Origin of the sequence: Streptomyces sp. NBC_01264 (assembly GCF_026340675.1) — a bacterium.
GTDB lineage: Bacteria > Actinomycetota > Actinomycetes > Streptomycetales > Streptomycetaceae > Streptomyces.
Genome location: NZ_JAPEOX010000001.1, coordinates 2,567,560 through 2,682,063 on the forward strand (window position 1 = coordinate 2,567,560; position 114,504 = coordinate 2,682,063).

At 71.5% G+C, this 114,504-nt stretch carries 102 protein-coding genes, 3 rRNA genes, 1 pseudogene and 1 riboswitch (1 of these 107 only partly in view); of the genes and pseudogenes, 37 read left to right on the plus strand and 69 right to left on the minus strand.

Annotation, left to right across the window (positions count from 1 at the left end; genetic code table 11):
* Positions 1-87: 87 nt before the first annotated feature.
* Together OG435_RS11735 and OG435_RS11740 are read right to left on the minus strand one after the other, a co-directional pair.
* Entirely contained in the window at positions 88-1,176 is a 1,089-nt protein-coding gene (locus tag OG435_RS11735; protein WP_266876768.1) for a prephenate dehydrogenase, read from the minus strand.
* A gap of 215 nt (positions 1,177-1,391) precedes the next feature.
* The gene (locus OG435_RS11740; protein WP_266876769.1) at positions 1,392-1,829 is read right to left on the minus strand and encodes a YidB family protein; all 438 of its coding nucleotides are present in this window, start codon (positions 1,827-1,829) and stop codon (positions 1,392-1,394) included.
* 137 nt (positions 1,830-1,966) lie between these two features.
* On the opposite strand from OG435_RS11740, the gene OG435_RS11745 reads away from it, so the two are divergent.
* From OG435_RS11745 to OG435_RS11755, 3 genes are all read left to right on the plus strand, one after another.
* A complete protein-coding gene (locus tag OG435_RS11745) occupies positions 1,967-2,308 on the plus strand; it encodes a DUF952 domain-containing protein (protein WP_266876770.1) in 342 nt (113 codons plus the stop codon).
* Positions 2,309-2,391: 83 nt separating this feature from the next.
* Positions 2,392-2,862 (plus strand): Rieske (2Fe-2S) protein, encoded by a 471-nt coding sequence (locus OG435_RS11750; RefSeq protein WP_266876771.1) that lies wholly within the window; start codon positions 2,392-2,394, stop codon positions 2,860-2,862.
* Positions 2,863-2,890: 28 nt separating this feature from the next.
* A complete protein-coding gene (locus OG435_RS11755; RefSeq protein WP_266876772.1) occupies positions 2,891-3,628 on the plus strand; it encodes a nucleotidyltransferase domain-containing protein in 738 nt (245 codons plus the stop codon).
* Here the strand turns inward: OG435_RS11755 and OG435_RS11760 are convergent.
* From OG435_RS11760 to OG435_RS11825, 14 genes are all read right to left on the minus strand, one after another.
* Positions 3,625-3,957, minus strand: coding sequence for a hypothetical protein (locus OG435_RS11760; RefSeq protein ID WP_430625613.1), 333 nt, complete (start codon positions 3,955-3,957; stop codon positions 3,625-3,627). The two genes, OG435_RS11755 and OG435_RS11760, sit on opposite strands and share 4 nt — an antisense overlap.
* A 3-nt stretch (positions 3,958-3,960) precedes the next feature.
* Entirely contained in the window at positions 3,961-5,034 is a 1,074-nt protein-coding gene (locus tag OG435_RS11765) for an ADP-ribosylglycohydrolase family protein (protein WP_266876773.1), read from the minus strand.
* Complete coding sequence (locus tag OG435_RS11770; protein WP_266876774.1) at positions 5,031-5,810, minus strand: NUDIX hydrolase; 780 nt, start codon at positions 5,808-5,810, stop codon at positions 5,031-5,033. Before OG435_RS11770 ends, OG435_RS11765 begins: the two co-directional genes overlap by 4 nt.
* On the minus strand, positions 5,807-6,937 hold the full coding sequence (locus OG435_RS11775) for an AAA family ATPase (RefSeq protein ID WP_266876775.1): 1,131 nt from the start codon (positions 6,935-6,937) through the stop codon (positions 5,807-5,809). Before OG435_RS11775 ends, OG435_RS11770 begins: the two co-directional genes overlap by 4 nt.
* Positions 6,934-7,542 (minus strand): nicotinamide riboside transporter PnuC, encoded by a 609-nt coding sequence (gene pnuC, locus OG435_RS11780; RefSeq protein ID WP_266876776.1) that lies wholly within the window; start codon positions 7,540-7,542, stop codon positions 6,934-6,936. The genes OG435_RS11775 and pnuC overlap by 4 nt, the downstream gene beginning before the upstream one ends.
* A gap of 133 nt (positions 7,543-7,675) precedes the next feature.
* Positions 7,676-9,259 (minus strand): pseudouridine synthase, encoded by a 1,584-nt coding sequence (locus OG435_RS11785; RefSeq protein ID WP_266876777.1) that lies wholly within the window; start codon positions 9,257-9,259, stop codon positions 7,676-7,678.
* The gene (scpB, locus tag OG435_RS11790; RefSeq protein ID WP_266876778.1) at positions 9,259-9,891 is read right to left on the minus strand and encodes an SMC-Scp complex subunit ScpB; all 633 of its coding nucleotides are present in this window, start codon (positions 9,889-9,891) and stop codon (positions 9,259-9,261) included. Before scpB ends, OG435_RS11785 begins: the two co-directional genes overlap by 1 nt.
* Positions 9,888-10,973, minus strand: coding sequence for a segregation and condensation protein A (locus tag OG435_RS11795; RefSeq protein ID WP_266876779.1), 1,086 nt, complete (start codon positions 10,971-10,973; stop codon positions 9,888-9,890). Before OG435_RS11795 ends, scpB begins: the two co-directional genes overlap by 4 nt.
* Positions 10,974-11,306: 333 nt before the next feature.
* The gene (locus OG435_RS11800) at positions 11,307-11,798 is read right to left on the minus strand and encodes a hypothetical protein (protein ID WP_266876780.1); all 492 of its coding nucleotides are present in this window, start codon (positions 11,796-11,798) and stop codon (positions 11,307-11,309) included.
* Complete coding sequence (locus tag OG435_RS11805) at positions 11,783-12,820, minus strand: ParA family protein (protein ID WP_243340996.1); 1,038 nt, start codon at positions 12,818-12,820, stop codon at positions 11,783-11,785. Before OG435_RS11805 ends, OG435_RS11800 begins: the two co-directional genes overlap by 16 nt.
* Positions 12,821-13,269: 449 nt before the next feature.
* Positions 13,270-14,385 (minus strand): alanine dehydrogenase, encoded by a 1,116-nt coding sequence (ald, locus tag OG435_RS11810; protein WP_266876781.1) that lies wholly within the window; start codon positions 14,383-14,385, stop codon positions 13,270-13,272.
* 152 nt (positions 14,386-14,537) lie between these two features.
* The gene (locus OG435_RS11815) at positions 14,538-16,520 is read right to left on the minus strand and encodes an AAA family ATPase (protein ID WP_266876782.1); all 1,983 of its coding nucleotides are present in this window, start codon (positions 16,518-16,520) and stop codon (positions 14,538-14,540) included.
* 690 nt (positions 16,521-17,210) lie between these two features.
* Positions 17,211-17,843, minus strand: a complete 633-nt coding sequence (locus tag OG435_RS11820) for an NUDIX domain-containing protein (protein ID WP_266881652.1) — start codon at positions 17,841-17,843, stop codon at positions 17,211-17,213.
* Between the two features lie 88 nt (positions 17,844-17,931).
* Positions 17,932-19,569 carry a CTP synthase gene (locus OG435_RS11825; RefSeq protein ID WP_266876783.1) on the minus strand — a complete coding sequence of 546 codons (1,638 nt, stop codon included), beginning with the start codon at positions 19,567-19,569 and terminating at the stop codon, positions 17,932-17,934.
* Between the two features lie 548 nt (positions 19,570-20,117).
* On the opposite strand from OG435_RS11825, the gene OG435_RS11830 reads away from it, so the two are divergent.
* Positions 20,118-21,923 (plus strand): glycoside hydrolase family 15 protein, encoded by a 1,806-nt coding sequence (locus tag OG435_RS11830; protein ID WP_266876784.1) that lies wholly within the window; start codon positions 20,118-20,120, stop codon positions 21,921-21,923.
* A 74-nt stretch (positions 21,924-21,997) separates the two neighbouring features.
* Positions 21,998-23,380: an FAD-binding oxidoreductase gene (locus OG435_RS11835; RefSeq protein ID WP_266876786.1), complete on the plus strand. Its 1,383-nt coding sequence runs from the start codon at positions 21,998-22,000 to the stop codon at positions 23,378-23,380.
* A 17-nt stretch (positions 23,381-23,397) separates the two neighbouring features.
* Here the strand turns inward: OG435_RS11835 and OG435_RS11840 are convergent, their stop codons facing one another.
* Entirely contained in the window at positions 23,398-25,035 is a 1,638-nt protein-coding gene (locus OG435_RS11840) for a flavin monoamine oxidase family protein (protein ID WP_266876788.1), read from the minus strand.
* A 15-nt stretch (positions 25,036-25,050) separates the two neighbouring features.
* Positions 25,051-26,583: an APC family permease gene (locus OG435_RS11845; protein ID WP_266876789.1), complete on the minus strand. Its 1,533-nt coding sequence runs from the start codon at positions 26,581-26,583 to the stop codon at positions 25,051-25,053.
* Positions 26,584-26,764: 181 nt separating this feature from the next.
* Here OG435_RS11845 and OG435_RS11850 point away from each other — a divergent pair, with 181 nt between their 5' ends.
* Complete coding sequence (locus OG435_RS11850; protein WP_266876790.1) at positions 26,765-28,393, plus strand: PucR family transcriptional regulator; 1,629 nt, start codon at positions 26,765-26,767, stop codon at positions 28,391-28,393.
* Positions 28,394-28,911: 518 nt separating this feature from the next.
* On the opposite strand, the gene OG435_RS11855 is transcribed toward OG435_RS11850, so the two are convergent.
* The 5 genes from OG435_RS11855 to OG435_RS11875 form a co-directional block, all read right to left on the minus strand.
* Positions 28,912-30,000, minus strand: a complete 1,089-nt coding sequence (locus tag OG435_RS11855) for a glycosyltransferase family 4 protein (RefSeq protein WP_266876791.1) — start codon at positions 29,998-30,000, stop codon at positions 28,912-28,914.
* Between the two features lie 216 nt (positions 30,001-30,216).
* On the minus strand, positions 30,217-31,992 hold the full coding sequence (gene recN, locus OG435_RS11860) for a DNA repair protein RecN (RefSeq protein ID WP_430625614.1): 1,776 nt from the start codon (positions 31,990-31,992) through the stop codon (positions 30,217-30,219).
* A gap of 109 nt (positions 31,993-32,101) precedes the next feature.
* Positions 32,102-33,061 (minus strand): NAD kinase, encoded by a 960-nt coding sequence (locus OG435_RS11865; RefSeq protein WP_266876792.1) that lies wholly within the window; start codon positions 33,059-33,061, stop codon positions 32,102-32,104.
* Positions 33,058-33,873, minus strand: a complete 816-nt coding sequence (locus tag OG435_RS11870; RefSeq protein ID WP_266876793.1) for a TlyA family RNA methyltransferase — start codon at positions 33,871-33,873, stop codon at positions 33,058-33,060. Before OG435_RS11870 ends, OG435_RS11865 begins: the two co-directional genes overlap by 4 nt.
* A 7-nt stretch (positions 33,874-33,880) precedes the next feature.
* Positions 33,881-34,141, minus strand: coding sequence for a hypothetical protein (locus tag OG435_RS11875; RefSeq protein WP_266876794.1), 261 nt, complete (start codon positions 34,139-34,141; stop codon positions 33,881-33,883).
* 66 nt (positions 34,142-34,207) lie between these two features.
* Here OG435_RS11875 and OG435_RS11880 point away from each other — a divergent pair, with 66 nt between their 5' ends.
* Positions 34,208-34,555 (plus strand): SCP2 sterol-binding domain-containing protein, encoded by a 348-nt coding sequence (locus OG435_RS11880; protein ID WP_266876795.1) that lies wholly within the window; start codon positions 34,208-34,210, stop codon positions 34,553-34,555.
* Between the two features lie 100 nt (positions 34,556-34,655).
* On the opposite strand, the gene OG435_RS11885 is transcribed toward OG435_RS11880, so the two are convergent.
* From OG435_RS11885 to OG435_RS11900, 4 genes are all read right to left on the minus strand, one after another.
* Positions 34,656-35,486 (minus strand): ABC transporter ATP-binding protein, encoded by an 831-nt coding sequence (locus OG435_RS11885; protein WP_266876796.1) that lies wholly within the window; start codon positions 35,484-35,486, stop codon positions 34,656-34,658.
* Between the two features lie 14 nt (positions 35,487-35,500).
* Positions 35,501-36,502, minus strand: coding sequence for a FecCD family ABC transporter permease (locus OG435_RS11890; protein WP_266881655.1), 1,002 nt, complete (start codon positions 36,500-36,502; stop codon positions 35,501-35,503).
* Between the two features lie 71 nt (positions 36,503-36,573).
* Positions 36,574-37,620, minus strand: a complete 1,047-nt coding sequence (locus OG435_RS11895) for a FecCD family ABC transporter permease (RefSeq protein WP_266876797.1) — start codon at positions 37,618-37,620, stop codon at positions 36,574-36,576.
* Between the two features lie 189 nt (positions 37,621-37,809).
* On the minus strand, positions 37,810-38,871 hold the full coding sequence (locus OG435_RS11900) for an HAD-IIA family hydrolase (RefSeq protein ID WP_266876798.1): 1,062 nt from the start codon (positions 38,869-38,871) through the stop codon (positions 37,810-37,812).
* A gap of 113 nt (positions 38,872-38,984) precedes the next feature.
* Here OG435_RS11900 and OG435_RS11905 point away from each other — a divergent pair, with 113 nt between their 5' ends.
* Positions 38,985-40,256 carry a DUF1015 domain-containing protein gene (locus OG435_RS11905; protein ID WP_266876799.1) on the plus strand — a complete coding sequence of 424 codons (1,272 nt, stop codon included), beginning with the start codon at positions 38,985-38,987 and terminating at the stop codon, positions 40,254-40,256.
* 72 nt (positions 40,257-40,328) lie between these two features.
* On the opposite strand, the gene OG435_RS11910 is transcribed toward OG435_RS11905, so the two are convergent.
* The 6 genes from OG435_RS11910 to OG435_RS11935 form a co-directional block, all read right to left on the minus strand.
* Entirely contained in the window at positions 40,329-41,228 is a 900-nt protein-coding gene (locus OG435_RS11910; RefSeq protein WP_266881657.1) for a tetratricopeptide repeat protein, read from the minus strand.
* Positions 41,225-42,790 carry a hypothetical protein gene (locus OG435_RS50685; protein ID WP_430625790.1) on the minus strand — a complete coding sequence of 522 codons (1,566 nt, stop codon included), beginning with the start codon at positions 42,788-42,790 and terminating at the stop codon, positions 41,225-41,227. Before OG435_RS50685 ends, OG435_RS11910 begins: the two co-directional genes overlap by 4 nt.
* A 243-nt stretch (positions 42,791-43,033) precedes the next feature.
* Positions 43,034-43,150 (minus strand): 5S ribosomal RNA (rrf, locus tag OG435_RS11920).
* A 107-nt stretch (positions 43,151-43,257) separates the two neighbouring features.
* Positions 43,258-46,381, minus strand: a 23S ribosomal RNA gene (locus OG435_RS11925).
* Between the two features lie 284 nt (positions 46,382-46,665).
* Positions 46,666-48,190, minus strand: a 16S ribosomal RNA gene (locus OG435_RS11930).
* The 16S, 23S and 5S rRNA genes sit together here, the layout of an rRNA operon.
* 537 nt (positions 48,191-48,727) lie before the next feature.
* Positions 48,728-49,369, minus strand: coding sequence for a DNA-3-methyladenine glycosylase (locus OG435_RS11935; RefSeq protein WP_266876800.1), 642 nt, complete (start codon positions 49,367-49,369; stop codon positions 48,728-48,730).
* A 143-nt stretch (positions 49,370-49,512) separates the two neighbouring features.
* Between OG435_RS11935 and OG435_RS11940 the strand changes: the two genes are divergently transcribed.
* From OG435_RS11940 to OG435_RS11950, 3 genes are all read left to right on the plus strand, one after another.
* Positions 49,513-50,295 (plus strand): sporulation protein, encoded by a 783-nt coding sequence (locus tag OG435_RS11940; RefSeq protein WP_266876801.1) that lies wholly within the window; start codon positions 49,513-49,515, stop codon positions 50,293-50,295.
* A 91-nt stretch (positions 50,296-50,386) separates the two neighbouring features.
* Entirely contained in the window at positions 50,387-50,920 is a 534-nt protein-coding gene (locus OG435_RS11945; RefSeq protein WP_266876802.1) for a YbhB/YbcL family Raf kinase inhibitor-like protein, read from the plus strand.
* 161 nt (positions 50,921-51,081) lie between these two features.
* Positions 51,082-51,585 (plus strand): HNH endonuclease, encoded by a 504-nt coding sequence (locus tag OG435_RS11950; protein WP_254387938.1) that lies wholly within the window; start codon positions 51,082-51,084, stop codon positions 51,583-51,585.
* A 79-nt stretch (positions 51,586-51,664) separates the two neighbouring features.
* Here OG435_RS11950 and OG435_RS11955 read toward each other — a convergent pair whose 3' ends face one another.
* From OG435_RS11955 to OG435_RS11970, 4 genes are all read right to left on the minus strand, one after another.
* Entirely contained in the window at positions 51,665-52,435 is a 771-nt protein-coding gene (locus OG435_RS11955; protein WP_266876803.1) for a sulfite exporter TauE/SafE family protein, read from the minus strand.
* Positions 52,436-52,525: 90 nt separating this feature from the next.
* Complete coding sequence (locus tag OG435_RS11960) at positions 52,526-53,530, minus strand: SPFH domain-containing protein (RefSeq protein WP_266876804.1); 1,005 nt, start codon at positions 53,528-53,530, stop codon at positions 52,526-52,528.
* Between the two features lie 154 nt (positions 53,531-53,684).
* Positions 53,685-54,116, minus strand: coding sequence for an NfeD family protein (locus OG435_RS11965; protein ID WP_266876805.1), 432 nt, complete (start codon positions 54,114-54,116; stop codon positions 53,685-53,687).
* 84 nt (positions 54,117-54,200) lie between these two features.
* Positions 54,201-54,995 (minus strand): ABC transporter ATP-binding protein, encoded by a 795-nt coding sequence (locus OG435_RS11970; RefSeq protein WP_266876806.1) that lies wholly within the window; start codon positions 54,993-54,995, stop codon positions 54,201-54,203.
* A 141-nt stretch (positions 54,996-55,136) separates the two neighbouring features.
* Between OG435_RS11970 and OG435_RS11975 the strand changes: the two genes are divergently transcribed.
* Complete coding sequence (locus tag OG435_RS11975) at positions 55,137-55,916, plus strand: hypothetical protein (RefSeq protein ID WP_266876807.1); 780 nt, start codon at positions 55,137-55,139, stop codon at positions 55,914-55,916.
* A gap of 480 nt (positions 55,917-56,396) precedes the next feature.
* Here OG435_RS11975 and OG435_RS11980 read toward each other — a convergent pair whose 3' ends face one another.
* The 3 genes from OG435_RS11980 to OG435_RS11990 form a co-directional block, all read right to left on the minus strand.
* Positions 56,397-56,642, minus strand: coding sequence for a chaplin (locus OG435_RS11980; protein ID WP_243338617.1), 246 nt, complete (start codon positions 56,640-56,642; stop codon positions 56,397-56,399).
* 128 nt (positions 56,643-56,770) lie between these two features.
* Positions 56,771-57,430, minus strand: coding sequence for a response regulator (locus OG435_RS11985; protein ID WP_266876808.1), 660 nt, complete (start codon positions 57,428-57,430; stop codon positions 56,771-56,773).
* Positions 57,423-58,589, minus strand: a complete 1,167-nt coding sequence (locus tag OG435_RS11990) for a GAF domain-containing sensor histidine kinase (protein WP_266876809.1) — start codon at positions 58,587-58,589, stop codon at positions 57,423-57,425. Before OG435_RS11990 ends, OG435_RS11985 begins: the two co-directional genes overlap by 8 nt.
* 307 nt (positions 58,590-58,896) lie before the next feature.
* Here OG435_RS11990 and OG435_RS11995 point away from each other — a divergent pair, with 307 nt between their 5' ends.
* The 3 genes from OG435_RS11995 (at position 58,897) to OG435_RS12005 (ending at position 61,731) form a co-directional block, all read left to right on the plus strand.
* Positions 58,897-59,598, plus strand: a complete 702-nt coding sequence (locus OG435_RS11995) for an SDR family NAD(P)-dependent oxidoreductase (protein WP_266876810.1) — start codon at positions 58,897-58,899, stop codon at positions 59,596-59,598.
* Positions 59,595-60,731 carry an S-adenosylmethionine:tRNA ribosyltransferase-isomerase gene (locus OG435_RS12000; RefSeq protein WP_266876811.1) on the plus strand — a complete coding sequence of 379 codons (1,137 nt, stop codon included), beginning with the start codon at positions 59,595-59,597 and terminating at the stop codon, positions 60,729-60,731. The genes OG435_RS11995 and OG435_RS12000 overlap by 4 nt, the downstream gene beginning before the upstream one ends.
* Positions 60,732-61,026: 295 nt before the next feature.
* Entirely contained in the window at positions 61,027-61,731 is a 705-nt protein-coding gene (locus OG435_RS12005; protein ID WP_266876812.1) for a transglycosylase SLT domain-containing protein, read from the plus strand.
* A 123-nt stretch (positions 61,732-61,854) separates the two neighbouring features.
* On the opposite strand, the gene OG435_RS12010 is transcribed toward OG435_RS12005, so the two are convergent.
* Complete coding sequence (locus OG435_RS12010) at positions 61,855-64,386, minus strand: FHA domain-containing protein (protein WP_430625615.1); 2,532 nt, start codon at positions 64,384-64,386, stop codon at positions 61,855-61,857.
* Positions 64,387-64,738: 352 nt separating this feature from the next.
* Here OG435_RS12010 and OG435_RS12015 point away from each other — a divergent pair, with 352 nt between their 5' ends.
* On the plus strand, positions 64,739-66,310 hold the full coding sequence (locus tag OG435_RS12015; protein ID WP_266876813.1) for a glycosyltransferase family 39 protein: 1,572 nt from the start codon (positions 64,739-64,741) through the stop codon (positions 66,308-66,310).
* A gap of 66 nt (positions 66,311-66,376) precedes the next feature.
* The gene (serB, locus tag OG435_RS12020; RefSeq protein WP_266876814.1) at positions 66,377-67,576 is read left to right on the plus strand and encodes a phosphoserine phosphatase SerB; all 1,200 of its coding nucleotides are present in this window, start codon (positions 66,377-66,379) and stop codon (positions 67,574-67,576) included.
* A 109-nt stretch (positions 67,577-67,685) separates the two neighbouring features.
* On the opposite strand, the gene OG435_RS12025 is transcribed toward serB, so the two are convergent.
* The 4 genes from OG435_RS12025 to OG435_RS12040 all read right to left on the minus strand — a co-directional run bounded on the left by OG435_RS12025 (position 67,686) and on the right by OG435_RS12040 (position 70,134).
* Positions 67,686-68,204, minus strand: coding sequence for a SixA phosphatase family protein (locus OG435_RS12025; protein WP_266876815.1), 519 nt, complete (start codon positions 68,202-68,204; stop codon positions 67,686-67,688).
* A gap of 129 nt (positions 68,205-68,333) precedes the next feature.
* Complete coding sequence (locus tag OG435_RS12030) at positions 68,334-68,564, minus strand: hypothetical protein (RefSeq protein ID WP_266876816.1); 231 nt, start codon at positions 68,562-68,564, stop codon at positions 68,334-68,336.
* 149 nt (positions 68,565-68,713) lie between these two features.
* On the minus strand, positions 68,714-68,833 hold the full coding sequence (locus OG435_RS12035) for an SGM_5486 family transporter-associated protein (protein WP_266876817.1): 120 nt from the start codon (positions 68,831-68,833) through the stop codon (positions 68,714-68,716).
* Between the two features lie 5 nt (positions 68,834-68,838).
* Positions 68,839-70,134: a CynX/NimT family MFS transporter gene (locus tag OG435_RS12040; RefSeq protein ID WP_266876818.1), complete on the minus strand. Its 1,296-nt coding sequence runs from the start codon at positions 70,132-70,134 to the stop codon at positions 68,839-68,841.
* A gap of 84 nt (positions 70,135-70,218) precedes the next feature.
* Here OG435_RS12040 and OG435_RS12045 point away from each other — a divergent pair, with 84 nt between their 5' ends.
* The gene (locus OG435_RS12045) at positions 70,219-70,944 is read left to right on the plus strand and encodes a FadR/GntR family transcriptional regulator (protein ID WP_266876819.1); all 726 of its coding nucleotides are present in this window, start codon (positions 70,219-70,221) and stop codon (positions 70,942-70,944) included.
* On the opposite strand, the gene OG435_RS12050 is transcribed toward OG435_RS12045, so the two are convergent.
* The 3 genes from OG435_RS12050 to fabG all read right to left on the minus strand — a co-directional run bounded on the left by OG435_RS12050 (position 70,925) and on the right by fabG (position 73,105).
* Entirely contained in the window at positions 70,925-71,362 is a 438-nt protein-coding gene (locus OG435_RS12050; RefSeq protein WP_266876820.1) for a hypothetical protein, read from the minus strand. The genes OG435_RS12045 and OG435_RS12050 overlap by 20 nt on opposite strands.
* Positions 71,363-71,606: 244 nt before the next feature.
* Complete coding sequence (gene fabI, locus OG435_RS12055; RefSeq protein ID WP_266876821.1) at positions 71,607-72,380, minus strand: enoyl-ACP reductase FabI; 774 nt, start codon at positions 72,378-72,380, stop codon at positions 71,607-71,609.
* A 5-nt stretch (positions 72,381-72,385) separates the two neighbouring features.
* Positions 72,386-73,105 carry a 3-oxoacyl-[acyl-carrier-protein] reductase gene (fabG, locus tag OG435_RS12060; RefSeq protein WP_254383918.1) on the minus strand — a complete coding sequence of 240 codons (720 nt, stop codon included), beginning with the start codon at positions 73,103-73,105 and terminating at the stop codon, positions 72,386-72,388.
* Between the two features lie 146 nt (positions 73,106-73,251).
* On the opposite strand from fabG, the gene OG435_RS12065 reads away from it, so the two are divergent.
* From OG435_RS12065 to tyrS, 3 genes are all read left to right on the plus strand, one after another.
* The gene (locus OG435_RS12065) at positions 73,252-74,814 is read left to right on the plus strand and encodes a TldD/PmbA family protein (protein ID WP_430625616.1); all 1,563 of its coding nucleotides are present in this window, start codon (positions 73,252-73,254) and stop codon (positions 74,812-74,814) included.
* Positions 74,811-76,223, plus strand: coding sequence for a metallopeptidase TldD-related protein (locus OG435_RS12070; protein ID WP_266876823.1), 1,413 nt, complete (start codon positions 74,811-74,813; stop codon positions 76,221-76,223). The genes OG435_RS12065 and OG435_RS12070 overlap by 4 nt, the downstream gene beginning before the upstream one ends.
* A 147-nt stretch (positions 76,224-76,370) precedes the next feature.
* The gene (tyrS, locus tag OG435_RS12075; protein ID WP_266876824.1) at positions 76,371-77,636 is read left to right on the plus strand and encodes a tyrosine--tRNA ligase; all 1,266 of its coding nucleotides are present in this window, start codon (positions 76,371-76,373) and stop codon (positions 77,634-77,636) included.
* 116 nt (positions 77,637-77,752) lie between these two features.
* Here the strand turns inward: tyrS and OG435_RS12080 are convergent, their stop codons facing one another.
* On the minus strand, positions 77,753-78,031 hold the full coding sequence (locus tag OG435_RS12080) for a GlsB/YeaQ/YmgE family stress response membrane protein (protein ID WP_266876825.1): 279 nt from the start codon (positions 78,029-78,031) through the stop codon (positions 77,753-77,755).
* 233 nt (positions 78,032-78,264) lie between these two features.
* Here OG435_RS12080 and OG435_RS12085 point away from each other — a divergent pair, with 233 nt between their 5' ends.
* Positions 78,265-78,543, plus strand: a complete 279-nt coding sequence (locus tag OG435_RS12085) for a DUF3099 domain-containing protein (protein WP_430625617.1) — start codon at positions 78,265-78,267, stop codon at positions 78,541-78,543.
* A gap of 136 nt (positions 78,544-78,679) precedes the next feature.
* On the plus strand, positions 78,680-78,940 hold the full coding sequence (locus tag OG435_RS12090; protein WP_266876827.1) for a hypothetical protein: 261 nt from the start codon (positions 78,680-78,682) through the stop codon (positions 78,938-78,940).
* Between the two features lie 38 nt (positions 78,941-78,978).
* Here OG435_RS12090 and moaA read toward each other — a convergent pair whose 3' ends face one another.
* From moaA to OG435_RS12105, 3 genes are all read right to left on the minus strand, one after another.
* Positions 78,979-79,968, minus strand: coding sequence for a GTP 3',8-cyclase MoaA (moaA, locus tag OG435_RS12095; protein ID WP_266876828.1), 990 nt, complete (start codon positions 79,966-79,968; stop codon positions 78,979-78,981).
* 228 nt (positions 79,969-80,196) lie between these two features.
* A complete protein-coding gene (locus OG435_RS12100) occupies positions 80,197-81,849 on the minus strand; it encodes a solute symporter family protein (protein WP_266876829.1) in 1,653 nt (550 codons plus the stop codon).
* A complete protein-coding gene (locus OG435_RS12105) occupies positions 81,846-82,211 on the minus strand; it encodes a DUF485 domain-containing protein (protein WP_266876830.1) in 366 nt (121 codons plus the stop codon). The genes OG435_RS12100 and OG435_RS12105 overlap by 4 nt, the downstream gene beginning before the upstream one ends.
* Before the next feature lie 263 nt (positions 82,212-82,474).
* On the opposite strand from OG435_RS12105, the gene OG435_RS12110 reads away from it, so the two are divergent.
* Positions 82,475-84,022, plus strand: a complete 1,548-nt coding sequence (locus OG435_RS12110; protein ID WP_266876831.1) for a S8 family serine peptidase — start codon at positions 82,475-82,477, stop codon at positions 84,020-84,022.
* A gap of 91 nt (positions 84,023-84,113) precedes the next feature.
* On the opposite strand, the gene OG435_RS12115 is transcribed toward OG435_RS12110, so the two are convergent.
* The 3 genes from OG435_RS12115 to OG435_RS12125 are packed head-to-tail and all read right to left on the minus strand — an operon-like array spanning position 84,114 to position 86,833.
* Positions 84,114-85,157: a zinc-dependent alcohol dehydrogenase family protein gene (locus tag OG435_RS12115; RefSeq protein ID WP_266876832.1), complete on the minus strand. Its 1,044-nt coding sequence runs from the start codon at positions 85,155-85,157 to the stop codon at positions 84,114-84,116.
* 18 nt (positions 85,158-85,175) lie between these two features.
* On the minus strand, positions 85,176-85,901 hold the full coding sequence (locus tag OG435_RS12120; RefSeq protein ID WP_430625752.1) for a lysoplasmalogenase: 726 nt from the start codon (positions 85,899-85,901) through the stop codon (positions 85,176-85,178).
* A gap of 26 nt (positions 85,902-85,927) precedes the next feature.
* On the minus strand, positions 85,928-86,833 hold the full coding sequence (locus tag OG435_RS12125; protein WP_266876833.1) for a sterol desaturase family protein: 906 nt from the start codon (positions 86,831-86,833) through the stop codon (positions 85,928-85,930).
* A gap of 131 nt (positions 86,834-86,964) precedes the next feature.
* On the opposite strand from OG435_RS12125, the gene OG435_RS12130 reads away from it, so the two are divergent.
* Positions 86,965-90,003 (plus strand): NACHT domain-containing protein, encoded by a 3,039-nt coding sequence (locus OG435_RS12130; RefSeq protein ID WP_266881664.1) that lies wholly within the window; start codon positions 86,965-86,967, stop codon positions 90,001-90,003.
* A 23-nt stretch (positions 90,004-90,026) separates the two neighbouring features.
* On the opposite strand, the gene OG435_RS12135 is transcribed toward OG435_RS12130, so the two are convergent.
* The 4 genes from OG435_RS12135 to OG435_RS12150 are packed head-to-tail and all read right to left on the minus strand — an operon-like array spanning position 90,027 to position 94,233.
* A complete protein-coding gene (locus tag OG435_RS12135) occupies positions 90,027-91,256 on the minus strand; it encodes an amidohydrolase family protein (protein WP_266876834.1) in 1,230 nt (409 codons plus the stop codon).
* Positions 91,253-92,539, minus strand: a complete 1,287-nt coding sequence (locus OG435_RS12140) for an amidohydrolase family protein (RefSeq protein WP_266876835.1) — start codon at positions 92,537-92,539, stop codon at positions 91,253-91,255. Before OG435_RS12140 ends, OG435_RS12135 begins: the two co-directional genes overlap by 4 nt.
* Before the next feature lie 12 nt (positions 92,540-92,551).
* The gene (locus tag OG435_RS12145; protein WP_266876836.1) at positions 92,552-93,436 is read right to left on the minus strand and encodes an SDR family NAD(P)-dependent oxidoreductase; all 885 of its coding nucleotides are present in this window, start codon (positions 93,434-93,436) and stop codon (positions 92,552-92,554) included.
* Positions 93,436-94,233, minus strand: coding sequence for an acetoacetate decarboxylase family protein (locus tag OG435_RS12150; protein ID WP_266876837.1), 798 nt, complete (start codon positions 94,231-94,233; stop codon positions 93,436-93,438). Before OG435_RS12150 ends, OG435_RS12145 begins: the two co-directional genes overlap by 1 nt.
* Positions 94,234-94,374: 141 nt before the next feature.
* Between OG435_RS12150 and OG435_RS12155 the strand changes: the two genes are divergently transcribed.
* From OG435_RS12155 to OG435_RS12180, 6 genes are all read left to right on the plus strand, one after another.
* Complete coding sequence (locus OG435_RS12155; protein WP_266876838.1) at positions 94,375-94,998, plus strand: TetR/AcrR family transcriptional regulator; 624 nt, start codon at positions 94,375-94,377, stop codon at positions 94,996-94,998.
* Positions 94,999-95,143: 145 nt separating this feature from the next.
* Positions 95,144-97,765 carry an MXAN_6230/SCO0854 family RING domain-containing protein gene (locus OG435_RS12160; protein ID WP_266881666.1) on the plus strand — a complete coding sequence of 874 codons (2,622 nt, stop codon included), beginning with the start codon at positions 95,144-95,146 and terminating at the stop codon, positions 97,763-97,765.
* A 49-nt stretch (positions 97,766-97,814) separates the two neighbouring features.
* On the plus strand, positions 97,815-98,804 hold the full coding sequence (locus OG435_RS12165) for a DEDDh family exonuclease (RefSeq protein WP_266876839.1): 990 nt from the start codon (positions 97,815-97,817) through the stop codon (positions 98,802-98,804).
* Positions 98,805-98,931: 127 nt separating this feature from the next.
* Positions 98,932-99,165: a hypothetical protein gene (locus OG435_RS12170; protein WP_112453882.1), complete on the plus strand. Its 234-nt coding sequence runs from the start codon at positions 98,932-98,934 to the stop codon at positions 99,163-99,165.
* Between the two features lie 129 nt (positions 99,166-99,294).
* Positions 99,295-100,092 carry an SURF1 family cytochrome oxidase biogenesis protein gene (locus OG435_RS12175; protein WP_266876840.1) on the plus strand — a complete coding sequence of 266 codons (798 nt, stop codon included), beginning with the start codon at positions 99,295-99,297 and terminating at the stop codon, positions 100,090-100,092.
* A gap of 10 nt (positions 100,093-100,102) precedes the next feature.
* Positions 100,103-100,858: an SDR family oxidoreductase gene (locus tag OG435_RS12180; protein ID WP_266876841.1), complete on the plus strand. Its 756-nt coding sequence runs from the start codon at positions 100,103-100,105 to the stop codon at positions 100,856-100,858.
* Positions 100,859-100,920: 62 nt separating this feature from the next.
* On the opposite strand, the gene OG435_RS12185 is transcribed toward OG435_RS12180, so the two are convergent.
* From OG435_RS12185 to OG435_RS12220, 8 genes are all read right to left on the minus strand, one after another.
* Complete coding sequence (locus OG435_RS12185) at positions 100,921-101,469, minus strand: alkaline shock response membrane anchor protein AmaP (protein ID WP_266876842.1); 549 nt, start codon at positions 101,467-101,469, stop codon at positions 100,921-100,923.
* Positions 101,466-101,996: a DUF6286 domain-containing protein gene (locus OG435_RS12190; RefSeq protein ID WP_266876843.1), complete on the minus strand. Its 531-nt coding sequence runs from the start codon at positions 101,994-101,996 to the stop codon at positions 101,466-101,468. The genes OG435_RS12185 and OG435_RS12190 overlap by 4 nt, the downstream gene beginning before the upstream one ends.
* Entirely contained in the window at positions 101,993-102,361 is a 369-nt protein-coding gene (locus OG435_RS12195; RefSeq protein WP_266876844.1) for a hypothetical protein, read from the minus strand. The genes OG435_RS12190 and OG435_RS12195 overlap by 4 nt, the downstream gene beginning before the upstream one ends.
* Positions 102,358-102,570 (minus strand): hypothetical protein, encoded by a 213-nt coding sequence (locus OG435_RS12200; RefSeq protein WP_266876845.1) that lies wholly within the window; start codon positions 102,568-102,570, stop codon positions 102,358-102,360. Before OG435_RS12200 ends, OG435_RS12195 begins: the two co-directional genes overlap by 4 nt.
* Positions 102,571-102,580: 10 nt before the next feature.
* Positions 102,581-103,015: an Asp23/Gls24 family envelope stress response protein gene (locus OG435_RS12205; protein ID WP_266876846.1), complete on the minus strand. Its 435-nt coding sequence runs from the start codon at positions 103,013-103,015 to the stop codon at positions 102,581-102,583.
* A 193-nt stretch (positions 103,016-103,208) separates the two neighbouring features.
* Positions 103,209-103,988 (minus strand): enoyl-CoA hydratase/isomerase family protein, encoded by a 780-nt coding sequence (locus OG435_RS12210; RefSeq protein WP_266876847.1) that lies wholly within the window; start codon positions 103,986-103,988, stop codon positions 103,209-103,211.
* 170 nt (positions 103,989-104,158) lie between these two features.
* A complete protein-coding gene (locus tag OG435_RS12215) occupies positions 104,159-104,380 on the minus strand; it encodes a helix-turn-helix domain-containing protein (RefSeq protein ID WP_204357858.1) in 222 nt (73 codons plus the stop codon).
* Between the two features lie 353 nt (positions 104,381-104,733).
* Positions 104,734-106,332, minus strand: a complete 1,599-nt coding sequence (locus OG435_RS12220) for an ABC-F family ATP-binding cassette domain-containing protein (RefSeq protein ID WP_266876848.1) — start codon at positions 106,330-106,332, stop codon at positions 104,734-104,736.
* A gap of 287 nt (positions 106,333-106,619) precedes the next feature.
* Between OG435_RS12220 and ypfJ the strand changes: the two genes are divergently transcribed.
* Together ypfJ and OG435_RS12230 are read left to right on the plus strand one after the other, a co-directional pair.
* Complete coding sequence (ypfJ, locus tag OG435_RS12225; protein WP_266876849.1) at positions 106,620-107,510, plus strand: KPN_02809 family neutral zinc metallopeptidase; 891 nt, start codon at positions 106,620-106,622, stop codon at positions 107,508-107,510.
* A gap of 85 nt (positions 107,511-107,595) precedes the next feature.
* Positions 107,596-107,991, plus strand: coding sequence for a VOC family protein (locus OG435_RS12230; RefSeq protein WP_266876850.1), 396 nt, complete (start codon positions 107,596-107,598; stop codon positions 107,989-107,991).
* A gap of 37 nt (positions 107,992-108,028) precedes the next feature.
* Here the strand turns inward: OG435_RS12230 and OG435_RS12235 are convergent, their stop codons facing one another.
* Together OG435_RS12235 and OG435_RS12240 are read right to left on the minus strand one after the other, a co-directional pair.
* Positions 108,029-109,483, minus strand: coding sequence for a hypothetical protein (locus OG435_RS12235; RefSeq protein ID WP_430625618.1), 1,455 nt, complete (start codon positions 109,481-109,483; stop codon positions 108,029-108,031).
* Between the two features lie 153 nt (positions 109,484-109,636).
* On the minus strand, positions 109,637-110,779 hold the full coding sequence (locus tag OG435_RS12240; protein ID WP_266876851.1) for an alpha/beta hydrolase family protein: 1,143 nt from the start codon (positions 110,777-110,779) through the stop codon (positions 109,637-109,639).
* A 344-nt stretch (positions 110,780-111,123) separates the two neighbouring features.
* Here OG435_RS12240 and OG435_RS12245 point away from each other — a divergent pair, with 344 nt between their 5' ends.
* The 4 genes and pseudogenes from OG435_RS12245 to OG435_RS12260 form a co-directional block, all read left to right on the plus strand.
* Complete coding sequence (locus tag OG435_RS12245) at positions 111,124-112,395, plus strand: inorganic phosphate transporter (protein ID WP_266876852.1); 1,272 nt, start codon at positions 111,124-111,126, stop codon at positions 112,393-112,395.
* 37 nt (positions 112,396-112,432) lie between these two features.
* On the plus strand, positions 112,433-112,654 hold the full coding sequence (locus OG435_RS12250; RefSeq protein WP_243338472.1) for a hypothetical protein: 222 nt from the start codon (positions 112,433-112,435) through the stop codon (positions 112,652-112,654).
* 162 nt (positions 112,655-112,816) lie between these two features.
* Positions 112,817-112,902: riboswitch (cobalamin riboswitch) on the plus strand.
* A 59-nt stretch (positions 112,903-112,961) separates the two neighbouring features.
* The gene (locus tag OG435_RS12255; protein ID WP_266876853.1) at positions 112,962-113,939 is read left to right on the plus strand and encodes a cobalamin biosynthesis protein; all 978 of its coding nucleotides are present in this window, start codon (positions 112,962-112,964) and stop codon (positions 113,937-113,939) included.
* A pseudogene (locus tag OG435_RS12260) lies at positions 113,936-114,504 on the plus strand (cobyric acid synthase); its annotated part runs 1,053 nt beyond the window's last position; the annotation flags it as partial. The gene OG435_RS12255 and the pseudogene OG435_RS12260, both read left to right, overlap by 4 nt.

Here is a 114,504-nt window from a genome sequence, read left to right on the forward strand (position 1 = left end):
CGCCGCCGCCCGCCGGGGCGTCGGCGGGCGGGCCCGGAGCAGGGGCGGGGGGGCCCCGGGCCGGATCCGGCCCGCCCCCCGGAGGCCCTACGGCTGGCGCAGCGCCCAGCCGCGCTCGCGCAGCTCGGCCTGGAGGCCGGCCACGGCCCGGGGTTCGACCATCAGCTGGACCAGACCGGCCTGCTGCCCGGTCGCGTGCTCGATCCGCACGTCCTCGATGTTGACCCCGGCCCGGCCGGCGTCGGCGAAGATCCGGGCGAGCTCGCCCGGCTGGTCGGAGATGAGGACGGCCACGGTCTCGTAGACCGTCGGCGCGGCCCCGTGCTTGCCCGGGACCCGGACCCGCCCCGCGTTGCCGCGGCGCAGTACGTCCTCGATGCCGGCGGCCCCGCCCCGGCGCTTGTCCTCGTCGGCCGACTGCAGGCCGCGCAGGGCTTCCACGGTCTCCTCCAGGTCCGCGGCGATCCCGGCGAGCACGTCCGCCACGGGTCCCGGGTTGGCCGAGAGGATCTCGACCCACATCCGCGGGTCGGAGGCGGCGATCCTGGTCACGTCGCGGATGCCCTGCCCGCACAGCCGCACCGCGGTCTCGTCGGCCTCCTCCAACCGGGCCGCGACCATGCTGGAGACGAGCTGCGGGGTGTGGGAGACCAGCGCGACGGCCCTGTCGTGCGCGTCGGCGTCCATGACCACCGGGACGGCCCGGCACAGCGCCACCAGCTCCAGCGCCAGGTTGAGCACCTCGTGGTCGGTCTCCCGGGTCGGCGTCAGCACCCAGGGCCGGCCCTCGAAGAGGTCGGCGGAGGCGGCGAGCGGTCCGGACTGTTCCTTGCCCGCCATCGGGTGGGTGCCGATGTACGCCGTGGTGTCCACGCCGAGCGCGTCCAGCTCCCGGCGCGGTCCGCCCTTGACGCTGGCCACGTCCACGTAGGCACGGGCCAGGTCCCGCCCTATGGCGTCGGCGAGGGCCGCGGCCACGTGGGCGGGCGGTACGGCGATGATCGCGAGGTCGGCCTTGCCCTGGAGGGGCTCCTCCGTGCCGGCGCCCAGAGCGGCGGCCGTACGGGCCTGCCCCTGATCGCGGTCGGACAGGTGGACGGCGATGCCGCGGGCGGCCAGGGCGAGCGCCGCCGAGGTTCCGATCAGTCCGGTTCCGATGACGACGGCGGTTCTCACGGGGTGCTCTCCAGGTGTACAGGGGTGCGGTTCGGCGGTGCCTGCCTCAGGGTAGCCAGCGGGAACGGCGCGAGGACCCGGCGTCCCGTCCGCTGGGACGGGACGCCGGGTCCTCGGAAAGTCTCCGGGAGGACCGGGGTCGCTCAGAGGGTCACTCGGAGCCTCGCTTCGAGCCCCACTCCGAGCCTCGCTCGGGGACCCGCTCGGGGACTCGGTCAGAGGCCCTGCTGCTTGATGATGTCCTCCAGCGAGCCGCTCGGCACCGCGCCCTCGGGGGTCAGCTTGTCCACGGCCTGCGGGAGCGACTGCGCGATCTGGTCGGCGGCCACCTGGGGGGTGACGCCCGCCTGCTCGGCGACCTTGGCCAGGGTGTCGTCCGGCAGGGCCTTGGCGATCTCCGCGCCGCTGACCGGCTGGTTCTCGCCGGTGCCGACCCAGGACTGCGCCTGGTCGGTCAGACCGGACTTGGTCAGCATGTCCAGCAGCCCGCCGAGCGGGTTGTTCCCGGCGCCTCCGGCCGCCTGGGCGCCACCGGCACCGCCGCCGCCCATGAGGGCGCCGAGGAGGGAGCCGAGGATGTTGCCGCCGCCGCCCTGCCCGCCGGCGCCGCCGAGGAGACCGCCGAGGAGGGAGCCGAGGTCATTGCCCGCCATGGTGATGCCTTTCGAAGAGGGACCGGGCGCGCGGAAAACGGCGTACCCGGCTTTCGAGATACGGACAATGTCGCCCAATCCGGGCGCATCTGCCACTTGGCGCAGAGCCGCGCACCGACTGAGGTAGAACGATCGGCATGATCTTCCACCTCGTACCGCTCGCCGACTGGACCGCCGATCCGGCACTCCCGTACGCCCCGGCCTCCCTCGAATCCGAGGGTTTCGTGCACTGTTCGGCGGATCCGGAGACGGTGCTCGCGATCGCCGCCGCGCACTACGCGGGCGTGCGCGGGACCCTGCTCGCCGTGGAACTCGACGAGCGCGCCCTCACCTCCGAGGTCCGCCGGGAGGGTGAAGCGGGCCTGCGCTACCCGCACGTCCACGGACCGTTGAACCGGGACTCCGTGGTGCGCGTGTGGGAGGTGGTACGCGCCCCCGGTGCGCCCGCGGAACTCGTTCCGTGGCCGTCGGAGGGCTGAGTCAAGGCGTGGCGGGGTGTCCCTGAGGCCCGTCACGCGCCAGGATGCCTCTCGCCACCCCGGCGATCACCCGAGGAGAAGACATGAGCGACCCCACCCGCGCCGCCCGGCGCACGGTACTGGCGGCCGGCGCGAGCGTCCTGGCAGGCGGCGTGCTGACCGCGTGCGGCGAAACCGACGGGACCAAGCCCGCGTCCGAGGGCGGCAGCGCCCCCACCACGCAGAACTCCGCGTCCGCCTCGTCCTCGGCTCCCGCCGGTGACGCCAATGCCCTGATCAAGTCCTTGGAGGTGCCGGTCGGCGGCGGCACGGTCCTCAAGGCCGAGAAGCTGGTCGTCACCCAGCCGACGGCGGGCGACTTCCGCTGCTTCACGGCGGTCTGCCCCCACCAGGGCTGCCTCGTCAGCAAGGTGGAGGCCGGCACCATCGACTGCCCGTGCCACGGCAGCAAGTTCAATGCCACGGACGGCTCGGTCATCAAGGGACCGGCCACCAAGCCGCTGGAGGAGAAGAAGATCACCGTTTCCCCGGCGGGCGGAATCTCGCTCGCCTAGCCGGATCGGGCACGCCTAGTCTCGCGGGATGAACGACAGCGGGACACCCGACGAGCCGACGCCCGAGCCGCTCGAACTCATCCTGGTCAGGGAACACACGGTCTATTCGTGCGTGATGGGTTCGAGGGCGTTCGGCCTGGCGACGGAGGCGAGCGACACCGACCGGCGCGGTGTCTACCTCGCCCCGACGCCGCTGTTCTGGCGCTTCGAGAAGCCGCCGACGCACGTCGAGGGGCCCCGGGACGAGCAGTTCTCGTGGGAGCTGGAGCGCTTCTGCGAGCTCGCGCTGCGCGCCAACCCGAACATCCTGGAGGTCCTCCACTCCCCGCTCGTGGAGGACCTCACCCCGGTCGGCGAGGAACTCCTCTCGCTCCGGGAGGCGTTCCTCTCCCGCCGGGCCCACGTCACCTTCAGCCGGTACGCCGTCTCCCAGCGCGGCAAACTCCTCGGCGACCTCCGCAACCACGGCGCCCCGCGCTGGAAGCACGCCATGCACCTGCTGCGCCTGCTCCTGTCCTGCCGCGACCTGCTGCGCACGGGCGACCTGGTCATCGACGCGACCCCCTACCGCGACCGCCTCCTCGCGGTCCGCCGCGGGGAGCTCACCTGGGAGGAGACCGACGCGTGGATGGCCCTCCTCCAGGAGGAGACCGAAGCCGCCCTCGCCACGACTCCCCTCCCCGAATCCCCGGACCTCCCCCGGGTGGAGGCCTTCCTCCTCCGCACCCGCCGGACGTCCGCGACGGCAACGAGGACCGGGACCTAGCGCACCCGCCGCCGTACGACGAACTCGTCGAGCGCGTCGAAGGCGTCCACGTGCTCCGGCAGCCGCGAAGCGGCCTGCGCCGCCTCCAGGACCCCGTGCAGGGCCTCGACGTCCCGTTCCACCCGCCCGCCGTCGATGCCCGCGGCCGCCCCGTGCTCGGCCCCGTGCTCGGCCTCGATCAGCCCGGCCAGACAGGCCGGGGCCTGCGGCACCAGCTCCTCGTGCGCCGGCGTCGTGTGCACCACCAGGGGCGACAGCAGCTGCTCCAGGACGGGATCCGGCTGCTCGGCGACGACGTCGGCCAGGTCGGTCTCCATCGCGTTCAGCACGGCTCACGCGTCCCAGAGGGCGCCGAAGGCGAGGAGCTCGTCGCGGTACTCGATGCGGCCCTCCCAGTCCCGGGGCCAGACGTCCGCGCCGAGGTGGGCGCCGGCGAAGGCGCCGGCCAGGCAGGCGATGGAGTCGGAGTCGCCCGAGGTACAGGCCGCGCGGCGCAGGGCCAGGAGGGGTTCCTCCGGGAAGAGCAGGAAGCACTGGAGGGCCGTGGCCAGGGCCTCCTCGGCGATCCAGCCCTCGCCCGTCGTCAGGCAGGGGTCCGTTTCCGGGGACGGGGTGCGCAGGGCCGCCGCGAGGCGGTCCAGGACCTCCAGGCACTCGTCCCAGCCGCGCGCCATGAAGGCCTCGGCCGAGGCGTCGGACGGCGTCCGCGTCCAGAGGTCGCCGAGCCAGCGCTCGTGGTAGCGGGTGCGGTTCTCCAGGGCGTACGAGCGCAGCTGCCCGACCAGGCCGGTCACCTCGGTACCCTGCGCCAGCAGGAACACCGCCCGCGCCGTGAGGTCGGAGGCGGCCAGGGCCGTCGGGTGGCCGTGGGTCAGGGCCGACTGGAGCTGGGCCGCGCCGGCCCGCTCCTCCTCCGTCCAGCCCGGCACCAGCCCGACCGGAGCCACCCGCATGTTCGCCCCGCAGCCCTTGGAGCCGAGCTGGCTGGCGTCGCGCCAGTCCCGCTCAGGGTGGTTCAGGAGGCTGCAGGCCTTCAGGCAGGTGTTGCCCGGGGCCCGGTTGTTCTCCGGGGAGTGGTACCAGTCGACGAACTCCTCCCGGACCGGGCGGGCGAGCCGCAGCGGGCCCACCCGGCCCCGCTCCGCGGCGGTCCGTATGCCGCGGGCGAGGGCCAGGGTCATCTGGGTGTCGTCCGTGACGATCGCCGGCCGGGGCAGGTCCATCTGCCGCCAGGGGCCGGTCTTCGCCAGGATCCGGGGCACGTCGTTGAACTCCGTCGGGAAGCCCAGGGCGTCTCCCAGGGCCAGCCCGATCAGGGAGCCCGTGGCGGCCCGCTTCGTCGTGGCCGTGGTCGGCGGTGCCGGCGGTGTCGGCGGGGTCGGCTGTGTCGACGGCGTATTCGTCATCGCGGGTGTCCTTCCGAAGGGCGCAGCAGGGGCGGGTGCAGGGTGTTGGCAGGTCCGGGCCGGTAGAGCGCGGCCGGTTTGCCCCGGCCGCCCGTGAGCCGGGCAGCTCCTGGCACGGCCTCGACGAAGCCGGGCGTGGCCAGGACCTTGCGGCGGAAGTTGGGCCGGTCCAGGGCGGTGTCCCAGATGGTCTCGTAGACGGCCTGGAGCTCGCCGAGGGTGAACTCGGGCGGGCAGAAGGCGGTGGCCAGGCAGCTGTACTCGAGCTTCGAGCCCACGCGGGAACGGGCGTCCGCGAGGATCTCCGCATGGTCGAAGGCCAGTCCGAGGGCGGGCTCGCAGGCCTCCGCCACCGGCACCCAGCGGGCCCGGTCCGCGTCTCCGCCGCCCCCGGCCACCGGTTCGGGCAGATCGGGGACGAGCGCGGTGAAGGCCACCGAGACCACCCGCATGCGGGGGTCCCGGTCCGGTTCGCTGTAGGTGCGCAGCTGGTCCAGGTGCAGGGCGTCGATCACCTGCGCCGACAGGCCGGTCTCCTCGGCCAGTTCGCGCCGGGCCGCCGTCTCCGCGGACTCCCTCGGCAGCAGGAAGCCGCCGGGGAGCGCCCAGGCGCCCGCGTACGGTTCCTGCGCGCGCCGGATCAGCAGCACGTGCAGGGCTCCCGCGCGCACGGTGAAGACGGCGAGGTCCACGGTCACCGCGAAGGGTGCGAAGGCGTGCGGGTCGTACTCCTGCGCGTCGTACTCCTGCGCCCGTCCGGTTCCGGTGTCATTCATCGGCTCCGCTCCCCCGCCCGCCCGGACACCTGCTCGGGCACCCGCCCGGCCACCCGCTCCGGGAGCGGATCCGCGAACCGCCAGCCCTCCGCGAGGAGTCCGTCGGCGGCCTCGACCGCCGCCGCCAGCCGCGCCGCCCGGTCCCCGCGGACCACCAGGAAGCGCTTCCCGGTCCGTTCCAGCTCCTCCAGGAACCGCCCGGTCATCCAGGGCCGGAGCTCTTCCCCGTCGCGCAGCCCGTCCTCCTCGAAGGGGACGTCCGCGTGGTCGGTGAGCAGGTACAGGTCCCGTTCCGTCCGGGCGGCGATCCGCTCGACCTCCGCGCTGCGCACGCCGGTGTACCGCTCGTGCCAGATCCCGGTGGCGAAGGAGTCGGTGTCGCAGAAGAGCACCGGTGATCCCAGCCGGGCCGCCCGCTCCTCGTCCGCGTCCTGCCGCCGCGCGATCACCGGGAACTCCGCCGGGGCGAAGCTCACGTCGGCCCAGGTCGCCGCCGGGTCGGCGGCGCGCGCCGCCGCGAGCCGCTCCTCGCTGTACCGCCGGCCGTACTCCGCCACCCAGCCCGTCTTCGCCCACACCCCGCCGCGCCCGCGCCAGTGCTCGGCCAGGGCCCGCGACAGCGTGGTCGTGCCGGTGGACTCGGCGCCGAGTACGACGATCCGCCGGGTCAGTGCCGCCCGTACGGCGGGCCCCAGGAACTCCCAGTTCCCGACGGGGTCGGCCCGTACGGCCGTACCGGACACCGGGAACAGGGTGCGGTCCCGGTCCACGCAGACCTCCTCGGCGCCGAACCGCCGTGCGAGTTCGGTCCCGTAGGCCTCGGAGGTGAAGACGGCGTCGACCGGGCGGCGCACCGCGCTCCGGAAGATCGCCATGTGCGCCTCCCAGACGGCCGGGTCGTGCAGGTCGACCGGGATGTCGTCGACCGCGCCGACCACCTCGGCCCCCGGGTGCGCCTCGCGCATCCAGGCGACCCGGTCGGCGAGCGGTACGGACTCCACCGAGGCCGCGCAGACCAGTACGGTCAGCCGCTCGCACTGGTCAAGCGCGGTGCGCACCAGGTGGTGGTGGCCGGCGTGCGGCGGATAGAACTTGCCGAGGACCAGGCCGTGGCCGTGGCGCTTCACGCCGTCACCGCAGTCCCCGCCGTCGCCCCGCGGGCCGGGAGCGCGCGGCGCCAGCCGAGCAGTCCGGCCACGCACAGGGCGAGGAAGCCGACGTAGAGCAGGGAGGTCAGGTAGAGCCCCTTGTAGGCGTAGAGCGGGATGTACACGAGGTCGGCGGCGATCCACAGCCACCAGGACTCGACGAGCTTGCGGCACTGGCCGTACGTGGCCGCGAGCGAGAGCCCGGTCGTGAGGGCGTCCCAGAACGGGACGGTGGAGTCGGTGGCCCGGCTCAGCAGGAGGGTCAGGGCGAGCACCGCCACCGCCCCCGCCGCGGCCAGCGCGGTCCACTCGGCGGCCGTGGTGCGGCGCACCGGCAGGGCCGTGGTGGTTCCTGGTCCACCCCCGTGGGTCCAGGACCACCAGCCGTACGCGGCGAGGGCGATGAAGACGATCTGCAGCCCGGCGTCGGCGTAGAGGCCGGACTGGGCGAAGAGCACGATGAAGAAGACGTTGTTCGCGATGCCGATCGGCCAGTTCGCGATGTGCTGCCGGGCGACCAGCCAGACGCACGCGGCCCCCGTGACGAACCCGAGGATCTCGGTCCAGCTCGTCTGCCATCCCATGGCGCCCCCCAATCTCTTTATAGTCAGGTTGACTATAAACAGGGTCCGGGGCCCCGCACAACCAAAAAACCCGCGGCGCCCGAAGGCACCGCGGGTTCTGGAGGCCCGTACGGGCCGTGCTTCTGGCCGGGGCCTAGAGACCGACCTCGCGCATGAGCATGCCGACCTCGGTGTTGGTCAGGCGGCGCAGCCAGCCGGACTTCTGGTCGCCGAGCTCGATCGGGCCGAAGGAGGTCCGCACGAGCTTCTCGACGGGGAAGCCGGCCTCGGACAGCATGCGGCGGACGATGTGCTTGCGGCCCTCGTGGAGGGTCACCTCGACCAGGTAGTTCTTGCCGAGCTGGTCGACGACGCGGAAGTGGTCGGCGCGGGCGTAGCCGTCCTCCAGCTCGATGCCGTCCTTGAGCCGCTTGCCGATGTCGCGCGGCAGCGGGCCGGTGATCGCGGCGACGTAGGTCTTCTTCACGCCGTACTTCGGGTGCGTGAGGCGGTGGGCCAGCTCACCGTGGTTGGTGAGCAGGATGATGCCCTCGGTCTCGGTGTCGAGCCGGCCGACGTGGAACAGGCGCGTCTCGCGATTGGTGACGTAGTCACCGAGGCACTGGCGGCCGTCCGGGTCCTCCATGGTGGAGACGACGCCGGCCGGCTTGTTCAGCGCGAAGAACAGGTACGACTGGGTGGCGACGGTCAGGCCGTCCACCTTGATCTCGTCCGAGGGCTTCACGCGCTTGCCCTGCTCCAGGACGATCTCGCCGTTAACCTCGACGCGGGCCTGCTCGATGAGCTCCTCGCACGCACGGCGCGAGCCCATGCCGGCACGGGCGAGCACCTTCTGTAGACGCTCACCCTCCTCCTCGGCGCCCGGGAAGGTCTTCGGGGTCTTGATCACGGGCTTGTCGGCGTACCGGTCGCGCACGCGCTCCTCGATCCGCGCCTCCAGCTCGCGCGGCTTGGACTGGCCGCTGCGGGAGCCGGGGCCGATGCGCGGGCCGCCGGCGCCGCCGATGCCCGGGGTACGGGACGTCTTGGGGCCGCCCTTGGCGCCACCGCGGGCCGCCGCGCCGCGCGCGCCGCCACCACGGTTGCCGTCGGCCGCACCACGGGCACCGCCGCCGCCCGCCTTGGCACCGCCGCGGCCGTTGCGCTCGCCCTCGGGGCCCACGTCGTAGCGACGCTCCTCGGGGCGGGGGTTGCGGATGCGGGGGGCCTGCTCGCGGTCACGGTCGGAGCTGCCGCCCTGGTAGCCGCCGGAAGAGCCGCCACCCTGGTAACCGCCGGAAGAGCCGCCACCCTGGTAGCCACCGCCGGAGCTGCCGCCACGGGAGCCGCCACCCTGGTAGCCACCGCCGGAGGAGCCGCCGCGGGAGCCGCCGCCGGAGCTGCCACCGCCCTGGTAGCCGCCACCGGACGAGCCGCCACGGGAGCCGCCACCCTGGTAGCCGCCACCGGAGGAGCCGCCGCGGGAGCCGCCGCCGGAGCTGCCACCGCCCTGGTAGCCGCCACCGGACGAGCCGCCACGGGAGCCGCCACCCTGGTAGCCACCGCCCGAGGAGCCGCCGCGGGAGCCACCGCCCGAGCCGCTGCCACCGCCGGAGCCGCCACCGCGGTAGCCACCACCGCCGCTGGAGGAGCCGCCGCGGGGGGAGCCACCACGCCCGCCGCCACCGCCGCCGCTGTTCCTGTTGCCGCCAGAGTTGCCGTTGCCGCTGCTTCGCATCAAAGTTCCGTCGTCTTGTCGTCTTCATCGGTATCCGGAGAGTCCGGATCGAACGACGGAACACCCTCTTGCGTCTCGGCTTCGATCGCGTCCGCCTCGGGGAGGAAGGGCGCGAGCTCCGGGAGCTCGTCCAGGCCACGCAGGCCCATCCGCTCCAGAAAGTAGTTCGTCGTCCTGTACAGGATCGCACCTGTTTCGGGTTCCGTCCCCGCCTCCTCCACCAGACCCCGCTGGAGGAGGGTGCGCATGACCCCGTCGCAGTTGACTCCGCGGACCGCCGAGACCCGCGACCGGCTGACCGGCTGGCGGTACGCGACCACGGCCATCGTCTCCAGCGCCGCCTGGGTGAGACGGGCCTGCTGGCCGTCCAGGACGAAGGCCTCCACCGCCGGCGCGTAGTCCGCCCGGCTGTAGAACCGCCAGCCCCCGGCGACGAGCCGCAATTCGAATCCGCGGCCCTGCACCTCGTACTCGTCCACCAGCTCGCGCAGCGCCACCGCGACCTCGCGCGGGGTCCGCTCCAGCACCTTGGCCAGGTGCGCCTCGGTCGCCGGCTCGTCCACGACCATGAGGACCGCCTCCAGGGCGGGCTTCAACGCCAGCCCGGCCACGGGGGCCGCCGCGTCACTCATTCCTTGACCTCCACGATCTGGTCGAACTCGTCCGTCACCGTCGGCATGCCGTCCCCGTCGCCGCCGCTCCAGCGCACCGTGAGCGTCTGCAGGGCCTCCTCCTGGTCCAGGACCACCGCCTTCTCCCGGTAGAGCTCCAGGAGGGCCAGGAAGCGCGCCACGACGGTCAGGGTGTCGGCGGCGTCCTCGGTGAGCTCCTGGAAGGTGGCCTCGCCCCGGGCCTTGAGCAGCGCCACGACCAGGCCGGCCTGCTCCCGGACGCTCACGAGGGGGGCGTGGATGTGGTCCACGTACACCTGCGGCTTCGCCCGGGGCTGCATGGCCTTCACCGCGAGCCGGGCCAGCCCCTCGCCGCCGATGCTGATGACCACCTCGGGCAGCAGCTCGGCGAGGTGGGGCTCCAGCCCCACGGTGCGCGGGTAGCGCCTGCCCTCGGTCTCGGCCCGGTCCTGGAAGATCTCGGCGATCCGCTTGTACGCCCGGTACTGGAGCAGCCGCGCGAACAGCAGGTCCCGGGCCTCCAGCAGCGCGAGGTCCGCCTCGTCCTCCACCTCGGCGACGGGCAGCAGCCGGGCCGCCTTCAGGTCCAGCAGGGTGGCGGCGACGACGAGGAACTCGGTCGTCTGATCGAGGTCCCAGTCGGGCCCCATGGCACGGATGTGCGCCATGAACTCGTTGGTGACCTCGGACAGCGCGACCTCGGTGACATCCATCTTGTGCCGGGAGATCAACTGCAGCAGCAGATCGAAGGGCCCCTCGAAGTTCCCGAGATGCACCGTGAACCGCCCGTCCCCACCGGGCTCAGCCACCACCCCACCCTCGACAGAGCCCCCGGAAACCACCACACGGCCCCCTGGGGGACCCGCTACGGCCTCCTCAACCCCTACGGGAGCTGCAACGGCCCCCTCGGCCCCTACGGGAGCCGGTACGGCCCCCTCGGCCCCCTCGGGCCTTCCGGAGGCCCCAGGGCCCTCAGGAGCATCCTCGGGGCCGCCCGGGGCCTCCTGGGTCGGTACGGAGGCACCCGGGCCGCGGCCCAGCGAGCGGCGGGGCGGGGGGCCGGGTTCGGCGGAAGGGGGCATCGCGGTCCAGGGTGGTGCGGAGGAAGCATCTGACCGGGCCGGGGCCCAGCCCCCAAGACTCCCACGCGGCGGAGCCGAATCCAGCCTCGCCGGCGTGTGAGGCGCGGGGTCCGGGGCGGAGCCCCAGGGTCTTTTCAGCCCGTCCGGCGTTTGAGGACCGGGGTCCGGGCAGCGCCCGGGGAAACGGTGGAAGGGCGGGTAGGGGAACTCCGCCCCGCGCGGCGGCAAGGGTCGCAGCGGGGACTCCACCCCGCGCAGCGGCACACCCGCCCCCGCTGGGGGCCCGCACCGCACGCAGGGCGCCCGACACCATCCGCCCAAGCCCCGCAGGACTCAGCGCCCCCGCAACCGCCGCACCAGAATGCTCGCGTCGCCCCGCGACTCCAGGTCCGCCAGAACCACCGCGACGGCCTCCCGCACGATCCGCCCGCGGTCGACCGCGAGCCCGTGCTCTCCGCGCAGCACCAGCCGCGCGTGTTCCAGGTCCATGAGCTCCTCCGCGGAGACGTAGACCGTGATCTTCTCGTCGTGCCGCTCGCGCCCGCTGGGCCGTCGGTTCGCACCCCGGCCCTGCCCCTTCCCCCGACCGGGGGTGGGGGCGGGGACGGCGTTACCGGAACCTTCCTGCGGACGCCGCTGCGGACCGACGCCCGGCTCCGTGCCGGCCTCAGCCTCCCGGCTGCGACCCTCTCCCGCCGTGCCCTCCGCGGCCGAAGCCGCGTGCTCCACGCCCCGCGCCGAGTTCGGCGAGGAGGACGTCAGTGCCATCCCCCCGGTCGTACGGAACAGTTCGTCGGCTCCGGGCAGACTCACTCGGCGGGACACCGGGCGAGCACCTCCCTGGCCAGCTGGCGATAGGCGGCGGCGCCGACGGAGTTGGACGCGTACGTGGTGATCGGCTCGCCGGCGACCGTGGTCTCCGGGAACCGCACCGTACGGCCGATGACCGTGTGGTAGACGTGGTCGTCGAAGGCCTCGACGACGCGCGCCAGCACCTCACGGCTGTGCACCGTACGGGAGTCGTACATCGTGGCGAGGATGCCGTCGAGCTCCAGCTCCGGGTTGAGCCGCTCCTGCACCTTCTCGATGGTCTCGGTCAGCAGTGCCACACCGCGCAGTGCGAAGAACTCGCACTCCAGCGGCACGATGACCTTGTGAGCCGCCGTCAGGGCGTTCACGGTCAGCAGACCGAGCGAGGGCTGACAGTCGATCACGATGTAGTCGTAGTCGGGCAGCAGGGGCTTCAGGGCCCGCTGCAGCGTCGACTCGCGCGCGACCTCGCTGACCAACTGCACTTCGGCGGCGGACAGGTCGATGTTGCTCGGCAGCAGGTCCATGTTGGGGACCGCCGTCTTCAGCAGCACCTCGTCGGCCGACATGCCCCGCTCCATGAGCAGGTTGTAGACCGTCAGGTCGAGTTCCATCGGGTTGACCCCGAGGCCGACCGACAGCGCGCCCTGCGGGTCGAAGTCGACGAGCAGCACCCGTCGCCCGTACTCCGCCAGCGCCGCACCCAGGTTGATGGTCGACGTGGTCTTGCCCACGCCGCCCTTCTGGTTGCACATCGCGATGATCGTCGCCGGACCGTGGTCGGTCAGCGGACCCGGGATCGGGAAGTACGGCAGCGGCCTTCCGGTCGGGCCGATCCGCTCACGGCGCTGGCGGGCAGCGTCGGGGGCGAGAGTGGCCGCGTACTCGGGGTCGGGCTCGTACTCCGCGTCGGGGTCGTAGAAATGCCCCTCGGGCACCTGTTCGTAGTCGGCGAAACCCACGGGCTTGTCGCCGCTCGGGTCGCCGGCCCTGGAGTTCACGTCTAGGCCGTCCATGCTCTTTTGGGGCGTCGTCATGTGCTGGTGGTTTGCGAAGGTGCGGACCGCTACGGATCCCACGGCTTCGATTCCGGCAGGACCCTGGCCCCGCGCAGGCCCTCCTGCTCGACCACCTCCAGGAGCAAATGTCGACTCATTCACAAGTCGTCTTACCTCCTCGGACGTGACCAGGACACTTATCGATAGGTCAGCGTGGCACCATGCCGACGGTTGGCGACTCTATGGCGTGTCACCACTCAGCGGCAACACAATCCGCCGGACCCGCCGCGATGTGTCGGCAACCGAACACGACTCTGTCAAGGGCGCACGAGCTGTCGCCGGGAAGTTTCGCGGGTGTGCGAAAGGGTTAAAGGGTTACGTTCGAGGCGAGTTGAACGGCCTCGCGGGCCACCCCGAAAACGCCTCCGGCCGGACCTCGCGAGCAAGGTCCGGCCGGATACGTGAGATTGACGTCAGTCGTTGACGACTCAGCCGAGAAGGGTGCTCAGCTCGAGGGTCTCGAGACCGTGCGCCTCGGCGACCTCGCGGTAAACGACCTGGCCGTCATGGGTGTTGAGGCCCAGCGCGAGCGCGGGGTCGCGACGCAGCGCCTCGACCCAGCCGAGGTTCGCGAGCTGCACGATGTAGGGCAGCGTGGCGTTGGTGAGGGCGTAGGTGGAGGTGTTCGGCACCGCACCCGGCATGTTCGCGACGCAGTAGAAGACCGAGTTGTGGACCTGGAAGGTCGGCTCGGCGTGGGTGGTCGCGCGGGAGTCCTCGAAGCAGCCGCCCTGGTCGATCGCAATGTCGACAAGGACACTTCCGGGCTTCATCTTGGCGACGAGCTCGTTGGTGACCAGCTTCGGGGCCTTCGCACCCGGGATCAGCACCGCGCCGATGACGAGGTCGGCCTCGATGACGGCCTTCTCCAGCTCGAAGGCGTTGGAGACGATCGTCTTGATCTTCGTGCCGAAGATCTTGTCGGCCTCGCGGAGCTTGTTGATGTCGCGGTCCAGCAGGGTCACGTGGAAGCCCATGCCGACGGCGATCTGCACGGCGTTCCAGCCGGAGACGCCGCCGCCGATGACCACGCACTCGCCGGCGTGGGTGCCGGGGACGCCGCCGGGGAGCACGCCGCGGCCGCCGACCGAGCGCATCAGGTGGTAGGCGCCGACCTGCGGGGCCAGGCGGCCCGCGACCTCGGACATCGGGGCGAGCAGCGGGAGGGCGCGGTTCGCCGTCTCGACCGTCTCGTAGGCGATGGCGGTGGTGCCGGACTCGAGCAGGGCGTCCGTGCACTCGCGGGAGGCCGCGAGGTGCAGGTAGGTGAAGAGGGTCTGGTCCTTGCGGAGGCGGTGGTACTCCTCCGCGATGGGCTCCTTGACCTTCAGCAGCAGGTCAGCGGTGGCCCAGACCTCGTCGGCGGTACCGAGGATCTCGGCGCCCGCGGACACGTACTCCGCGTCCGTGATCGAGGAGCCCACACCGGCGTTCTGCTCGACGAAGACCTGGTGGCCGTTGCGGACCAGCTCATGCACGCCGGCAGGCGTGATGGCGACCCGGAACTCGTTGTTCTTGACCTCGCGGGGGATGCCGACCTTCATCGTGGCTCACGGTCCTTGGCTCAGGGGATGTTTCGGGCTACTTCAATACAAACCCGTCCACAAGAACGCGCAACGGGATGCACCAGAGGATGACCTGGTGAAGCCAGTCTAATGAAGGATGAGCGGCTGTCTAGCCTTGCAAACCAATAATCTCAGTCGGAAACGCTGCGGATTTCGCAGGCTGCGGGGTCATCTCCCAGCAATCTGTCGGCCGCGGACCTGTGCAGCCTGGCCGCCGCGGGATCCCCGAGCCGGTCCAGCGTGTCCGCCAGCCGCACCTGGAGCGCGGCCTGAAGCCGCAGGTCCCCGGCCTTCCGCGCCAGCTCCACGGCCTCCCGGCAGGTGTGCAGCGATTCCTCGGGCCGCCCCGCGTACTCCTGGATCCGCGCCATCTCACTCAACGCCTTTGCCTGGCCCGGGACATCGGCCAGCTTCCGGTAGCCCGCCGAGGCCGCCCGCCAGCTCCGCAGCGCGTCCCCGTACCGGCCCGCGTACGTGTGCACGTTCCCCAGCCGCCCGTACAGCCGCGCCTCGTCCGCCCGTTCCCCCCGCGCGAGGGCGTGGGACAGGGCCCGGCCGAACCAGTCGGAGGCCCGGTGCCAGTCCCCCAGCTCCTGGTGCGCGCCGCCTACGGATTCCATCGCGCGGCCCGACGCGTACGGGTCGTTCGCCGCCTTTCCCGCGTCCAATGCGGCCCGGTACCGGTCCAGCGCCTCCCGGGTCCGGCCCGTCTCGGCGTCCAGATCGGCCAGGTTCAGCAGCGCGGCCGCCTGTTCCCGGTACAGATCGCGCCGCTCGGCCACATCCAGCACGAGCCGGTGCAGCCCGTACAGCTCGGGCGCGGCACCCGCGGTGCCGCGGTGCTCGGACAGGGCCCGCGCCAGCGCCGCTACGAACCTGCGTGCCAGGGTGTCCAGCTCCCCGTCGGCCACCGCCAGCGAGGCGGCGGCCAGCAGCGCGGGCAGCCGGGTGTTCAGCCAGGTCTCCGCCGCCCGCCGGTCGGCGAAGCGCAGCGCACGTGGCACCCCGTCGAGCTTCTCCGGCGCCCCCACCGCCCCGCCGGGCCCGTCTTCGTCCGGCTCGGCCATGGCCCGGCAGGACAGCAGCAGCCGTACGGTGCGCTCCAGCATCCGGGCCCGCGCGAGCTGGACCTCGGCGGGCCGCTCCTTGGCCTCCAGCAGGGCCTGGAGCAACGGCGCGAGGCAGCCGGGCAGCAGGTACAGCCCGTCGTGGGCGGGCCTCAGCAGGCCCAGCGCGGCGAAGTCCTCCAGGGTCGCTTGCGCGGCGGCCACGGAGCAGCCGGCCAGGGCGGAGGCGACATGGGAGTCGACGAGGCCGGCCGGGGCGAGCGGAAGGAGCCGCAGGGTCCGCTGGGCGGGCTGCGGGAGGGATTCGTAGACGAGCCTGAAGGCTCTGGCGAGCGGCCCGCCGACGCCGGCGGGCATGTCGTGCAACTGCTTGCCCACGTCCGCCACCGAAGCCTTGGGGCGTGCGGCGAGCCAGCCGCCCGCCAGGGCGAGCGCGGCGGGCTGTCCGCCGCACTCCTCGGCGAGGGCCTCGGCCGCGCGCGGGTCGTTGGCCGCGCGGATGTCGCCGATGCGCTGGACGAGCATGCGGACGGCCGAGGGGGTGTCGAGGCCCCCGAGGGTGCAGGGGCGGACATCCGGAATCCCGGTCAGGGGGCCCTCCGAGGTGACGACGACCAGGCACTCGGGGGTGTCCGGCAGCAGGGCGTCGACCTGGTGCGGGTCGGAGGCGTCGTCGACGAGGAGCACCATGCGGCGGTCGGCCAGGGCCGTGCGCAGGGCGGAGCTGAGATCGTCCTCCCCGGCGCCGGGCGGGGTGGGCTGCCCGAGTCCCTCCAGAAGGGTGCGGACGGCACGCTCGGTGGCGACGCTCTCGCCCGTGGGGGCGGTGAGGCGGACCCTCAGCACCCCGTCGGGGTACTCCTCGGCGATCTCCCGCACCAGCGCCTCGGCGAGGGCCGTCCGGCCGGAGCCCGGGCGCCCGGCGACGAGCAGCACCCTGGCCCGCGGGGACTTGGCCTTACGGCCGGAGAGGGTGTCGAGCCCGGTTCGCGCGATGTCCTCGCGGAGCTCCTTGAGCTCACGCCGCCGCCCGACGAAATCCGTCACGGATCCGCTCCTCTCGCTGCCTTCGGATTGCGAGCGTAGTTCACGCAGAGCGACGGACAGGGTGGAGCGCGGCGGACAAATCGCCCGATCGGATCAACGGATGGGCAGATTTACTTCCTTCTCCCCGCGGCACCTTCTTGACGCGGAACGCGCACCGCTGCGCGGGCTTCGCCCCGCTGCGCCAGCCTCCGGCCGGCGGTGGCCGGTCGGGGCCGCCGCCTCTGCCGTCCCGGCGCGGGGCCCGGTGGGCGCGTGCGGGCGGGCCCTGCGGGGCGAAGTCCCCTACCCGCCCTTCCACCGTTCCCCGGGCTCCGCCCGGACCCGCGCCTCAAACGCCGGCGGGGCTGGGTGGGCCCCCGGGCCCTGCCCGGACCCGGTCCTCAAACGCCGGACGGGCTGAAAAGACCTGGGGCTCCGCCCCAGACCCCGGTCCTCAAACGCCGGACGGCTGAAAGCGGCCGGGGTCGGGAAGATGCCGGCCAGGGCCGGGGACGGGGACGGGGTGGGGTGTCGGCCGGGACGTAAAGCGTGATTTGTGGCGCACAAGAAAGCCGCGCCCTGTCGGAGTCGGGCACAGGGCGCCTAAATCATGCAGTCCAGGCCGACACCCCAACCCGCCGCACCGGCAACCCCCAGCCCCGCCGGCGCTTGAGGCGACCCGGGACCCGCGGACCCGCGGACCCGGAGGGGCTACGCCTCGTACGGGCGGGCCCCCCAGGGGGCGTCCGCCGGCCGGAGGGAGGACAGGGGCGGGTCACAGGACAGGGCCGCCGAGAGGGCCAGCGCCCCCGTGACCAGCCCGGGATTGCCCAGCTCGCCCGCCAGGACACCCCGTACCAGCTCCGGCAGCGGGACCCAGGTCACCTCCATGTCCGCCTCCTCCGACCCGGACTCCGCGTAGCGCTCGCCGTCCGCCTCGGAGACCCCCCGCGCGAGGAAGATCCTGGTCGCCTCGTCCGAGCCGCCCGGGGACGCGTAGAAGTCGGCCAGCACCCGCCAGTCCTCGGCCTTGACGTGCGCCTCCTCCTGCAGCTCGCGCTGCGCCCCGTGCAGCGGGTTCTCCCCCACGACGTCCAGCAGCCCCGCCGGGAGCTCCCACAGCCGCCGCCGCACCGGGTGCCGGTACTGGCTCAGCACCAGTACCCGCCCCGCGTCGTCCAGGGCCAGCACGCACACCGATCCCGGGTGCACCTGGTAGTCGCGACGGGCCACGGATCCGTCCGGCATCCGCACCTCGTCGGAGGCAACCGCCGTCTTCGCGCCCTGGAACGGCCGCTGGGTCGACAGCGTCTCCCAGGTTTCCGACGTGTCCTTGATCTCCATGCCCGACATGCCCCGAAGCCCTCCACAACGCGCGACAGCCGGGGTACGGATCTCCGTACCCCGGCTGTCTACGGTATGTGCCATACGACTACTTCGCGGCCTGCTGCCGCTCCACGGCCGCCTTGACCAGACCCGCGAAGAGCGGGTGCGGGCGCGTGGGGCGCGAGCGGAGCTCCGGGTGGGCCTGGGTGGCCACCAGGTAGGGGTGGACCTCGCGCGGGTACTCCACGTACTCGACGAGCTTGTTGTCCGGGGAGGTACCGGAGAAGACCAGACCGGCCTTCTTCTCCAGCTCACCGCGGTAGGCGTTGTTGACCTCGTAGCGGTGACGGTGGCGCTCGTCCACGTACGCCTGGTCGCCGTAGACCTCGCGCACGATCGAGCCCTCGGCGAGCTTCGCCGGGTACATGCCCAGACGCATCGTGCCGCCCAGGTCACCCGCGCCCTCGACGAAGGCCAGCTGCTCCTCCATCGTGGAGATCACCGGGTTCGGCGTGGCGGCGTCGAACTCGGTGGAGTTCGCGTCCGCGATACCCGCCAGGTTCCGCGCCGCCTCGATGACCACGCACTGCAGGCCCAGGCACAGGCCGAGCAGCGGGATCTTGTTCTCGCGGGCGTAGGTGATCGCGCCGACCTTGCCGTTGACACCACGGTCACCGAAACCACCCGGCACGCAGATCGCGTCCACGTCGGACAGCTGCGCCGCCGCACCCGCCGGCGTCTTGCAGTCGTCGGAGGTGACCCACTTGATCTGCACGCGGGCCCTGTTGGCGAACCCGCCGGCGCGCAGGGCCTCGGTCACCGACAGGTAGGCGTCGGGCAGGTCGATGTACTTGCCGACCAGCGCGACCTTGACCTCGTGGTCGGGGTTGTGGACCCGGTCCAGCAGGTCTTCCCACACCGTCCAGTTGACGTCGCGGAAGGGCAGGTCGAGCTTGCGCACGACGTACGCGTCCAGGCCCTCGGTGTGCAGGACCTTGGGGATGTCGTAGATCGACTTGGCGTCGATCGCCGCGACCACCGCCGCCTCGTCGACATCGCACATCAGCGAGATCTTGCGCTTGATGGAGGTCGGGACCTCACGGTCGGCGCGGAGCACGATCGCGTCGGGCTGGATGCCGATGTTGCGCAGCGCCGCGACCGAGTGCTGGGTCGGCTTGGTCTTCAGCTCGCCGGAGGGGCCGATGTAGGGCAGCAGCGAGATGTGCACGACGAAGACGTTGTCGCGGCCCACCTCGTGGCGGACCTGGCGGACCGTCTCCAGGAACGGCAGCGACTCGATGTCACCGACCGTGCCGCCGACCTCGGTGATGACGACGTCGACGTCGTCGGTCGCCATGCGGCGGATGCGGTGCTTGATCTCGTTGGTGATGTGCGGGATGACCTGCACCGTGTCACCGAGGTACTCGCCGCGCCGCTCCTTGGCGATGACCTGCGAATACACCTGCCCGGTCGTCACGTTCGCCGAGCCGTCGAGGTCGACGTCCAGGAAGCGCTCGTAGTGGCCGATGTCCAGGTCGGTCTCGGCGCCGTCGTTGGTGACGAACACCTCACCGTGCTGGAACGGGTTCATCGTGCCCGGGTCGACGTTCAGGTACGGGTCGAGCTTCTGCATCGTGACCCGAAGACCGCGCGCCTTCAGCAGCGCACCCAGGCTGGAGGCCGTCAGGCCCTTGCCGAGGGAGGAAGCGACACCCCCGGTGACGAAGATGTGCTTGGTCGTCATGGCTGTGCTGTTCCGAAAAGCAGCGGGCGGCTTCGCCAAGAGGGGGCTCCCGTGGTCGCGAGGTGAGGTGCGTCCGGCGCCGGCCACCATCGAACCGAAGGGTCTCAGGGGGCGCCGAAGCTGCGGTTTCGGGGCTCCTGATTTGCACAGGCAGACCACCGGTCCACGGGATACCAGCCTATCAGCGCCCGGGCCGGTCCGCCTCCGGCCACGCGGCGGGGGCGTGCGAGGGAGGTCCGAGGAGCGTCCGAGAGGCGTGCGAGGGAGGCCCGGGACGATGTCCGTGGGGTCGGTCACCGCGGTATCGCCGACGCTCACCCGTTCGGCCGAACCTCATTGTCCCCAAGCTGACGAGGATCACTAGGGTGCCGTTTTGTCCTGCTCGGATCTCGATCACATCCCCGCCGAGCGGCCCCGCGAACGGCGTAACCCGTCCGGTTCCGGAATCATGGGCTGGACGCGGCGCTCCACATCACCGGAGAATCCGCGGCATCGCGCAATGCAAGCGCCCTTCGGGGCGGACGTGGCTGTTCGACTGGAGATGCAACGTGTCCGGGCGCATCGAGGATTACGCACTGATCGGCGACATGCAGACCGCGGCATTGGTCTGCCGGGACGGGGCGGTGGACTGGCTCTGCCTGCCACGTTTCGATTCCCATGCCGTCTTCGCGAGCATTCTCGGCACCGAGGAACACGGGTTCTGGCGGATCGGCCCGGCGTTCCCGGCCGGCGCCGAGGCCCCGCGTGCCACCCGGCGCCGTTACCGCGGGGACTCGTTGGTCCTGGAGTCCGAGTGGGACACCCCGCGCGGCACGGTCCGTGTGATCGACTTCATGCCGCCCCGCGAGGATCACGCACCGCAGATCATCCGCATCGTGGAGGGCATCAGCGGGCGCGTCCCCATGCGCTCCGCCCTGCGCATGCGTTTCAGCTACGGCCGGGTCGTGCCCTGGGTGCACCGGGTCGACGACCGGACCGTCGCCGTGGCGGGCCCCGACTCGGTCTGGCTGGACACCGAGGTGCAGACGTACGGCAAGGACCTGACGACGTACTCCGACTTCACCGTCGGGCCGGGCGACCGGAAGGCCTTCTGCATCAGCTGGCAGCCTTCACACAAGGAGCCGCCGCAGCCGCCCGAGGCCGAGGAGGCCCTGGAGGCCACCACCGAGTTCTGGCGCGACTGGGTCGAGCAGTGCACGTACCACGGCCCCTACCGGGAGGCGGTGATCCGCTCGCTGATCACCCTCAAGGCGCTCACGTACGCCCCCACGGGCGGGATCGTCGCCGCGCCCACCACCTCCCTCCCGGAGGAGATCGGCGGCAGCCGCAACTGGGACTACCGCTACACCTGGCTCCGCGACGCCGCCATCACCCTCTCCTCGCTGCTGCGCACCGGCTACCGCGAGGAGGCCCGCGCCTGGCGCGAGTGGCTGCTGCGCGCGGTGGCCGGAGACCCGGAGAACCTGCAGATCATGTACGGGATCGCGGGCGAGCGGGAGCTCGGCGAGACCGAGCTCGACTGGCTGCCGGGCTACGAGAACTCCGGCCCGGTCCGGGTCGGCAACGGCGCCGCCGGCCAGCTCCAGCTCGACGTGTACGGCGAGGTCACCGAGGCCCTGCACCTGGGCCACATGACCGGCCTGGCCCGCAACGACTACGCCTCGCTGCTCCAGCTCAAGCTGATCCGCTACCTGGAGACCCACTGGGACCAGCCCGACGAGGGCATCTGGGAGGTGCGCGGCCCGCGCCGGCACTTCGTGCACTCCAAGGTGATGGCGTGGGTGGCCGTGGACCGCACGATCAAGCTGATCGAGAGCGGGGACGCGGACGGGCCGCTGGAGCGGTGGCGCGAGATGCGCGACGAGATCCACCAGGACGTGTGCGAGAAGGGCTACGACAAGGAACGCAACACGTTCACGCAGTCCTACGGGTCGAAGGAGCTGGACGCCTCCCTCCTGCTGATCCCGCAGATGGGGTTCCTGCCGCCGGACGACAAGCGGGTGATCGGCACCATCGAGGCGATCCAGCGCGAGCTGTCGACCTCCGACGGGTTCATCCTGCGCTACCCGACGGCGGGCGAGGAAGCCGGCGTGGACGGCCTGGAGGGCGATGAGGGTGCCTTCCTCGCGTGCTCGTTCTGGATGGCCGACGACCTGGCGATGATCGGCCGCGTCGACGAGGCCCGGCGCCTCTTCGAGAAGCTGCTGTCGCTCCGCAACGACCTGGGCCTGCTGGCCGAGGAGTGGGACCCGCGGCTCCAGCGCCAGGTGGGCAACTTCCCCCAGGCCTTCAGCCACGTCCCCATGATCGACACGGCCCTGCGGCTGACGGCGAGCGGGGCGTACGGGGGCTGACTAACCTGGAGGGGTCGCAAGGGGTGTCTTGCCGCACCTCCCACACCTTCCGCATCTCCCGGAAGGGGGTAGCCATGGCTCCCCTCTCGAAGGCGGGCACGGCACTCGCCGAGCTCCGCGAGGACCTGTCCGGCGCCGTCCTGGTTCCGGAGGATCCGGGGTACGACGAGGCCCGCACCGTCTACAACGGGATGATCGACCGCCGGCCGGCCGTCATCGCGCAGTGCGAGAGCCCGGTGGACGTGGTGACCGCCGTGCGCTTCGCACGGCGGCTCGACCTGCCGATAGCGGTGCGCGGCGGCGGACACAGCGTGTCCGGGATGTCCCTGAACGACGGCGGCCTGGTCGTGGACCTGCGGCGGATGTCGGCGGTGACGGTCCATCCCGGGGCCTCCTCCGTGCGCGTCGAGGGCGGCGCCACGATGAGCCATCTGGACCGGGCCTGCGAACGGTACGGGCTGGCGACCACCGGCGGCCGCGTCTCCACCACCGGGGTCGGCGGCTTCGTCCTGGGCGGCGGCACCGGGTGGCTGGACCGCACGTTCGGCCTGGCGGTGGACAATCTGCTCGCCGTGGACCTGGTCACGGCCGCCGGGGAGATGGTGACGGCGACCGCGGAGGACCACCCCGAGCTGTTCTGGGGGCTGCACGGCGGCGGCGGGAACTTCGGCATCGCGACCTCCCTGACCCTGCGGCTGCACGAACTGCCGGTCATGTCCCTCGCGTTCCTGCTGTACCTGCCGGAGCACGGGCCCGAGATGGTCCGTACGTACCGGGACCTCATGGAAGGCGGGCCGCGCGAGGCCGGCGGCGGCGCCATCTACCTGACCGGGCCGCCCGAGGAGTTCGTCCCGCCGCACCTGGTCGGCGCGCTGCTGGCGGGCGCGCTGGTCACCTACGCGGGTCCCGAGGAGGAACTGCGGCGGCTCGTCGCCCCGCTGCTGGCGATCCCGCACGAGTTGGAGATGGTGACCGCCCTCCCCTACGCGGACCTCCAGTGCATGCTCGACGATCCGCCGGGACTGCGGAACTACTGGTCGGCGGAGTACCTGACCGGGGTGCCCGACGCCTTCGTGGACGTGTTCTGCGCCCGCGCGGACTCCATGCCGGTGCCGAGCGGCACCCAGCACGTGGTGTGGCCCCAGGGCGGGGCGATCGCCGAGGGGCCCGCCGACTATCCGGTGTCCTTCCGCGACGCGCCCTGGGCGGTGCACCCGTTCGGCGCCTGGGAGGACCCGGCCGACGACGACCGCTGCCGCCAGTGGGTCAAGGACGTCCGCGCCGACGTCCAGCCGTGGAGCACCGGCGCGGTCTACCTCAACTTCACCGGGGACGAGGGCGGCGACCGGGTGGTGGCCGGCCTCGGACCCGAGAACATGCGGCGGCTGGGCCGGCTGAAGCGGGAGTACGACCCGGACAACGTCTTCCGCTTCAACCACAACATCCAGCCCGCCTGAGGCTGACCGCCCGAGGCTTACGTGAGGGCGGTGATCACCTCCTTCGCCGCCCGCTCCCCCTCGGTCGCCCCGCCTTCCATGAACCCCTGGAAGTCGTAGCTGCAGTGCTCGCCGCCGATGTGGATCCGGCCCTGTGCGGTGCCCTCGTACTTGGCGTACTTGTGCAGGTAGCCGGTCGGCCAGTACGAGTAGGCGCCCAGCGCGTAGGGGTTGCGGTGCCACGCCGACAGCTGCGCCTTCCCGGTCCAGGCGGCCTTGGTGCCGGGGAAGAAGGCGTCGATCCCGGTGAGCATCCGGCCCGCGAGGGTGCGTACGTAGGGATCGGAGTCGGTGGCGAAGGCGGTCGCCGGCGTGAGCGCGCCGGCCAGGGTGCCGCCGCCGTACTGGAGCAGGATGCCCCCGTTGCCCGGCTGGACCTTGGTGGTGTCCCAGGTCTGCTGGACCTCGCTGTCGGTGAAGCAGTCGCCGGCCGAGACCCCGGGCCAGGGGCCGGTGCCGCGCCAGGGACGGCTGGTGAACTGCATGTTGAGCTTGGTGCAGTAGCCCATGCGGGCGTCGCTCAGCAGGTTCTTCATCAGCGGGTCGAAGCCGGCTCCGGTGATGTCGATCCGCTGGAGGACCGGCAGCGGCAGGCACAGGATGGTGTGGTCGGCGACGACCGTCCGGGTGGCGCCCGCGTCGTTGAAGGTCAGGGTCTGGGTGCCGTCGGCGGCGACGCGTACGGCCACCAGCTCCCGGCCCATGACGGTCGAACCGGCGGGCAGGGCCTGGCCGATGGCGTTCGGCAGCTGGTCGTTGCCGCCGGTGATGTGGTAGCGCTCGTTGGACAGGCCCCAGACGTTGAAGTGGCCCGGGTTGGTCTGGTAGCCCATCAGCAGGACCAGCGCGAGGGCGGACTGCTGCTGGGTGTCGGCCCCGTACTCGACGTTGTACGCCACGTCGATGAAGCGGCCCAGCTGTGAGCCGTGGCCGCCGGGGATCCGGGTCTCGATCCACTGGTACAGAGTCATGTTGTCGAGGGCGGTGCCCGCGGGGGTGGAGGAGTTCCAGGAGACCTCGCCGGACTCCTGGAGGTCGCGGCGCAGGGCCTGGTGGACGGCGTTGAAGTCCTCGTCGGCCTGGTCGCGCGGGTAGTAGGTGCCGTTGAACCAGAGCACCTCCTCCGCTCCGTTGGGGCCGCCGCCGAGGAAGTCCTCGACGGGAAGGCCGAAGCGGCGGCAGAGCTCCAGGATCTTCTTGTGGCTGGTGTCGATCAGCTCGCCGCCGATCTCGGAGGTCTGCCCGTAGGCCCACAGGGAGCGCTGGGTCCACATCCGGCCGCCGACGCGGCTCGGGTTGGCCTCGTAGAGGGTGAAGGGGACGCCCGCGTCCTTGAGGGTGATGGCGGCGGTCAGCCCGGAGATGCCGGCGCCCACGATGGCGACGCGGGCCGGGGCGACGGGCTTCTTCTCGATGGCGGCTTCCACCGCGTGGGCGCCCGCCGGGGGGACCGCGGCGGAGGCCACGGCGGCGCCGAGGCCGAGGGCGGCGGCCCGTCCCAGGAGCTGGCGGCGGCTGGAGCCGCGCACCTCGGCGACGGGCAGGCCGAGCTGCCGGGCGGCGGCGTGTTCGGCGGCGAGCCGGCGGAGCGCGTGCATGAGTGGCGTACGGGCCATTGCGGTGGCTCCTTCTCAGACGTTCGCAGCGGAGGGGGCGGACTCGTCGGCGGGCTCGTCGGTGCGCTCGGCGGCGTCCTCCAGGACGACGCGGCCGATGATCTCGTAGCGGTCCGGGGCCTTGAACTTCAGCCACAGGCCCAGCCCCAGCCCGCCGAAGAAGACGACCCCGACGATCCACGGGATCAGGGTGAAGAAGAACGAGTCGGCGGCGAGCCCGGCCGCCGTCTTCATGTTGACCAGCAGGAGAACCACCACGGCGGCCATGGCGACGCCGCCGATCAGCGGGGCCGTGAAGGTGCGGAACCAGTGCCGGTCCTCGGGGTGGTTCTTGCGGAAGTAGCCGATCACCGCGAAGGAGCACAGGGTCTGGACGATGAGGATCGCCATGGTGCCGAGGATCGCGAGGAGCGTGTACAGGTGGATGTACGGGTCCTGCCCGGTCAGCCAGAACAGCGCGACCAGGCCCGTGGCGATGGCCGTCTGCACCATGGAGGAGATGTACGGGGAGCCGTGCTTGGCGTGCGTACGGCCCAGGCCCGGGTGGAGGAAGCCCTCGCGGCCGATGGCGTAGAGGTAGCGGGCGGCGCACTGGTGGAAGGCCATGCCGCAGGCGAAGGAGCCGGTGAGCAGCAGCCACTGGAAGGCGTCGACGGCCCAGGCGCCGATGAAGGTCTGGGTGGGGGCGAAGAACAGGTCGAGCGGGCTCGCGGAGGCGGAGAGCTCCACGGACTTGGTGAGGCCGTTGCCCGCGATGGTCATCCAGGAGACGTAGATGTAGAAGAGGCCGACGCCGACGACGGAGATCAGGGTGGCCTTGGGGATGACCTTCTTCGGGTTCCGGGACTCCTCCCCGTACATGGCGGTGGATTCGAAGCCGACCCAGGACCAGAAGGCGAAGAAGAGGCCGAGCCCGGCGGAGGCGCCGGTGAAGGCGTTCTTCGGGTTGAGGGGTTCGACAGGGATGCCGTCCGGGCCGCCGCCCGCGATGAGCACGGCGGTGGCGACGGCGAACAGGACGGCGATCTCGGCGATCAGCATCACGCCCAGCGCCTTGGCCGTGAGGTTGATGTCGAAGTGTGCGAGGGCGGCGGTGATCGCGAGCATGCCGGCCGCGTAGACGATCCAGGGCAGGTCCACGCCGAGCTGGTCGTGGACGGTGGTCTTGGTGAAGTAGGAGAAGACGCCGACGATCGAGGCCTCGAAGACGATGTAGGCCAGGACCGCGAGCATGCCGGAGGCCATGCCGGCGATCCGGCCGAGGCCGTGCGAGATGTACCCGTAGAAGGCGCCGGCGGCGGTGATCCGCTTGGCCATGGCGACGTAGCCGACGGCGAAGACGGTCAGGACGGCGGTCGCGAAGAGGTACCCGGCGGGGGCGCCGATGCCGTTGCCGAAGCCGACGGCGATGGGCAGGTTGCCGGTCATCGCGGTGATGGGAGCGGCGGTGGCGACGGCCATGAAGACGACACCGACCAGGCCCACGGAATTGGCTTTCAGCCGCTGGACCTGGGGTGCGCCGCCGCCGGTGCTGCTGTCCGTGCTCATGGCTCCTCGTTCCTGTCGTGAGGGCGCTCACTCTCGCCCTGCGTGACGTACGCCACAATCGGCATGCGGTCCGATAATCCCCTTGCAGGGGCGACGAGTTGTCGGGCCGGACGGGGGTACATGGGACCCCGTAACCGCCCGGTGATGTGCACGGAACAAGAGCCCCGGTAGCGTCCGCCATATGGACAATCAGGGCGGGATCACGGTTCAGCGGGCACTTGAGCTGCCGGGGCTGCGCAGCGGACTTCCCGAGGTCGTGGCCTGCGCCGACCGGCTCGGCCGGACCGTGCGCTGGGTGCACGCGGGCGAGGTCCCCAACATCGCCTCCCTGCTCAAGGGCGGCGAGCTGCTGCTGACCACCGGCCTCGGCCTCGGCACCCGCCCCGCCGAGCAGCGCGCCTTCGTACGCCGCCTCGCGGACCGGGGCATCGCCGCACTGGTCGTCGAACTGGGCCCCCGCTTCAGCCGCCTCCCCTCCACCCTCGTGGAAACGGCCCGCGCGGTCGGCCTCCCCCTCGTCCAGCTCCACCGGGAGGTCCCCTTCGTGACCGTCACGGAGGAGGTGCACACCGAGATCGTCAACGGGCACTACGCGCTGCTCCAGCGGGCCGAGGAAGTCCACCGGCGCTGTACGGAAGCCCTGCTCGACGGCGGCGGGATCCCCCAAGTCCTGCACATCCTCGCGGACTTCACCGCGAACCCGGTCTTCCTGGAAACCCCCGACGGCCAGTTGCTGTACGCGGCGGGCCCGGTCTCAGGCGAGGCCGCGGCGGACCCGCTCCAGGTCTGGGAGGGCCTACGGGGCCAGCGTGATCCGGAGCCGTCCGGCAACGCCGTGGTGGTCGACGTCCCGGGCGGCGGCCGCGGTACGGGCTCGGTACGGGCCCGGCTGGTCCTGCTGGGGGTGTCCGCGCCGCTGCTGCCCGTGCACCGGATGGCGGCGGAGCGGACCGCCGGCGTACTGGCCGTCGTCCTGATGCAGGCCCGGCAGGAGGACGAGCTGGCGGCGCGCGGCCGCGGCGATTTCCTCACGGACCTCGCCGAGGGGCGGATCTCGGCGGAGGACGCCCCCGCCCAGGCCCGCGTCCTGGGCTTCAAGCCGGGCCCCGGCCCGCTCCTGCCCATCGTCATGCGACTCTCCTCGGACCTGGCCCCTTCCGGCAACTGGGCGGTCCTGGCCCGGGCCGTCCTGGAGGAACTCGCCTCCGTCGGCGTCCCGGTCCTCCTCGGCGTCCGCCCGGTGGAAGGCCGCGTCCCCCTCCTGGTCTCCCTGCGCTCCGACACCGAGCGCACGACGGTGTCCGACCGGGTCGCGGCGGCGCTGCGGGCCGGCGTGGAGCGGGCGGGCCTGGACCGTGCGGGGGCCGCGCCGGCGGTGGTCGTCGGCGTCTGCGGCGGCTGGGCGACGGTCTCGGCGGGCCTGCGGCACGCCGCCGAGACCGCCACGGCCGCGCACGGACTCCCCGAACGCCCCTGGTACGACGCCCGCCGCCTGGACATCGACCTGCTCCTGTGGCGCCTGCGCGAACACCCCGACCTGGCGGCCTTCGTGGACCGCGCGATCGGCGCCCTGCGCGTCCACGACACGGTCTCCCGCCCGCCGCTCCTGCCCACCCTGGAGACGTACCTGGCCCACGCGGGCCGCAAGGCGGAGACCGCGCGCGAGCTCCACCTGAACCGCCAGACCCTGTACAACCGCCTGGCGCGCATCTCGGAGCTCCTGGGCGCGGACCTGGACGACCCGGAAACGGTCCTCTCCCTGAGCCTGGCCCTCCGAGCCCGCCGCCACACGATTCCCACACCTTCTTGACGCGGAGCTCGCACCGCTGCGCGGGCTTCGCCCCGCTGCGCCAGCCTCCGGCCGGCGGTGTTGCCGCCACCGCCGCCTGGCGCGGGCCCCGGTGGGCGGGTGCGGGTGGGCCCTGCGGGGCGAAGTCCCCTACCCGCCCTTCCACCGTTCCCCGGGCGCTGCCCGGACCGGTCCTCAAACGCCGGACGGGCTGAAAAAACCAAACCCCGGCCGGGACCGAATGCCCCGAGCTGGGACTGAACTGTCCCCCCGGCCGGAGTCGGGGGCTGCGGGGCCAGGGCCGGGGACGGGGGCGGGGTGGGGTGTTGGCCGGGACGTAAAGCGTGATTTGTGGCGCACAAAGAAGCCACAACTATCGAACGTTGGACACAGGGCGCCTAAATCATGCAGTCCAGGCCAACACCCCACCCCGCCCCCGGCACCGGCCCACCACCCGCAGCCAACCCGCGCACAGGAAAGCCCCAGCCCCGCCGGCGCTTGAGGCGACCCGGGGACCGGGACCCGCCGCGCCCGGAGGGCTAGCGTCGGCGCGAGGTCAGCTCGTCGTACACCGACAGGACCTGCGCCACCGTGTCGTCCTCCGACGGCCACGTCAGGGCCTGGGCCCGCCCCGCAGCCACCAGCTCCCCCCGCCGCGCGGGATCCGCCAGCAGCCCGGCCACCGCAGCGGCCAGCGCCCCCGCGTCCCCGTAAGGCACGAGCACCCCCGCCGCCCCGACCAGCTCCGGCACCCCGCCCACCGCCGTGGCCACCAACGGCACACCCGTCCGCAGAGCCTCCTGCGCGAGCGGCGACCGCGCCTCCCACCGGCTGGGCAGCACCGCGACATCGGCCGCCGCGAGCAGCCGCGCGGCGTCGCGCCGCTGCCCGAGCAGCCGCACCGGCAGCTGCTCCGACTGGATGCGCCGCGCGAGCTCCGCCCGCATCGGGCCCTCTCCCGCGATGACCAGCAGCGGCATCGGGTCCAGGTTCCGCCACTCCCGCGCCGCGTCCAGCAGGACGGAGTACCCGCGCCGCGGCACCAGGCTCCCGACCGCGATCAGCAACGGCCGCTCGACGGCGCCGAGTTCCGCCCGCACCTTCCCGTGGTCCGGAGCATCCGAGGCACCGGAGGGCTCGGCGGCAGCCGCCGGCGCCGCCACCGCGACCGCCGCCAGCCGCGCGTCCCGCGCCCCCCGCAGCCGCGCCAGGTCCACCTGCGCCGAGGAGGCGCCGAGGACGATCGCCGCGGCCCGCGCGACGTGCCGTTCGAGCAGCAGGCTCAGGCGGCCGCCGCCGGGGCCGCCGCCGTGCCAGCTGACGACCAGGGGGACCCGCCGCCCGCGCAGGGCCAGCGCCGCGCGCATGCCGGCCCGCAGCCCGTGCGCGTGCACCACGTCGGCCTCGACGCACGCGGCCCGCAGCGCGCTCACCGCGTCCGGGGTGAACCGCGCCCCGGCGCCGGTGAAGTCGTACTCCCCCTCGGTCTCGACGGGCCCGCACACGGTGACCCGTACGCCGCGGGCGGCGAGCCCGGTGGCCAGCGACCGCACGTGCGCACCACCGCTCGCGCCGCCGAGGACCTGGACGGTGCGAAGGACGGGGACGGGTACCGGGGAGCTGCTCACGGGCCGAAGCTCCAGGGTGAGGGAGGAAGTCAGGGACGTCGCTCAGAATGCCAGTCCGCACGCGCGTTCCGGGACCATACGGGTGCGGATCCCGTAAGAGATACCGCCACACCCCCCGGATCCTCACCCACACGGGCTAGCCGACCGTCAGCCTGCTGACGACACGACGCCCGACGCCGGGACAGGACCGAGACCGGACCGGATCGGGACCCGGACCTACTCCGGCTCCCGGGCCGCCGCGAGCAGTTCTTCCGCGTGCGCCCGCGCCGACGCCGAGTCCTCGTGGCCGGCCAGCATCCGCGACAGCTCGCGGATCCGGGCCTCGCCCTCCAGGACGGTGACGCCACTGCGGGTCACGGACCCGTCGTTGGTCTTCTCGACCAGCAGCTGCCGGTCCGCGAAGGCCGCCACCTGCGGCAGGTGCGTGACGACGACCACCTGCGCCGACTTGGCCAGTTTCGCGAGCCGCCGCCCGACCTCGACGGCCGCCTTGCCGCCGACGCCCGCGTCGACCTCGTCGAAGAGGTACGTCGGCACCGGGTCGGAGCCCGCGAAGACGACCTCGACGGCGAGCATCACCCGGGACAGCTCACCGCCCGAGGCGCCCTTGGCGATCGGCCGCGGCTGGGCGCCGGGGTGCGGGGCCAGCAGCAGTTCGACCTCGTCGACGCCGGAGGGCCCGTACGCGACGAGCCGGCCGCCGACCTCGACCCCTTCGGGGTCCTCGGTCTGCCGGACGTCGATGGTGACCCGTGCGTGCGGCATCGCCAGGGAGGCCAGCTCCTCGGTGACGGCGGACGCGAAGCGGGTCGCCGCCTCGTTCCGCGCGTCGGTCAACGCCTGGGCCAGCGAGGAGAGTTCCAGGCGCAGCCCGTCGCGCTCCGCGGTCAGTTCATCGATCCGCTCGTCGTCGCCGTCCAGCTCCAGCAGCCGTACGGAGCCCCGTTCGGCCCACTCCAGGACGGAGTCCACGCCGTTCCGGGTGGATCCGTACTCGGATCCGTACTTCCGGATCAGCTGGGTCAGTGCCGCCCGCCGCTCCTCCACGGCCGCCAGCCGCAGCGGATCGGCGTCCAGGTCGTCCGCGTACCCGGCGAGTTCCCCGGCCACGTCCGCGAGCAGGATGCCCAGTTCCCCGATCCGCTCGGCGAGCGCGCCGAGCGCCGGGTCGTGGGAGCGTACGGATTCCAGCGCGCGGTGCGCCCCGGCGACGAGCGCGCCCGCGTCGACGCCCTCGGGGTCCTCGACGTTGCCGGCGAGGGCCGCGTGGGCGACCTGGGCGGCCGAGGACAGGGATTCGGCGTGCCCGAGGCGCTCCGCCTCCGCCGCCAGCTCGGTGTCCTCGCCCGAGAGCGGTTCCACGGCGGCGATCTCGTCGAGCCCGAAGCGCAGCAGATCGGCTTCCTGGGCGCGTTCCCGGGCCCGGGTGGTGATCTCCTCCAGCTCTCCGGCGACGGCGCGCAGCCTGCGGTGGGCGGCGGCGTACTTCTCCAGCGGGACGGCGACGGCGTCGCCCGCGTACCGGTCGAGGGCCTGGCGCTGCCGGGCCGGCCGGAGCAGGCCCTGCTGGTCGGTCTGGCCGTGGACGGCGACGAGGTCGTCGGCGAGCTCGGCGAGCAGCCCGACGGGCACGGAGCGGCCGCCGACGTGGGCGCGCGAGCGGCCCTCGGCGGAAACGGTCCGGCTGATCAGCAGGGCGCCGTCGTCGAGCTCGGCTCCGGCCTCCTCGGCGCGCAGCGCGGCGGGGGCGTCCGGGCGCATGACGATGCGCCCTTCGACGACCGCCGCCTTGGCCCCGATCCGCACCAGTGCGGGGTCGGCCCGCCCGCCGAGCAGCAGCCCGAGGCTGGTGACGACCATGGTCTTGCCCGCGCCGGTCTCGCCGGTCACCGCGGTGAAACCGGGTGACAGCTCGACCACAGCGTCGTCGATGACCCCGAGCGACCGTATCCGCATCTCCTCAAGCACGGGACGACGATACCGAGGTTTCATGGGTGCCATGTGACGTCACCAGCCCGAACCAGCTCGAACAGTCATGCTATTTACGTACGCGCGGTCTATCGGACCGGTGGTGACCCCGCCAGTACCGGCGTCGACCCCGCTAGTGCGGCGCTCCGCGCCATCCCGACACCGGCAGCGCGAACTTCGCGACGAGCCGGTCCGTGAACGACGCGTGGTGCAGCCGGGCGAGCCGCACCGGCACCGTGCCCCGCCGGACCTCCACACGGGCCCCGGCCGGCAGCTCCACCGTCCGCCGCCCGTCGCACCACAGCACCCCGTGCGGGGTCCCGGTCTGCACCTCCACGGCCAGGACCGAGTCCGGCGAGGTCACCAGCGGCTTCGCGAACAGCGCGTGCGCGCTGATCGGCACCATCAGCAGCGCCTCCACCTCCGGCCAGACCACCGGCCCGCCGGCCGAGAAGGCGTACGCCGTCGAGCCCGTCGGGGTCGCGCAGACGATCCCGTCGCAGCCGAAGCCGGACACCGGGCGCCCGTCGATCTCCAGGACCACCTCGAGCATCCGCTCCGGGGACACCTTCTGGACGGCCGCCTCGTTCAGCGCCCAGTCCCGGTGCACCACGTCCCCGTTGGTCCGCACGATCACGTCGAGGGTCATCCGCTCCTCAACCTCGTACTCCCGCGTCACGACCCGGTCCACGACCTTGTCCAGGTCGTCCCGTTCCGCCTCCGCGAGGAAGCCCACCCGGCCCAGGTTGACGCCGAGCATCGGCACCCCGGAGCCGCGCGCGAACTCCGCGCCGCGCAGCAGCGTCCCGTCACCGCCGAGCACGATCAGCAGCTCGCACCCGTCGAGCACCTCCGGGGTGCACTCGGACTCCGCCACCAGCTCCACCTCGGGCGGCAGCGGCAGGTCCACCGCCTCGTGCCGCAGCACCCGTACGCCCAGCCCGCTGCGCAGCAGACCCTGCACCACCAGCTCGGCGCTGCGGATGGCCGCCGGCCGCCCGGTGTGCGCGAGCAGGAAGACGGTCCGCTTCCCCGGCTCCCCCGGCTCCCCTGCGTTCCCCGACTGTGCCGGGTCCCCCGAAAGATCACTCACTGCGGCCCCTCCGCCACTGCACGATCGACATCCGCCGGGTCGAGTGCCGGTGCCCCCGCCCGCAGCCACAGAAAATACTCGACGTTGCCCGAGGGGCCCGGGAGCGGGCTCGCGGTCACCCCGAGCACGCCCAGGCCCAGCTTCCAGGCCTGCGCCGCGACGTCCCGCACGGCCTCGGCGCGCAGCTCCGTACTGCGTACCACGCCACCGCTGCCGAGGCGGTCCTTGCCGACCTCGAACTGCGGCTTGACCATCAGCACCAGATCCGCGTCGGGCGCGCAGCAGCGTACGAGCGCGGGCAGCACCAGACCGATCGAGATGAAGGACAGATCACCGACGACCAGGTCCACGGGCACCCCGTCGATCAGCTCCACCGTCAGTTCGCGCACGTTCGTACGGTCCTTGACGGTGACCCGGTCGTCGCTCTGCAGGGACCAGGCGAGCTGCCCGTAGCCGACGTCCACGGCCATCACGTGCTCCACCCCGGCGCGCAGCAGCACGTCGGTGAACCCTCCGGTCGAGGCGCCCGCGTCCAGCGCCCGGCGGCCCTCGACGCGCAGCCCCTGGGGCCGGAAGGCCGCGAGCGCCCCAGCGAGCTTGTGGCCGCCCCGGGAGACGTAGTCGGGGTCGCTGTCGTCCTTGAGGACGACGAGGGCCGCGCTGGTCTCGACCTGGGTGGCCGGCTTCGTCGCCGTGTTGCCGCCCACGGTCACCCGGCCGGCGGCGATCAGCTGCGCGGCGTGCTCCCGGGAGCGGGCCATGCTGCGGCGTACCAGTTCGGCGTCCAGGCGGCGGCGTGCCACTCCTGCCACGATCGGTTCAGCTCCTGTTTTCGTAACGACGGGGGCCCTCGGTCGCGTCCAGCGCGGTCAGCGCGGAGCGGAGCCCCCTGTGCACATCCTCGTACACCTCGACGTGTCCGTCCGCCGGGAGGTGGTCCACGTCCGCCAGCCGCTCCAGCGCGGCGTCCGCTCCGGCGTGCCCGGTGGGAGTCCGTACGAGGCCCAGCGCGGCCGGCCCGGCGGGCACGTCCGGGGCTTCGTCCGGCTCCTGGACCGCATCGGGCACTTCTTCGCTCATGCCCCCGACGCTACCGCGTAGGGCGCCCGCGACCGCGCACGGCTCTGCGGTACGGTCGGGATCACGATGGCTACGATCGAGGAGTGCCGTGCGGCACTCGACCAACTCTCCGACAACCTGGCGCGGGCCGAAGGCGACGTGCGCGGTGCGACCGCGCTCGACCGCTCGCTGAGCTGCCACATCACCGACCTGGACCGGACCTTCACGGGCCGCCTGGACGGAGGCCGGATCCGCGTGGACGCGGTGGCACCGGGCCCGCCGGCCTCCAAGGCCGAGATCCGGCTGGCGATGACCGGCGACGACCTGGTCTCCCTGGTCGCCGGCGACCTGAAGTTCCCCAAGGCCTGGGCCTCGGGCCGCATCCGCCTGGAAGCGGGCTTCCGCGACCTGCTGAAGCTCAAGAGCCTGCTGTAGCCAACCCCGCTGCACGGCTCCTGCTCCGCAGGCCAAATCCAGCCCCTCCGGCGTTTGAGGAGCAGGGGTCCGGGGGCCGGCAACGGTGCCGCACCCGCGCTCACTCGGCGCGAGCCCGCGCCCGAGCGACCCGCGCCGCGGGTACCACCAGCGGCGTCCCCGTCTCCGGGTCCGCAATGACCTGGCACCGCAGCCCGAACACCCGCTCCACCAGCTCCGCCGTGACCACCTCGGCCGGCGGCCCCTCGGCCACGACCTTCCCGTCCCGCATCGCGATCAGGTGGGTGGCGTAGCGCGCCGCGTGGTTCAGATCGTGCAGCACGGCGACCAGCGTCCGCCCCTGCTCCTCGTGCAGGTCCGCGCAGAGGTTCAGCACCTCGATCTGGTGCTGGATGTCCAAGTAGGTCGTCGGCTCGTCCAGCAGCAGCAGCGGCGTCTGCTGCGCCAGCGCCATCGCGATCCACACCCGCTGGCGCTGCCCGCCCGACAGCTCGTCCACGGCCCGGTCCGCGAGTTCCGCGACCCCCGTGGAGGCCATCGACTCGTTCACGATCCGCTCGTCCTGCGCCGACCACTGCCGCAGCAGCCCCTGGTGCGGGTAGCGGCCCCGCGCGACCAGGTCCGACACGGTGATGCCGTCCGGGGCGATCGAGGACTGCGGCAGCAGACCCAGCGTCCTGGCCACCTTCTTCGCCGGCAGCGACCCGATCGCCTGACCGTCCAGCAGCACCCGCCCCACGGTCGGCCTCAGCATCCGCGAAAGGGCCCGCAGCAGCGTGGACTTCCCGCAGGCGTTCGGCCCGACGATCACGGTGAAGGAGTGGTCGGGGATCTCCACCGACAGGTTCTCGGCGATGACCCGCTGGTCGTAGCCGAGGGTCACGTTCTCCGCGGTCAGCCGCTGCACTTGCCTGCTCCTCTGGTTGCTCATGCTCCTCTGGTTCCTCATATGCGGCCCGTCTTCCGCTCGGTGACGAGCAGCCAGAGCAGGTAGCAGCCGCCGACCAGCCCCGTCACCACGCCCACCGGCAACTGGTCGGCGCCGAAGACCCGCTGCGAGGCCCAGTCGGACACCAGCAGCAGGAGTGCGCCCATCAGCGCCCCGGTCAGCAGGCTCGCCCCGGGCGAGCGGGTCAGCCGGCGCGCGAGCTGCGGCGCGGCCAGCGCGACGAAGCTGATCGGCCCGGCCGCGGCACTGGCCGCGGTGGTGAGCAGGATCGCCGCCACCATCAGCAGCAGCCGCGTCCGCTCCACCCGCACCCCGACGGCGTACGCCGCGTCGTCGCCCATCTCGATCATCCGCAGGGCCCGGCTCTGGGCGAGGACCAGCGGGAACAGCACCAGGCAGGTCGCGAGCAGCGGCCAGACCTGCGCCCAGTCCCGCCCCGCCAGCGAGCCGGTCAGCCAGACCATCGCGCGGCTTGCGTCGACGAGCTGCGCCCTCGTCAGCAGGTACTGGATGGCGGCGATCATCATCGCGGAGGCGCCGATGCCGACGAGGACCAGCCGGTAGCCGTGGATGCCCTGCTTGTAGGCGAGCAGGTACACGGCGATTCCCGCCACCAGCCCGCCCACCAGGGCCCCGACGGCCACCTCGGCGGCGCTGCCGTGGAACAGCACGATGACGAGCAGCGCCCCGACGGCCGATCCGTAGCCGAAGCCCAGCACGTCCGGCGAGCCGAGCGGGTTGCGCGAGACGGACTGGAAGACGGCGCCGGCCATCCCGAGGGCCGCGCCCACCAGGAGGCCGACCAGGACCCGCGGCAGCCGCAGGTCGTTGACGATGAACTCGTGCGCGGGCGTGCCGTTGCCGAGCAGGGTCCGTACGACGTCCCAGGGCGCGATGTCGAAGTCGCCGGTCCCGATGAGCAGGACGGCCGCCGCCGCCACGAGCACCAGGAGCAGCGCCCCGACGCCCAGGGCGCGCCGCTCCACGCGCAGCGACATCCCGCCGGGCAGGCGAACGGGCCGGGGTCCGGTGCGGCACCCGCGCGCCGTGCGGGGTGCGTCGGTCACTGTCACAGCTGGGCCGTCCTCTTGCGCCGGACGAGGTGGATGAAGACGGGTCCGCCGATCAGCGCGGTGACGATGCCGACCTGGAGTTCGCCGGGCCGGGTGACGACCCGGCCGATGACGTCGGCGCCGAGCAGCAGGACGGGCGAGAGCACCGCCGAGTACGCGAGCACCCAGCGCATGTCCGGGCCGGTGAGGAACCGTACGAGGTGCGGGATCATCAGGCCGACGAAGACGATCGGCCCGCAGGCGGCGGTCGCGGCCCCGCACAGCAGGGTGATGGCGATCATCGCGCCGATCCGGGTCCGCGTCAGATGGGCTCCGAGGGCCCGTGCGGTGTCGTCGCCCATGGCCATGGCGTTGAGCGGCCGGCCCAGGCAGAGCGCGAGGACGGCGCCGACCACCAGGAAGGGCGCCACCTGCCGGACGGTGTCCATGTTCGCGGAGGCGAGCGAGCCCACGGTCCAGAAGCGGAGCTTGTCCAGCGCCTCGCTGTCCATCAGCTGCACGGCGTTGATGTACCCGATCAGGGCCGCGCTGGCCGCCGTACCGGCGAGCGCCAGACGTACGGGCGTGGCGCTGCGGCTGCCGCCGAGCACGTACACGACCACGGAGACGACGGCGGCGCCGAGGAAGGCCCACCACACGAACTCGCTCAGCGAGGAGGCCCCGAAGAAGCTGACGGCCGATACGACGGCCGCCGCGGCCCCCGCGTTGACGCCGAGGATGCCCGGCTCCGCGAGCGGGTTGCGGGTCAAGGCCTGCATCACGGCGCCGGACAGGCCGAGGCCGAGGCCGACGAGCACCCCGAGGACGGTCCGCGGGACCCGCAGGTCCCGTACGACGACGTCGGAGGCCGTCCCGGAGAAGTGGAACAGGCCGTGCCACACCTCGTGGAGGGCCATCTGCTTGGCGCCGACGGCGATGCTCGCCACCGCGATCAGCGCGAGCACGCCGAAGGCGGCGAGCAGACCGGCGGCTCGCGCACCGTGGCGCGAGCGGGTGGCGGCGGCCGGCGCCGCGCTCGGTTCGGGAGGACTCTGGACCAACACGAAGTTAGGTTAGCCTACCCTCCGTCGAGCCCGGCTCCCTGAAGAGCCCGACGCCCAGGGCTCCGACCAGGGCTCCAACCCCTACCGCCGCGGCCCCTGTCGTCCCGGCCTCTGTCGTCGTCCCAGCCTCTGTCGTCCCAGCCTCTGTCGTCCCGGTCCCCGCCGCCCCGGCCCCTGCGTCCCTGCTCCCTAAAGCCCCAGCCGGGCCAACGCCTCCCCCGCGTCCAGCCCGCACGAGCCGTCCCCCGCCTGCGTCCAGGCCGCCGCACACAGCGCCCGCAGCCCGTCCATCGCCCCGCCCCCACCGCCGGAGGCACCCGCGCCGCCCCCACCGCGCAGTTCCAGTACGCCGTCCAACGCCTCCGCGGTCCAGTCCCCGCAGCGGAACCCGCCGCCGGCCACCGGCACCACCTCGGGCTGCCCGGTCAGCAGCCCGCGCAGGTCCCGGTCCACGTACGTCGGCCGGTACTTCGGCTCCGCCCGCAGCAGCTGCGCCGCGTCCGTCACCCCGGTCAGCACCAGCAGCGAGTCCACGTCCCCGTTGAAGGCGCCCTCGATGTCGGTGTCGAGCCGGTCGCCCACCACCAGCGGCCGCTTCGCCCCGGTGCGCAGCACGGTCTCGCGGTGCATCGGGGGCAGCGGCTTGCCCGCCACCTGCGGCTCCGCGCCCGTGGCGATCCGTACGACCTCCACGGCGGCCCCGTTGCCCGGCGCGATCCCCCGCGCCCCCGGAATCGTCAGGTCGGTGTTCGAGGCGTACCACGGCACTCCCCGGTTGATCGCGTACGAGGCCTCCGCGAACCGCCCCCACGGCAGATCGGGCCCGCCGTACCCCTGGACCACCGCGGCGAGCCCCTCCTCCTCCGCGGAGTCCACCGGCACCAGCCCGCGTTCGCGCAGCGCGACCCGCAGCCCCTCGCCACCGATGACCAGCACCCTCGCCCCGGGCGCCACCTGCTCGGCGATGAGCCGGGCCACCGCCTGCGCGGAGGTGATCACCTCGCCGGCCTCCGTCGGGATCCCCAGCTCGCCCAGGTGCTCCGCGACCGCGTCCGGAGTGCGCAGCGCGTTGTTCGTCACATAGGCCAGGTGCATCCCGTCGGCCCGAGCCGCCGCGAGCGAGTCCACGGCGTGCGCGATGGCCTCTCCGCCCGCGTACACCACCCCGTCGAGGTCCAGCAGAGCCGTGTCGTACGCCTGGTGCAGACTGCGCTCACTGCCCGCGGGAAGGGTCCTGCTCTGCCGGGTCATGGTGTCCGCTCCTCCTGGGCCCCTCCCGGCGGTAGCCGGGGAAGACCGGTCTTGTCCGGTTTCCGTAATCCCCCGATCATCCCGCATGCCGAGACGGGTCTTACGATTCACCAATGACCACATCTGGCACCGCGGACCACGGACTGCGCCTGATCCCGTTCCACGGCCTGCGCTATGTCCCCGAGCGCGTCGGCAGCCTGGCCGCCGTGACCTCGCCGCCGTACGACGTGGTCGTGCGCCCCGACGGACTCAACCACCTGGAATCCGCCGACCCCCACAACATCGTCCGCCTGATCCTCCCGCAGGCCGACACCCCCGCCGCCCGCAACCAGCAGGCGGCGCACACCCTGCGCGACTGGCTCGCCGAGGGCATCCTCAGCGCCGACCCCGTGCCCGCGCTCTACGTCTACGAGCAGCGCCGGGGCGAGCTCCTCCAGCGCGGGGTCATCGGGGCCCTCGCCCTCTCCGCGGCGGACGCCGGGATCGTCCTCCCCCACGAGGACGTCATGCCGCACGTGGTCACCGACCGCGCCGGCCTGATGCGCGCCACCTCGGCCAATCTCGAACCGCTCCTGCTGACCTACCTCGGCGACGATCCGGCGACGGGCGCGGCCGCGGTCGTCGAGCGCACCGCCCGCTCCACCCCGCTGTTCTCCACCACCACCGAGGACGGCTTCCAGCACCGCCTGTGGGCGATCACGGCCCCCGCCGACCTGGCGGCCATCACCGCCGACCTGGGCGAACGCCAGGCCCTCATCGCCGACGGCCACCACCGCTGGGCCACGTACCTGCGCCTCCAGGAGGAGCACGGCTCCCCCACCCCCTGGGACTTCGGCCTGGTCCTCCTCGTCGACACCGCCCGCTACCCGCTCCAGGTCCGCGCGATCCACCGGCTGCTCCGGCGCCTGTCCCCCGCCGACGCCCTGGCCGCCCTCGACGGCCGCTTCCGGGTCCGCGCCGTCGACGGCCCGCTGCCGGCCGCCATGGAGGCCCTGGCCGAGGCCGCGGAGCTCGGCAACGCCTTCCTGCTCACCGGCGACGGCACCTTCCACCTGGTCACCGACCCCGAGCCGGCCCTGATCGAGCGCACGGTCCGCGGAGACCGCCCCGAGGCCTGGCGCCGACTGGACGCCACGGTCCTCCACGCGACCCTGCTGGACACGCTCTGGTCCGTCCCCGACGCCCCCGACCAGATCTCGTACATCCACGACACCGAGGCCACCGTCGAGATGGCGGAGCGCCTCGGCGGCACGGCCGTCCTGCTGCACCCCGTACGCGAGTCGGTCGTACGGGAGCTGGCCCGCCAGGGCGTGACGATGCCCCGCAAGTCCACCTCCTTCGGCCCGAAGCCGGCCACCGGCCTGGTCCTGCGCAGCGTGGACTGAACGACCCGACCAGGACACGGCCAACGAAAAAAGGGCGGTACCCCCTCGGGGGTACCGCCCTTCTCAGCTCACTCAGCCGTCGTCGCGGACTCCGGCCTCACGACGCCCGTCGTCCTGACGGTCGTCGTCGTGACGGTCATCGTCCTCATCGTCGTCGTCCTCGTCGAGCACGACGATCTCGTCGGTGACGTCGACATCGGCGTCACCTTCGTACTCGTCGTCGTCCTCGTCGTAGTACTCGGCCTGGTCGGAGGCACGCTCGGCCGCCGCGACCTCGGGGTCGTCGTCGTCCTCGTCCTCCTCGTCGTCGAACGCCTCGTCGACCTCGACGTCCGCGTCGAGGTCCGCGTCGATGGCGGAGGCGTCGACGAACTCGACACCGTCCAGCTCGGCGAGCCGGTCGGAGGCGTCCGTGGCCCCGTCCTTGTCGGCCTCGAGGGTCTTGGCGAACCACTCGCGCGCCTCGTCCTCACGACCGGCCGCCAGCAGGGCGTCGGCGTAGGCGTACCGCAGACGCGCGGTCCACGGCTGCACGGAGTTGGAGGCCAGCTCCGGGCTCTGCAGGGTCACGATGGCAGCGTCGAGCTGGTCCATGTCCCGGCGGGCACCGGCCGCGACCAGACGCATCTCGACCTGTCCGGCCTTGTCCAGCTTCTGCACCTCGGGCTCGCCGGCCATGGCCAGTGCCCGCTCCGGGCGGCCGAGGCCGCGCTCGCAGTCGGCGATGACGGGCCACAGCTCGACCGAGCCGGTCATCCGCTTGGCTGCGCGGAACTCCGCGATCGCCTCCGCGTACTTCTGGTTGGCGTACGCGGCGAAGCCCGCGGCCTCGCGCACGGCGGCGACACGGGAGGCCAGACGCAGGGCGATGCGCGAGTACGCGTACGCCTGCTCCGGGTCCTCGTCGATCAGCCGGGCCACCATGACCAGGTTCTTGGAGACTTCCTCGGCCAGCCCCTTGGGCAGGCTCAGCAGCTCCTGGCGAACGTCGGAATCGATCTCGAAACCGGTGACGTCGTCGTCGATCGGAAGCCGCTTGACCGGCTCCCGGTCCGCACGGAAGTCACGGTCGCCACCACGGTCGTCCCGACCACGGAACCCACCGCGGTCGCCACCCCGGTCATCGCGACGCGGGTACGAGGGTCGGTCGCCGCCGCGGTCGTCGCGGCCGCCGCGGATTCCACCGCGGTCGTCATCGCGACGGGGGTAGGAGGGACGGTCGCCGCCGGAGGGACGGTCGTCACGACGCGGGTACGAGGGACGGTCGCCGCGGTCGTTGCCGCGGAAGCCACCACCGGTGGGACGGTCACCCCGGTCGTCGCGACGGAAGCCACCACCGGAAGGACGGTCGCCACCGGAGGGTCGGTCGTCACGACGCGGGAAGGAGGGACGGTCGCCGCCGCGGTCGTCACGGCCGTCACGGAACCCGCCGCGGTCGTCATCACGACGCGGGTACGAGGGGCGGTCGCCGCGGTCGTTGCCGCGGAAGCCGCCACCGGAGGGACGGTCACCACGGTCGTTGCCGCGGAAGCCACCACCCGAAGGACGGTCGTCACGACGGGGGTACGACGGACGGTCGCCACCGGAGGGTCGGTCGTCACGGCGCGGGTACGACGGACGGTCGCCGCCGCGGTCGTCACGGCCGCCGCGGAACCCACCGCGGTCGTCATCGCGACGGGGGTAGGAGGGACGGTCGCCGCCGGAGGGACGGTCGTCACGACGCGGGTACGAGGGACGGTCGCCCCGGTCGTTGCCACGGAAGCCACCACCGGAGGGACGGTCACCCCGGTCGTCGCGACGGAAGCCACCACCCGAGGGACGGTCGCCACCGGAGGGTCGGTCGTCACGACGCGGGTACGACGGACGGTCGCCGCCGCGGTCGTCACGGCCGCCGCGGAACCCACCGCGGTCGTCATCGCGACGGGGGTAGGAGGGACGGTCGCCGCCGGAGGGACGGTCGTCACGACGCGGGTACGAGGGACGGTCGCCCCGGTCGTTGCCACGGAAGCCACCACCGGAGGGACGGTCACCCCGGTCGTCGCGACGGAAGCCACCACCCGAGGGACGGTCGCCACCGGAGGGTCGGTCGTCACGGCGCGGGTACGACGGACGGTCGCCGCCACGGTCATCACGGCCACCACGGAACCCACCGCGGTCGTCATCACGACGGGGGAAGGAGGGGCGGTCGCCGCGGTCGTTGCCACGGAAGCCGCCACCGGAGGGACGGTCACCACGGTCGTTGCCGCGGAAGCCACCACCCGAAGGACGGTCGCCGCCACGGTCGTCACGACGCGGGTACGAGGGACGGTCGCCACCGGAGGCCGGACGGCCGCCACGGTCGTCGCGGCGGAAGCCGCCACCAGTGGGACGGTCGCCGCCGGAGGGACGGTCATCGCGACGCGGGTACGACGGACGGTCGCCGCCGCCGGCGGGCCGGCCACCACGGTCGTCACGGCGGAAGCCACCGCCGCCGGCCGGGCGGTCGCCCCGGTCGTCGCGACGGAACGGCGGACGCTCGCCGCCACGGTCGTCACGGCCCCCGCGGTAGCCGCCCCTGTCACCGCCGTCGTTGCGCCGAGGCTCGCGCTCCGGACGATCGTCGGGAGAGTTGGACATGGGTGTGACTCCTGTCTTCGGGGTACCGCTAGTCATTCTCGCGCAACCAACCCATGGCCGCGCTTCGGCGTAAAGCTGCGTAAAGCTCCGTAAAGCTCTGGAAAACAAAAAAGACCCCTGCTCCAGCGTTGAACGCTGGACCAGGGGTCCTTTGAAAAATTGTTCGGCGGTGTCCTACTCTCCCACAGGGTCCCCCCTGCAGTACCATCGGCGCTGAAAGGCTTAGCTTCCGGGTTCGGAATGTAACCGGGCGTTTCCCTAACGCTATGACCACCGAAACCCTAATCGGTTTCGAGCGAACAAGCACACTTTGTAGTTATGTTCTAGCTCTAGAAACCAGCAACAGTTCGTTGCTTCAGAACTAACACAGTGGACGCGAGCAACTGAGGACAAGCCCTCGGCCTATTAGTACCAGTCAGCTCCACCCGTTACCGGGCTTCCACATCTGGCCTATCAACCCAGTCGTCTACTGGGAGCCTTACCCTCTCAAGGAGGTGGGAATACTCATCTTGAAGCAGGCTTCCCGCTTAGATGCTTTCAGCGGTTATCCCTCCCGAACGTAGCCAACCAGCCATGCCCTTGGCAGGACAACTGGCACACCAGAGGTTCGTCCGTCCCGGTCCTCTCGTACTAGGGACAGCCCTTCTCAATATTCCTACGCGCACAGCGGATAGGGACCGAACTGTCTCACGACGTTCTAAACCCAGCTCGCGTACCGCTTTAATGGGCGAACAGCCCAACCCTTGGGACCGACTCCAGCCCCAGGATGCGACGAGCCGACATCGAGGTGCCAAACCATCCCGTCGATATGGACTCTTGGGGAAGATCAGCCTGTTATCCCCGGGGTACCTTTTATCCGTTGAGCGACGGCGCTTCCACAAGCCACCGCCGGATCACTAGTCCCGACTTTCGTCCCTGCTCGACCCGTCGGTCTCACAGTCAAGCTCCCTTGTGCACTTACACTCAACACCTGATTGCCAACCAGGCTGAGGGAACCTTTGGGCGCCTCCGTTACTTTTTGGGAGGCAACCGCCCCAGTTAAACTACCCATCAGACACTGTCCCTGATCCGGATCACGGACCGAGGTTAGACATCCAGCACGACCAGAGTGGTATTTCAACGACGACTCCACAACCACTGGCGTGGCCGCTTCAAAGTCTCCCACCTATCCTACACAAGCCGAACCGAACACCAATATCAAACTATAGTAAAGGTCCCGGGGTCTTTCCGTCCTGCTGCGCGAAACGAGCATCTTTACTCGTAGTGCAATTTCACCGGGCCTATGGTTGAGACAGTCGAGAAGTCGTTACGCCATTCGTGCAGGTCGGAACTTACCCGACAAGGAATTTCGCTACCTTAGGATGGTTATAGTTACCACCGCCGTTTACTGGCGCTTAAGTTCTCAGCTTCGCCACACCGAAATGTGACTAACCGGTCCCCTTAACGTTCCAGCACCGGGCAGGCGTCAGTCCGTATACATCGCCTTACGGCTTCGCACGGACCTGTGTTTTTAGTAAACAGTCGCTTCTCGCTGGTCTCTGCGGCCACCCCCAGCTCACGGAGTAAATCCGATCACCAGGACTGGCCCCCCTTCTCCCGAAGTTACGGGGGCATTTTGCCGAGTTCCTTAACCATAGTTCACCCGAACGCCTCGGTATTCTCTACCTGACCACCTGAGTCGGTTTAGGGTACGGGCCGCCATGAAACTCGCTAGAGGCTTTTCTCGACAGCATAGGATCATCCACTTCACCACAATCGGCTCGGCATCAGGTCTCAGCCTTATATGAGGGACGGATTTGCCTACCCCTCGGCCTACACCCTTACCCCGGGACTACCACCGCCCGGGCTGGACTACCTTCCTGCGTCACCCCATCGCTTACCTACTACAAGTCTGGTTCGCCGGCTCCACCACTTTCCTTTCCCCGAAGGGTCCGGAACGGCTTCACGGGCTTAGCATCGCCTGATTCGATATTGGGCGTTTCAAAGCGGGTACCGGAATATCAACCGGTTGTCCATCGACTACGCCTGTCGGCCTCGCCTTAGGTCCCGACTTACCCTGGGCAGATCAGCTTGACCCAGGAACCCTTAGTCAATCGGCGCACACGTTTCTCACGTGTGTATCGCTACTCATGCCTGCATTCTCACTCGTGAACCGTCCACAACTAGCTTCCGCTGCTGCTTCACCCGGCACACGACGCTCCCCTACCCATCACAGCGGGCGTTGGCCCTATTGCTGCAATGACACGACTTCGGCGGTACGCTTGAGCCCCGCTACATTGTCGGCGCGGAATCACTTGACCAGTGAGCTATTACGCACTCTTTCAAGGGTGGCTGCTTCTAAGCCAACCTCCTGGTTGTCTCTGCGACTCCACATCCTTTCCCACTTAGCGTACGCTTAGGGGCCTTAGTCGATGCTCTGGGCTGTTTCCCTCTCGACCATGGAGCTTATCCCCCACAGTCTCACTGCCACGCTCTCACTTACCGGCATTCGGAGTTTGGCTAAGGTCAGTAACCCGGTAGGGCCCATCGCCTATCCAGTGCTCTACCTCCGGCAAGAAACACGTGACGCTGCACCTAAATGCATTTCGGGGAGAACCAGCTATCACGGAGTTTGATTGGCCTTTCACCCCTAACCACAGGTCATCCCCCAGGTTTTCAACCCTGGTGGGTTCGGTCCTCCACGAAGTCTTACCTCCGCTTCAACCTGCCCATGGCTAGATCACTCCGCTTCGGGTCTAGAGCGTGCAACTCAATCGCCCTATTCGGACTCGCTTTCGCTACGGCTTCCCCACACGGGTTAACCTCGCTACACACCGCTAACTCGCAGGCTCATTCTTCAAAAGGCACGCAGTCACGACTGTATGTGCAAGCACATACAGCGACGCTCCCACGGCTTGTAGGCACACGGTTTCAGGTACTATTTCACTCCGCTCCCGCGGTACTTTTCACCATTCCCTCACGGTACTATCCGCTATCGGTCACCAGGGAATATTTAGGCTTAGCGGGTGGTCCCGCCAGATTCACACGGGATTTCTCGGGCCCCGTGCTACTTGGGAGATTCTTAAGCAAGCCGCTGATGTTTCGTCTACGGGGGTCTTACCCTCTACGCCGGACCTTTCGCATGTCCTTCGACTACATCAACGGTTTCTGACTCGCCGACCGGCCGGCAGACCGATCAAAAGAATTCCCACAACCCCGCATGCGCAACCCCTGCCGGGTATCACACGCATACGGTTTGGCCTCATCCGGTTTCGCTCGCCACTACTCCCGGAATCACGGTTGTTTTCTCTTCCTGCGGGTACTGAGATGTTTCACTTCCCCGCGTTCCCTCCACACTGCCTATGTGTTCAGCAGTGGGTGACAGCCCATGACGACTGCCGGGTTTCCCCATTCGGACACCCCCGGATCAAAGCTCAGTTGGCAGCTCCCCGGGGCCTATCGCGGCCTCTCACGTCCTTCATCGGTTCCTGGTGCCAAGGCATCCACCGTGCGCCCTTAAAAACTTGGCCTACAGATGCTCGCGTCCACTGTGTAGTTCTCAAGCAACGACCAGTCACCCATCACCCTCACCCAAAAGGCGAAGTTCACTGGGGCCGGCATCACGAAGATAAGACCTTACGGCCGTACCCTCAGATACCCAACAACGTGCCAAGCACGATCCCCCGTCAGTGAGTCACTTTCCACGCCGAAGCAGTACTTGTGATCCATCCAGGAAACCGTGCCAACTAATCAACGTTCCACCCTGAGCTGACCGTGCAGAACGTTTGTCTGCAATCGGTACTGTGCTCCTTAGAAAGGAGGTGATCCAGCCGCACCTTCCGGTACGGCTACCTTGTTACGACTTCGTCCCAATCGCCAGTCCCACCTTCGACAGCTCCCTCCCTTACGGGTTGGGCCACCGGCTTCGGGTGTTACCGACTTTCGTGACGTGACGGGCGGTGTGTACAAGGCCCGGGAACGTATTCACCGCAGCAATGCTGATCTGCGATTACTAGCAACTCCGACTTCATGGGGTCGAGTTGCAGACCCCAATCCGAACTGAGACCGGCTTTTTGAGATTCGCTCCACCTCACGGTATCGCAGCTCATTGTACCGGCCATTGTAGCACGTGTGCAGCCCAAGACATAAGGGGCATGATGACTTGACGTCGTCCCCACCTTCCTCCGAGTTGACCCCGGCGGTCTCCTGTGAGTCCCCATCACCCCGAAGGGCATGCTGGCAACACAGGACAAGGGTTGCGCTCGTTGCGGGACTTAACCCAACATCTCACGACACGAGCTGACGACAGCCATGCACCACCTGTATACCGACCACAAGGGGGGCACTATCTCTAATGCTTTCCGGTATATGTCAAGCCTTGGTAAGGTTCTTCGCGTTGCGTCGAATTAAGCCACATGCTCCGCTGCTTGTGCGGGCCCCCGTCAATTCCTTTGAGTTTTAGCCTTGCGGCCGTACTCCCCAGGCGGGGAACTTAATGCGTTAGCTGCGGCACCGACGACGTGGAATGTCGCCAACACCTAGTTCCCAACGTTTACGGCGTGGACTACCAGGGTATCTAATCCTGTTCGCTCCCCACGCTTTCGCTCCTCAGCGTCAGTAATGGCCCAGAGATCCGCCTTCGCCACCGGTGTTCCTCCTGATATCTGCGCATTTCACCGCTACACCAGGAATTCCGATCTCCCCTACCACACTCTAGCTAGCCCGTATCGAATGCAGACCCGAGGTTAAGCCTCGGGCTTTCACATCCGACGTGACAAGCCGCCTACGAGCTCTTTACGCCCAATAATTCCGGACAACGCTTGCGCCCTACGTATTACCGCGGCTGCTGGCACGTAGTTAGCCGGCGCTTCTTCTGCAGGTACCGTCACTTTCGCTTCTTCCCTGCTGAAAGAGGTTTACAACCCGAAGGCCGTCATCCCTCACGCGGCGTCGCTGCATCAGGCTTTCGCCCATTGTGCAATATTCCCCACTGCTGCCTCCCGTAGGAGTCTGGGCCGTGTCTCAGTCCCAGTGTGGCCGGTCGCCCTCTCAGGCCGGCTACCCGTCGTCGCCTTGGTGGGCCATTACCCCACCAACAAGCTGATAGGCCGCGGGCTCATCCTTCACCGCCGGAGCTTTTAACCCCCGCCCATGCAGGCAGGAGTGTTATCCGGTATTAGACCCCGTTTCCAGGGCTTGTCCCAGAGTGAAGGGCAGATTGCCCACGTGTTACTCACCCGTTCGCCACTAATCCACCCCGAAGGGCTTCATCGTTCGACTTGCATGTGTTAAGCACGCCGCCAGCGTTCGTCCTGAGCCAGGATCAAACTCTCCATGAATGTTTACCCGTAATCGGGTGCACACGCACTTAGAGCGGGACAGTCATGTCGGAATAAGACCGACCGTCCACTGCGTCCTCGCTGTGTAATTGCCTGCAAGCATCACGGCAGAACCGCGACCTCACAGGTCTTTTTCAAAGGAACCTCATCCACCGAAATGGACGGGGTATCAACTTTTTGGCGTTGATTTTTGGCACGCTGTTGAGTTCTCAAGGAACGGACGCTTCCTTTGTTCCTGTTTCCAGGCCCTCCGGGCGCTTCCTTCGTTTCCAACTCTACCAGATCATTTCCGTTGCCGTTTCCGGTTCAGGATTTGAATTCGGTGACCGTTGGGGGTCTTTGCCTTTCGGTGCTCCACCACATTAGCGCTTATCCCGTGCGGCTCATAATCGGCCGTTCGGAATCGAATTCGGGCACGCCGAATAAGACCCCGCCAGGGGTAAGTCGTAGGTGTTGGGTTGGCCGCTCCGGGGGTCTGCTGATAGCAGTGCCCCGTTCAATCGGCTCGGGCTACGTTAGGCGTCCGCCGGGGCCGAGTCAAGTTGGGCGGCGGCGTGGCGCGTGGGCCCGGTACGGGCTGACCGTCGGGTCGTGGGTGATCCAGTAGCGGTACGGGTGGGCCGCGCCGGCTCCGCCCACTCCGGTGCGCGGGCCCCTGCTCACCAGGTCCGGAGGTACGGGGGCGCCGGTCAGCAGGGACAGGGGGGAATCCGTGCCGGTGCAGAGGTCCGTGCCGTCCAGGGAGCGGTCCACGGCCAGGGCAGTGGCCAGGCGGGCCGGGCCTTTGGCCAGTTCCCGGTCGTTTCTGGCTGAAACACGGCGTTTGCGCGCCTGATCCGCGCCTACGGTGATCTCTCCGGCCCGGATCAGGACTCCGCTCGCGTGGCCCGGTGGGCCGCAGACCAGGTTGAGGCTGAACCACATGCCGTAGATGAAGTAGACGTACGCGTGTCCGGGTGGACCGAACATCGAGGCGTTGCGCGCCGTCCGGCCTCGGTAGGCGTGGGAGCCCGGGTCGGCCTCCCCCTCGTACGCCTCCACCTCCGTGATGCGCAGCTCCATGGGGCCGTCCGCGGTGCGGCGGACCAGGGTGCGGCCGAGGAGGTCCGGGGCCACGGTGAGGACCGGGCGGTCGTAGAAGGGCCGGGGCAGGGGCGTACGGTCGGGGCGCGCGCTCATCCAGTCGAGCGTAGTGGACTGCGTACTCCTGCAACCGGGGCCTAAGGTTCCGCGTTTGTAGGGGTAGTACCGCGCAGAGTGGCGCGCGTCTTGCCTAGCAGGACTTTTTCGAGCACGTCGTAGTCGTATAGGGGAGTCAGAGCATGGGGTTCAGGAAGCTGTTCGCGAGCCTGGGTGCCGGTGGTGCTTCGGTCGACACGGTCATCACCGAGCCGAACGTCGTGCCGGGCGGGATCGTCCAGGGCGAGGTACGGATCCAGGGCGGGTCCGTGGAGCAGCAGATCGAGGGGCTGTCCGTCGGGCTCCAGGCGCGCGTGGAGGTGGAGGGCAACGACCAGGAGTACAAGCAGGACGTGGTCTTCACCAAGCAGCGTCTCGGTGGTGCCTTCCAGGTGCAGGCGGGCGCCCTGCACGTGGTGCCGTTCGGGCTGGAGATTCCCTGGGAGACGCCGATCACCCACTTCGGGGGGCGTCAGCTGCACGGGATGAACATCGGGGTCAGCACGGAGCTGGAGATCGCGCGCGCGGTGGACGCCGGTGACCTGGACGCGATCAACGTGCACCCGGTGCCGGCGCAGCAGGCGATCCTCGACGCCTTCGCGCAGCTGGGCTTCACCTTCCGCAGCGCGGACATGGAGCGCGGGCACATCCGGGGGACGCGGCAGACGCTGCCGTTCTACCAGGAGATCGAGTTCCTGCCGCCGTCGCAGTACCGGGGGCTGAACCAGGTCGAGCTGACCTTCGTCTCCGACGGGCGCGAGATGGACGTCGTCCTGGAGATGGACAAGAAGCCGGGCCTGTTCAGCGAGGGCAGCGACACCTTCCGCTGCTTCCAGGTGGGGCTGCAGTCCTACCAGGGCACCGACTGGGTGGCCTACCTGAACCAGTGGATCTCGTCGGTGGGTTCCCAGCGCAACTGGTTCTGAGCGGCGGGCCACCCCCTAGGCTCGGTGCCGGTACAGGTACCGGTGTACAGGTAAAGGTCAGCGTCGACTCAACCCAGTAGGAGGTTCCGCAGTGGCCGAGCAGAGCAGGGCGCCGCTCCCCCACGATTTCCACCCGGCGGTGCACGCGTTCACCGTGAGCAGTGCGGATCTGGAGCCCGGGGCCGATCTGGGGTCCGACCAGGTGCTGTCCGGTGGGAACGTGTCGCCGCAGCTGCAGTGGGAGGGGTTCCCGGAGGGGACGAAGAGCTTCGCCGTGACCTGCTTCGACCCGGACGCGCCGACGGGGAGCGGGTTCTGGCACTGGGTGCTCTTCGATCTGCCGGTCTCGGTCACCGGGCTGCCGGCCGGGGCGGGCAGCGGGAAGTTCGAGGGGCTGCCCGCCGGGGCCGTGCACGTACGGAACGACTACGGCACCCAGGACTTCGGCGGGGCGGCTCCCCCGGCCGGGGAAAGGCACCGTTACGTGTTCACCGTGTACGCGGTGGACCAGGAGAAGCTCGGTCCCGGTGCGGACGTGTCTCCTGCCGTCGTCGGGTTCAATCTGCGGTTCCACACGCTGGGGCGTGCGCAGCTCGTCGGTGAGTACGAGGCTCCCGCGGGCTGAGCGTTCCGCCCTTCGTTCTCCGAGCGTTAGCCCGGTCCTGGTCTAAAGACGGCCAGGACCGGGCATTTTTATTGCGTTGTCCCGCGTGGCGCGCGCGACCAGAGTGGTTGCGGGCCTTGCTGCCAGGGTGGTCGCGGGCCTGCACACGGGAGGTGGGCGAGATGCGGGACACGCTGGTGCTCAACGCGAGCTTCGAGCCGCTGTCGACGGTGACGATGAACCGGGCCGTGGTCCTGGTGCTCCAGGACAAGGCCGTGGTCGAACAGGCGCATCCCGAGTTCCGTGTGCGCGCGGCCACGATGGAGCTTCCGTTGCCGCGGGTGATCAGACTCTGCAGGTACGTCCGGGTGCCCTTCCGGAGACATGCTCCCTGGTCACGGAGGGGGGTGTTGATCCGGGACCAACACCGGTGCGCCTACTGCGGGAAGCGTGCGACGACCGTCGACCACGTCCTTCCGCGGGCTCAGGGCGGTGGGGACACCTGGCTAAACACAGTGGCCTCCTGCTCCGAGGACAACCACCGCAAGGCGGCCCGGACTCCGGAGGAGGCGGGGATGCCGCTCCTCCGGAAGCCCTTCGTCCCCTCGCCGGCCGACGCCATGCTGCTCGCGCTGGGGGTCGGCGGGCGGGAGGCGCTGCCGGAGTGGCTGGAGCGTTCCGCGTAGGGCCGTGAGTGATCGCGTAGGGCGGGTTCGTCCCGCCGGGTAGGCGGCTGCGCTGGGCGACGTACGTTTTCTACGTCGCTCAGCGGAGCAGCAGCTGGACGATCGCGATGATCCCGACGGTCACGATGACGGCGCGCAGCACGGTGGGCGGCAGGCGGCGGCCGACCTTGGCGCCGAGCTGACCGCCGATGGTGGAGCCGACGGCGATGAGCAGGACGGCCGTCCAGTCGAACTCGGCGACGAAGAGGAAGAAGACGGCCGCGATGCCGTTCACCATCGCCGCGACGACGTTCTTCACCGCGTTGATCCGCTGGAGGTCCTCGCGGAGCAGCAGGCCCATCAGGCCGAGGTAGAGGACGCCCTGGGCGGCGCCGAAGTAGCCCCCGTACGCGCTGGAGAGCAGCATGCCCGACAGCAGCAGCGGGCCGCCGTCGGGATGGCCGGTATCGCCTCCCGCGGCCTCCTGGCGCCTGCGCAGGGCGGCGGCCAGCCGGGGCTGGAAGACGACGAGCACGAGGGCCAGGCCGATCAGGACGGGCACGATCGTGTCGAAGGAGTCCGACGGCAGGGTGAGGAGCAGGATCGCGCCGGCGAGTCCGCCGACGAGGGAGACGGCGCCGAGGCGCATGATGCGGGCGCCCTGGCCCCGGAGCTCCTTGCGGTAGCCGATGGCTCCGCTGATGGAACCGGGTACGAGGCCCAGGGTGTTGGAGACGTTGGCCGTGACCGGCGGCAGGCCGGTGGCCAGCAGCACCGGGAAGGTGATCAGGGTGCCGGAACCGACGATGGTGTTGATGGTGCCGGCGCCGATGCCGGCCGCGAAGACCGCGAGTGATTCCCAGACGGACATGGGAGGGGTCGTCCCCTTTGCATGAGTGAGTCGCCTCCCCGCCGTGAAGGTCGAGGGGCCTCACTGATCATGCCGGAGGGGACGGCCCCCTCAGTCGATGGGGGGCTGCTCGCGGCGTTCCGCGGCGTCCTTGTCGCGCGCGGCCGGGATTCCGCCGGTGCCGCCGGCGCCGCCGCCGTCCTTTCCTGCGTTCTGCGGGTTGAAGCCGGAGGCGGCGCCCATCGGGCCGAAGTTGCCCATCGCTCCGGAGAGTCCCTTGAGGGCGTCGCCGATCTCGCTCGGGACGATCCAGAGCTTGTTGGCATCGCCCTCGGCGAGCTTCGGGAGCATCTGGAGGTACTGGTAGGCGAGGAGCTTCTGGTCGGCGTCGCCGGCGTGGATGGACTCGAAGACCGTACGGATGGCCTGGGCCTCGCCCTCGGCGCGCAGGGCCGCGGCCTTGGCGTCACCCTCGGCGCGCAGGATGGAGGACTGCTTCTCGCCCTCGGCGCGCAGGATCTCGGACTGGCGGACACCTTCGGCCTGGAGGATCGCGGCGCGCTTGTCGCGGTCGGCGCGCATCTGCTTCTCCATCGAGTCCTGGATGGAGGTCGGCGGCTCGATGGCCTTGAGCTCGACGCGGTTGACGCGGATGCCCCACTTGCCGGTGGCCTCGTCGAGGACTCCGCGCAGGGCCGCGTTGATCTCCTCGCGGGAGGTCAGGGTCCGCTCGAGGTCCATGCCGCCGATGATGTTGCGGAGCGTGGTGACGGTGAGCTGCTCGATGGCCTGGATGTAGCTGGCCACCTCGTACGTCGCGGCGCGGGCGTCGGTCACCTGGTAGTAGATGACCGTGTCGATGTTGACGACCAGGTTGTCCTGGGTGATGACGGGCTGCGGCGGGAAGGGGACGACCTGCTCGCGGAGGTCGATCCGGTTGCGGATCGAGTCGATGAACGGGACGACGATGTTCAGGCCCGCGTTGAGGGTGCGGGTGTAGCGCCCGAACCGTTCGACGATGGCGGCGCTGGCCTGCGGGATCACCTGGATCGTCTTGACCAGTGCGATGAAGACCAGAACCACCAGAATGATCAGAACGATGATGATCGGTTGCATGCGGTTCCCCGTGCCCTTCCGGCTGTCTGTGCTGCCCCGTTCAGCGGAGTCTCGCAGACCCCGGGGCCGCGGGTCGGCTGCTTGCCCACATGTGGCGTGCACACAGGGGAGTTGCTCACCTGCTGGTCCGTCACATGATCCATCACATGATCTGTCACATGACGACGGCGGTCGCCCCGTCGATCTCCACGACGTCGACGGACTGGCCCGGTTCGAAGCTGATGTCCGCATCGAGGGAGCGCGCCGACCAGATCTCGCCGGCGAGCTTGATCCTGCCCCCGCCGCTCGCGTCCACGCGTTCCAGGACCACGGCGCTGCGGCCCCTCAACGCGTCGATTCCGCTGCGGTGTTGGGGTTTTTGATTGCGGTGCCGGTTGGCGATCGGACGGACGACCGCGAGGAGCGCGACCGACACGATCACGAAGACCAGGATCTGGGCGACCGGTCCCCCGCCGAGGGCCGCCGTGACGGCGGCCGCCACCGCTCCGGCGGCGAACATGCCGAACTCGGGCATCGCGGTCAGGACGAGGGGTATGCCCAGTCCGACCGCGCCGATGAGCCACCACACCCACGCGTCGATGTCCACATGGTCATGGTAGGTCGGGTGGGCGCGGTCGGGACAGGGTGCGGGAGGCCCGGCTGGTGCGCGGGACGCGGCCGGGCGCGCCGACTACCGCAGGGGCAGGCCCTGGGCGGTCCAGCGGTCGCTGTCGTTGCGCTCCACGACGAGCGGCAGGCCGAAGCAGAGGGAGAGGTTGCGGGAAGTCAGTTCGAGGTCGATGGGTCCGGCCGCGACCACCTTGCCCTGACGGATCATCAGCACGTGGGTGAAGCCGGGGGCGATCTCCTCGACGTGGTGCGTGACCATGATCATCGACGGGGCGAGCGGATCGCGGGCGAGCCGGCCGAGGCGCCGTACGAGGTCCTCGCGGCCGCCGAGGTCGAGACCGGCGGCGGGCTCGTCGAGCAGCAGCAGCTCGGGGTCGGTCATCAGCGCGCGGGCGATCAGGGTGCGCTTGCGCTCGCCCTCGGAGAGGGTGCCGAACTTCCGGTCGAGGTAGGGCGTCATGCCGAGGCGGTCGAGGAAGGCGCGGGCGCGCTGCTCGTCGATCTCCTCGTACTCCTCCGTCCAGGTGGCCGTCATGCCGTACGCGGCGGTGAGGACGGTCTCCAGCACGGTCTGGCGCCTGGGCAGCTTGTCGGCCATCGCGATGCCGGCCATGCCGATGCGGGGGCGCAGCTCGAAGACGTCCACCTTGCCGAGGGTGCTGCCGAGGATGGTGGCGGAACCCGTGGTGGGGAAGAGGTAGCTCGAGGCGAGGTTCAGCAGCGTGGTCTTGCCGGCGCCGTTGGGGCCGAGGATCACCCAGCGCTCCCCCTCCTTGACCGACCAGGAGACCTGGTCCACCAGAGCCCGGCCCTCGCGGACCACGGATACGTCCACCAGCTCCAGAACATCGCTCATGAGCGTGTTGTCTCCCCTTGCAGTCTCGGTACGTCTGTGCGCCGCCCGTCCGTGGGCGCAGCCCCAGGGGAAAACCTACGCCACTCGGGGAGGGATCCGGGCGCGGGCCCGGGTCACAGGGGGCGTCCGTAAAGTGGGGGGATGCTTTTCGAACCGCGTTCAGGGCGGCTGGCCGCCTGGGGGAACGCTCTACTGGCCGGTCTCGTCTCGCCCGACGAAGCCGTGCTGTCGATCGTGGGCGAGGACGCCGTGCACCGGGTGGAGGGGCTTCCCGGGGAATCCGGCCCGGTGGGTCTGACCCTGGCGCTGGGCCGGCTGCGGGTGCTGGGCGTGACCGGGCTGCGGATCGCGCTCCCGGCGCCGGGGCATCCGCTGGGACTGAGCGGGCCGCCGGAGTTCAACGCGAGGGCGCTGGACGCGGAGGAGGCGGTCGTCGCGGTGGGTGCGGCGCTCGGGCTGGTCCCGGAGGTGCGCGAGGCCCGGCCCGCGGGTGATGTGCACGTGTCGGTGACCTGGCACTGCCTGCCGGTACGGGAGGCCCCGCCGGCGGACGTGCCGTCGCTCGGCGAGGCGGAACGGGAACTGGCGGAGGCGCTGCGCGAGGCCACGGTGGTGCTGACCCGGCTGGACGTGGCGGGATCCGGGCCGGTCGCGGAGGCGGCGCTGTCCGCGTACCGGGCGCGGACGGAGGCCGGGCGGGACGCGCTGGCGCCGGGGTATCCGCCGCGGGCGGTACGGGTCCTCTCGCTGGCGCAGCGGGTGGACCTGATGGTGTCGCTGGCGACCGAGCGCGGGCACGGCGCGGCGGTGGCCGCCTCGGAGATGGCGGCCCGGGCGGAGGCGTTGCGTCCGGTGGAGCGGGTCGCCCGGCGGGCGCTGGTCGCGGCGTACAACTCGGCGGTGGAGGAGCGGTTGCGCTAGCCGCTCGGTGCGGGGTCCGGGTGCGGCGCCGTCGCGCGAGCGTCCCCGGCTGCGCCGGGCCTCCGGGGCGCCGCCCCGGCCCCGCTCCTCAAACGCCGGAGGGGCTGGATCTGGCCGGCTGCGCCAGAAGGCCCCGGGGGAAGCCCGCGGAGCGGTGACGCGTCGCGAACGGGATCGGCCCCGCTTCCCAGGGAGAGGGGGGAAGCGGGGCCGAGGTTTCCCTGCCGCTGCCTGCGCCACCGCTCAGCCCGCCCGACTGCCACGCCGGACGGAGTCCGGCACAGCGGTGCGACGCCTGCGAAGCAGTGCGAGCACAGCATCGGAAAGGGTGCGGGGGGGGGAAGCGGGGCCGGGTACGGGGCCGCTGTGCGGGCCCGGCTGCCCCGCCGGTCGGAGGCCGGCGCAGCGGGGCGAAGCCTGCGTAGCAGTGCGAGCACCGCGTTAAGAAGGGTGCGAGCACCGCGTCAGGACGGGTGCGGGCTAGTTGTTCACGCCCGTGTTGCCCCAGGCGCCGTTCAGCAGGCCGATCACGTTGACCGAGTTGCCCACCACGTTCGCGGGGATGTGGACGGGGAGCTGGAGCTGGTTCCCCGCGGCCACGCCGGGCGAGTTCAGGGCCTCGCCCTCCGCCGACGCACCGCCGTGCGCCGACGAGACACCCGCGCCGGCGGCCAGGAGGCCACCCGCGATCATGGTGACGGCGGTGGCCTTCTTGAAGTTCTTCACGTTCTCGTCCTCCAGTACGTCTGCCGCGGCCAGCCGCCGCGGCACGTCATGAAGAACGCTCATCCGACGAACGGGATGCGCCATGTGGGCTACATACACCCGAGCGGATGAATCATCGCCCCCGTGGGTTACCGCGCGATGCCGTGCCTGACCGCCCACAACGCGGCCTGCGTACGGTCCGCGAGGTCCAGCTTCATCAGGATGTTCGATACGTGCGTCTTGACCGTCTTCTCCGACAGGACGAGCGCCCGGGCGATCTCCCGGTTCGAGCGCCCGTCCGCTATGTGGTTCAGCACCTCGCGCTCGCGGTCCGTCAGATTGCCGCCGCGGCCGGACGACGGGCCGGGGCCCTCCTCGGCCAGCAGGGCTCCGGCGACCTCCGGCTGGAGGAGGACGTGTCCCGCGTGCACCGAGCGGATGGCGGCGGCGAGGGCGTCGGGGTCGATGTCCTTGTACACGTAGCCGGCCGCGCCCGCGCGCAGGGCCGGGACCACCGTGCGCTGCTCTGTGAAGCTGGTGACGATCAGCACGCGCGCCGGGTTCGCCAGCGTGCGCAGTCTGCGCAGGGCCTCGATGCCGTCGGTGCCCGGCATCTTGATGTCCATCAGGATGACGTCGGGGTGCAGTTCCTCGGCGCGTTCGATGCCCTCGTCGCCGTCGGCGGCCTCGCCGACCACCTCGATGTCGTCCTGGACCTCCAGGAAGGTGCGCAGGCCCCGGCGGACCACCTGGTGGTCGTCCACCAGCAATACCCTGACGCGGCCGCTACGGCCCGGCGTGTCAGCCACCGGGTACCTCCAGTTCGATCGTGGTGCCGGTGCCGGGCTCGGACCGTACGGTGAGCCGGCCGCCCACGCCGGCGGCCCGGTCCCGCATGGAGACCAGGCCGAGGTGCCGGCCGGCCCGGCGGACGGTGGGAGGGGAGAAGCCGGTTCCGTCGTCGGTCACCCGGAGCAGGGCTCCCCCGGTCCCGCCGCGGGTCAGGGTGACCTCGATCCGCTCGCCCTCGGAGTGGCGCAGTGCGTTGTGCAGGGCCTCCTGGGCCACGCGCAGGACCGCCTCCTCCTGGGCCGCGGGCAGGGCCCGTACTCCGTCACAGGTGAAGGTGACGTGCGCGGCGTGGGCCCGGTCCAGGACCCGGACCTGGTTGCGGAGGGTGGCGATCAGGCCGTCCTCGTCCAGGGCGGCGGGGCGGAGCTCGGTGACGGCCGCGCGCAGTTCGTCGGCGGCCTCGGCCGCGAGGGCGGCGACCTGCTGGAGCTCGTCCTTGGCGCGGGCCGGGTCGCGGTCGACCAGGGCGGCGGCGGCTTGCGCGGTGAGACGCAGCGAGAAGAGCTTCTGGCTGACCGCGTCGTGCAGCTCGTGGGCCAGGCGGGAGCGCTCCTCGGCGATGGTCAGCTCGCGGCTGCGCTCGTAGAGGCGGGCGTTGGTGAGGGCGATCGCGGCGTGCTGGGCGAGGAGGGAGAGGAGCTCCTCGTCCTCGTCGGTGAACCCGTCGGCCGGGGCGCCGCCGCCCGGGGCGCTTCGCTTGTTCGCGAGGAAGAGCGCGCCGAGGGTCTCCTCGCCGTCCCTGATGGGCAGCCCGAGGAAGTCGGACATGGCCGGGTGGGCGGCGGGCCAGCCCTCGAAGCGGGGGTCCTTGCGTACGTCGGCCAGCCGCTCGGGGCCGTCCTGGTGGAGCATCGCGGCGAGGATGCCGTGCTGGCGGGGCAGCGGGCCGATCGCGCGCCACTGCTCCTCGCTGACGCCGTCCACGACGAACTGGGCGAAGCCGCCGTGGTCGTCCGGGACGCCCAGCGCCGCGTACTCGGCGTCGAGCAGCTCTCGGGCCGAGGCGACGATCGTGCGCAGCACGTCGCGGACCTCCAGCCGGCGGCTCATGGCGAGCAGCGCGGTGCTCACGGCGGCCAGGCCGCCGCCGCGGGGGGCTCGGGGTCCGGGGTGCATGGCCTCACGGTACTCGCGGCGCCCGGTCGGGCGGATCGGGCCCGGGGCGTAGGTCCGGGCCGGTGGTGGCGTAGGCCTCGGCCGGGTCGTGGCGTAGGCCTCGGCCGGGTCGTGGCGTAGGCCTCGGCCGGGTCGTGGCGTAGGCCTCGGCCGGGTCGTGGCGTAGGCCTCGGCCGGGTCGTGGCGTAGGCCTCGGCCTAGGACGAAGGGACCTGGCGGGGTGCTCCCGCCGGCCGAGGCGGCGGGGGCCGCCGGGTTCCTACGTTGGAGGCATCTGCAGGGCGGTTCGGAAGGCGAGGGTGCGGTCATGTCGGTGGCGGTGGTGACGGGGGCGTCGAGGGGGCTGGGCCGGGCGGTGGCCGGGGAGCTGGCGGCCCGGGGCTGGGACCTGGTGCTGAGCGCGCGGGGCGCGGGTCCGCTGGCGGAGGCCGGGGAGGCTCTGCGGGCCTCGGGGGCGCGGGTCACGGTGGTGGCGGGGGACGTGTCCTCGGCGGCGCACCGGGCGGAGCTGGTGGCGGCGGCTCGGGCGCTGGGCCGGCTGGACCTGCTGGTGAACAACGCGGGCGTGCTGGGCGCGGAGCCGCTGGTGCCGCTGGCGGTGCACCCGCTGGACGGTCTGCGCGAGGCGTTCGAGGTGAATGTGGTGGCCCCGCTGGGGCTGGTCCAGGAGGCACTGCCGCTGCTGCGGGCGGCGGCCGCCGGGGCGGTGCTGAACATCAGCTCGGACGCGGCGGTGGTGGCGTACGGGACCTGGGGGGCCTACGGGGCGACCAAGGCGGCGGGGGACCTGATGTCGGCGGTCCTGGCCGTGGAGGAGCCGGGGCTGCGCGTGTGGTGGGCGGATCCGGGCTCGATGCGGACGCGGATGATGGCGGCCGCCGAACCCGGGGAGGACCTGTCGGGGATACCGGGACCGGAGGAGGTGGCTCCGCTGCTGCTCAGGCTGGTGGCGGAGGGGCTGCCGAGCGGCCGGTACACGGCGCGGGGTCTGGCGGGGGTGGAGCGGTGAACGGGAACGGCGCCCGGGGAGTACGGGAAAAGGGACTGTACATAAAGGACATTCCGCCGGGTCTTGCGGCCCGGGTTCCCGCCGAGCAGCGGGGGCCGGGCCGGGGGCGGGACTCGGTGCGGCTGCTGGTCTCGAAGGGGGCCTCGGAGGTGTCGCTGCGCGCCTTCCGGGAGCTGCCGGGGCTGCTGCACGCGGGGGACGTACTGGCGGTGAACACCTCGATGACGCTGGCGGCGGCCGTGGACGGGCGGCTCGGCGGCGAGGAGATCGTCGTGCACTTCTCCACGCGCGGGGACGACGGCCGCTGGGCGGTGGAGCTCCGGGAGCGGGACCGGGCCGGGGCCGGGGGCGGGACGACCCGGCCCCGGGCCGGCGGGCCCGCCGGGGCCGTCGTGGAGCTGCCGGGCGGATGGCGCCTGACATGCGAGGAGCCGCTGGTTCCGGGGGCGGACCGGCTGTGGTGGGCGCGGCCCGAGCCGCCGCGGGGGCGTCCGCAGGAGGTGCCGGCGCTGCTGGGCTCGTACGGGCGGCCGATCCGGTACGGCTACACGGAGCGGGACCAGCCGCTGTCGGCGTACCAGACGGTCTTCGCGGTGCCGCGGGCCGACGGGGCGGGTTCGGCGGAGATGCCGAGCGCGGGCCGGCCCTTCACTACGGAGCTGGTGGCGGAGCTGGTGCGCCGGGGGGTGCGGTTCGCCCCGCTGACCCTGCACACGGGGGTGGCCTCGCAGGAGGCGCACGAGCCGCCGTACCCGGAGCGGTACGAGGTGCCCGCGGCCACGGCCCGGCTGGTGAACGCGGCGAAGGCGACGGGCGGGCGGGTGATCGGTGTGGGGACCACGGCGGTGCGGGCGCTCGAGTCGGCCGCAGACGGGGACGGGGTGGTGCGGGCCGCCGGGGGCTGGACCGGCCTGGTCGTGACGCCGGAGCGCGGGGTGCGGGTGGTGGACGGGCTGCTGACCGGGCTGCACGAGCCCGAGGCCTCGCACCTGCTGATGCTGGAGGCGGTGGCCGGACGGGAGGCCGTACGCCGCGGGTACGCCTCAGCTGTAGCGAACCTGTGCCTCTGGCATGAGTTCGGGGACGTGCATCTGCTACTCAAGGATGAGAACGGTCACGGAGTGGATTGCTGACGCAACGGTTGGTGAGATTGATACGTGCCCGATGTGAGCCCGCGCATAGGACGCACATCACTTACGAAGCTCCCTAGTGGACGAGTAAGGGCGGCGTTAGCACTGGCCTCGCATGCGCCGAGCCCCGAAATCGGGGCTCGGCCGCAGCCCCTGATCCACTAAGCGGGATCGTACGTCACACCTTTGCCACAGGTTTTTGCCACCGCTAAGAATTGCTCTCGCCGCACAGCGCCGCGGATCTCGGATCCGGCAGGCGCTTTCCTGCGGCCCCCGCTATTCGAAGAGGTTGCTACGCATGACCGAGACCAGCACTCCCGGCCACAGTCGTCGTCTGACGATGACGAAGGCGCACAAGCTTTCCATCGCCGGTGCAGCCACCCTGGGCGCCGCCGCCCTCGCCTTCTCCCTCGTGCCGGCCAACGCCGCCGAGACGCAGACGGTCGTCGCCGCCCCCGTCGCCTGGTCCAAGGTCGTCGACGGCGCGCAGACGCAGGCCATGCAGCAGCACCTCACCGTTCAGCAGGTCGTCGCGGACCAGCAGGCCAAGGTCGCGAAGGACGCCAAGGCCGCGAAGGACGCCAAGGACACAGCCGCCAAGGCCAAGGCCGAGGCGGACGCCAAGAAGGACCGCGAGCAGAAGGCGGCCGCCAGCCGTTCCGCGACCCGTGCGCCGGTCTTCGCGAACAACCTGGACGGCTGGATCAAGGAAGCCCTCTTCATCATGAAGAAGGAGGGCATTCCGGGCACCTACGCCGGGATCCACAAGAACATCATGCGCGAGTCCAGCGGTAACCCGCTGGCGATCAACAACTGGGACATCAACGCCCAGAACGGCATCCCCAGCAAGGGTCTACTCCAGGTCATCGCCCCGACCTTCAAGGCGTACCACGTCAAGGGCACCAAGTTCGACCAGTACGACCCGGTCGCCAACATCGTCGCGGCCTGCAACTACGCGGCCGACCGCTACGGCTCCATGGACAACGTCAACAGCGCCTACTAGGCCCCTGGCGTCCTTCCAAGCCCCCCATGCGCCTCAGGGCGGCCCCGGTGTTCCGGAGCCGCCCTGAGGCGTTCGTGCGCGACCACATGCCGCTTACCCGCTCGCGCGTTACTTGCCCGCGCGTTACTTGCCCGCGCGCATGACCTCGGGCTCGTGGCGGCGCAGCAGACGCTGGACGGCGAAGCCGCACGCGACGCCGAGGAGCAGCAGGATGGTGATGTTCAGGCCCCACTGCCCGGCCGTGGCGTCCCAGAGCGGGTCGGTGTTGGTCGGGTTCTCCGCGTCCCACGGCGGCATGAGCACGCCGAGGTTCAGCGTGGTGCCGGCGGCGGCGATCGCCCAGCGCGACGGCATCAGCCAGGCGAACTGCTCCAGGCCCGGAGAGTCGTAGACCTGGAAGAGGATGCCGGTGAAGACGACCTGGACGATCGCGAACATGACGAGCAGCGGCATGGTCTTCTCGGCGGTCTTCACCAGCGAGGAGATCACCAGGCCGAACATCATGGACGTGAAGCCGAGCGCGATGACCGACAGGCAGATCTCCACGGCCGGCGGCATCAGCAGACCCTCGGCGGGCAGGTCGCGCGGGTAGAAGCCGATCGCACAGATGATCACGCCCTGGATGGCCGTGATGAACCCGAGGACGATCACCTTCGAGGCGAGGTACGCCGACCGGGACAGGCCGGTCGCGCGCTCGCGCTCGTAGATCACGCGTTCCTTGATCAGCTCGCGGACCGAGTTCGCGGCGCCCGAGAAGCACATGCCGACCGCGAGGATCAGCATGATCGTGCCGGCGTCGCCGTTGAAGCGGGACGGCGCCACGGGCGGCGCGAGTCCGAACTTCGCGGGGATGACGACGGAGACCACGCCGAGGACCGCCGGGAGGATCAGCATCAGACCGATGAAGCCCTTGTCGGACGCGATGACCGACATGTAGCGGCGCATCAGGGTCCAGAGCTGGGAGCCCCAGCCCTGCGGCTTCGGCGGCCGGGTCTGCTGCACGGCGGGCTGCACCGACTGGGGGGCGACCGCGTCGATGTCGGCGGCGTAGAGCTGGTAGTGCTGCGAGCCCTTCCAGCGGCCGGCCCAGTCGTAGTCGCGGTAGCTCTCGAAGGCGGAGAAGACGTCGGCCCAGGTGGAGTAGCCGAAGAAGTTCAGCGCCTCGTCCGGCGGGCCGAAGTAGGCGACCGAACCGCCCGGAGCCATGACCAGCAGCTTGTCGCAGATGGCCAGCTCGGCGACCGAGTGCGTGACGACGAGGACCGTGCGGCCGTCGTCGGCGAGGCCGCGCAGCAGCTGCATGACGTCGCGGTCCATGCCCGGGTCGAGGCCCGAGGTGGGCTCGTCCAGGAAGATCAGCGAGGGCTTGGTCAGCAGCTCCAGGGCCACGGACACGCGCTTGCGCTGGCCGCCCGAGAGCGAGGTGATCTTCTTGTCCTTGTGGATGTCGAGCTTGAGCTCGCGCAGCACCTCGTTGATGCGGGCGGCGCGCTCGGACTCGGCGGTGTCGCCCGGGAAGCGGAGCTTGGCCGCGTACTTGAGGGCGGTGCTGACCTTCAGCTCCTTGTGCAGGATGTCGTCCTGCGGGACCAGGCCGATGCGCTGGCGGAGCTCCGCGAACTGCTTGTACAGGTTGCGGTTGTCGTAGAGGACGTCGCCCTCGTTGGCCGGGCGGTAGCCGGTCAGCGCCTTGAGGAGCGTCGACTTGCCGGAGCCGGAGGGGCCGATGACGCCGATCAGGGACTTCTCGGGGACGCCGAAGGTGACGTCCTTGAGGATCTGCTTGCCACCGTCGACCGTGACCGTGAGGTGGCGGGCCGAGAAGGAGACGTCACCGGTGTCGACGAACTCCTCGAGGCGGTCGCCGACGATCCGGAAGGTCGAGTGGCCGACGCCGACGATGTCGTTCGGGCCGAGCAGCGCGGTACCCGACTTCGCCAGCGGCTGGCCGTTGACGTAGGTGCCGTTGTGGCTGCCGAGGTCGCGGATCTCGAAGCGGCCGCCCGGCATCGAGTGGAACTCGGCGTGGTGGCGGGAGACCTGGAGGTCGGAGACCACCAGCTCGTTCTCCAGCGCACGGCCGATGCGCATGACGTGGCCCAGCGCGAGCTGGTGGAACGTCGTCGGGCTGCGGTGGTCGCCGTAGCCCGGGGTACCGCCGCCGCCCTGCTGCTGCGGCTGGTGCTGCTGCTGCGGGAACGGCTGTGCCTGGTGCGGCTGATGGGCCTGCTGGGCCTGCTGCTGCGGGAACGGCGGAGCCTGCTGGACCTGCCGCTCCCAGGCTTGCGGCTGCGCCTGCTGCGCCTGCGGCTGCTGCGCGTACGCCTGCTGCGCCACGGCCGGCTGCGGCGCCGGGGCGGCCGCGCCGGCGACGGGGTTCAGCCTCGGCCCGTCGGTGGCGTTGCCGAGGTGCACCGGCGTGCCGGGTACGAGCTCGGCCTGCTGGACACGCGCCCCGCGCACGTACGTGCCGTTGGTGCTGCCGTGGTCCTCGATTCCCCAACCTTGCCCGTTCCAGGCGATGGTGGCGTGCCGCCACGACACCCGGGCATCATCGATCACCACGTCTCCCTGGGGATCGCGCCCCAGCGAGTACGACCTGGACGGATCGAGCGTCCAGGTCCTTCCATTCAATTCCAGTACGAGTTCCGGCACTCCAGCCCCACTTAAGTCCCCCGAGAATCCCCCATGACGTCAGGGAGTCTAGGGATGGCGAACATCCGTGGGAACTATTTCAGGCGCACGGCCACAAGGGGAATCCGGCCCCGCCGGGGGTGCCGAAAGGATCGGCGGGCGGGGGTCGAAAGACACCCGGAGGGTGCGATAAGGGACTTCTCACCTGTGTACGGGCCGGACCGCGCCATCGGGTGCGGACAGGTCCACCCGGTGAGACGTCCCTGACAGCCGGACGACCCGTTTCGGCGTACGCTCGCCGATCCCGACAGAATGGTTATCGGACAATGGATGTCCGCTCCCCCCACGCCACCGCTCCACCCCCAGGACTGCAATGACGCGTACAGACCACGCCGCGAGGCCCGAGACCGAGCGCCCCCCACCGCTCGGCCCCCGGAGGTCCGCCCTCAGAGCCCGTCGGGCACTGCGGGAGCGGCCGGCGGCCGCGCTGGTCTGGCTGCTGCCCGCGCTGGCGACCCTCGCCGCCGGCCTGTACCGGATCAGCACCCCGGTGCTGTGGCACGACGAGCTGGCCACCCTCACGGTGGTCCGCCGTCCCCGGGGCGCGCTGCTGGACATGCTCCAGAACGTGGACGCCGTGCACGGCGCCTACTACCTGCTGCTGCACTACTGGATCGACCTCTTCGGGGACTCCCCCGCGATGCTGCGGCTCCCCACCGTGCTGGCGATGGCCGCTGCGGCCGCCTGTGCGGCACTGGCCGGCCGGCGGATGTTCGGTGCGCGCGCCGGACTGACCGCCGGCCTCCTGTTCGCGCTGATCCCGGCCGTCACCCGGTACGCGCAGGAGGCCCGCTCGTACGCCTTCGTGGTGCTGCTCGCGGCAGCGGCGATGCTCCTGCTGCTGCGAGCCCTGGAACGGCCCGGCCCGGTGCGCTGGCTCTGCTACGGGGCCGCGGTGGCGGCCGCCGGCTACCTCCACCTGGTGTCGCTGGTCTTCCTCTGCGCGCACGCGGTCGGGGTCGCCCTGCACTGGTGGAAGGAGCGGAGCCAGTGGCGGATCCCCGTCGGCTTCGTCCTGGCGGCGGGACTGGGCGTGGCCTGCACCTATCCGCTGATCAAGCTGGGCGGGGGGCAGGCGGGCCGGCAGATCGGGTGGATACCCAAGCCGCAGCCGGGCGACCTGATCGGAATCTGGCCGCAGGTCTTCGCCAGCGCCCCGATGGCGGCGGTGCTGTTCCTGGCCGCCGCGCTCGCCTGGGGCGGCGAGCGCAGGCGGTCGCTGGTCTTCGGCACGGTCGCGGCGGTGCTGCCGGTGGTCACGGTGTGGACGATCTCGCAGCGGGCCGACGTCTCCTACTTCATGCCGAAGTACCTGTTCTTCGTCCTGCCGGCGTGGGCGGTGCTGGCCGGCGCCGGCATCGCGCTGGTCCGGGTGCGCGGGGTGGTGGTGGCGCTGCTGGCGGTGACGGCGATGGTCACCCCGGACCACGTGGCGGTGCACCAGCCGCTCTCGCACGGCGCGTACACCTACCCCGAGCCGGTCACCTGGTTCACGCCGCTGGACTACCGGGCGGCGGCGGGGATCGTCGCGGCGGGCTACCGGCCGGGCGACGCGGCGGCCTACGGGCAGCAGCAGTTCTCCCCGTGGTGGGGCGTGGACACCGGCGTCGGGTACTACCTGCCGCCGCGCGTCCGCCTGCGGGACATGCTGCTGGGCCAGAGCGGCGAACAGCTCGACGACCTGTGGCCGACCCTGTCCCCCGACCCCGCTAAGACGCTGGACACCGTCGCACCGCCGCGGATCTGGCTGGTCTCCAAGGACGACGGCGGCGACCCCTTCACGACGCTTCCGCCCCCCTACGCCAAGGCCCTCCAGGACCGGTACGTGCAGAAGAGCTACCGGCAGGTCTCGGGCATTTCCGTCGCCCTGCTCGTGCACCGCTGACATCCGGTCCCGGAGGGTGGGACGGGGGTCCTGAGCCGGGGGCGGGGAAGATACGGTGAGGGCACCATGAGCGCTTCGCAGACCTCCGACGTCCCCACCCTCCTCGTCAAGATCTTCGGCAAGGACCGTCCCGGGATCACCGCCGGGCTGTTCGACACCCTCGCCGCCTACTCCGTCGACGTCGTCGACATCGAGCAGGTCGTCACCCGAGGCCGCATCGTCCTGTGCGCCCTCGTCACCCACCCGGCCGCCGGCACCGAGGGCGAGCTGCGGGCCACCGTCCACAGCTGGGCCGAGTCCCTCAAGCTGCAGGCCGAGATCCTCTCCGGCACCGGTGACAACCGGCCGCGCGGCAGTGGCCGTTCGCACGTCACCGTGCTCGGGCATCCGCTCACCGCCGAGTCCACGGCCGCCATCGCCGCGCGGATCACCTCGACCGGCGGCAACATCGACCGCATCTTCCGGCTCGCGAAGTATCCGGTGACGGCCGTGGAGTTCGCCGTCTCCGGCACCGAGACCGAGCCGCTGCGCACGGCGCTGGCCACCGCCGCCGCGCAGATCGGCGTCGACGTGGCCGTGGTCTCGGCCGGGCTGCACCGGCGGGCCCAGCGCCTCGTCGTCATGGACGTGGACTCGACCCTGATCCAGGACGAGGTCATCGAGCTCTTCGCCGCGCACGCCGGCTGCGAGGCCGAGGTCGCCGAGGTGACCGAGCGGGCCATGCGCGGGGAGCTGGACTTCGAGCAGTCCCTGCACGCCCGGGTCGCACTGCTGGCCGGGCTGGACGAATCCGTGGTGGAGAAGGTCCGCTCCGAGGTGCGTCTCACTCCGGGTGCCCGGACCCTGATCCGTACGCTCAAGCGCCTGGGGTACCAGGTGGGCGTGGTCTCCGGCGGGTTCACGCAGGTGACGGACGATCTGCGGGAACGGCTCGGGCTGGACTTCGCCTCCGCCAACACCCTGGAGATCGTCGACGGAAAGCTGACGGGCAAGGTCATCGGCGAGATCGTGGACCGGGCCGGCAAGGCCCGGCTGCTGCGCCGCTTCGCCGCGGAGGCCGGCGTACCGCTGGCCCAGACGGTGGCCATCGGTGACGGTGCCAACGATCTGGACATGCTGAACGCCGCCGGGCTGGGCGTGGCCTTCTGCGCCAAGCCGGTGGTCCGCCAGGCCGCGCACACCGCGGTGAACGTGCCCTTCCTGGACGCCGTGCTCTACCTGCTCGGGATCACCCGCGAAGAGGTCGAGGCCGCCGACCTGGCGTGACGAGGACGTCCGGCCTTCCACGAGGCCCAGAGGCGGCGGGCCCCGGCACTTCGACAGTGCCGGGGCCCGCCGCTTCGGCGTGGTCGGTGTGGTCGGCGGGGCGAGCGCGTCAGCTGTGCGGGGTCCAGAAGTCCAGCAGGGTGCCCACGCCGTGTTCCACGGACTTCCACGAGCCGGTGAAGGAGACGACGGCGATGCCGGAGGTCGGGAAGCCGCTGCGGTTCATCCGGGCGAGTACGTCGCCCTGCGCGCTCCCGGCGAGGGCGTCGGCCAGGGCGTGCATGCCGGGGTTGTGGCCGATGACGAGGAGGTTCTTCACCTCGTCGGAGGTCTCGTTGACCAGGGCGATGAGCTCGCCCAGCGAGGCCTCGTAGAGCCGTTCCTCGTACGTGGTCTTCGGCCGGTGCGGCAGCTCCTGGACGGCCAGCTTCCAGGTCTCCCTGGTCCGGGCCGCACTGGAGCAGAGGGCCAGGTCGAAGGTGATGCCGGTATGGGCCAGTTTCTGGCCCGCGGCCGGGGCGTCGTGACGGCCGCGCTCCGCGAGGGGGCGGTCGTGGTCCGTGCCGTCCGACCATTCGGCCTTGGCGTGCCGGAGGAGGACGATCCTGCGGGGTGTGTCGGCGCTCATGACTCCCAGCTTCGCATGAATCGAGCCACGGGGCGCAGGGTGTTGAGAGGGTCCCCCGCAGGTGTGGCGGGTGTGGGGCGCACCCCGGCGCGCGGCCGCGCGGACGGGCTCCCCGAGGCTGGCGCCCCGTCAGCCGACGGCGCTCAGCAGCCGTTCGGTGACGTGGACGAGCACGGAGCCGTCGCCGGAGGCCGCGTGGGCCTGGCCGGATCCGGCGAGGAGTATGAGCAGGAGGCCGAAGGCGAGGGCGGGCAGGGCCAGCCCCCACCAGGGCAGCCGGGCCTCGGCCATGGCGGTGCGGGGGGCGGACGGGCGGCGGGGGGCCAGGGGTGCGGGGACCGGGTGTGTGGGGGCCGACATGGCCGCCTCCGTGGGTGCGTCGGACGGGCTCGCTCTTGCTCTTCGAATCTAAGGATTCGAGCAGGCGGTTCCCATCCGGGACGCACCCCAGATGTCCCTGAGCCTGACCCCCTAGGGGTCGGGGGGTTAACCCCACCCCCGGGACGCCGCTACGGCGAGGCGAGGGTGGCGACGACGGCGATGACCACGGTCACCAGCAGCATCGCGCCCAGCACGAGGCCGAGCTTGCGGTGGCCGTTCTGGGGGTTCGGTTCAAGTACGGGCGACATGCCGATCAGTCTCGCATGCCGCATTCGTCCTCGATCGTGCGGTCCCGGCCGGCGAGCAGGCCGAGCACGATCTGCGGGACGAGCAGACCGGCCATCAGGGCGAGGGGCAGGTCCCAGCCGCCGCTGTGCTGGTAGAGGACGCCGACGACGAGCGGTCCGGGGATGGAGATGAGGTACCCGGTGCTCTGGGCGAAGGCGGACAGCTTGACCACGCCCGCCGGGGACTTGGCGCGCAGTCCGATCATCGTGATGACGAGCGGGAAGGCGCAGTTGGAGATGCCGAGCATGACGACCCAGGCCCAGGCCCCGGCGGCGGGGGCGAAGTAGAGGCCGAGGTAGCCGGCGAGGCCGAAGAGGCCGAGGACGACCGCGATGGGCCCCTGGTTCTTCATCCGGCCCGCCAGGCCGGGGATGATGAAGGCCAGCGGGACGCCCATGACCATGGTGACGGCGAGCAGGATGCCCGCGGTGGAGGCGGAGACCCCGGCGTCCCGGAAGATCTGCGGGAGCCAGCCCATGGTGATGTAGGCGCCCGTGGCCTGGAGTCCGAAGTAGCAGGCGAGGGCCCACGCGGTGCGGCTGCGCACGACGCCGGGCCCGGCGTCGGGGCGGGCGGCCGGTACGCCCGCGGCCGCGGCCTTCTCCTTGCGGGCGGCCGCGGCGATGGCCAGCCAGGGCAGGACGGCGACCACGGCGAGGAGGGCCCAGATCAGCAGACCGGTGCGCCAGCTTCCGCCGAGGGCCCGGGTCATCGGGACGGTCGCCGCCGCGGCGAGCGAGGTGCCGGCGGCCAGGGCCATGGAGTAGAGCCCCGTCATGGTGCCGACCCGGTCGGGGAACCAGCGCTTGACGATCACCGGCAGCAGCACGTTGGTCAGGGCTATGCCCGCCAGGGTCAGGGCACTGGCCGCGAGGAATCCGGTGGCGTTGCTCGCGAAGGGCCGGATGAGCAGGCCCGCGGCGACGGCGGCCATGCCGGCGCAGACGACGGCGGCCGGGCCGAAGCGGCGGGAGAGCCGGGGCGCGGTGACGCCGAAGACGGCGAAGCAGAGGGCGGGTACGGAGGTGATGAGTCCGGCGACGGTCCCGCTCATGCCGAGGCCCTCGCGGGTCTCCTCGAACAGGGCGCCGAGGCTGGTGATGGCGGGCCGCAGGTTGAGGGCGGCCAGCACGATGCCGACGAGGAGCACGGGTCCGAGCCACGCCGGCTGCGGGGTGGCGGCGGGGGCGGGAAGGGGCTGCGGGGATGCCGTGCGCGCGGCCTGGGGCCGGTTCAGGGTCTGGATTTCTTCGTCGGACATTCAACCATCATAGAATCATGGGATGATTGGTTGTCCACCCCGCGGACCTATCGCGCCCGTCACTCCCGAGAGGAACCCCGCCGCATGCCGCTGACCTCGCCCCGGCGATCCGCGCTCGTCGACCAGGTGATCGCCCAGCTCCGCAACCAGATCACCACCGGCGAATGGCCCGTGGGCTCCCGCATCCCGACCGAGCCGGAGCTCGTGGAGCTGATGGGCGTGGCCCGCAACACGGTCCGGGAGGCCGTCCGGGCCCTCGCGCACAACGGCCTCCTCGACATCCGCCAGGGCTCGGGGACGTACGTCATCGCCACCAGCGAGCTGGCCGGGGTCATGCACCGCCGCTTCGCGGGCGCCGACCCCCGGCACATCGCGGAGCTGCGCTCGACGCTGGAGTCCTCGGCGGCCCGCCTCGCGGCGGAGCGCAGGACCGCGCGGGACCTCGTACAGCTGGACGCGCTGCTGGCGCGGCGCGAGGAGGCGTGGAGGGGCGGGGACGCGGAGCCGTTCATCGCGGCGGACGTGGCCCTGCACATGGCGGTGGTGGCGGCCTCGCACAACGAGGTGCTGATCGAACTGTACGCGGACCTCGGCGATCTGGTGGCCGACTGGCTGCGCACCGACGTGGGGACGGAGCTCGATCCCGCCGCACACCTTGACCACGCGCGGCTGATCGAGGCGATCCGGCGCGGCGACGGGGACGCGGCGGCCTCCGAGGCGGCCGGCTACCCGTTCGTCTGCCTGGCCAAGGAGGATCGGCGGCCCGCGGGGGGCGTCGCCGTCACGGGGCTCACTGCCGCTGGTGGCTGACCCAGGCGGAGCGGACTTCCTTCCAGCAGCGGCCGGAGAGCTCCACCCGGCCGGCCGGTCCGACGGCCACGGCGGCGCCGTCCCCGTCCACGTCCCACCAGCGGTCGCACTCCACGTGCAGGCGGACCAGGTCGGTCTGCGGGTAGCCGTTGTGGCAGAAGGCCACCACCTGGGAGCCGTTGATCTCGGTGTCGCAGTCGGCCCCGAAGAGCTCCCGCTTGGCGGGCTTCGCGGGCTGCACGGGGGGTTCGGCGGGGATCTGGGCCAGGTCGACCACGGCCGGGGCCTGGACGTCCGTACCGGGCGCCGGGACCGGCCCTGGCGCCTCGTCCCGCGCGAGGGCTCCCGGGAGCAGGAATCCGGTCAGGACCACCGAGGTGACCAGCAGGGATACCGCTCGGCTCCGCCTCGCGCGCACTCCCGTACCTCCTCCCCGCAGGAGCCGGGAAGATCCCGACGGGCCTAGTTTGCAGGGAAATGTCCGGATTCTCGACTCGGGAAGTTCCGGCCCGGGGGCGGACATCTGATCGAGTCACCCCGTACGGTCCCCGCCCCGCGCACCGAAACGGCGGCGGCCGCGCCTCCCGGAAGGGAAGGTGTGGCCGCCGCCGTACGGATGGAACGGACCGCCCGGATCAGCCGGGACGGGGAGCGCGCGAAGGTCAGGCGCCCATCGCGTGCAGGCCGCCGTCGACGTGGATGATCTCGCCGGTGGTCTTCGGGAACCAGTCCGACAGCAGGGCGACGACGCCCTTGGCGGCCGGCTCCGGGTCCGCCATGTCCCACTCCATCGGGGAGCGCTGGTCCCAGATGTCCGCCAGGCCGCTGAAGCCCGGGATGGACTTCGCGGCCATCGAGCCGATCGGACCCGCCGAGATCAGGTTGCAGCGGATCTTCTCCTTGCCCAGGTCACGGGCGAGGTAGCGGCTGGTGGCCTCCAGCGCGGCCTTGGCCGGGCCCATCCAGTCGTACTGCGGCCACGCGTACTGCGCGTCGAAGGTGAGGCCGACGACCGAGGCGCCCTCGTTCTCCGGGAAGAGCGGCTTGCAGGCCATGGTCAGCGACTTCAGCGAGAACGCCGAGACGTGCATGGCCGTGGCGACCGACTCGAACGGGGTGTTCAGGAAGTTGCCGCCGAGCGCGTCCTGCGGCGCGAAGCCGATGGAGTGGACGACGCCGTCGAGGCCGCCGAGCTCCGCGCGGACGACGCCCTCCAGGCGGGCCAGGTGCTCGTCGTTGGTGACGTCGAGCTCGATCACCTTGGCGGGCTTGGGCAGCTTGCGGGCGATGCGCTCGGTCAGCGTCGGCCGCGGGAAGGCGGTGAGGATGACCTCGGCACCCTGCTCCTGCGCCAGCTTGGCGACGTGGAAGGCGATGGAGGACTCCATCAGCACGCCGGTGACGAGGAGGCGCTTGCCGTCGAGAATTCCGCTCATGGTGATCAGTGACCCATGCCCAATCCGCCGTCAACGGGGATGACGGCACCAGTGATGTACGCGGCGTTGTCGGACGCCAGGAAGCTGACCGCGGCCGCGATCTCCTCGGGCTGCGCGTAGCGGCCCAGGGGCACCTGGCCGACGATGCCGGCCCGCTGCTCGTCCGTGAGCACCTTCGTCATGTCGGTGTCCACGAAGCCGGGAGCGACGACGTTGAAGGTGATGTTGCGGGAGCCCAGCTCGCGGGCGAGGGAACGGGCGAAGCCGACCAGCGCCGCCTTGGAGGCGGCGTAGTTGGCCTGGCCGGCCGAGCCGAGGAGCCCGACGACCGAGGAGATCAGGACGACGCGGCCCTTCTTGGCGCGGAGCATGCCGCGGTTCGCGCGCTTGACCACGCGGAAGGTGCCGGTGAGGTTGGTGTCGACGACCGAGGCGAAATCGTCCTCGGACATGCGCATCAGCAGCGTGTCCTTGGTGATGCCGGCGTTGGCGACGAGGACCTCCACGTTGCCGTGGGCGTCCTCGATCTCCTTGTACGCCTGGTCGACCTGGTCGGAGTCCGTGATGTCACAGCGGACCGCAAGCACGCCCAGGGCCGTGAGCTCCGCCGGGGGCTCGCCCGACCGGTACGTGATCGCGACCTTGTCCCCCGCTTCCGCGAAGGCTCGGGCGATGGCGAGGCCGATGCCCCGGTTACCTCCGGTGACGAGAACCGAGCGGCTCAACGGATCACCCTTTCGACTAGCGGTCTGATAACCAAAAACCTATAGGTCAAGTACCCCTTCCGGAGAATCCAGCTCCGACAGGGCCTCGGTACGCGCTCTGTCGAGTCCCTACAGAAAGATGTAGGCACGGCGCGCCGCGGCGCGACATGATCGTGCCAGCTGCCCCAACCCCCGGGAGGACCTCCGTGCCCCATTCCATCGACGCGGCCTTCACCGCGCTGCCCTTGCGGGCGCTGGCCGACGCGGCGCTCGCGCGGGCCCGCGCGCTGGGCGCCGACCACGCCGATTTCCGCCTGGAACGCATCCGCAGCGCCTCCTGGAGGCTGCGCGACGCCAAGCCCTCCGGTGGCTCCGACACCACCGACCTCGGCTACGCGGTCCGCGTGGTGCACGGGGGCAGCTGGGGGTTCGCCTCCGGTGTGGACCTGACCATGGACGCCGCCGCCAAGGTGGCCTCGCAGGCCGTGGCGATGGCGAAGCTCTCCGCCCAGGTGATCAAGGCGGCCGGATCGGACGAGCGGGTCGAGCTCGCCGACGAGCCGGTGCACGCCGACCGGACCTGGATCTCCGCCTACGACGTGAACCCCTTCGAGGTGCCGGACACGGAGAAGGCCGCGCTGCTCGCCGACTTCAGCACGCGTCTCCTGGCGGCCGACGGGGTGGCCCACGTGGACGCCTCGCTGCTCGCGGTCCACGAGAACAAGTTCTACGCGGACACCGCGGGCACCTCCACCACCCAGCAGCGGGTCCGCATCCACCCGCAGCTCACCGCGGTCGCCGTGAACGGCACCACGGGCGAGTTCGACTCGATGCGCACCATCGCCCCGCCGGCCGGGCGCGGCTGGGAGTACCTGACCGGTACCGGCTGGGACTGGAACGCCGAGCTGGAGACGATCCCGGGGCTGCTCGCCGAGAAGATGCGGGCGCCGAGCGTCGAGGCCGGGCGCTACGACCTGGTCGTGGACCCCTCGAACCTCTGGCTCACCATCCACGAGTCCATCGGCCACGCCACCGAGCTGGACCGGGCGCTGGGTTACGAGGCCGCTTACGCCGGGACCTCCTTCGCCACCTTCGACCAGCTCGGCAAGCTGGCCTACGGCTCCCCGATCATGAACGTGACGGGCGACCGGACGGCCGAGCACGGGCTGGCCACCATCGGCTACGACGACGAGGGCGTCGAGGCCCAGAGCTGGGACCTGGTCAAGGACGGCACCCTGACCGGCTACCAGACGGACCGTCGGATCGCGAAGCTGACCGGACTCGGCCGCTCCAACGGCTGCGCCTACGCCGACTCCCCCGGGCACGTGCCCGTCCAGCGCATGGCGAACGTCTCGCTCCAGCCGGATCCGGGCGGGCTCTCCACCGAGGACCTGATCGGCGGGGTGGAGCGCGGGATCTACGTGGTCGGCGACCGCTCCTGGTCCATCGACATGCAGCGCTACAACTTCCAGTTCACCGGGCAGCGCTTCTTCCGCATCGAGAACGGGCGGCTCGCCGGACAGCTGCGCGACGTCGCGTACCAGGCCACCACCACGGAGTTCTGGGGCTCGATGGAGAAGGTCGGTGGTCCGCAGACCTACGTCCTGGGCGGCGCCTTCAACTGCGGCAAGGCCCAGCCGGGCCAGGTCGCGGCGGTCTCGCACGGCTGCCCGTCCGCGCTGTTCCGTGACGTGAACATCCTGAACACCACGCAGGAGGCCGGGCGATGAGCTCGTCGATTCGTACCACCAAGCCCCACGAGATCATCGAGCGCGCGCTGGAGATGTCCACCGCGGACGGCTGCGTCGTCATCGCCGACGAGGAGTCGAGCGCCAATCTGCGCTGGGCGGGCAATTCCCTGACCACCAACGGGGTCACCCGCGGCCGGACCCTCACGGTCATCGCGACCGTCGACGGCAAGGAGGGCACGGCCTCGGGGGTCGTCTCGCGCTCCGCCGTCACGGCCGCGGAGCTGGAGCCGCTGGTCCGGGCCGCCGAGGCGGCCGCCCGCGGCGCCGGACCGGCGGAGGACGCCCGGCCGCTGGTCACCGGCACCCCGTCCTCGCCCGACTTCGCCGACGCCCCGGCCGAGACCTCCTCGGCGGTGTTCGCGGACTTCGCCCCGGCCCTCGGCGAGGCCTTCGCCCGGGCCCGCGCGGGCGGCCGCGAACTGTACGGCTTCGCCAACCACGAGCTGGTCTCCACGTACGTGGGCACCTCTACGGGGCTGCGCCTGCGCCACGACCAGCCCAACGGCACCCTCGAGCTCAACGCGAAGTCCACCGCGACGGCCGATGGCCGACTGCGTTCGGCCTGGGCCGGCCGCGCGACGCGGGACTTCAAGGACGTGGACCCGACCGCGCTGGACGCGGAGCTGGCCGTCCGGCTCGGCTGGGCGGAGCGGAAGATCGACCTGCCGGCCGGGCGGTACGAGACGCTGCTGCCCCCCACGGCCGTGGCCGACCTGCTGATCTACCAGATGTGGTCGGCGGCGGCCCGGGACGCGGTGGAGGGCCGGACCGTCTTCTCCAAGCCCGGCGGCGGCACCCGGATCGGCGAGCGGCTCTCCCCGCTGCCGCTGAACCTGCGCAGCGATCCGAACGCGCCGGGCCTGGAGTCCGCGCCGTTCGTGATCGCGCACAGCTCCGGGGACGACGCCTCCGTCTTCGACAACGGCCTGCCGGTCCCGGCGACCGAGTGGATCAAGGACGGCGAGCTGGCCCGGCTGACCACGACCCGGCACACCGCCGAGCTGACCGGGCTGCCGGTCTCCCCGTCCTTCGGGAACCTGATCCTGGAGGCGGGCGGGGAGAAGTCCCTGGAGGAGATGGTGGCCGGAACCGAGCGGGGGCTGCTGCTGACCTGCCTCTGGTACATCCGCGAGGTGGATCCGGCGACGCTGCTGCTCACCGGGCTGACCCGGGACGGCGTCTACCTGGTGGAGAACGGCCAGGTCGTGGGCGAGGTCAACAACTTCCGGTTCAACGAGTCCCCGGTGGACCTGCTGTCGCGGGCCTCGGAGGCCGGCCGGACCGAGAAGACCCTGCCGCGCGAATGGAACGACTGGTTCACCAGGACCGCGATGCCGGCGCTGCGCATCCCGGACTTCAACATGAGCTCGGTCAGCAAGGGAGTCTGACCAACGGCGTCCGACCACGACGTCCGGCCACGGCGTCCGACCAACGGGATGGATCAACAAAGCGTGAGAGGTGCGGGCCTTCCCCGCCTAGACTGGCGGGGAATCCCCCGGCTTTTCGTTCCACCTCGTTCAAGGAGACCCAGAACCGTGACGGACATCGTCGACGAACTGAAGTGGCGCGGGCTCTTCGCCCAGTCCACCGATGAAGAAGCGCTGCGCAAGGCGTTCGCGGACGGTCCCGTCACGTTCTATTGCGGCTTCGACCCGACGGCGGCCTCGCTGCACGTGGGTCACCTGGTGCAGGTCCTCACCGTGCGCCGGCTCCAGCAGGCGGGCCACCGTCCGCTGGCGCTGGTCGGCGGGGCCACCGGACAGATCGGCGACCCGCGGCCGACCGCCGAGCGCACCCTGAACGACCCGGAGACCGTCGCGAACTGGGTGACGCGCCTGCGCACCCAGATCGAGCCGTTCCTGTCCTTCGAGGGCGAGAACGCGGCGGTCATGGTGAACAACCTGGACTGGACGGCGGGCATGTCCGCCATCGAGTTCCTTCGGGACATCGGCAAGCACTTCCGCGTGAACAAGATGCTGACAAAGGACTCGGTCGCCAAGCGGCTGGAATCCGACCAGGGCATCAGCTACACGGAGTTCAGCTACCAGCTGCTCCAGGGCATGGACTTCCTGGAGCTGTACCGCCGGCACGGCTGCGTGCTCCAGCAGGGCGGGTCCGACCAGTGGGGCAACCTGACGGCCGGTCTCGACCTGATCCACCGGGTGGAGCCGGACGCGCACGTCCACGCCATCGCGACCCCGCTCATGGTCAAGGCGGACGGCACCAAGTTCGGCAAGTCCGAGAGCGGCGCCGTCTGGCTCGACCCGGAGATGACCACCCCGTACGCGTTCTACCAGTTCTGGCTGAACGTGGACGACCGGGACGTCTCCACCTACATGCGCATCCTGTCCTTCCAGACCCCCGAGGAGCTGGAGGCGCTGGAGGCGCAGACCGCCGAGCGGCCGCAGGCGCGTGCCGCCCAGAAGGCGCTGGCGGAGGAGCTGACCACGCTGGTGCACGGCGCCGACCAGTGCGCCGCCGTGATCGCGGCGTCCAAGGCGCTGTTCGGCCAGGGCGAGCTGGCGGACCTGGACGAGGCCACCCTGGCGGCGGCCCTGTCCGAGCTGCCGCACGCCAAGGTGTCGGAGCCCGGCCTGGTCGTGGACCTGCTGGCGGAGACCGGGCTCGTCGCGAGCAAGTCGGCCGCGCGCCGGACCGTCAAGGAGGGCGGCGCCTACGTGAACAACGTGAAGGTCGCCTCCGAGGACGCGGTCCCCGCCAAGGAGGACCTGCTGCACGGACGCTGGCTGGTGCTGCGCCGTGGCAAGAAGAACCTGGCCGCGGTCGAGGTCACCGGCTAGTCGCCGGCTACTCGACGGCTACTCGACGGCTCGACGGTACGACGCAGGGGCCGGTCCGGACAGATCGTCCGGGCCGGCCCCTGCGTCGTGCTCCGCCACGGAACGGGCGGGAGCCCTCAGGTCATCTGCCTCTTGTTGCCGCGCAGCGAGCTGTAGATCAGGTCGCCGAGACCCACCACCACGACGGCTCCGGCGAGCTGCAGCAGGTGCCGGATCCAGTCGATGCCCTTGGTCTCGTTGACGCCGATCCACGTGGCCACGGCATTGCCGAGGACGGCCCCGATGATGCCGAAGATCGTGGTCAGCCAAAGGGGCTGGTGCTGCTTGCCCGGCAGGATCGCCCGGGCTATCAGTCCCAGTACAAAGCCGACGATGATCGCCCACAACCAACCCATGTCGAGCCTCCTCCTGGCGCGTTGTGCGCATGTGGGCCCAGTCTCGAGCCGTTCGGCCTACCGCGCATTTCGGGCAGCGCCATTCGGGGGACACCCCCCTCTGCCCGGCCGGGCGCGGGCGGCGTACCGTGGAGGCGTCCGGGCCGGGGAGCGCCCGGCGGTCGATCGGGTGGTGGGTTGTGGAGCGGACGAAGCGGAACGGGTCCGAGGTCTTCCGGATCACGGGGGCGCGGATGAGCCTCGCCGAGGACGTGCGCGGACGCCAGCGCCGGTACGTGATCTCGATGCTGATCAGGACCCTGTCGGTCATCGCGACCATCGTCCTGTGGAACGTGCAGCGGCCCGTGGCCATCGTGACGCTCGTCGCCGGGGCGCTGCTGCCGTACATCGCGGTGGTCATCGCCAACGCGGGTCGCGAATCGACGCCCTCCCTGCCGTCCCACTTCGTCGCGGCGCCGGTGCGCCCCGCGCTGGGTGACGGAAACCTCAAGAAAACCTCAGATCAATCATGAAGTTCCAGTGCACCGCACCGGGTCCTGCGTGACATACTGCCTACGCGCTCCGCATCCCCCGTCGGAGCGACGGACCGACGCCGGGCAGCTCCCCCCGTGGCTGCTCGGCGTCGCCATTCCGTCTTAGGGTTGAGCCGTGACTCCCCTCGACGCATTTCTGAACGAAGCTTCCGCCGCCGACGCGCCCACCTGTTCCGCCAAGGCTTGCCGCGAGGCGGCCGTCTGGGTCCTGGCGTGGAACAACCCGAAGCTGCACACCCCCGAGCGCCGCAAGACCTGGCTGGCGTGCGAGGAGCACCGCGAGCACCTGTCGCAGTTCCTGGGGGTCCGCGGTTTCCTCAAGGACGTCGTGAAGCTCGACGCGTGGGAAGCGCCCGAGGGCTCGCAGCGGCCGTAGCCACTGCGAGCCCTCGGGTTCGCTCTTCGAGCCTGCGGTCAGCCGCCGATCGCCGACATCGGGCGGTCGGGCTGCAGGAAGGTCGGGTCGTCGAGGCCGGATCCGGCCTTCTTGCCCCACATCGCCACCTTCCACAGGCGGGCGATCTCCTCGTCCGGGGCGCCCGAGCGCAGGGCGGCGCGCAGGTCGGACTCCTCGGTGGCGAAGAGGCACGTACGGATCTGGCCGTCGGCCGTGAGGCGCGTACGGTCGCAGGCTCCGCAGAAGGGGCGGGTGACCGAGGCGATCACGCCGACGGTGGCCGGGCCGCCGTCGACGACCCAGCGCTCGGCCGGGGCGGAGCCGCGCTCCTCGGAGCCTTCCTCGGTGAGCGTGAAGCGGGTGCGCAGGGATTCCAGGATGTCACCGGCGGTGATCATGCCGTCGCGCTTCCAGCCGTGCTGGGCGTCGAGGGGCATCTGCTCGATGAAACGGAGCTCGTACTCGTTCTCCACGGCCCAGGCCAGCAGGTCGGGGGCCTCGTCGTCGTTGAGTCCGGGCATCAGCACCGCGTTGACCTTGACGGGGGTGAGGCCGGCCTCGCGGGCGGCGGCCATGCCCTCGATGACGTCCTTGTGCCGGTCGCGCCGGGTCAGGGTCTTGAAGACCTCGGGCCGCAGGGTGTCCAGGGAAACGTTCACCCGGTCCAGGCCGGCGGCCTTGAGGGCCTGCGCGGTGCGCTTGAGGCCGATGCCGTTGGTGGTCAGCGACATCTTGGGGCGCGGCTCCAGGGCCGCGCACTGCTCGACGATCCCGACGAGGCCGGGCCGGAGCAGCGGCTCGCCGCCGGTGAAGCGGACTTCCTTGATCCCGAGCTCGGTGACCGCGATGCGGATCAGGCGGACGATCTCGTCGTCACTGAGCAGATCCGACTTCCCGAGCCACTGCAGACCCTCTTCGGGCATGCAGTAGGTACAGCGCAGATTGCACCGGTCGGTGAGTGAGACGCGCAGGTCAGTGGCTGCGCGGCCGTAGGTGTCGAGAAGCACTGTAAGCCCCCTCCCCTGTCCGGTTTGTAGAGGTTCGCGCCGTGATGGATGAGAGTACGAGCGCTATCAACGAGCCTACGCGACACCCGTGACGTATAGGGGTGCCCGAATGAACGAGACAGGACGTGGCCGTGTCGTAGGGAAATACGACACGGCCACGTTGGGTGTTCGTACTGATTCGCTGAGGCGCAGCCTGTCAGTGCGCCCGGCCGTCCGTGCGCCCAGCCGTCAGTGCGCGCCGGTTCCGGTGAGCGACCGGACCTCGAGCTCGGCGAACTTCTGCGGGTCGGCCTTCTCCTTGGAGAGGACGGTTCCCAGCCACCCCAGGAGGAAGCCGAGCGGGATGGAGATGATGCCGGGGTTCTCCAGGGGGAACCAGTAGAAGTCGGCGCCCTTGAACATCGAGGTGGGCTTGCCGGAGACGACCGGGGAGAACAGCACCAGGACGACCGAGGAGATCAGGCCGCCGTAGATCGACCACAGGGCGCCCTGGGTGGTGAAGCGCTTCCAGAACAGGCTGTAGAGGATCGTCGGCAGGTTGGCCGAGGCGGCGACCGCGAAGGCCAGGGCGACGAGGCCGGCCACGTTGAGGTCCCGGGCCAGGGCGCCGAGACCGATGGCCACGGCTCCGATGACCACCGTGGACCAGCGGGCGGCCCGTACCTCTTCCTTCTCGGTGGCCTTGCCTTTGCGGATCACGTTCACGTAGATGTCGTGGGCGAAGGACGAGGAGGAGGCCAGCGTCAGGCCCGCGACGACCGCGAGGATCGTGGCGAAGGCCACCGCCGAGATCACGGCGAGCAGGACGGCGCCGCCGGTGGAGCCCGGACCGCCGCCGATCTCCTGCGCGAGCAGCGGGGCCGCGGTGGTGCCGGCCTTGTTGGAGGCGATGATGTCGGCCCGCTTGAGCAGGGCCGCGGCGCCGAAGCCGAGGACGATCGTCATCAGGTAGAAGGCGCCGATGATGCCGATGGCCCAGTTCACGGACTTGCGGGCGGCCTTGGCCGTCGGGACCGTGTAGAAGCGGATCAGGATGTGCGGCAGGCCGGCGGTGCCCAGGACCAGGGCGAGGCCCAGCGAGAGGAAGTCCAGCTTCGAGAGCGAGTCCTTGCCGTACTTCAGGCCCGGCTCCAGGAACTTGACGCCCTGCCCGCTGTTGTCGGCGGCCTTGCCCAGCAGGTCCGAGATGTTGAAGTTGAACTTCCACAGGACCAGGAAGGTGATCAGCAGCGTGCCCGCGATCAGCAGGACGGCCTTGATCATCTGGACCCAGGTGGTGCCCTTCATCCCGCCGATGGTGACGTAGAGGATCATCAGGACGCCGACCAGCGAGACGATGACGACCTTGCCGAAGTCGCTGGTGATGCCGAGGAGCAGCGAGACGAGCACGCCGGCGCCGGCCATCTGGGCGAGCAGGTAGAAGATCGAGACCACGATGGTGGAGGTGCCCGCGGCGGTGCGTACGGGGCGCTGGCGCATCCGGTACGCGAGTACGTCGCCCATCGTGTAGCGGCCGGAGTTGCGCAGCGGCTCGGCGACCAGGAGCAGGGCCACCAGCCAGGCGACGAGGAAGCCGATCGAGTAGAGGAAGCCGTCGTAGCCGAAGAGCGCGATGGCTCCGGCGATGCCGAGGAAGGACGCGGCGGACATGTAGTCGCCGGAGATGGCCAGGCCGTTCTGGAAGCCGGTGAACTGGCGGCCGCCCGCGTAGAAGTCGGCGGCGTCCTTGGTCTGGCGTCCGGCCCAGATCGTGATGGCCAGGGTGGCGACGACGAACAGCCCGAACAGGGTGATGATCAGCGGGCGGTGCTCGGAGGCGCCGGCGGCGGTGGTACCCGCCGTGGCCGCCCCGGCGACCGCCACGTACAGCGGGGCGCTCATTCGCCCGCCTCCATCCTTGCCTTGATGGCCGAGGCCTTGGGGTCGAGCTGGTTGGCCGCGTGGCGCGAGTACAGCCAGGCGATGAGGAAGGTCGTCGCGAACTGGCCGAGGCCCAGGACGAGGGCGACGTTGATGTTGCCGAAGAGCTTCGTCCCCATGAAGTCGCCCGCGTAGTTGGAGAGCAGGACGTAGAGCAGGTACCAGGCGATGAACGCCACGGTGAGCGGGAAGGCGAAGGACCGGTGGGAGCGGCGCAGTTCGGCGAACTCCTCGCTCTGCTGGACGCGTACGAACTCTTCGGGCCCGGGACTCGCCGGCGGCGTTCCCGCGCTGCCCTGGGGCGGCGCTGCTTCGGTGGTCACGGGGGACTCTCCTTGTGACGCGGGTGCGGTGGGGATGACGGACAAAACAACCTCCGCGGGGGGACGGTGGTGCCGATCCCCCTGTCAACGGCACGTCCCGCGCGTCGGGGTGGTTCAACACCTGTTTGTTTCTTTGGGAACTGATTCCTCGAACTGATTCCTCGAACTGATGGCGCAGAGCCGAACGGCGGCACTAGGTTCACGTGACACCCGTCGGGCGCGACCGCGCCCGCACGGCTTTTTCACGATGATGTGGAGAACCCATGGCTCATCTGGGAACCGGTAACCGGCGGCGCGCTCTCGCCGTTCCGGTCGGCCTGGCGCTCACCGCCTCGCTCGCCTTCCTGCCCTCGGTCGCGGCCTCCGCCGCTCCGCTCGGCACGACGGCTGACGCCTCGGCCACCGCCACGCCCGACACCTCCGGCCCCAAGCTGTCCTACGTGGCCAACTTGACCTCGTACGGAAGCGTGAAGCAGGCGAAGAAGGCGATCGAGCGTGCCGGCGGCACCGTGGTGATCGCATATGAGCAGATCGGAGTGGTCGTAGCCCACTCGCAGAACCCGGGGTTCGCCAAGCAGCTCCGCGGCCAGCGGAGCCTGTTCGTCTCGGTCGGCGCCACCCGTACGGCTCCCCTGTCGGTCGTGCAGACCGACGAGGAGGGGTCGACGCAGCGCCTCAGCGACGCGGACGCCGCCAAGGCGGCGGCGCAGGCCGAGCCCGGACAGGAGCCCCTGGAGTCGAACCAGTGGGACCTGCGCGCGATCAAGGCGGACCAGGCTCACAAGATCAACGATGGCAGCCGGAACGTGACGGTGGGGGTCATCGACACGGGTGTCGACGACACTCACCCGGATCTCGCCGCGAACTTCTCCAAGGGCCAGTCCGCCAACTGTGTCGGCGGCGTCGCCGACACCACCGAGGGCTCCTGGCGCCCGTACGCCGACGGCAGCGACCACGGCACCCACGTGGCGGGCACCATCGCGGCCCCGCGCAACGGGGTCGGCATCAGCGGTGTGGCGCCCGGCGTCCAGGTGGCCGCGATCAAGGTGAGCGAGCCGGCGACCAGCCTCTTCTACACCGAGGCCGTCGTCTGCGCCTTCATGTTCGCCGCCGAGAAGGGGATCGAGGTGACCAACAACAGCTACTACGTCGACCCCTGGCTCTACAACTGCAAGTCGGACGACGACCAGAAGGCGCTGGTGGAGGCCCTCACCCGGGCGACGCAGTACTCCGAGCGCAAGGGCGTCCTCAGCGTGGCCTCGGCGGGCAACTCGAACCACGACCTGGCGTCCGACGCCATCGTGGACGACACCAGCCCGAACGACACCACCCCGGTGCCCCGCACCATCGACCCGCACGTCTGCCTGGACGTGCCCACCCAGCTCCCGGGTGTGGTCACGGTGGCCGCGACCGGTGACAAGGGCTTCAAGTCGTACTACTCCAGCTACGGCCTGGGCGTCGTCGACGTCACGGCCCCCGGCGGCGACAAGTGGCAGATACCCGCCACCCCGGACGCCAACGGCCGCGTGCTGTCCACCCTCCCGGGCGGCGGCTACGGCTACAAGCAGGGCACCTCGATGGCCGGCCCGCACGTCGCCGGTGTCGCGGCCCTGCTCAAGAGCCGCCACCCGTGGGCGAGCCCGGCGCAGCTCCAGCTGCTCCTCAAGGTCCAGGCCACGAAGACGGCCTGCCCCGAGAAGGTCTACGACGCCACGGGCGTGCTGGTCGACGCCGCCACCTGCAACAGCAAGTGGGGCCAGAACAGCTACGACGGCTACGGCATGGTCGACGCGCTGAAGGCCGTGAAGTAAGCCGGCTGAATCCGCTGAAGCGCGGAAGGGCCGGGCGGGGAACATCCCGCCCGGCCCTTCCTCGCGTTGCCGCGCCCCTACCGCCCTGCGGTCAGGGCTTGATCATGACCTTCAGCGCGCTGCGGTCGTCCATCGCCCGGTAGCCCTCCGGGACCTCGTCGAGGGTGACGGCCCGGTCGAAGACGGGCGAGGGGTCGATCGCACCGCTGAGCACGTCCGCGAGCAGCTCGGGGATGTACGCGCGGACCGGCGCGACCCCGCCGCGCAGGGTGAGGTTGCGGTCGAACATGACACCGAGGTCGAGGCCGGTGCCGCTGCCGTGCGGGACCCCGACGTAGCCGATGGCCCCGCCGTCGCGGGCGATGTTCACCGCGGTGCGCATGGACATCTCGGTGCCGACCGCCTCGATGACGGAGTGGGCGCCCTGGCCTCCGGTGAGCTCGCGCACGGCCGCTTCGGCGGCCTCGCCGCGCTCGGCGACGACGTCGGTGGCCCCGAAGAGCTTGGCGATGTCCGTACGGACCGTGTGCCGGCCCAGGGCGATGATCCGCTCGGCGCCCAGGCGCTTGGCGGCGAGGACGCCGCACAGGCCGACCGCGCCGTCGCCGACGACGGCGACCGTGGAGCCCTTGCGGACCCCCGCGCCCAGCGCGGCGTGGTGGCCGGTGCCCATGACGTCGGACAGCGCGAGCAGCGCGGTCAGCAGGTGGTCGTCGGAGACGGCGTCGGCGGGCAGCTTCACGAGCGTGCCGTCGGCGTGCGGGACGCGGACGGCCTCGCCCTGGCCGCCGTCGTGGCCGACCGAGCCCCAGAAGCCGCCGTGCTCGCAGGAGGTGTAGAGGCCCTCGACGCAGTAGGCGCAGGTGCCGTCGGACCACATGAAGGGGGCGACGACGAGGTCGCCGGCGCGCAGGTCCGAGACGGCGGAGCCGGTCTCCTCGACGACGCCGAGGAACTCGTGCCCGATCCGCTGGCCCGGCTGGCGCTTGGCCACGCCCTGGTAGGCCCAGAGGTCGCTGCCGCAGATGCAGGCGCGCAGGACGCGGACGACGGCGTCCTCGGGGCGCTGGATCGCAGCGTCGGGCACCTCCTCCACGCGGATGTCGTGCGGGGCGTGGATGACGGTGGCGCGCATGGTGGTGCAGTCCTCCGGCTAGGAAATGGTTGAGCCCTGTAGGGCCTCCCTACCGTACGCCCGCTCCGGCGCGAGCGCTCCCGTGGCCAGCAGGTACTGGGCCGCCAGGTAGGTGGCCATGACCCAGAAGTCGGGGCGGGGCAGCTGCGGCCACTCGGCGACCCCGGTGGCGATGAGCGTGTCGGAGATCAGGAACAGCGCCCCGCCGAGCCCGGCCCGCCGGCCCAGGGCGGCGGAGCGGTAGGCCATGGCGGTGAGCAGCAGGCTGTACCCGGCGACCGGGATCCGCAGCTCCGCGGGCAGGTCGCCCCAGAGCAGCGTGACGGTGGACAGGAGCGCGGCGGCGTACGCGGCCCCGAGCAGGGGGCCCGTACGGCGGCGGCCGAAGAGACTGTGCCCTCTGAAAAGCATGAGGTAGCAGACGTGCCCGGCGGCGAAGGAGCCCATGCCGATCAGGAAGGCGGGATCGGCGTCGAAGAGCAGGGCGAGGTCCCCGCCCCAGCCGAACAGCAGGGCCGCGATCAGCAGGCGGGGGGCGCGGCGGGTGATGACGTAGGCGACGAGCAGCGGCATCAGCAGCGGCTTGGCGAGGAGGTGCCCGGTGTGCCAGCCCGCCAGCAGGGAGCCGAGGTCCAGGGCGGTGGCGACGGCGAAGGCGGCGAGCAGCGCCCTGGTGGCGAAGCCGGAGCCCTCGGGGACGGCGGTGCGCGCCCAGGAGGGCGTACGGGACCGCGTACGGGACAGCGCGCGGTCGGTGGATCCGGTGGCGCTCACGCGGCGTGCTCCGGGGCGGGCGCGGGCGCCTCCGCCGGGGTGGCCCGCGTCGGCTCCGCGGCCCGCTCGGCCTGCGCGGGCTGCCAGCCCGGGCCGCGGAACACGCGTCCGGCGCGCTCGCGCCAGGTGGTGGCCCCGCGTACGTCCCGGGCGATGGAGGCGTACTCGTGGGTGGCGACGCGCAGCGGGTTGTAGGTCCCGATGTTCTTGGTGAGGCCGAAGACGGGCTTGTCGGTCTCCCCCACCCAGGAGCCGAACATCCGGTCCCAGACGATCAGGATGCCGCCGAAGTTGCGGTCCAGGTAGCCGCCCTGGGAGGCGTGGTGGACGCGATGGTGGGAGGGGGAGTTGAAGACGAACTCGATCGGCCGGGGCAGCTTGTCGATGCGCTCGGTGTGGATCCAGAACTGGTAGACGAGGTTGACCGAGTAGCAGAAGGCGATGGCGGCCGGGTGCACGCCCAGCGCGATCATCGGGAGGTAGAACGGCCAGGAGGTGGCGCTGGTCCAGGGCTGGCGCAGGGCGGTGGTGAGGTTGAACTTGCGGCTGCTGTGGTGGACGACGTGGCAGGCCCACAGGATCCGGATGACGTGATGGCCGCGGTGCTGCCAGTAGTAGAGGAAGTCCTGGGCGAGCAGCATCAGCGGAACGGTCCACCACAGGACGGGGACCCGCAGCGGGGTGAGCTCGTAGACCGCGGTGTAGATCGCGACGATCGGGATCTTCCAGAGGAAGTCGAAGCCGAGGCTGCCGATCCCCATGCCGAGGCTGGTGACGGCGTCCTTGGTCTCGTACCCGGCGGCGTCCTCGTCGGGATGGATGCGGTAGCTCACGAGCTCTATGACGGTGAGCAGGACGAAGGCGGGTATGGACCACAGCACGACATCGGGCAGGTTCGGCATGTCCGCACCATAGAGGCGGGTTCGGGGGCTCGGCTAGAGGTTGTTACCGATCGGTATCCATCGGTGTTACCGACGGTTCACGAGATGCTTCCGGGTGAGGGTGTCCGGGCCAAGGGGAGGGCGTGGGGACGATGAGCTTCGACGAGGGGTCCGAGGAGTTCGAGGCGGTGGCCTTACGGGCGGCCGAGGCCGTGGCGCGGGCACGGGCGAAGTCCTGGCCGGGGGCGCGACGGCTCAGGCCGGTGAAGCCGGGCGATCCCGCCGTACGGCGCCTCGCGCGCGAGCTGGCGGCCCGGCTGACGGAGGCGGGCGCGGAGCTCCCGGAGCCCGACCGGCGGGCGGCGGTGCACGCGGTCGGCGCCGCGTTCGCCGCGCTGGGCCCGCGGGAGGCCCGGGCCCTGTTCGCGGCGGAACCCGGCACGGCGGCGGCCTCGGCGCCCCCGCCCCCGGCGGCCCTGAGCGCGGCGGCCGGAGCCGCCTACCGGGAACTGGTCGCGCTGTGCCGGGCGCACGCGGCGGAGTCGACGGGCGCGGAGGGCGCGGGCGGCGCGGAGGCCGCGGGGAACGCGGTGCGCCCGGGGAACACCGGGGGCGCCGGTTCCGGGGCCGAGGAGTTCGAGGAGCGGTACGCGCGGTACGTGGCCAAGACGCAAGGGCGGGTCCAGCTGTTCGGGCTGACGCTCGGCCAGGCCCGCGGGGACTGGTCGCTGGACCTGGCCTACATCAGCCTCGCCGTCAGCGGCGGGGAACTCCTCGGCGAGCCCGGCCTGCAGACCTCGGTCAAGGCCGACGTGGCCCTGAACGCCGCGGAGCGGGTCCTGCTGCGCGGTCCGGCCGGCTCCGGCAAGAGCACCCTCGTCCAGTGGCTGGCCCTGAACGCCGCCCGGAGCACCTTCACGGACCAGCTGCGTGACTGGAACGGCCTGGTCCCCTTCGTCCTGCCCCTGCGCTCCTTCAACTCCCCCGTCGGCCTCCCCGCCCCCGAGGACTGGCTGACGGCGACCGGCGTACCCCTGCGGGCCCCGGAGGGGTGGGTCGCCGGGCTCCTCTCCTCGGGGCGGGCGCTCGTCCTGGTCGACGGGGTCGACGAGGTGCCACCGCGCCTGCGCGTCAGGACCGAGTCCTGGCTGCGGGCGTTGCTCACCGCGTACCCGGCGGCCCGCTTCGTGGTCACCACGCGCCACTCGGCCGTACCGGAGGACTGGCTGACCACCCACGGCTTCTCCTCCCTCGCCCTGCTCCCCATGGACCGCGACGACGTGGGCGCCTTCATCACCCACTGGCACGCCTCCGCCCGGGAGGAGGCGGACGGCGAGGGCGCCGAGGTGGAGCGGGAGCTGCTCGACCGGTACGAGAAGGCGCTCCTGCGGGAGGTGGCGTCGCGCCGGGACCTGGGCAGGCTCGCGACGAACCCGCTGATGTGCGCCCTGCTGTGCGCCCTGAACCGGGACCGCCGGATGCACCTGCCGCGGGCCCGCAAGGAGCTCTACGACACGGCCCTGGACATGCTGCTGATCCGCCGCGACAGCGAGCGCGACATCTCCGGGATCGAGGGCGTCTACCTCAGCCGGGACGAGCAGACCCTGCTGCTCCAGCGGCTCGCGTACTGGCTGATCCGCAACGGCCAGGTGGAGGCGTCCGAGGCCGGGACGATCGGGATGATCGCCGAAGCCCTCGACTCCATGCCGCAGGTCAGGGCCCAGGCCGACGCGCAGACGGTGTTCCGGCACCTGCTGATCCGCAGCGGGCTGCTCCGCGAACCGGTGGCGGGCTCGGTCCTGTTCGTCCACCAGACCTTCCAGGACTACCTCGGCGCCAAGGCCGCCGTGGAGGCGCGGGACTTCGGCGTCCTGGTGCGCAATGCGCACGAGTACACCTGGGACAACGTGGTCCGGATGGCCGTGGGACACGCCCGGCCCGACGAACGGGCCTATCTCCTAAGGGAGTTGCTGGCCCGAGCCGATCAGTCGGAGCCCGACCGGAGCCGGCTGGTGCTGCTCGCGGCCGCCTGCCTGGAGCACGCGCCGGAGCTCGATCCGCAGGTCTGGCGCGAGGTGAAGGCCCGTACGGCCCTCCTGCTGCCCCCTCGCTCCCCGGCGCAGGCCGAGGAACTGGCCAAGGCCGGCGAGCTGGTGCTGGAGCTGCTGCCCGAACCGGCCGGGCTCGCCGAGGGCGAGGCCGCCGCCACGGTCCGTACGGCGGCGCTGGTCGGTGGCGACCGGGCGCTCCAGGTGGTCGCGGGGTTCCGGACCGACGACCGCTACGAGGTGGGGCGCGAACTATCGGACGCCTGGGGGCGGTTCCCGCTGGACTCCTACACGGACGCGGTGCTCGCGGACGCCCCCATGCGCACGGCCCACCTGCACGTGCGCACGGCCGGACAGCTGCGGGCCCTGGACCGGCTGCCGCACATCAACCGGGTGCACGTCAGCTGGGACGGCCCGGTCCCGCGGGAGATCTCGCAGCGGCGGAACCTGGAGTCCCTGGTCCTGCACCGCAACGCGGCACTGTCCGACCTGTCCCCGCTGGCCGGGCAGTCCTCGCTGCGGCACCTGGGCGTCCTGGACTGCCCGAAGGTCACCGGGATCGAAGTGGTGGGCGAACTGCGGGCGGACAGCCTGGCGTTCGGCTATCTGCGGGACGACCTCCCGCTCACCCCGCTGGCGGGGGCGGCGGGGCTGCGCTCCCTGGTCATCGGTTTCGAACCGGAGGAACGGCGGATCGGGGACGTCCCCGCGGCGCAGACGCTGACCGCGCTGCACCTGTGGCAGGGGGCCCGCCGGATGACGCTCGACGGAATCGAGCGGTGGCCGGCGGTGGAGACGCTGACGATCGCCGGGAGCACCCAGTACCGGCAGCTGGTGCGCTCGCTGCCGCTGCGGGGACTGACGGGCCTGCAGATCCGGCACGCCGCGCCCGTGTCGGCCGGGGCGCTCCTGCCGTACGAACGCCTCGGCCGGCTCTTCCTGATCCGGTGCGCCCTGGAGGGATCGCTGGAGGCGCTGGCGGAGTTGCCGGCGCTGCGCCGGCTGGTGCTGAGCGAGTGCCTGGGGACCGTGGACCTGGCGCCGCTCGCGCCCATGGCGGAGCTGGTGATCGAGCTCCGCCGGGGCACGCACGTGACCGGGGCGGAACTGATCCCGCCGGAGCGGCTGGTCCGCAAGGACTGAGCCGCTCCGGCGGGACCGCCCCGTCACCAGACCCGGACCGAGCCCCCTCGGGCGAAGGCCGGGCTGGTGGCGTCCGCCGGGACCTCCGTCAGGGGCTGCGCGACCTCCGAGACGAGGGGGCCGTGCTTGGCGGCCACCGCGTCGAGGAGGGCGAGGTCGAAGCCGTACACCCGGGCGGCGTTGCCACCGACCATGGCGGCGACCTCCTCGCGGGGCAGGCCCGCGTAGGCGATGCGCAGGCCCTCGCGGGAGTAGGGCGTGGTGCCCTCGTCGTGGGGGTAGTCGCTGCCCCACATGATCTTGTCGAGCCCGATCCGGTCCCGCAGCGGGACCTCGTGGGGGCGCATGAAGCTCGCTCCCACGAAGCAGTTGTCCCGCCAGACCTGGCTCGGCCCCTTGCCCATGGACTCCGCCAGCCCGGCCCCGAACTTCGCCTCGGCGGTGGCCGAGGCCGCGACCAGGCGGCCGTGGTAGTAGTCCAGCATCTCGATCACGCCCGGGATCCAGCCGGATCCCTGCTCCGTCAGGACGAGCTTCAGCCCGGGGTTGCGGCGGAAGGCCCCGCCGAAGACGAGGTGCCACAGGGCCCGGTGGGAGAACCAGGTGGTCTCCACCATGAAGACGGCCCGCGCCGCCGGCTCGTCGCCCAGCGGCGGCGAGGCGGAGCCGCCGTGGTGGTTGACCGGGACGTCCAGCTCGTCGCAGACGGCCCAGATCGGGTCGTAGACCTCCGAGTAGAGCTCCGGAACGGTGGAGCCGGGCGGGACGCCGGGCAGCAGGATGCCGCCGGTCAGGCCCGCGTTGCGGGTGCGGCGGATCTCCTGGACCGCCGCGTCCACGTCGTTCAGCAGGATCTGGACCACGCCCGCCCGGCGGCCCGGCGCGTCCGCGCAGAAGTCCGCCAGCCACCGGTTGTGGGCCTGGAGCCCGGCCCAGCGCATCTCGTACTCGGCCGCCGTCGGGGGCTGGGCCATCAGCGAGGCCTTGGGGAAGAACGGCGGGATGGTGTTCGGGAAGAGCACCTCCGCGACGATCCCGTCGGCTTCGAGCTCGGTCAGGCGCCGCTGGGAGTTCCAGTTGCGGTCGGCGGTGTCCGCGAGGAGGTCCTCGTACGGGTTGACGTAGGTCGCGGCCCAGGCGTCGAACTCCTCGTGGTGGCGCTTCTCCAGGTACGGCTTGTAGTCCAGCAGGTCGGCGCCCGCGTGGCAGTCGGCGGAGATGACCGTGTAGCGGTCCTCGGAGCTCGCACTCACCGGTTCACCCCCAGCACCGGGAAGTCGTTGTCGGTCAGCCAGTGCCGGCCCACGTCGCGCGAGCGCGCCCAGGAGGCTTCGACGGCCGCCTGGTCCGCGCTCTGGCCGAGCTCGGCGGCGGTGGGGCCGATGCGGCGGGCGATCGGCGCCAGCTTCTCGGTGTCGAAGCCGAAGACCTCGGCGGCGGCCAGGCCCAGCATCCGGCGGGTCTCCTCGACGGGGATGTCGTGGAAGGTGTTCTTCAGCCAGGTGCGGGTGTTCGGCCAGGTCCCCTCGGGGTGCGGGAAGTCCGAGCCCCACAGGATGTTGTCCACACCGATCTCGTAGCGCTGGGCCAGCTCGCGCCGCTTGGTGTTGGTGGCGCAGATGAACACCTGCCGGTCCAGGTACTCGCTCGGCGGCCGCTTCAGCTCCTCGAACGGCGAGAGCTTCTTGCCGCCGTGCGCGCCGAGGTAGAGCCGGTCCATGAACCAGAGCTGGTTCGGCAGCCACCAGCAGCCCGACTCGGCGACGCCGAACTTCAGCCCCGGGTGCCGCTCGAAGACCCCGGACCAGAGCAGGAACCACAGCGGGCGGGCCGGCCACCAGGTGACCTCGGAGACGAAGATGCCCAGGTGGTCCCCGTACTCGTGGCGCGGCGAGGAGCCCGAGTGGGTGACGATCGGCATCTGCGTCTCGGCCGCCGCCGCCCACACGGGGTCGTAACGGCGGTCGTGGTACGGGGCCTTGTCCACCCACATGGCCGGGATCATCAGGGCGCCCAGCCCGGAGGCCTTCGCCCGGTAAATCTCGGCGACGACCTTGTCGGGCTCGCCGGTGATGGGCAGCAGGGCGACCCCGCAGTGCCGCTCGGGGTTCTCGGACACGAACTCGGCGAGCCACCGGTTGTGCGCCTGGGCGCCGGCCATGCCGAGCTCGGGGTCCTGGTCGCCGGAGAGGCCGAGGCCCACCCCGAAGGGGGCGGCGGTCTGGCTGTCCACGGCGTCGGCGTCGGGGAAGACGACTTCGGCGGCCACGCCGTCGCCGTCGAGCTCCTTCAGCCGCTGCGCGACGTCCCAGCCGCCCCGGAGGCCTTCCTCGTGGTCGTGGAACCACTTCTCGGCGAAGGCCTCGTTGCGCACGCCCAGCTTGGTGGCCTCGGCGCGGCGGGCGTCGCGCTGGCCGAGGAACTCGTCGAACTGCGGGTGGAAGGCGCTGTCCAGGTAGGGGCGGTACTGCTCGGTGGGCAGCCCCGCGTGGCAGTCGGAGGAGATGATCAGGTACGGGTCTTCGTACGCACTCACGATTGAGGCTCCTCAGTCGAGGATGAAACTTTCCAGGTAGGCGGGGTTGGCGCGGTCGAGCATCGACTGCGATCGGGCGCGGATCTGCCGGTCGCTATGCTCGCTGTCGGGCAGCATCCAGAAGCGGTCGGCGCGGATGCCGTCCACCACGTGGTCCGCGACGTCCTCGACCGGGGTGAAGTTCACCTCGTGGCCGGCCTTCTTCATGGCGGACTCGTACTGGTCGAGGCTGCGGTACGGGGACTTGCGCGGGCGTTCCTTGGCGTACCGGTCGGGCCGGTTGCGGTGCGACTCCCACAGGCCGGTGCGCAGCATGTGCGGTCCGGGGAAGAGCACGGAGGCGCCGATGGCCGCGCCCTCCGCCTTGAGGTGGGCGTAGAGCGACTCGGTCATGGTCACCACGGCCGCCTTGGTGACCGCGTAGACCGAGGCGGTGGGCAGCGGGGCGATGCCGCCGTCGCCGGAGGAGGTGTTGACGATGTGGCCGGGGCCGCCTGCCGCGATCATGCGGGGGACAAAGGCCTGGATGCCGTGGAAGACGCCCCAGACGTTGACGGAGAAGGCCCACTTCCAGTCGTTGGGCTCGTGCTCCCACATGCGGCCCTCGGCACCGGAGCCGACGCCCGCGTTGTTGCAGAGGACGTGCACGGCGCCGAAGGTCTCGTACGCGGCGTCGGCCAGGGACATCACGGAGTCCCGGTCGCTGACGTCGACGATCTTGGCGAGCACCTCGGCGCCGTCGGCGGCGAGTTCGTCGGCGGCCTTGCGCAGGGCGCCCTCCTCCACGTCGGCGAGGACCACCTTCAGTCCCTCGGCGGCGAAGCGGCGGGCCATCGCGAGGCCGATGCCGCTGGCGGCTCCGGTGACCACGGCCACCTGTCCCGGTTCCAGTCGCATCAGACGCTCCCCTCGGGCGGTCCGTCGAGGATCTGCATCGGGTCGTCGTAGCGCTGGTGGATGTACGGGAGCAGGGCCTGGGCGCTGACCCGCTCGACGACCTTGCCCCGCTGGTCCGTGGTCTTCTCGCCGATGGTGATCTCGACGAGGCGGCGTACGGGGAGGTCGGCGATGGGGTCGAACATGGACTCCCGGAGCACCACGTCGCCGGTGATGTGCTCCAGCTTGCGGACCTTCTCGTTGCGCGTGCAGTGCACCAGCACCGGATCGGCATCGAAGCCCGAACCGTCCACCGCGGGGAGGAACTTGAAGTAGAAGTCGGTCTTCACGGTGGGCTCCGGCAGCGGCAGTTCGCGGTCCACCGCCCCGCGCACCTCGACGAAGGCGATCCCGTGCCGGGCGAGCGAGGCCCGGACGACCAGACCCTCGCGCTCGACGGTGATCTCGCCGAGCTTCTTCGGCTCGCCGAAGACCTCGCGGCCACCGATCAGGGCGCGTTCCATGCTCATCGGCATGACCAGCGGATACCAGCCCTCGACCCCGTCGTGCTGGGCGGCGACGGCCACCGAACCGGCGCCGAGCGGGTAGCCGGGCAGGTCCACCTTGCTGATGTTGGCCCGCACCAGGGGCCGTTCCGTGGGCTTCAGCGGAGGCGGCAGGACCGCCGCCACCACGTCCGGGTCCGTTTCCCAGACGGCCACCACGCCGGTGGACCAGATGTCGGGGAGCTTGGAACTCTTCTCGCGCGAAGCGGCGATCTCGGCCTCGGTGCGCGCTCCGTACCGTACGCGTGTCATCTATCGCACCATCCTTCGTCCAGGACTCAGTCGGTTCTGACGCAGCTGGTTCTGTAACACAGTTACACCGCTGCCGATGAAGGGTAAAGACCCGTGCACGTAACCGATCTGACGGATCGACAGAAAGTTGGGACGGACACGATGACCAGAACCACGCTGACCCGCGCGGAGGTACTGGACGCCGCCGCGTCCCTGGTCAAACAGCACGGCCCGGCCGCCCTCACCATGCGCAAGCTCGCCGCCGAGCTGGGCACCGCCGTGACCTCCATCTACTGGCACGTGGGCAACCGCGAATCCCTGCTCGACGCCCTCGTGGAGCGGACCGTGGAGGAGGTCGGCGCCATCCGGCCGGTCGGCCGCACCCCCGGCGACCGCATCCTCTCGGTCGCCCGGACACTCCGTCGCGAACTGCGCGAGCGCCCGCACCTGATCGCGATGGTCCACGAACGCGGCCTCACCGACCGGATGTTCCTGCCCGCCCAGCAGGCCCTGGTCCACGAGGTGCACGCGGCGGGCCTGCGCGGGGCCCGGGCCGCGGACGCGGTGCGCGCGATCCAGTTCCAGATCATCGGCTTCGTCCTGGTCGAGCGCAATCGCGAACGCTCCCCCGCCCAGTCCCCCGCCGAGAGCGAGCTCTGGGACCCGGCCGACGCCCCGCACGACCCGCCGCTGGCCCGCGCGCTGGCCCGGCCGGTGGACCCGGAACGGCTGTTCCAGCTGACCCTGAGGGCCTTGGTGCGGGCCCTGCTGACACCGGTCGGATAATTCCTTTGCGCCCCGCCGCGACGCCGTGATGGGATCCGTGGACACGGGGGCGGCTCCCCGGCGCGCATCCTTCTCACCCTTCCTCTGACGATCCCGCGCGCCCACTCCCCGCCCCCGTTCTTCACGTTCACGGAGGGAAACACCCATAGCCACTGTCGAGTCCGTCCTGCTGCGCCGGCTCCAGACCTTCCACGTCGGCGGGACACCCGCCCAGGCCGCCGCACCCGGCGGGCCCGCCCTGCGCAGACTCGAAGCAGAACTCCTGGGACGCGGACACACCGTGAGCCCGGAGCTCTACGCGGCCCTGGCCGCGCTGCCCACCGAGGAACTGGCCGCAGCCCACAGCCGCCTCGTCGCCTTGGTCGACGACCTGCTCGGCGCCGACCGGAGCCACGTCCCGCTCTTCCGCCGCTTCCCGGCGACACCGGTGGTCGCCCCGCGCGACACCGAACGGCTCTACGTGGACCGGGTCTTCGCCCACCTCCTCCAGCAGGCCGACCACCCGTGCGTGCTCTGCGGCGAGCAGCGCACCGTCTTCCCGGTGTCCCCCTGCGCCCACCTGGTGTGCCGGCTGTGCTGGGACGGCGCCGATTACGCGGGCTGCCCGCTGTGCCATCGGCGGCTCGATCCCGCCGATCCCTTCCTGCGCCCCGTACGCGCCGTCGGCGCGGCCAGGCCCGCCCACCCCGGTCCGCTCCGGCTGCTGCGGCTCGGCACCGACCCGGCCGCCGACGCCACGCCAATCGTGGCGGCGCTGCTCGCCCGCGCGACCCCGCTGTCCCCGCAGGACCGCGAGGACCTGGTCACGCTGCTGCCGCTGAGCCCGGCCGCACGCGGCGAGCTCCCCGGGGAAATCCCCGTACGGGAGACCAAGGCGCTGCTCCTGGCCACGCTGCTCACCTGTCCCGGCGCGCGGGACCACGTGCGGCCCCTGCTCGCCGAGTGGCTGACCACGGCCACGGACGTGCTGCGGCTGCTCGCCGTGGCGTCCGGAGGCAATCCCGGGCTGCTGCCCCTGCCCTCCCGGTTCGTCTCCCTCGGCCGGCCGCTGCGGCGCGAACTGCTGGCCCTGCTGGACGCGTTGCCGGTCCCGTACCTCGTCGAGGACCTGCTGCGGCACCCCACCGGCTGGAAGCGGGCCGCCGAGACCCTGCACCCCTTCGAGCAGCACGCCCGTCACCCGCGGGCCGCGCTCGCCTTCGCCGTCCTGCGCGGCACCCCGCTGACCGGCCCGCTGGGCGCGGCTCTGCGGGAGACCGCCGCCGCACATCCGGACGCCGTGCGCGTGCAGGACGAGCGGCTCCGGCCCGCGTCCTGGGGCGGCCGCCTGGAGCGGGCCCTCGCCGAAGGGGACGCCGGGGCGGCCGCCGCGCTGGCCGGGCAGCGGCCGGGCGAACTCGTCCGGCGCCTCGACCACCTGCTGCGCCTGCACACCGGCGAGCACCCCGTCCCGGAGCTCGCGCGGGCTCTGCAGCGCGGACTCCCCTCCGTGGGCCCCGGCCCGCTGCTCTCCGCGTTCGGAGCGCTGCGCGTCCGCGCCGAGGACCGGCTCGGTGCGCGCCGGGTGTTCTTCCCGCGGGGCGAGGTCACCCGCGCCCTGTCGGTGGCGGAGGACCGCCCGCCCCTGCCGGAGCCGCTGGTCCGGGAGGTCGCCGGGATGCTGGAGGCCGAGGTGCTGCGCCGGTTCGCCCGGCCCGAGGAGGAGCCGTACGAGCTGGCGGTGCTCGATTCCGCGCTCGCGGACCTGGTCGTGCCCTTCGCGGAGCGCGATGCGGCCAGGACCCTGGTCGCCGTCCCCCGGGGCAGCTCGCAGAACCTGCCCGCGGGCGAGGTGCTGCGGCTCTTCCTGCACTGGACCGAGCCGGCGGGCAACCGCACCGACCTCGACCTGTCCGTCGCCTTCTTCGACGCCGACTGGCGGTTCACCGGCCGGTGCGACTACACGCAGCTCCGGCACGGGCCGGAGGGCGCCGCCGTGCACTCCGGCGACCTCACCTCGGCGCCGGCTCCGGCCGGGGCCACCGAGTACGTGGACCTGGACCTGGCGAAGCTCGCCGAGCACGGGGACGCGTACGCGGTGCCGCTGGTGTTCAGCTTCAACAACGTGCCGTTCGAGGAGCTGCCGGACGCCTTCGCGGGCTTCATGGCGCTGCCGGCGGACGGCCCGCGCGACGCCTCGTACGACCCCCGGACCGTGCGCCAGCGTTTCGACCTGACCGGCGAGTCCCGGGCCTACCTGCCGATGGTGGTGGACCTCGGTGCCCGCCGGGCCCTGTGGGCGGACGTCCACCTGCCGCCTTCGGGGTCCCACCAGAGCGTGGCCGCCGCCGGCGGCGACCGGCTCGCCGCCGCCGCGGAGGACGTCTGCGCCCACTTCGGCTCCGGCACCCGCACCACCCTGTGGGACCTCACCGTGTGGCGGGCCGCGGCCCGCACCCGGGAGGTGGCGGTGATAAGGCGGGCCACCGAGAGTTCGGCCACTGACGAGGTGTGGCTCTACCGCGCCGCGGCCGGTGAGCAGCCGGCCGGCTTCGCCGCGCGCATCACCGCCCTGGAGCCGCCCGAGGAGCGCCGGACCCCCGCGGACGCTGACGCGGAGGCCGCCGAACTGGCGGCCGGCAAGCGCGCGTTCCTCGCGCTGACCTGCGCGAGCGTGGCCCCCGAAGGGGGTTCGGGGACGGCCTACCGGCTCTTCCCCGGCCCCGCCGAAGTACCCGGGTCCTTCGCCCGGGTGACGGCCGGGGACCTCGTGGCGGAGCTGAGCTGAAGGGGCATCGGGCCACGGGTGTCGGCGCGGGCCGATATCCTCTGTGACCATGCTCGCCGACCGTACGACCGCAGAGACGATGTGGCCGACCGCGTACCCACAGGGGTACGCGGTCGTCGACGTGGAGACCACCGGGCTCGCTCGCGACGACCGGATAATCTCCGCCGCCGTCTACCGGCTTGACGCTCAGGGCAACGTCGAGGACCACTGGTACACGCTGGTCAACCCGCTCCGGGACCCCGGCCCCGTGTGGATCCACGGTCTGACCAGCGACATGCTCCAGGACGCGCCGCTCTTCAAGGACATCGCCGAGGAGTTCGCGGGCCGGCTCGCCGACCGGGTGCTGGTCGCGCACAACGCGATCTTCGACTGGCAGATGATCGCCCGCGAGTACGCGCGGGCCGAGGCCACCGCTCCGGTGCGCCAGCGGCTGTGCACCATCGCCCTGTCGAAGGAACTGAACCTCCCGCTGCCCAACCACAAGCTGGAGTCGCTCGCCGCGCACTTCGGCGTGGTCCAGCAGCGCGCCCACCACGCGCTCGACGATGCCCGGGTCCTCGCGGAGGCGTTCCGTCCGTCCCTGCACGCGGCCGCGCGGGACAACGTACGGCTGCCCCTGCTGGAGTGCCGGCCGCTCACGGAGTGGTCGGACGCGCCCGCCGCCCCGCGCGTCGGGTACCAGGCCTCGTACGGGGCAGGCGGTGGAAATGTCGGGTCGAGCTGGCGGGCCTCGCGCAAGCGGCCGCCGTGCCCGTACCCGAATCCGGGGCGGTGGGCGGACGGCACCCCGCTCAAGCAGGGCATGCGGATCGCGTTCTCCGGTGACACCTCGGTGGACCGGGAGCTGCTGGAGGACCGCGCCGTGGAGGCGGGCCTGCACGTCGCGACGAGCCTGTCCCGGCTCACGAGCCTGCTCGTGACGAACGACCCGGACTCCTCGACCTCCAAGACGGTGAAGGCGAAGTCCTTCGGGACCCCCGTCGTCGACGAGGCGGCCTTCACCCAACTGCTGCGGGACGTGGCTCCGGCGCGGGACTGAGCACGGGAGGGGCCGGGCCGCCGTCCGGGTGCCCGTCGGGCCGGCCGTTGGGCCGCCCGGGTGCACGCTCGGCGACTCACCCCGGTGGATCTTGTTCCGGCGGTCCGGCCTGCGCAGCATGCGGCGCATGGCACGTTGCGAAGTCTGCGGGAACGATTACGGCATGTCCTTCGAAGTCCACGCACAGGGAGCTGTGCACGTCTTCGACTGCTTCTCCTGCGCCATTCACCGCATGGCGCCCATCTGCGAGCACTGCCGGGTCCAGATCATCGGGCAGGGCGTCGAGGTCGAGGGACAGTGGTTCTGCGGAGGGCACTGCGCCCGCGCGGAGGGGAAGGTGGGCATCACCGACCGCGTCTGACTCCCGTCCCGTCCTCCCCGGCGCGCTTCCCCTCGCCCTCCCCCCGTCACCTCCCTCTTCATCTCCGCCACGACCCCGGACGGCCACCCGGCCGCCGGGGTCCTCGCCGCTGGGGGTACCGTCGTGGGCGTGTACCGCTTTGTGCTGACCCGGCAGTGGGTGTGCCTCACCCTCATCGGCCTCGTCCTGATCCCCGCGATGATCAAGCTGGGGTTCTGGCAGTTCCACCGCCATGAGCACCGGGTCGCGCAGAACGAGCTGATCGACGCGAACCTGCGGGCGAAGCCGGTCCCCGTGACCGAGGTCACCTCCCCCGGCCACGTGGTCCCGCGCGCCGACTACTGGCGTGCCGTGACCGCCACCGGTACGTACGACTCCGCGCACGAGGTCGTCGTGCGCATGCGCACCTCCAACGACGACAAGGTCGGCTTCCAGGTCCTGACCCCGCTCGTACTGGCCGACGGCCGGGCGGTCCTCGTCAACCGCGGCTGGATCGCGGGCGGCGACGACCCGCGCGCCTACCCGCCGGTGCCGGCCGCGCCCACCGGCGAGGTCACGGTCACCGGGCGGCTGAAGGCCGACGAGACCAGCGGCGGCAGCGGCATCAAGGACCGCAAGGGCCTGCCGGACCGTCAGGTGATGCTGATCAACAGCAAGCAGCAGGCGCAGTACCTGGGCAAGCCCGTCCTCGGCGGCTACCTGGAACTCACCGCCCCGGTCCCGGCCGACGGCCGTCCCGAGGCCGTCGCCGAGCCCGACCACGACTCGATCGGGCCGCACATGGCGTACGCGATCCAGTGGTGGCTCTTCACCTTCGCGGTGCCGGTGGGCTGGATCGTGCTCGTACGGCGCGAGAAGCGCGACCGCGACGCGGCGGCCGCGGCCGGGACCGGCGCTTCCGAGCGGGAGCCGGTGGCGACCGCGTAGCGTGTCGGGCATGGATCTTGGACTGAAGGACCGTGTCTACATCGTCACCGGCGCCACCAGGGGCCTCGGCTTCGCCTCCGCCCGCGAACTGACCGCCGACGGCGCCAAGGTGATGCTGACCGGCCGGGACGCGGCGCGCGCCGAGGCCGCGGCCAAGGCGCTGGGCCCGAACGCGGTCGGCGTGGCCGCCGACAACTCCGACCCCGGTGCCGCCTCCCGGCTCGTCGCCGCCGCCCGGGAACACTTCGGCCGCCTCGACGGCATCCTCATCAGCGTCGGCGGCCCGGCACCCGGTTCGGCGGCCGACAACACCGACGCGCAGTGGTCGGCGGCCTTCGAGTCGGTCTTCCTGGGCGCGGTCCGCCTCGCACGGGCGGCGGCCGCCGAGCTCTCCGACGGCGGGGTCATCGGCTTCGTCCTGTCGGGCTCCGTGCACGAGCCGATCCCCGGACTCACCATCTCCAACGGGCTGCGCCCCGGCCTGGCCGGCTTCGCGAAGTCCCTCTCCGTGGAACTGGGCCCGCGCGGCATCCGGGTGGTCGGCCTGCTGCCCGCCCACATCGACACCGACCGGGTCCGCGAGCTCGACGCCCTGTCCGGGGACGCGGACCTCGCCCGCACCCGCAACGAGGCGGGCATCCCGCTGCGGCGGTACGGCACCCCGGAGGAGTTCGGCCGCTCGGCGGCGTTCCTGCTGTCCCCGGCGGCTTCCTATCTGACCGGCATCATGCTCCCGGTGGACGGCGGCTCCCGGCACGGCTTCTGAGCCGCCCGCCACCGCCGGCTGAACCGCCGTCATCCTCCGCCGCCGTCAGCCCCGGCTCCGCCTCACGTCACCCGCCGCGCCCGGCGCGGGGTGACGTGCAGGCGGGCCTCCGCCGGGAGGGCCGGGAGCGCCGCCGAGCCGCGGGCCCGGCCCAGCACCGGGCCGGCCAGGGCCGCCAGCACGTCGGCCGGCACCGCGTGCGGCTCCAGTTCCAGGGCGACCCGCAGGGCCGGGGCCCCGCGCCGTCCGCGCAGGGTGACCCGGCACCGTGCCACGCCCTCCACTGCCTCCTGGACATCGGCCTCGACGGCCTCCTCCAGCGCCCGTCCGCGCAGCACGGCGAACGCCCCGTCGCCGGTGTCCACGAGCACCGCCGCGAGCCTGGCCCGCCGCAGTTGGGACAGTAGCCACCACAGCGCCAGCAGGACGCAGACCCCGAGTGCGGCGAGCACCACCCACCAGGGCGCCGGCCAGCCCGGGCCGTGCGGCGCCAGCAGCGGTTCGTGGCGGCCCTCGAACGGCCCGGTCGCGGCCAGCACCGACGCTCCCGCCGCCAGCAGGACCAGTCCGAGCAGCCCGAGCAGGACCCGGTTCACCGTCCCGAGGGTCACCGGCGGTTCACCCGTACCCTCGGCCGCAGCTCGCGGGCCAGGCCCAGCTCGGCGACGCCGACGGACAGCACCGCGTCCAGATCGGCCCGTACGTCGTCCAGTTCGCGGAAGTGGGACACGGCCCGGACACCGATGCGGGACCGGCCCACACTGACCCGCGCCGACCGCACCCCGGACACCTCCATGACCCGGTCCCTCAGCACCTGTGCGGCGGCCTTGCGTTCCAGTCCGCCCCGGACCTCCGGGTGCCCGGAGGCCATGGGGAGGATCCCGCGCAGGCCCGGGGTGAGGGCGTACAGCAGCAGCGCGGCCCCGGCGAGGGCCAGGGCCGCGCCGCCGATCAGCACGCCGGGGTCGGCCGGGGTGTGCCGCTCCAGGGCGCTCGAGAGCTCGTCGCGCCAGCGCATGCCCGGGCGGTGGGCCCGTACCGCCGCCAGCTCGTACAGGAACAGCCCCGCCACCCCGAGGACGGCGCACGCCCCCACCGCGGCCGGGAGCCGCCGGGGCGACCGGAAGCGGGCGCTCACCGGACCCGCCGGTCCCGCCCGGCGGCGGGCCGTCCGCGCGCGGGGCGCAGGTGCTCGATGTCGACGTCCACCTCGGGTACGGCCATCTGCGCGCACTCCTCGACGCGCAGGGCGACCTGGCGGCGTACGGCCGCGCACTGGGCGGCGAGGTCGGAGGGGTAGGCCAGCTCCAGGACCACCCGGACGCGGGCGATGTCGTGGTGCACGGTGACGGTGGCGTGCGGTGGGTCGGCGTCCGGGGCGGGTCGGGTCAGCGCCTCCCGGGCCGCCTGGGCGGCGATCTTCGCGACGACCCGGTCGGCGATCCGGGTGGCTCCCCGCTCGGCGGCGGGCACCCGGGGCGGGGTGGGCCGGGGGGTGCTCATCGGTCCCGGTCCCGGTCCCGGTCCCGGTCCCGGTCGCGGTCCCTGGGACGGAAGAAGTCCCCCGGCTCCAGGTCCCCGTCGAGGAACCGGCCCACGACGAAGCCGATGGCGCCGAGCGCGGACACCAGCAGGAAGGCCCCGAACCCGCCGAAGTACCCGGCGAACCCCAGTGCCATGCCGGCCACGAGGCCGACGACCGACATGCTCATGCGGGCTCCTCTACTGCAGTCGGGACTCCGGCTCCTCGTCGTCCTCGTCCGGCAGCTTCACGTCGCTGACCGCGATGTTGACCTCGACGACCTCGAGGCCGGTCATCCGCTCGACCGCCGAGACGACGTTCTCACGGACGGCCCGGGCCACGTCCCGGATCGACACGCCGTAATCCACGACGATCTCCAGGTCGAGAGCGGTCTGCACCTCGCCGACCTCCGCCTTCACGCCCCGGCTGACGGAGGACTTGGCCCCGCCGGGGACGCGGTCGCGGACGGCGCCGAAGGTACGGGAGAGGCCGCTGCCGCTGCCCATGGCGTGGACGCCGTCCACCTCGCGGGCGGCCAGGCCGGCGATCTTCTCGACGACGCCGTCGGCGATGCTCGTGCGGCCGCGGTCGGCGGGGGGCTTGGCGGTGCCGCCTGTGGCGGCGGATTCGGTCATCTCGTATCCCTTCGCGCGCGTACGGGCTCCCGACCCACGGTAAGTCGGCGCCCCGGGCGGCGCCCGTCCCGACGCGGCCGGGGGCTCCGCTGCGCGGGGCGAAGTCCCCTACCCGCCCTTCCACCGTTCCCCGGGGCTGCGCCCCGGACCCCCTGGGGGTCCGGGGGCTGGCCCCCGTGCCGCGGCGGCGCGGTTAGTCGGACAGGCCGGCCAGGTCCCGCAGGCGGCGGCCCTGGGCGGCACGCTCAGCAGCGCGCTGGTCCTCGTAAGGGCGCGACACCGCACCGCGAAGCAGCGCCTTCGTCTCGATCACCGCGTCCCGCGGCGGAGCCAGCAGCGCGGTGGTGAGGTCCTGGACGGCCGCGTCGAGCTCACCCGCGGGGACGACCAGGTTCGCGAGGCCGATCCGTTCGGCCTCCTCGGCGTGGACGAAGCGTCCCGTCGCGCAGATTTCGAGCGCGCGGGCATAGCCGACCGTCGAGGTCAGCGGCTGCGTGCCGCCGAGGTCGGGCACCAGGCCCAACCCGGTCTCGCGCATGGCGAACTGCACGTCGTCCGCGACGACGCGCAGATCGCACGCGAGGGCAAGCTGGAAACCGGCACCGATCGCGTGCCCCTGTACAGCGGCCACGGAGATGATGTCGTTGCGCCGCCACCAGGTGAACGCCTCCTGGTACTCGGCGATGGTGGAGTCGAGCAGTTCCTCCGAACCGCGCGCCAGGTCGAGAAAGGACGGCTCGCCCTCGAAGCCTTCGGGGGTGAACGCCTGCCGGTCGAGCCCTGCGGAGAAGGACTGCCCTTCGCCGCGCAGCACGACGACCCGGACGGTGCCCGGCAACGACCTTCCAGCCTCCGTCAACGCCCGCCAGAGCGCGGGGGATTGAGCGTTTCGTTTGGCAGGATTGGTCAGTGTCACCGTGGCGACCGTGTCGTCGACGGTGAGCCGTACGCCGTCCTTGTCGAGCAGAGCCATCTGTATGCCTCCGGTGGTTGCGCCGTCGTTCGGCCGCGATCTCGGCCTAAGTGACTGCACAGTAACCACCCAGCCGGCCATGGAGCCGACCGGGGGTCACCGAAGGACGGTGGAACTGGAACCGTGAAGCTGATTACGGAAAACCGTTGGAACCAAGGGGAACCAAATGGTCAGGCCGTAGCCGCCTTCTTGCCGCGCGTCGCGCCACCGCGACCACGCAGCGTGACTCCGGACTCGCTGAGCATCCGATGGACGAATCCGTAGGACCGGCCAGTCGATTCGGCCAGCGCCCGGATACTCGCACCGGAGTCGTACTGCTTCTTCAGGTCTGCCGCGAGCTTGTCGCGCGCGGCGCCGGTTACCCGGCTGCCCTTCTTCAGAGTTTCGGCCACCCGTGCCTCCTCATGGGAAGTGCGCTCTGGACTTCTCATGATCACCCCTCCCCGGCTTCCTGGCCACCCATTCAGCAAGGTCGGTACTACGGCATTTCTTGGACCGTGGACACACGAGCAGAACGGAATCCCCTCCTCCGCTGCATGACCTCCGTCACATTTCCGCCCGGCCGGTATGAATTACCAGGTCAGGGGCCGGAGCGCGAAAACGGAAGGCCCCGGCCGCACCTCCTGGGAGATGCGGCCGGGGCCTTCGTCGCGCACGGATCGGTATGAGACCGTCTCACTCAGATGATGGATCACGCCTGAGCCGAATGATCCATAAGCAACTGGATCACCGAAGCGGAAGCACCTCAGGCGAGCGCCACGAGGTCCCGGTAGTCCGGGCCCCACAGGTCCTCGACGCCGTCCGGGAGCAGGATGATCCGCTCCGGCTCCAGTGCCTCGACGGCGCCCTCGTCGTGGGTGACGAGGATGACGGCGCCCTTGTACGTGCGCAGGGCGCCCAGGATCTCCTCGCGGCTGGCCGGGTCGAGGTTGTTGGTGGGCTCGTCGAGGAGCAGCACGTTGGCCGAGGAGACGACCAGCGTCGCCAGCGCGAGGCGGGTCTTCTCCCCACCGGACAGGACGCCCGCGGGCTTGTCCACGTCGTCGCCGGAGAAGAGGAACGAGCCCAGCGTCTTGCGTACGGAGACCAGGTCCAGGTCGGGCGCCGAGGAGCGCATGTTCTCCAGGACCGAGCGCTCCGGGTCCAGGGTCTCGTGCTCCTGGGCGTAGTAGCCGAGCTTGAGGCCGTGGCCGGGGACGACCGTGCCCGTGTCGGGCTTCTCGGTGCCCGACAGCAGGCGCAGCAGCGTGGTCTTGCCCGCGCCGTTGAGACCGAGGATGACCACGCGGGAGCCCTTGTCGATGGCCAGGTCGACGTCGGTGAAGATCTCCAGCGAGCCGTAGGACTTCGACAGGCCCTCGGCGGTCAGCGGGGTCTTGCCGCAGGGCGCAGGGTCCGGGAAGCGCAGCTTGGCGACCTTGTCGGAGACGCGGACGGCATCGAGGCCCGCCAGCAGGCGGTCGGCGCGCTTGGCCATGTTCTGGGCGGCGACCGTCTTGGTGGCCTTGGCGCGCATCTTGTCGGCCTGCGAGTTCAGCGCCGCGGCCTTCTTCTCGGCGTTCTGGCGCTCGCGCTTGCGGCGCTTCTCGTCGGCCTCGCGCTGCTGCTGGTAGAGCTTCCAACCCATGTTGTAGACGTCGATCTGGGAGCGGTTGGCGTCCAGGTAGAACACCTTGTTGACGACCGTCTCGACCAGGTCCACGTCGTGGGAGATGACGATGAAGCCGCCGCGGTAGGTCTTCAGGTAGTCGCGCAGCCACACGATCGAGTCGGCGTCGAGGTGGTTGGTCGGCTCGTCGAGGAGGAGGGTGTCGGCGTCCGAGAAGAGGATCCGGGCGAGCTCGACGCGGCGGCGCTGACCACCGGAGAGGGTGTGCAGCGGCTGGCCGAGCACCCGGTCGGGCAGGCCGAGCGCGGCGGAGATGGTCGCGGCCTCGGACTCGGCGGCGTACCCGCCCTTGGTGAGGAACTCGGTCTCCTGGCGCTCGTACTGGCGCATCGCCTTCTCGCGGGTGGCGCCGGAGCCCGACGAGATGCGCTCCTCGTTCATCCGCATCTTCTTGAGCAGTACGTCGAGTCCGCGCGCGGACAGGATCCGGTCGCTGGCCAGGACGTCGAGGTCGCCGGTGCGCGGGTCCTGCGGGAGATAGCCGACCTCGCCCGAGCGGGCGATGCTGCCGCCGGCCGGGGTGCCCTCGCCGGCGAGGCACTTGGTGAGGGTGGTCTTACCGGCTCCGTTGCGGCCGACGAGGCCGATGCGGTCGCCCTTGGCGACGCGGAAGGAGGCGTTCTCGATGAGGATGCGGGCGCCGGCGCGCAGCTCGATGCCGGTGGCGGTGATCACGGAAATACTCCAGGGCGGGTCGGGACGGCGGAAGGGGGGCAGGACGCGATGCTTCTACGCCGCTAATCCGCGAGGAGATTTGCCATGGAAGTCATTCTACCGGTGGCCCGCAACTACTTTCGGGCCCGGCCACCCCGCGCGGGACCGGCCCGGCCCCTCGCCCCGCGTCCCCCGTTCGGCCCAGGGAACACGCCTGTGGGCCGAGGGGCGTATGAGCATGAACGGGTTGATACTCGCCGCAGGGGCTGACACACGTACCCCCGGTCAGGAATGGAGGGCGGTGCGGGATGCAGTTCGACGACAACGCCAATCTGGACACGTCCGAGGTCCAGGACGTACGCGGCAGCCGCATCCCGGGAGGGAAGGCCACGATCGGCGGCGGCATCATCGGCCTCATCGCGCTGGTCATGGGCCTGCTGTTCGGGGTGGGCCCGGAGCAGCTGGGCCTGTCCGATGGGAACCAGGAACCGGCGTCGACCGCCTCCTCGGCCGCGCAGGTGCAGCAGACCTGCAAGACCGGCGCGGACGCGAACGCCAAGGAGGACTGCCGGCTGGTGGCGGTGATCAACAGCACCCAGGACTTCTGGAAGCAGGAGTTCGCCAGGCGCGGCGCCCAGTACACCCCGGCTCAGACGGTGTTCTTCACCGGCAAGGTGGGCACCGCCTGCGGGGCGGCCACCTCCGCGGTCGGCCCCTTCTACTGCCCCGGCGACCGGAAGGTCTATCTGGACCTGGGCTTCTTCAACGAGCTCCGCACCAAGTTCGGCGCGAGCGGCGGCCCCTTCGCCCAGGCGTACGTGGTGGCCCACGAGTACGGCCACCACGTCCAGAACCTGACCGGCACCCTGCAGAAGGCCCAGGACGGGCGGCAGGGCGCGAACAGCAACGCGGTACGGGTCGAGCTGCAGGCCGACTGCTACGCCGGGGTCTGGGCCCACAACGCGACGAAGACGCCGGACGAGTCCACGGGCAAGCCGCTGATCACGAGCCTCACCGACCAGGACATCAAGGACGGTCTGGACGCGGCGGCGGCGGTCGGCGACGACCGGATCCAGGAGAAGTTCCAGGGCCGGGTGACTCCGGAGTCCTGGACGCACGGTTCGGCCGAGCAGCGCCAGCAGTGGTTCTACCAGGGCTACCGCACGGGCGACATGGCCCAGTGCAACACCTTCCGCTGACTTCCCGCGGCGCCTGCCATGCTGTGACGTGGCTCACTGTCCACCTTTGGACTGTCCACCCACGGTACGAGAGGGAGTGATCGTCATGGCAGGCGTTCCGTCCATCTGTCCGACCTTGCTGTACACCGACGCCAAGGCCGCCATCCAGCTGCTCACGGAAGCCTTCGGCTTCACCCAGGTCGCGGCGTACGAGGGTGAGGACGGCGCGGTGGCGCACGCCGAGCTGTCCTACGGGAACGGCATGGTGATGCTCGGCAGCAAGGGCACCGGCGGGCTCTTCGACAAGGCGATGGAGAAGGCCGGCCCGGCCGGTGTCTACGTGCTCGTCGACGACGTGGACGCCCACCACCGCCGGGCCGTCGAGCACGGCGTGGAGATCGTGATGGAGCCGACCGACCAGGACTACGGCTCGCGGGACTACATGGCCCGCGACGCCGAGGGCAACGTCTGGAGCTTCGGGACGTACGCGCCGCAGGTCTGAGGGACCGGCGGCGCGTACGGAACTCCCGTACGGGGCGCTACGCGCCGCCGGTGTGCACCTGGAAGGCGGCCCGGCGCACCGCCTTGGCCAGGGCGGGATCGGGATGGGCGGCGGCCAGGGCGACCAGCACCTGCACGGTGCGGGGGTGCCCGACCGCACGGACCTCGTCCAGCAGCCTCGGAACCGTGGTCCGCACCGCCGAGTCCAGGTGACGTGCGAGCAGCTCGGCCTCGCCGTGGTCGGCGATGGCCGCCGCGGTGTCCACCCAGAGCCAGGTCTGCTCCTCGGCGGTGAGCACGTCCTGCGCCTCGTCGGGGTCGACCCCGTCGTGCTCGGCGAGCCAGAGCAGGGCGTACGGGCGCAGCGCGGCCTCCCGGGAGGCCTTGCGCACCTCGGGCTCGGCGGGGGCTCCGACGACGCGCAGGGCTTCGAAGGCGAGCCCGCGCAGGAGGGCGTCCTCGCCCCGGGCCGCGTGGAGCAGCTCGGAGACCGCGTGGCCGACGGGCCGGGCGGCCAGCCAGGCCAGGTATTCGGCGCGGGCCGGGCCGGGGGTGAGCCGCGCGCAGCCGTGGAGCATGGCGGCGGCGGACTGCTCGATGTTCCCGGCCGGGCTCTGCGCGGCGACGCAGATCTGTTCGAGCTTGACCCAGACGGCCCAGCTCCCGAGCGGGGTGAGGGCGGCCCGGGCGGGGCCGAGGGTGACGGCGTCCACGGCGGCGAGCCCGCCGAGCGCCCAGCGCAGCAGCCGGGCGAGCGGGACGGGGGGCGCGGCCTGCACGGGACCGGACGCTGCCGGACCGGAGGGTGCGGGGGCCGCGGACGGGGCCTCGGCCTGGCCCGTGGACTCGTAGGGGACCTCGCACCGCTCGTCGCGCAGTTCCTCGACGCGCTGCCGGAGCAGGTCCAGCAGATCGGGGACGGTCACGGGACCGGCGGAGAGCTGGAGCAGGGAGAGCAGCTGGGGCATGGCCTCGACCACCTCGGCGACGACCGCGGGGGCGATGTCGGCGGGGGCCGGGTGGACCAGTGACCAGGCGTCGAAGAGGGCGACCCAGCCGCGCAGGACGGCGGTGTCGTCGCGGTTCCAGGCGCGCAGGCGCCAGCCCGGGCGGGCGTGTCCGCCGTGCATCTCGATCAGTCCGGCGAGCCGGGCGCGGTCCCAGCCGACCCGGATCTGGCCCGGCGTCAGGTTCAGCTGGGCGGCGGCGCGTTCGACGTCGGCGACGGGCAGGGCGCCCGCGGGGGCGGGCCCGGCACCGTCCGCCACGCCGAGGTGGAGCTCGGCCCAGCGGGCGAGCCGCACCGCGTCGGCGAGGGAGGCGCGGGCCCTGTTCGCGAGGTCGGCCGTGGCGGGCGTGCCCGCCGGAGGCCGCGGAGCGGTCCGGGTGCGCCGGTCGGTCACCGCCTTGCGTGCCGTGGCCACGGACCGCGGGGCGACGAGTCGGAGTCTGGAGTCGCGAGCCAACTGCTCATCAGGCTTTCGGGACGTCACGTGAGCAGTCTCGCCCGTCACTGGCCGAAAGCCCAAACGGAACCAGCCATTGCCACAAGACCCCGGAGGGACAGAACGGGGCAACTCACCCTCCCCGCCCCGCCTGCCCCACGGTCTTCGGACAACTCGCCCGACGGTCCGTCACCCGACCTGTCACATAAGAGGGGTCAGGAAACGGCGCAGCGCCTCTTCATAGGCGGCCGGATCGGCGTTCCACATCGCTCCGTGCGCGGCGCCGGAAACGGAGTGCAGGGTGACGAGGTCGGGGCGGGCCGCCGCGAGCCGCCGCGAGGGCTCCCAGGGGGCGAGGCTGTCGTCCGGGCCGTGGAAGATCAGCACGGGGACCTTCAGCGCGGCCGGATCCGACCCCGGGGCCCGCCGGTCGGCGCGCAGGCCCGCACGCCCCTCGGCGGCCTTGACGGCGAACGGGAGCAGGGGGGCCGGGGTGCGGCGCGCCGCGGCGAGGGCGCGCAGGGTGGTGTGCCAGTCCAGGACGGGCGAGTCGAGGACCAGACCGGAGATCCGGTCGGCCAGCGCCGAGCGCTCGGCGGCGTGCAGGGCCATGGTGGCGCCGGTCGACCAGCCGTGCAGGACCACGCGGCGTGCTCCGTAGCGCAGGGCGTAGCGGATGGCGGCGTCGAGATCGCGCCATTCGGACTCGCCGAGGTGGCCGAGGCCGTCCGGTGACTCCGGGGCGCCGAGGTCGCCGCGGTACCCGAGGTCCAGGACCGGGAACTTGTTGCGGTGGAGGAAGGGCATGACCACCATCGGGTGCTCGCGCGTGGCGCCGAGCCCGTGGACGGTGATCACCCAGGTGTCGCGGGCTCCGGGCAGGAACCAGGCGGGCAGCGCGCCGAGCTCCCCGGGGACGTCCACGTCGGCGTGGTCCAGCCCGAGGGCGGCGCCCGGGTTCCCCAGGTGGACCTGGGGGGTGAGGGTGACGCGGGTTCCGGGGTCGAGGCTGCCGTGGGTGACGGCGAGGAGCCGGCGCACCACGGTGTCGGGGCCGTGCGGGGCGTCGGGGAGGACGGGCCCGACCACGGCGTGCACCCCGGGGGCGGTGAGCCCGTAGGTGCCGGTGCGCAGGGAGGCGAGCGAGCGGGTCAGCTCGACGCGGCCGGACACGGTGGAGTGCACGGTGAGCCGGGGGCCGCCGGGGAGCGGGCGGCCGGGCTCGGCCCGCAGGGCCGCGTCGGCGGCGTACCGGCCGGCGAGCGCGGCGGCGGTGACGGCGGCCGCGCCGGCGCCGAGGAGGGTCGTGGTGACGGCCACTGCCGTCGCTGTAGCGGTACGCACCGCTCCAGTGTCGAGGCGGACGGGTCGGCGGGCCACCGGAGGGAATCGTTCCGGTCGGCACCCCGAAGGGGTGACGCAGGGGCGGCAGCGGGGCGACAAAGGAGGTGATCTAGGTCTCTTCGGGGCCCCCGGGTGACGGGGGCCCCGACCGGAAGTCCCGCCTCCGAAACATCCGGACACCCCGCCGTGACATGCGTTAATCGACATATCAACGTGTCTCTCGGGACGAAGGTCCCGATCAGGTGCCGCGCCGATACACCGCACGACCCCTGGCAGTTCACCTTCCGTTCATCCAGGTTGCCTACGGTCCACGAACCACTGACGTCAAACAGAAGCCTGGGTAAATGGAGCACATAACGCTTCTCCTCGGGATCGTGATCATCACCGCTCTCGTGTTCGATTTCACGAACGGTTTTCACGACACGGCCAACGCGATGGCCACCACCATCTCGACCGGCGCCCTCAAGCCCAAGACCGCGGTGGCGATGTCCGCCGTGCTCAACCTCGTCGGCGCCTTCATGTCCGTGGAGGTCGCCAAGACGATCTCCAAGGGACTGGTCAACGAGGAAGGCATCCAGCCCGAGGTCATCTTCGCCGCCCTGGTCGGCGCGATCCTCTGGAACCTCGTCACCTGGCTGGTCGGCCTGCCCTCCAGCTCCTCGCACGCCCTGATGGGCGGCCTGATCGGTGCGGCCGTGGCCTCCGCCGGCATGGGCGCCGTCAACGGCAGCGTCGTCGTCACCAAGGTGCTGATCCCCGCGATCGCCGCGCCGCTGGTCGCCGGTTTCGCCGCGTACCTGGCCACGAAGGTCACGTACAAGGTCGGCAAGGGCATGGGCGAGAAGACCTCGGCCAAGGGCTACCGCGCCGGCCAGATCGCTTCCGCGAGCCTCGTCTCGCTGGCGCACGGCACCAACGACGCGCAGAAGACGATGGGCATCATCACCCTGGCGCTCGTCGCCGGCGGCGCCCTCGCGCCCGGCTCCAACCCGCCGGTCTGGGTCATCGTCTCCGCCGGCCTGGCCATCGCGATGGGCACCTACCTGGGCGGCTGGCGCATCATCCGCACCATGGGCAGCGGCCTGACCGACCTGCAGCCGCAGCAGGGCTTCGCCGCCCAGACCTCGGCCGCCAGCGTCATCCTGGCTTCCTCCTCCCTCGGCTTCTCCCTCTCCACCACCCACGCGTGCTCCGGCGCCGTCATGGGTTCGGGTCTGGGACGCAAGGGCGGCGTGGTCCGCTGGTCCACCGCCTCCCGCATGTTCATCGCCTGGGGCCTGACCCTCCCGGCCGCGGCCCTGGTCGCCGCCGGTGCCGAGCTGGTCATGCGCACCGGGGACATCGGCGTCGCCGGCGTCACGGTCTTCCTGATCGCCTCCTGCGTCGCCATCTGGGTGATCTCCCGCCGCCAGGTCGTCGACCACACCAACGTCAACGAGGTCGCCGCGGCCGACGCCGAGGAACCGGCGGGTGCCGTCACCACGGCCATGGCGGCCGTCGCGGTTCCGCCGACCGCCGCCGCGGGCAGCACCGCCGCGGTGACGGACGAGGAGCTCAAGGCCACCATCCCGGCCTCCGCGACGACGACCCCCGCGGCCCCGGCCGCGGCGGTTTGACCGGCCCGACCCCGAGAACGACAGAGGATTCAGCGGTATGAAGATCGACTGGGAAGCACTCGGCTCCGTCTTCGGGGTCAGCCTCTCCGCCACCGTCGTCCTGGTGACCCTGTTCACCCTGGGCCTGATGGGGCTCTCCAAGCACGAGGCCGCCACCGAACAGGGCGGCGCCGCCACCCTGGCCCGCAGCGGTGCGTACGCCTGCTTCGCGCTCTGCGCGGCGGCCGTGGCCTACGGGATCTACCTGATCGTCGCCTGAGGCGCAGGACGGCACGTACGGAAGCTCCCTCCGGGTTCGTCCCCGAGGGAGCTTTCGCATGCCCGGAGCCGCTTCCACCGCCACCCCGCCGCAGGTCAACCGCGAGTTGACGGGCCTTCGCGCTGCGTGGTGGACTGCCCGAGCCATTACGGCGGCATGGAGAGGAAGTCCGGTGCGAATCCGGCGCGGTCCCGCCACTGTCACCGGCGCGCGCGGCCCTGGGCCGGCGCCGCCGGGAGCCAGGAACTCTCGCCGCCGGACACGTCGAACCAGGGCGCGGACCCTGAGTGAGGACATACCTGCCACCATGCGTGCCGATCGCGTCTTCGCGTACGGCGTCACGGCGGGCCTGATCGGCGACCGGATCCTCGGGGATCCGCGCCGAGGGCACCCCGTGGCCGCCTTCGGACGAGCCGCCGCCGCCGTCGAACGCGCCCTGTGGCGCGACGACCGCGCGCGGGGCGCCCTGCACACCCTGCTGTGCGCCGGAGGCGCTGCCGCCGTCGGCGCGCTGGGCGCCCGCGCCGTGCGCTCCCGGCCCGCGGCCGCCCGTATCGCCCTCACCGCCGCCGCCACCTGGGCCGTCGTGGGCGGCACCTCGCTGGGCCGGGAGGCCCGCGCGATCGGCGGCGCACTCGCCGCCGGGGACGCCGAGGTGGCCCGCGAGCGGCTGCCCCACCTGTGCGGGCGCGACCCGCAGGCGCTGGACGAGCAGCAGATGGCCCGCGCGGTCGTCGAATCGGTCGCCGAGAACACCTCCGACGCGGTGGTCGGCGCCCTGGTCTGGGGCGCCGTCGCGGGCGTCCCCGGGCTGCTGGCCTTCCGCGCCGTGAACACCCTGGACGCGATGGTCGGCCACAAGTCCCCCCGCCACCTGCGCTACGGCTGGGCCTCGGCCCGGCTCGACGACGTCGCCGGCTGGCCGGGCGCCCGGCTGACGGCCCTGGCCGCCGTCCTGGCCGGGCCCGACCGGCGGGGAGCCGTACGGGCCTGGCGCGCGGACGCCGCCAAGCACCCGAGCCCCAACGCCGGACCCGTGGAGTCCTCCTTCGCGGGGGCGCTCGGCGTCCGGCTGGGCGGAACCCTGGCGTACGCGGGCCGGGTCGAACACCGGGCCGTGCTCAACGGCTCGGCCGGACGGCCGGTCGCGGTCGCCGACATCGAACGGGCGGTGCGGCTGTCGCGCCGGGTGACGTGGCTGTCGCTGGGGGTCTGTGTGGCCGCCCGGACGCTGGTCTCCCGGGCACTGGTCTCCCGTACGGCTGAGAAGGGACGGCGCGCATGAGCGGCGGCGCGAAGCGCGGCGGGGGGCTCCTCGTCGCCGGTACGACCTCGGACGCGGGCAAGAGCGTGGTCACGGCGGGCATCTGCCGGTGGCTGGCCCGGCAAGGTGTGAAGGTGGCCCCGTTCAAGGCACAGAACATGTCGCTGAACTCCTTCGTGACGCGGGAGGGCGCCGAGATCGGCCGCGCGCAGGCCATGCAGGCCCAGGCGGCCCGCGTGGAGCCGACCGCGCTGATGAACCCGGTGCTGCTCAAGCCCGGCAGTGACCGGAGCAGCCAGGTGGTGCTGCTGGGCAAGCCGGTGGGCGAGATGAGCGCGCGCGGCTACCACGGGGGGCGTCAGGAGCAGTTGCTCGGCATCGTCACGGACTGCCTGGAGCAGTTGCGGGGCACGTATGACGCCGTGATCTGCGAGGGGGCGGGCAGCCCGGCCGAGATCAACCTGCGCCGGACCGACATCGTGAACATGGGCATCGCGCGGGCCGCGCGCTTCCCGGTGGTCGTCGTCGGCGACATCGACCGGGGCGGGGTCTTCGCGTCCTTCTTCGGCACGACGGCGCTTCTCTC

Bases quoted from the DNA above. Each gene is read 5' to 3' on its own strand.
- OG435_RS11740 (WP_266876769.1), bottom strand. From the start codon at position 1,829: ATGGCGGGCAATGACCTCGGCTCCCTCCTCGGCGGTCTCCTCGGCGGC.
- OG435_RS11745 (WP_266876770.1), top strand. From the start codon at position 1,967: ATGATCTTCCACCTCGTACCGCTCGCCGACTGGACCGCCGATCCGGCA.
- OG435_RS11750 (WP_266876771.1), top strand. From the start codon at position 2,392: ATGAGCGACCCCACCCGCGCCGCCCGGCGCACGGTACTGGCGGCCGGC.
- OG435_RS11755 (WP_266876772.1), top strand. From the start codon at position 2,891: ATGAACGACAGCGGGACACCCGACGAGCCGACGCCCGAGCCGCTCGAA.
- OG435_RS11765 (WP_266876773.1), bottom strand. From the start codon at position 5,034: ATGACGAATACGCCGTCGACACAGCCGACCCCGCCGACACCGCCGGCA.
- OG435_RS11770 (WP_266876774.1), bottom strand. From the start codon at position 5,810: ATGAATGACACCGGAACCGGACGGGCGCAGGAGTACGACGCGCAGGAG.
- pnuC (WP_266876776.1), bottom strand. From the start codon at position 7,542: ATGGGATGGCAGACGAGCTGGACCGAGATCCTCGGGTTCGTCACGGGG.
- OG435_RS11785 (WP_266876777.1), bottom strand. From the start codon at position 9,259: ATGCGAAGCAGCGGCAACGGCAACTCTGGCGGCAACAGGAACAGCGGC.
- scpB (WP_266876778.1), bottom strand. From the start codon at position 9,891: ATGAGTGACGCGGCGGCCCCCGTGGCCGGGCTGGCGTTGAAGCCCGCC.
- OG435_RS11795 (WP_266876779.1), bottom strand. From the start codon at position 10,973: ATGCCCCCTTCCGCCGAACCCGGCCCCCCGCCCCGCCGCTCGCTGGGC.
- OG435_RS11805 (WP_243340996.1), bottom strand. From the start codon at position 12,820: ATGACGACGCCCCAAAAGAGCATGGACGGCCTAGACGTGAACTCCAGG.
- ald (WP_266876781.1), bottom strand. From the start codon at position 14,385: ATGAAGGTCGGCATCCCCCGCGAGGTCAAGAACAACGAGTTCCGGGTC.
- OG435_RS11820 (WP_266881652.1), bottom strand. From the start codon at position 17,843: ATGGAGATCAAGGACACGTCGGAAACCTGGGAGACGCTGTCGACCCAG.
- OG435_RS11825 (WP_266876783.1), bottom strand. From the start codon at position 19,569: ATGACGACCAAGCACATCTTCGTCACCGGGGGTGTCGCTTCCTCCCTC.
- OG435_RS11835 (WP_266876786.1), top strand. From the start codon at position 21,998: ATGGCTCCCCTCTCGAAGGCGGGCACGGCACTCGCCGAGCTCCGCGAG.
- OG435_RS11840 (WP_266876788.1), bottom strand. From the start codon at position 25,035: ATGGCCCGTACGCCACTCATGCACGCGCTCCGCCGGCTCGCCGCCGAA.
- OG435_RS11845 (WP_266876789.1), bottom strand. From the start codon at position 26,583: ATGAGCACGGACAGCAGCACCGGCGGCGGCGCACCCCAGGTCCAGCGG.
- OG435_RS11850 (WP_266876790.1), top strand. From the start codon at position 26,765: ATGGACAATCAGGGCGGGATCACGGTTCAGCGGGCACTTGAGCTGCCG.
- recN (WP_430625614.1), bottom strand. From the start codon at position 31,992: ATGAAACCTCGGTATCGTCGTCCCGTGCTTGAGGAGATGCGGATACGG.
- OG435_RS11875 (WP_266876794.1), bottom strand. From the start codon at position 34,141: ATGAGCGAAGAAGTGCCCGATGCGGTCCAGGAGCCGGACGAAGCCCCG.
- OG435_RS11880 (WP_266876795.1), top strand. From the start codon at position 34,208: ATGGCTACGATCGAGGAGTGCCGTGCGGCACTCGACCAACTCTCCGAC.
- OG435_RS11885 (WP_266876796.1), bottom strand. From the start codon at position 35,486: ATGAGCAACCAGAGGAGCAGGCAAGTGCAGCGGCTGACCGCGGAGAAC.
- OG435_RS11890 (WP_266881655.1), bottom strand. From the start codon at position 36,502: ATGTCGCTGCGCGTGGAGCGGCGCGCCCTGGGCGTCGGGGCGCTGCTC.
- OG435_RS11900 (WP_266876798.1), bottom strand. From the start codon at position 38,871: ATGACCCGGCAGAGCAGGACCCTTCCCGCGGGCAGTGAGCGCAGTCTG.
- OG435_RS11905 (WP_266876799.1), top strand. From the start codon at position 38,985: ATGACCACATCTGGCACCGCGGACCACGGACTGCGCCTGATCCCGTTC.
- OG435_RS11935 (WP_266876800.1), bottom strand. From the start codon at position 49,369: ATGAGCGCGCGCCCCGACCGTACGCCCCTGCCCCGGCCCTTCTACGAC.
- OG435_RS11940 (WP_266876801.1), top strand. From the start codon at position 49,513: ATGGGGTTCAGGAAGCTGTTCGCGAGCCTGGGTGCCGGTGGTGCTTCG.
- OG435_RS11950 (WP_254387938.1), top strand. From the start codon at position 51,082: ATGCGGGACACGCTGGTGCTCAACGCGAGCTTCGAGCCGCTGTCGACG.
- OG435_RS11955 (WP_266876803.1), bottom strand. From the start codon at position 52,435: ATGTCCGTCTGGGAATCACTCGCGGTCTTCGCGGCCGGCATCGGCGCC.
- OG435_RS11960 (WP_266876804.1), bottom strand. From the start codon at position 53,530: ATGCAACCGATCATCATCGTTCTGATCATTCTGGTGGTTCTGGTCTTC.
- OG435_RS11970 (WP_266876806.1), bottom strand. From the start codon at position 54,995: ATGAGCGATGTTCTGGAGCTGGTGGACGTATCCGTGGTCCGCGAGGGC.
- OG435_RS11975 (WP_266876807.1), top strand. From the start codon at position 55,137: ATGCTTTTCGAACCGCGTTCAGGGCGGCTGGCCGCCTGGGGGAACGCT.
- OG435_RS11990 (WP_266876809.1), bottom strand. From the start codon at position 58,589: ATGCACCCCGGACCCCGAGCCCCCCGCGGCGGCGGCCTGGCCGCCGTG.
- OG435_RS11995 (WP_266876810.1), top strand. From the start codon at position 58,897: ATGTCGGTGGCGGTGGTGACGGGGGCGTCGAGGGGGCTGGGCCGGGCG.
- OG435_RS12005 (WP_266876812.1), top strand. From the start codon at position 61,027: ATGACCGAGACCAGCACTCCCGGCCACAGTCGTCGTCTGACGATGACG.
- OG435_RS12015 (WP_266876813.1), top strand. From the start codon at position 64,739: ATGACGCGTACAGACCACGCCGCGAGGCCCGAGACCGAGCGCCCCCCA.
- serB (WP_266876814.1), top strand. From the start codon at position 66,377: ATGAGCGCTTCGCAGACCTCCGACGTCCCCACCCTCCTCGTCAAGATC.
- OG435_RS12025 (WP_266876815.1), bottom strand. From the start codon at position 68,204: ATGAGCGCCGACACACCCCGCAGGATCGTCCTCCTCCGGCACGCCAAG.
- OG435_RS12030 (WP_266876816.1), bottom strand. From the start codon at position 68,564: ATGTCGGCCCCCACACACCCGGTCCCCGCACCCCTGGCCCCCCGCCGC.
- OG435_RS12035 (WP_266876817.1), bottom strand. From the start codon at position 68,833: ATGTCGCCCGTACTTGAACCGAACCCCCAGAACGGCCACCGCAAGCTC.
- OG435_RS12040 (WP_266876818.1), bottom strand. From the start codon at position 70,134: ATGTCCGACGAAGAAATCCAGACCCTGAACCGGCCCCAGGCCGCGCGC.
- OG435_RS12045 (WP_266876819.1), top strand. From the start codon at position 70,219: ATGCCGCTGACCTCGCCCCGGCGATCCGCGCTCGTCGACCAGGTGATC.
- fabI (WP_266876821.1), bottom strand. From the start codon at position 72,380: ATGAGCGGAATTCTCGACGGCAAGCGCCTCCTCGTCACCGGCGTGCTG.
- OG435_RS12065 (WP_430625616.1), top strand. From the start codon at position 73,252: ATGATCGTGCCAGCTGCCCCAACCCCCGGGAGGACCTCCGTGCCCCAT.
- OG435_RS12070 (WP_266876823.1), top strand. From the start codon at position 74,811: ATGAGCTCGTCGATTCGTACCACCAAGCCCCACGAGATCATCGAGCGC.
- OG435_RS12080 (WP_266876825.1), bottom strand. From the start codon at position 78,031: ATGGGTTGGTTGTGGGCGATCATCGTCGGCTTTGTACTGGGACTGATA.
- OG435_RS12085 (WP_430625617.1), top strand. From the start codon at position 78,265: ATGAGCCTCGCCGAGGACGTGCGCGGACGCCAGCGCCGGTACGTGATC.
- OG435_RS12100 (WP_266876829.1), bottom strand. From the start codon at position 81,849: ATGAGCGCCCCGCTGTACGTGGCGGTCGCCGGGGCGGCCACGGCGGGT.
- OG435_RS12110 (WP_266876831.1), top strand. From the start codon at position 82,475: ATGGCTCATCTGGGAACCGGTAACCGGCGGCGCGCTCTCGCCGTTCCG.
- OG435_RS12115 (WP_266876832.1), bottom strand. From the start codon at position 85,157: ATGCGCGCCACCGTCATCCACGCCCCGCACGACATCCGCGTGGAGGAG.
- OG435_RS12125 (WP_266876833.1), bottom strand. From the start codon at position 86,833: ATGCCGAACCTGCCCGATGTCGTGCTGTGGTCCATACCCGCCTTCGTC.
- OG435_RS12130 (WP_266881664.1), top strand. From the start codon at position 86,965: ATGAGCTTCGACGAGGGGTCCGAGGAGTTCGAGGCGGTGGCCTTACGG.
- OG435_RS12145 (WP_266876836.1), bottom strand. From the start codon at position 93,436: ATGCGACTGGAACCGGGACAGGTGGCCGTGGTCACCGGAGCCGCCAGC.
- OG435_RS12150 (WP_266876837.1), bottom strand. From the start codon at position 94,233: ATGACACGCGTACGGTACGGAGCGCGCACCGAGGCCGAGATCGCCGCT.
- OG435_RS12155 (WP_266876838.1), top strand. From the start codon at position 94,375: ATGACCAGAACCACGCTGACCCGCGCGGAGGTACTGGACGCCGCCGCG.
- OG435_RS12165 (WP_266876839.1), top strand. From the start codon at position 97,815: ATGCTCGCCGACCGTACGACCGCAGAGACGATGTGGCCGACCGCGTAC.
- OG435_RS12170 (WP_112453882.1), top strand. From the start codon at position 98,932: ATGGCACGTTGCGAAGTCTGCGGGAACGATTACGGCATGTCCTTCGAA.
- OG435_RS12180 (WP_266876841.1), top strand. From the start codon at position 100,103: ATGGATCTTGGACTGAAGGACCGTGTCTACATCGTCACCGGCGCCACC.
- OG435_RS12195 (WP_266876844.1), bottom strand. From the start codon at position 102,361: ATGAGCACCCCCCGGCCCACCCCGCCCCGGGTGCCCGCCGCCGAGCGG.
- OG435_RS12200 (WP_266876845.1), bottom strand. From the start codon at position 102,570: ATGAGCATGTCGGTCGTCGGCCTCGTGGCCGGCATGGCACTGGGGTTC.
- OG435_RS12205 (WP_266876846.1), bottom strand. From the start codon at position 103,015: ATGACCGAATCCGCCGCCACAGGCGGCACCGCCAAGCCCCCCGCCGAC.
- OG435_RS12210 (WP_266876847.1), bottom strand. From the start codon at position 103,988: ATGGCTCTGCTCGACAAGGACGGCGTACGGCTCACCGTCGACGACACG.
- ypfJ (WP_266876849.1), top strand. From the start codon at position 106,620: ATGCAGTTCGACGACAACGCCAATCTGGACACGTCCGAGGTCCAGGAC.
- OG435_RS12230 (WP_266876850.1), top strand. From the start codon at position 107,596: ATGGCAGGCGTTCCGTCCATCTGTCCGACCTTGCTGTACACCGACGCC.
- OG435_RS12245 (WP_266876852.1), top strand. From the start codon at position 111,124: ATGGAGCACATAACGCTTCTCCTCGGGATCGTGATCATCACCGCTCTC.
- OG435_RS12250 (WP_243338472.1), top strand. From the start codon at position 112,433: ATGAAGATCGACTGGGAAGCACTCGGCTCCGTCTTCGGGGTCAGCCTC.
- OG435_RS12255 (WP_266876853.1), top strand. From the start codon at position 112,962: ATGCGTGCCGATCGCGTCTTCGCGTACGGCGTCACGGCGGGCCTGATC.